At 62.7% G+C, this 90,092-nt stretch carries 94 protein-coding genes and 3 pseudogenes; 55 read left to right on the top strand and 42 right to left on the bottom strand.

Features of this window, described 5'->3' with window-relative positions; translation table 11 throughout:
* Nucleotides 1-767 (bottom strand): DUF4158 domain-containing protein (locus CG471_RS05480; RefSeq protein ID WP_143560150.1); only part of this gene is annotated, 767 nt, incomplete at its 3' end.
* 125 nt (nt 768-892) lie between these two features.
* Between CG471_RS05480 and CG471_RS05485 the strand changes: the two genes are divergently transcribed.
* Entirely contained in the window at nt 893-1,513 is a 621-nt protein-coding gene (locus CG471_RS05485; RefSeq protein ID WP_008832583.1) for a recombinase family protein, read from the top strand.
* Nucleotides 1,510-2,040 (top strand): GNAT family N-acetyltransferase, encoded by a 531-nt coding sequence (locus tag CG471_RS05490; protein WP_007686150.1) that lies wholly within the window; start codon nt 1,510-1,512, stop codon nt 2,038-2,040. The genes CG471_RS05485 and CG471_RS05490 overlap by 4 nt, the downstream gene beginning before the upstream one ends.
* A 58-nt stretch (nt 2,041-2,098) precedes the next feature.
* Here the strand turns inward: CG471_RS05490 and CG471_RS05495 are convergent.
* Nucleotides 2,099-4,327 (bottom strand): annotated as a pseudogene (locus CG471_RS05495) (Tn3 family transposase); the annotation flags it as partial.
* 146 nt (nt 4,328-4,473) lie between these two features.
* Here CG471_RS05495 and CG471_RS05500 point away from each other — a divergent pair.
* Both CG471_RS05500 and CG471_RS05505 read left to right on the top strand, forming a co-directional pair.
* Entirely contained in the window at nt 4,474-5,073 is a 600-nt protein-coding gene (locus CG471_RS05500; RefSeq protein WP_037472749.1) for a recombinase family protein, read from the top strand.
* Between the two features lie 43 nt (nt 5,074-5,116).
* The gene (locus tag CG471_RS05505) at nt 5,117-7,138 is read left to right on the top strand and encodes a TonB-dependent receptor (protein WP_180275610.1); all 2,022 of its coding nucleotides are present in this window, start codon (nt 5,117-5,119) and stop codon (nt 7,136-7,138) included.
* A gap of 11 nt (nt 7,139-7,149) precedes the next feature.
* On the opposite strand, the gene CG471_RS30060 is transcribed toward CG471_RS05505, so the two are convergent.
* Nucleotides 7,150-7,950: an alpha/beta hydrolase gene (locus tag CG471_RS30060; RefSeq protein WP_180275611.1), complete on the bottom strand. Its 801-nt coding sequence runs from the start codon at nt 7,948-7,950 to the stop codon at nt 7,150-7,152.
* Between the two features lie 189 nt (nt 7,951-8,139).
* Between CG471_RS30060 and CG471_RS05510 the strand changes: the two genes are divergently transcribed.
* Entirely contained in the window at nt 8,140-8,643 is a 504-nt protein-coding gene (locus tag CG471_RS05510; RefSeq protein ID WP_170828616.1) for a MarR family winged helix-turn-helix transcriptional regulator, read from the top strand.
* A 177-nt stretch (nt 8,644-8,820) separates the two neighbouring features.
* On the opposite strand, the gene CG471_RS05515 is transcribed toward CG471_RS05510, so the two are convergent.
* Nucleotides 8,821-9,381, bottom strand: a complete 561-nt coding sequence (locus tag CG471_RS05515) for a recombinase family protein (protein ID WP_062348316.1) — start codon at nt 9,379-9,381, stop codon at nt 8,821-8,823.
* A 180-nt stretch (nt 9,382-9,561) separates the two neighbouring features.
* Nucleotides 9,562-9,975, bottom strand: coding sequence for a helix-turn-helix domain-containing protein (locus CG471_RS05520; protein WP_007015439.1), 414 nt, complete (start codon nt 9,973-9,975; stop codon nt 9,562-9,564).
* 75 nt (nt 9,976-10,050) lie between these two features.
* On the opposite strand from CG471_RS05520, the gene CG471_RS05525 reads away from it, so the two are divergent.
* The 6 genes and pseudogenes from CG471_RS05525 (at nt 10,051) to CG471_RS05550 (ending at nt 14,834) form a co-directional block, all read left to right on the top strand.
* Entirely contained in the window at nt 10,051-10,446 is a 396-nt protein-coding gene (locus CG471_RS05525) for a mercuric transporter MerT family protein (protein WP_007015440.1), read from the top strand.
* A gap of 12 nt (nt 10,447-10,458) precedes the next feature.
* Entirely contained in the window at nt 10,459-10,788 is a 330-nt protein-coding gene (locus CG471_RS05530; protein WP_081096816.1) for a heavy-metal-associated domain-containing protein, read from the top strand.
* Between the two features lie 38 nt (nt 10,789-10,826).
* Nucleotides 10,827-12,245, top strand: coding sequence for a mercury(II) reductase (gene merA / locus CG471_RS05535; protein WP_180275612.1), 1,419 nt, complete (start codon nt 10,827-10,829; stop codon nt 12,243-12,245).
* 91 nt (nt 12,246-12,336) lie between these two features.
* A pseudogene (locus CG471_RS05540) lies at nt 12,337-12,915 on the top strand (DUF4158 domain-containing protein); the annotation flags it as partial.
* Between the two features lie 61 nt (nt 12,916-12,976).
* Nucleotides 12,977-13,734, top strand: a protein-coding gene (locus tag CG471_RS05545) for an IS5 family transposase (RefSeq protein WP_099231059.1) whose coding sequence is annotated in 2 segments (ribosomal slippage) — nt 12,977-13,310 and nt 13,310-13,734 — 759 coding nt in all. Because the reading frame shifts where the segments join, the coding sequence is not laid out codon by codon here.
* A gap of 92 nt (nt 13,735-13,826) precedes the next feature.
* Nucleotides 13,827-14,834, top strand: a complete 1,008-nt coding sequence (locus CG471_RS05550; protein ID WP_099231061.1) for an IS110 family transposase — start codon at nt 13,827-13,829, stop codon at nt 14,832-14,834.
* Between the two features lie 378 nt (nt 14,835-15,212).
* Here the strand turns inward: CG471_RS05550 and CG471_RS05555 are convergent, their stop codons facing one another.
* Nucleotides 15,213-15,536, bottom strand: coding sequence for a hypothetical protein (locus CG471_RS05555; protein WP_099231063.1), 324 nt, complete (start codon nt 15,534-15,536; stop codon nt 15,213-15,215).
* 87 nt (nt 15,537-15,623) lie between these two features.
* On the opposite strand from CG471_RS05555, the gene CG471_RS05560 reads away from it, so the two are divergent.
* From CG471_RS05560 to CG471_RS05600, 9 genes are all read left to right on the top strand, one after another.
* Nucleotides 15,624-16,979 (top strand): IS1380-like element IS1247 family transposase, encoded by a 1,356-nt coding sequence (locus CG471_RS05560; protein ID WP_099231065.1) that lies wholly within the window; start codon nt 15,624-15,626, stop codon nt 16,977-16,979.
* 229 nt (nt 16,980-17,208) lie between these two features.
* Nucleotides 17,209-18,153, top strand: coding sequence for an efflux RND transporter periplasmic adaptor subunit (locus tag CG471_RS05565; protein ID WP_257211436.1), 945 nt, complete (start codon nt 17,209-17,211; stop codon nt 18,151-18,153).
* 95 nt (nt 18,154-18,248) lie between these two features.
* The gene (locus tag CG471_RS05570) at nt 18,249-18,758 is read left to right on the top strand and encodes a DUF1269 domain-containing protein (RefSeq protein ID WP_099231069.1); all 510 of its coding nucleotides are present in this window, start codon (nt 18,249-18,251) and stop codon (nt 18,756-18,758) included.
* A 61-nt stretch (nt 18,759-18,819) separates the two neighbouring features.
* Complete coding sequence (locus tag CG471_RS05575; RefSeq protein ID WP_099231071.1) at nt 18,820-19,875, top strand: patatin-like phospholipase family protein; 1,056 nt, start codon at nt 18,820-18,822, stop codon at nt 19,873-19,875.
* A gap of 65 nt (nt 19,876-19,940) precedes the next feature.
* Nucleotides 19,941-20,999 carry an AI-2E family transporter gene (locus CG471_RS05580; protein WP_099231073.1) on the top strand — a complete coding sequence of 353 codons (1,059 nt, stop codon included), beginning with the start codon at nt 19,941-19,943 and terminating at the stop codon, nt 20,997-20,999.
* 94 nt (nt 21,000-21,093) lie between these two features.
* Nucleotides 21,094-21,636, top strand: coding sequence for a Na+/H+ antiporter subunit E (locus CG471_RS05585; RefSeq protein WP_218964235.1), 543 nt, complete (start codon nt 21,094-21,096; stop codon nt 21,634-21,636).
* Entirely contained in the window at nt 21,629-21,916 is a 288-nt protein-coding gene (locus CG471_RS05590; protein WP_099231077.1) for a monovalent cation/H+ antiporter complex subunit F, read from the top strand. The genes CG471_RS05585 and CG471_RS05590 overlap by 8 nt, the downstream gene beginning before the upstream one ends.
* Nucleotides 21,913-22,149 carry a monovalent cation/H(+) antiporter subunit G gene (locus CG471_RS05595; protein WP_099231079.1) on the top strand — a complete coding sequence of 79 codons (237 nt, stop codon included), beginning with the start codon at nt 21,913-21,915 and terminating at the stop codon, nt 22,147-22,149. Before CG471_RS05590 ends, CG471_RS05595 begins: the two co-directional genes overlap by 4 nt.
* A gap of 247 nt (nt 22,150-22,396) precedes the next feature.
* On the top strand, nt 22,397-24,121 hold the full coding sequence (locus CG471_RS05600; protein WP_218964236.1) for an alpha/beta-hydrolase family protein: 1,725 nt from the start codon (nt 22,397-22,399) through the stop codon (nt 24,119-24,121).
* 13 nt (nt 24,122-24,134) lie between these two features.
* On the opposite strand, the gene CG471_RS05605 is transcribed toward CG471_RS05600, so the two are convergent.
* From CG471_RS05605 to CG471_RS05625, 4 genes are all read right to left on the bottom strand, one after another.
* The gene (locus tag CG471_RS05605; protein ID WP_218964237.1) at nt 24,135-24,446 is read right to left on the bottom strand and encodes a hypothetical protein; all 312 of its coding nucleotides are present in this window, start codon (nt 24,444-24,446) and stop codon (nt 24,135-24,137) included.
* Between the two features lie 867 nt (nt 24,447-25,313).
* Complete coding sequence (locus CG471_RS30535) at nt 25,314-25,481, bottom strand: hypothetical protein (protein WP_156028549.1); 168 nt, start codon at nt 25,479-25,481, stop codon at nt 25,314-25,316.
* Between the two features lie 585 nt (nt 25,482-26,066).
* The gene (locus CG471_RS05615) at nt 26,067-27,059 is read right to left on the bottom strand and encodes an SLOG family protein (RefSeq protein WP_037447491.1); all 993 of its coding nucleotides are present in this window, start codon (nt 27,057-27,059) and stop codon (nt 26,067-26,069) included.
* Between the two features lie 843 nt (nt 27,060-27,902).
* Entirely contained in the window at nt 27,903-30,860 is a 2,958-nt protein-coding gene (locus CG471_RS05625) for a Tn3 family transposase (RefSeq protein WP_099231083.1), read from the bottom strand.
* 138 nt (nt 30,861-30,998) lie between these two features.
* Here CG471_RS05625 and CG471_RS05630 point away from each other — a divergent pair, with 138 nt between their 5' ends.
* The 3 genes from CG471_RS05630 (at nt 30,999) to CG471_RS05640 (ending at nt 33,095) form a co-directional block, all read left to right on the top strand.
* Nucleotides 30,999-31,559 (top strand): recombinase family protein, encoded by a 561-nt coding sequence (locus CG471_RS05630; RefSeq protein WP_099231134.1) that lies wholly within the window; start codon nt 30,999-31,001, stop codon nt 31,557-31,559.
* Between the two features lie 541 nt (nt 31,560-32,100).
* Nucleotides 32,101-32,178 (top strand): TetR family transcriptional regulator, encoded by a 78-nt coding sequence (locus tag CG471_RS31740; protein ID WP_373562043.1) that lies wholly within the window; start codon nt 32,101-32,103, stop codon nt 32,176-32,178.
* A 95-nt stretch (nt 32,179-32,273) separates the two neighbouring features.
* Nucleotides 32,274-33,095 (top strand): IS5 family transposase, encoded by an 822-nt coding sequence (locus tag CG471_RS05640; protein WP_053556532.1) that lies wholly within the window; start codon nt 32,274-32,276, stop codon nt 33,093-33,095.
* Nucleotides 33,096-33,236: 141 nt separating this feature from the next.
* On the opposite strand, the gene CG471_RS05645 is transcribed toward CG471_RS05640, so the two are convergent.
* The 3 genes from CG471_RS05645 to CG471_RS05655 all read right to left on the bottom strand — a co-directional run bounded on the left by CG471_RS05645 (nt 33,237) and on the right by CG471_RS05655 (nt 34,436).
* On the bottom strand, nt 33,237-33,461 hold the full coding sequence (locus CG471_RS05645) for a hypothetical protein (RefSeq protein ID WP_081260906.1): 225 nt from the start codon (nt 33,459-33,461) through the stop codon (nt 33,237-33,239).
* A gap of 85 nt (nt 33,462-33,546) precedes the next feature.
* Nucleotides 33,547-33,999 (bottom strand): hypothetical protein, encoded by a 453-nt coding sequence (locus tag CG471_RS05650; protein WP_125988425.1) that lies wholly within the window; start codon nt 33,997-33,999, stop codon nt 33,547-33,549.
* Nucleotides 34,000-34,085: 86 nt separating this feature from the next.
* Nucleotides 34,086-34,436, bottom strand: a complete 351-nt coding sequence (locus CG471_RS05655) for a hypothetical protein (RefSeq protein WP_069338508.1) — start codon at nt 34,434-34,436, stop codon at nt 34,086-34,088.
* Nucleotides 34,437-34,844: 408 nt separating this feature from the next.
* On the opposite strand from CG471_RS05655, the gene CG471_RS05660 reads away from it, so the two are divergent.
* From CG471_RS05660 to CG471_RS05755, 20 genes are read left to right on the top strand one after another with little or no spacing between them, the layout of a single operon-like run.
* The gene (locus CG471_RS05660; protein ID WP_234792482.1) at nt 34,845-35,093 is read left to right on the top strand and encodes a hypothetical protein; all 249 of its coding nucleotides are present in this window, start codon (nt 34,845-34,847) and stop codon (nt 35,091-35,093) included.
* A gap of 41 nt (nt 35,094-35,134) precedes the next feature.
* A complete protein-coding gene (gene traL, locus CG471_RS05665) occupies nt 35,135-35,419 on the top strand; it encodes a type IV conjugative transfer system protein TraL (RefSeq protein WP_007406330.1) in 285 nt (94 codons plus the stop codon).
* 1 nt (nt 35,420) lies between these two features.
* Nucleotides 35,421-36,005, top strand: coding sequence for a type IV conjugative transfer system protein TraE (locus CG471_RS05670; protein WP_099231087.1), 585 nt, complete (start codon nt 35,421-35,423; stop codon nt 36,003-36,005).
* Nucleotides 36,002-36,814 (top strand): type-F conjugative transfer system secretin TraK, encoded by an 813-nt coding sequence (locus CG471_RS05675; protein ID WP_069338505.1) that lies wholly within the window; start codon nt 36,002-36,004, stop codon nt 36,812-36,814. The genes CG471_RS05670 and CG471_RS05675 overlap by 4 nt, the downstream gene beginning before the upstream one ends.
* Nucleotides 36,811-38,130, top strand: a complete 1,320-nt coding sequence (locus CG471_RS05680; RefSeq protein ID WP_069338504.1) for a TraB/VirB10 family protein — start codon at nt 36,811-36,813, stop codon at nt 38,128-38,130. Before CG471_RS05675 ends, CG471_RS05680 begins: the two co-directional genes overlap by 4 nt.
* 24 nt (nt 38,131-38,154) lie before the next feature.
* Nucleotides 38,155-38,967: a DsbC family protein gene (locus tag CG471_RS05685; RefSeq protein ID WP_069338503.1), complete on the top strand. Its 813-nt coding sequence runs from the start codon at nt 38,155-38,157 to the stop codon at nt 38,965-38,967.
* Nucleotides 38,964-39,767 (top strand): conjugal transfer protein, encoded by an 804-nt coding sequence (locus CG471_RS05690; RefSeq protein ID WP_069338502.1) that lies wholly within the window; start codon nt 38,964-38,966, stop codon nt 39,765-39,767. The genes CG471_RS05685 and CG471_RS05690 overlap by 4 nt, the downstream gene beginning before the upstream one ends.
* Before the next feature lie 3 nt (nt 39,768-39,770).
* Complete coding sequence (gene traC / locus CG471_RS05695) at nt 39,771-42,338, top strand: type IV secretion system protein TraC (RefSeq protein ID WP_069338501.1); 2,568 nt, start codon at nt 39,771-39,773, stop codon at nt 42,336-42,338.
* Nucleotides 42,335-42,712 carry a hypothetical protein gene (locus CG471_RS05700; protein WP_069338500.1) on the top strand — a complete coding sequence of 126 codons (378 nt, stop codon included), beginning with the start codon at nt 42,335-42,337 and terminating at the stop codon, nt 42,710-42,712. The genes traC and CG471_RS05700 overlap by 4 nt, the downstream gene beginning before the upstream one ends.
* Entirely contained in the window at nt 42,705-43,391 is a 687-nt protein-coding gene (locus CG471_RS05705; RefSeq protein ID WP_069338499.1) for a TrbI F-type domain-containing protein, read from the top strand. The genes CG471_RS05700 and CG471_RS05705 overlap by 8 nt, the downstream gene beginning before the upstream one ends.
* Nucleotides 43,375-43,962: a S26 family signal peptidase gene (locus CG471_RS05710; protein WP_069338498.1), complete on the top strand. Its 588-nt coding sequence runs from the start codon at nt 43,375-43,377 to the stop codon at nt 43,960-43,962. Before CG471_RS05705 ends, CG471_RS05710 begins: the two co-directional genes overlap by 17 nt.
* Nucleotides 43,959-44,618, top strand: coding sequence for a type-F conjugative transfer system protein TraW (gene traW / locus CG471_RS05715; RefSeq protein ID WP_069338497.1), 660 nt, complete (start codon nt 43,959-43,961; stop codon nt 44,616-44,618). Before CG471_RS05710 ends, traW begins: the two co-directional genes overlap by 4 nt.
* On the top strand, nt 44,615-44,902 hold the full coding sequence (locus CG471_RS05720) for a hypothetical protein (RefSeq protein ID WP_069338496.1): 288 nt from the start codon (nt 44,615-44,617) through the stop codon (nt 44,900-44,902). The genes traW and CG471_RS05720 overlap by 4 nt, the downstream gene beginning before the upstream one ends.
* On the top strand, nt 44,899-45,912 hold the full coding sequence (gene traU, locus CG471_RS05725; protein WP_069338495.1) for a conjugal transfer pilus assembly protein TraU: 1,014 nt from the start codon (nt 44,899-44,901) through the stop codon (nt 45,910-45,912). Before CG471_RS05720 ends, traU begins: the two co-directional genes overlap by 4 nt.
* 8 nt (nt 45,913-45,920) lie before the next feature.
* On the top strand, nt 45,921-46,664 hold the full coding sequence (gene trbC / locus CG471_RS05730; protein ID WP_069338511.1) for a type-F conjugative transfer system pilin assembly protein TrbC: 744 nt from the start codon (nt 45,921-45,923) through the stop codon (nt 46,662-46,664).
* A gap of 2 nt (nt 46,665-46,666) precedes the next feature.
* Entirely contained in the window at nt 46,667-48,760 is a 2,094-nt protein-coding gene (traN, locus tag CG471_RS05735; RefSeq protein ID WP_099231089.1) for a conjugal transfer protein TraN, read from the top strand.
* Nucleotides 48,757-49,170 carry a hypothetical protein gene (locus tag CG471_RS05740; protein ID WP_069338494.1) on the top strand — a complete coding sequence of 138 codons (414 nt, stop codon included), beginning with the start codon at nt 48,757-48,759 and terminating at the stop codon, nt 49,168-49,170. Before traN ends, CG471_RS05740 begins: the two co-directional genes overlap by 4 nt.
* A 1-nt stretch (nt 49,171) precedes the next feature.
* On the top strand, nt 49,172-50,077 hold the full coding sequence (gene traF / locus CG471_RS05745) for a conjugal transfer protein TraF (RefSeq protein WP_069338493.1): 906 nt from the start codon (nt 49,172-49,174) through the stop codon (nt 50,075-50,077).
* Nucleotides 50,077-51,519 carry a conjugal transfer protein TraH gene (locus CG471_RS05750; RefSeq protein WP_069338492.1) on the top strand — a complete coding sequence of 481 codons (1,443 nt, stop codon included), beginning with the start codon at nt 50,077-50,079 and terminating at the stop codon, nt 51,517-51,519. The genes traF and CG471_RS05750 overlap by 1 nt, the downstream gene beginning before the upstream one ends.
* A 17-nt stretch (nt 51,520-51,536) precedes the next feature.
* Nucleotides 51,537-54,815, top strand: coding sequence for a conjugal transfer protein TraG N-terminal domain-containing protein (locus tag CG471_RS05755; protein WP_069338491.1), 3,279 nt, complete (start codon nt 51,537-51,539; stop codon nt 54,813-54,815).
* Here the strand turns inward: CG471_RS05755 and CG471_RS30065 are convergent.
* Nucleotides 54,796-55,056, bottom strand: a complete 261-nt coding sequence (locus tag CG471_RS30065; protein ID WP_125988431.1) for a hypothetical protein — start codon at nt 55,054-55,056, stop codon at nt 54,796-54,798. The two genes, CG471_RS05755 and CG471_RS30065, sit on opposite strands and share 20 nt — an antisense overlap.
* Before the next feature lie 119 nt (nt 55,057-55,175).
* On the opposite strand from CG471_RS30065, the gene CG471_RS05760 reads away from it, so the two are divergent.
* The 5 genes from CG471_RS05760 to CG471_RS05780 all read left to right on the top strand — a co-directional run bounded on the left by CG471_RS05760 (nt 55,176) and on the right by CG471_RS05780 (nt 57,466).
* Nucleotides 55,176-55,538, top strand: coding sequence for a hypothetical protein (locus CG471_RS05760; RefSeq protein WP_069338490.1), 363 nt, complete (start codon nt 55,176-55,178; stop codon nt 55,536-55,538).
* 26 nt (nt 55,539-55,564) lie between these two features.
* Entirely contained in the window at nt 55,565-56,227 is a 663-nt protein-coding gene (locus tag CG471_RS05765; RefSeq protein WP_257211437.1) for an SOS response-associated peptidase family protein, read from the top strand.
* Between the two features lie 45 nt (nt 56,228-56,272).
* On the top strand, nt 56,273-56,557 hold the full coding sequence (locus CG471_RS05770) for an HU family DNA-binding protein (RefSeq protein ID WP_069338488.1): 285 nt from the start codon (nt 56,273-56,275) through the stop codon (nt 56,555-56,557).
* Nucleotides 56,558-56,560: 3 nt separating this feature from the next.
* Nucleotides 56,561-56,782 carry a hypothetical protein gene (locus tag CG471_RS05775; protein WP_069338487.1) on the top strand — a complete coding sequence of 74 codons (222 nt, stop codon included), beginning with the start codon at nt 56,561-56,563 and terminating at the stop codon, nt 56,780-56,782.
* Nucleotides 56,783-56,884: 102 nt separating this feature from the next.
* A complete protein-coding gene (locus CG471_RS05780) occupies nt 56,885-57,466 on the top strand; it encodes an HdeD family acid-resistance protein (protein WP_069338486.1) in 582 nt (193 codons plus the stop codon).
* A gap of 24 nt (nt 57,467-57,490) precedes the next feature.
* Here the strand turns inward: CG471_RS05780 and CG471_RS05785 are convergent, their stop codons facing one another.
* Entirely contained in the window at nt 57,491-57,970 is a 480-nt protein-coding gene (locus tag CG471_RS05785) for a hypothetical protein (protein ID WP_069338485.1), read from the bottom strand.
* Between the two features lie 85 nt (nt 57,971-58,055).
* Here CG471_RS05785 and CG471_RS05790 point away from each other — a divergent pair, with 85 nt between their 5' ends.
* Together CG471_RS05790 and CG471_RS05795 are read left to right on the top strand one after the other, a co-directional pair.
* On the top strand, nt 58,056-58,502 hold the full coding sequence (locus CG471_RS05790; RefSeq protein ID WP_069338484.1) for a LexA family transcriptional regulator: 447 nt from the start codon (nt 58,056-58,058) through the stop codon (nt 58,500-58,502).
* Between the two features lie 7 nt (nt 58,503-58,509).
* Entirely contained in the window at nt 58,510-59,769 is a 1,260-nt protein-coding gene (locus CG471_RS05795; protein WP_069338483.1) for a Y-family DNA polymerase, read from the top strand.
* Here CG471_RS05795 and CG471_RS30070 read toward each other — a convergent pair.
* The 6 genes from CG471_RS30070 to CG471_RS05825 all read right to left on the bottom strand — a co-directional run bounded on the left by CG471_RS30070 (nt 59,717) and on the right by CG471_RS05825 (nt 64,766).
* Nucleotides 59,717-60,160 (bottom strand): STAS/SEC14 domain-containing protein, encoded by a 444-nt coding sequence (locus CG471_RS30070; protein WP_139150106.1) that lies wholly within the window; start codon nt 60,158-60,160, stop codon nt 59,717-59,719. The two genes, CG471_RS05795 and CG471_RS30070, sit on opposite strands and share 53 nt — an antisense overlap.
* Nucleotides 60,161-60,323: 163 nt before the next feature.
* Nucleotides 60,324-60,845 (bottom strand): hypothetical protein, encoded by a 522-nt coding sequence (locus CG471_RS05805; protein ID WP_069338481.1) that lies wholly within the window; start codon nt 60,843-60,845, stop codon nt 60,324-60,326.
* On the bottom strand, nt 60,845-61,420 hold the full coding sequence (locus tag CG471_RS05810) for a hypothetical protein (RefSeq protein ID WP_099231093.1): 576 nt from the start codon (nt 61,418-61,420) through the stop codon (nt 60,845-60,847). Before CG471_RS05810 ends, CG471_RS05805 begins: the two co-directional genes overlap by 1 nt.
* Nucleotides 61,421-61,891: 471 nt before the next feature.
* A complete protein-coding gene (locus CG471_RS05815; protein ID WP_099231095.1) occupies nt 61,892-62,308 on the bottom strand; it encodes a DUF190 domain-containing protein in 417 nt (138 codons plus the stop codon).
* Nucleotides 62,308-63,702: a voltage-gated chloride channel family protein gene (locus CG471_RS05820; RefSeq protein WP_099231097.1), complete on the bottom strand. Its 1,395-nt coding sequence runs from the start codon at nt 63,700-63,702 to the stop codon at nt 62,308-62,310. The genes CG471_RS05815 and CG471_RS05820 overlap by 1 nt, the downstream gene beginning before the upstream one ends.
* 149 nt (nt 63,703-63,851) lie before the next feature.
* Nucleotides 63,852-64,766, bottom strand: coding sequence for a LysR substrate-binding domain-containing protein (locus CG471_RS05825; protein ID WP_099231099.1), 915 nt, complete (start codon nt 64,764-64,766; stop codon nt 63,852-63,854).
* A gap of 153 nt (nt 64,767-64,919) precedes the next feature.
* Here CG471_RS05825 and nhaA point away from each other — a divergent pair, with 153 nt between their 5' ends.
* Together nhaA and rodA are read left to right on the top strand one after the other, a co-directional pair.
* Nucleotides 64,920-66,104: a Na+/H+ antiporter NhaA gene (gene nhaA, locus CG471_RS05830; protein WP_099231101.1), complete on the top strand. Its 1,185-nt coding sequence runs from the start codon at nt 64,920-64,922 to the stop codon at nt 66,102-66,104.
* A 60-nt stretch (nt 66,105-66,164) separates the two neighbouring features.
* Complete coding sequence (rodA, locus tag CG471_RS05835) at nt 66,165-67,289, top strand: rod shape-determining protein RodA (RefSeq protein ID WP_099231103.1); 1,125 nt, start codon at nt 66,165-66,167, stop codon at nt 67,287-67,289.
* Nucleotides 67,290-67,454: 165 nt separating this feature from the next.
* Here the strand turns inward: rodA and CG471_RS05840 are convergent, their stop codons facing one another.
* The 6 genes from CG471_RS05840 to CG471_RS05865 form a co-directional block, all read right to left on the bottom strand.
* Nucleotides 67,455-68,267, bottom strand: a complete 813-nt coding sequence (locus CG471_RS05840) for an endonuclease/exonuclease/phosphatase family protein (RefSeq protein WP_099231105.1) — start codon at nt 68,265-68,267, stop codon at nt 67,455-67,457.
* A gap of 3 nt (nt 68,268-68,270) precedes the next feature.
* Complete coding sequence (locus tag CG471_RS05845) at nt 68,271-68,861, bottom strand: cation transporter (protein ID WP_099231107.1); 591 nt, start codon at nt 68,859-68,861, stop codon at nt 68,271-68,273.
* A gap of 29 nt (nt 68,862-68,890) precedes the next feature.
* A complete protein-coding gene (locus tag CG471_RS05850; protein ID WP_099231109.1) occupies nt 68,891-69,442 on the bottom strand; it encodes a Chromate resistance protein ChrB in 552 nt (183 codons plus the stop codon).
* A gap of 40 nt (nt 69,443-69,482) precedes the next feature.
* Entirely contained in the window at nt 69,483-69,830 is a 348-nt protein-coding gene (locus tag CG471_RS05855) for a TSUP family transporter (protein WP_099231111.1), read from the bottom strand.
* 2 nt (nt 69,831-69,832) lie between these two features.
* Entirely contained in the window at nt 69,833-71,044 is a 1,212-nt protein-coding gene (locus tag CG471_RS05860; RefSeq protein WP_099231114.1) for an IS256 family transposase, read from the bottom strand.
* A gap of 135 nt (nt 71,045-71,179) precedes the next feature.
* On the bottom strand, nt 71,180-71,653 hold the full coding sequence (locus tag CG471_RS05865; protein ID WP_099231116.1) for a sulfite exporter TauE/SafE family protein: 474 nt from the start codon (nt 71,651-71,653) through the stop codon (nt 71,180-71,182).
* A gap of 286 nt (nt 71,654-71,939) precedes the next feature.
* Between CG471_RS05865 and CG471_RS05870 the strand changes: the two genes are divergently transcribed.
* A complete protein-coding gene (locus CG471_RS05870) occupies nt 71,940-72,506 on the top strand; it encodes a recombinase family protein (protein WP_075800911.1) in 567 nt (188 codons plus the stop codon).
* A gap of 6 nt (nt 72,507-72,512) precedes the next feature.
* Here CG471_RS05870 and CG471_RS05875 read toward each other — a convergent pair whose 3' ends face one another.
* The 14 genes and pseudogenes from CG471_RS05875 to CG471_RS05935 form a co-directional block, all read right to left on the bottom strand.
* Nucleotides 72,513-73,937, bottom strand: a complete 1,425-nt coding sequence (locus tag CG471_RS05875; RefSeq protein ID WP_099231118.1) for a transposase — start codon at nt 73,935-73,937, stop codon at nt 72,513-72,515.
* Between the two features lie 93 nt (nt 73,938-74,030).
* Nucleotides 74,031-74,384, bottom strand: a complete 354-nt coding sequence (locus tag CG471_RS05880; protein ID WP_180275613.1) for a response regulator — start codon at nt 74,382-74,384, stop codon at nt 74,031-74,033.
* 92 nt (nt 74,385-74,476) lie between these two features.
* The gene (locus CG471_RS05885; RefSeq protein WP_373562044.1) at nt 74,477-75,586 is read right to left on the bottom strand and encodes a sensor histidine kinase; all 1,110 of its coding nucleotides are present in this window, start codon (nt 75,584-75,586) and stop codon (nt 74,477-74,479) included.
* A pseudogene (locus CG471_RS31160) lies at nt 75,578-75,858 on the bottom strand (PAS domain-containing protein); the annotation flags it as partial. The pseudogene CG471_RS31160 and the gene CG471_RS05885, both read right to left, overlap by 9 nt.
* A 322-nt stretch (nt 75,859-76,180) precedes the next feature.
* Complete coding sequence (locus CG471_RS05890) at nt 76,181-77,749, bottom strand: histidine kinase famiy protein (protein WP_099231122.1); 1,569 nt, start codon at nt 77,747-77,749, stop codon at nt 76,181-76,183.
* 888 nt (nt 77,750-78,637) lie between these two features.
* Nucleotides 78,638-79,150, bottom strand: coding sequence for a hypothetical protein (locus tag CG471_RS05895; protein WP_069338479.1), 513 nt, complete (start codon nt 79,148-79,150; stop codon nt 78,638-78,640).
* A 50-nt stretch (nt 79,151-79,200) separates the two neighbouring features.
* Nucleotides 79,201-80,025 carry a CsgG/HfaB family protein gene (locus CG471_RS05900; protein WP_069338478.1) on the bottom strand — a complete coding sequence of 275 codons (825 nt, stop codon included), beginning with the start codon at nt 80,023-80,025 and terminating at the stop codon, nt 79,201-79,203.
* On the bottom strand, nt 80,018-80,347 hold the full coding sequence (locus tag CG471_RS05905; RefSeq protein ID WP_069338477.1) for a hypothetical protein: 330 nt from the start codon (nt 80,345-80,347) through the stop codon (nt 80,018-80,020). Before CG471_RS05905 ends, CG471_RS05900 begins: the two co-directional genes overlap by 8 nt.
* A gap of 28 nt (nt 80,348-80,375) precedes the next feature.
* A complete protein-coding gene (locus tag CG471_RS05910; protein ID WP_069338476.1) occupies nt 80,376-80,585 on the bottom strand; it encodes a hypothetical protein in 210 nt (69 codons plus the stop codon).
* A complete protein-coding gene (locus CG471_RS05915) occupies nt 80,582-81,385 on the bottom strand; it encodes a type IV secretion system DNA-binding domain-containing protein (protein WP_099231126.1) in 804 nt (267 codons plus the stop codon). The genes CG471_RS05910 and CG471_RS05915 overlap by 4 nt, the downstream gene beginning before the upstream one ends.
* Complete coding sequence (locus CG471_RS30540) at nt 81,375-81,623, bottom strand: hypothetical protein (RefSeq protein ID WP_069338474.1); 249 nt, start codon at nt 81,621-81,623, stop codon at nt 81,375-81,377. Before CG471_RS30540 ends, CG471_RS05915 begins: the two co-directional genes overlap by 11 nt.
* Nucleotides 81,620-82,081 (bottom strand): hypothetical protein, encoded by a 462-nt coding sequence (locus CG471_RS30075; protein ID WP_125988441.1) that lies wholly within the window; start codon nt 82,079-82,081, stop codon nt 81,620-81,622. Before CG471_RS30075 ends, CG471_RS30540 begins: the two co-directional genes overlap by 4 nt.
* Complete coding sequence (gene mobF, locus CG471_RS05930; RefSeq protein WP_069338472.1) at nt 82,081-85,152, bottom strand: MobF family relaxase; 3,072 nt, start codon at nt 85,150-85,152, stop codon at nt 82,081-82,083. The genes CG471_RS30075 and mobF overlap by 1 nt, the downstream gene beginning before the upstream one ends.
* Nucleotides 85,153-85,155: 3 nt before the next feature.
* Nucleotides 85,156-87,660 (bottom strand): type IV secretion system DNA-binding domain-containing protein, encoded by a 2,505-nt coding sequence (locus tag CG471_RS05935; RefSeq protein ID WP_099231128.1) that lies wholly within the window; start codon nt 87,658-87,660, stop codon nt 85,156-85,158.
* Nucleotides 87,661-87,715: 55 nt separating this feature from the next.
* On the opposite strand from CG471_RS05935, the gene CG471_RS31165 reads away from it, so the two are divergent.
* Both CG471_RS31165 and CG471_RS05945 read left to right on the top strand, forming a co-directional pair.
* On the top strand, nt 87,716-87,928 hold the full coding sequence (locus CG471_RS31165) for a hypothetical protein (RefSeq protein ID WP_221775552.1): 213 nt from the start codon (nt 87,716-87,718) through the stop codon (nt 87,926-87,928).
* A gap of 555 nt (nt 87,929-88,483) precedes the next feature.
* Entirely contained in the window at nt 88,484-88,702 is a 219-nt protein-coding gene (locus CG471_RS05945) for a hypothetical protein (RefSeq protein ID WP_069338469.1), read from the top strand.
* A gap of 178 nt (nt 88,703-88,880) precedes the next feature.
* Here the strand turns inward: CG471_RS05945 and CG471_RS30545 are convergent.
* Nucleotides 88,881-90,092 (bottom strand): hypothetical protein (locus tag CG471_RS30545; RefSeq protein ID WP_180275614.1); only part of this gene is annotated, 1,212 nt, incomplete at its 5' end.

Raw genomic sequence — 90,092 nt, forward strand, 5'->3', positions numbered from 1 at the left:
CGGCGAAGCCGGGTCACACGATGCGCCGGCACGCCGTCCAGCAAATCCGCCGGAAGATCGAACCTTTGAAGATATTCCAGTCGATCCATCAGCCGGTTAGCGGCTGCTGAATTTGCGCCAACCTCGAACTGTCGCAGCCATACGAAGCGCGTGACGCGACCATCCACCGTATCCTCCAACAGGTGAGCCAAATTCTCGCTCAGGGTTGGCGTGATGCGATGGGCGATAAGATCCTCGATCCGGCGCTCGGCCTCAACCAGCGCATCGGCGCAAAGGCGCTCGATCGTCGAGGAGCCGGGAAGGATCGTGCGGGTGCGGCGACACTCCGCAACGAAGCGACGGGCAAGATCCTCATTCGATGTCGCCGCCTCGGCTTCCCGAGCGATCCATTCGCGCAAATCCCGTGCGCCCCGCCCCGAAAAGGAGCGATAGCCGTAGATTCGGCGAAGGTCCGCCAGATGCTCGTGCCGGGTCTCCTCGCGCGCGGCATAGAGGAGTAGATCGTCGCTGGTCAGGCCGAGCTGGGCCGCGATGAAATCCGATACCTGCGCCGGGATCAACTCGCCAGGAGCGAGCACCCGGCCCGGGTAGCGCAGGACGCACAGTTGCAGCGCGAAGCCAAAACGATTGTGGGCGCGCCGGCGCTGGCGGATATGCCCGAGATCCTCATCGCTGAGGGTATAGTGCCGCAGCAGCTCACCTTGATCGACCGGCAAGTGAAGCAGCGCCTCGCGCTGTCGATCGGTCAGGGTCACGCGACGCGGCATACATGCTCCTTATTCTTTCCGAGCTACGGTTTGAGATAGCTTGATTGAGATGCTGGTTAAGATACACAATAGCCCAATCTTATGTGCTCATGTTCGTCACCGCCTCAAACCTTCGTTTGTGATCCATGCTGATCGGCTACGCCCGCGTGTCCAAAGCCGACGGCTCGCAGTCGCTCGACCTGCAGCACGATGCCCTTCGCGCTGCCGGTGTCGAGCCAGGCAATATCTATGATGATCGTGCATCCGGTAGCCGTGATGATCGCCCCGGTCTTGCCGCCTGCCTGAAATCGTTGCGCGACGGCGATGTCCTCATCGTTTGGAAGCTCGACCGGCTCGGCCGAACGCTCACCCACCTGGTCAGCACGGTGCAGAATCTGTCGGATCGCGGTATCGGTCTGCGGGTGCTCACCGGCAAGGGCGCGCAGATCGACACCACGACGCCATCGGGCCGGATGGTGTTCGGCATTTTTGCCACACTGGCGGAGTTTGAGCGGGATATGATCCGCGAGCGCACCATGGCTGGCCTGGCCGCTGCCCGCGCGCGGGGACGCAAGGGTGGCCGCAAGTTCGCCCTCTCCAAGGCCCAGGTGCGGCTCGCTCAGGCTGCTATGGCCCAACGCGACACGTCCGTTTCCGACCTCTGCAAGGAACTCGGGATCGAGCGCGTCACTCTCTACCGCTATGTCGGTCCCAACGGGGAACTCCGGGATTACGGTCAGCGCGTGCTTGCTGCCAAAACGCGATGATGATGACGGGAGCCCCGATCAAACTTACCCAAGCGGACGCCGCAGACGTTGCAGACCTGTACAACCGTTGCAGCGACTATTTCCTGTTGCAGGACGGGGCCGCGCCCACGCTGGACGATGCTCGCGAGCTTTTCTCCGATGTGCCGCCCGAAAAGAGCGCCCACAATCAAGCTGTCCTGGGATGGAAGGGGCCTGGCGGCCTATATGCAATCGCGGCCATCCTCCGCGATTATCCGCGTGATGGCACATGGTATCTCGGCTTCATGATCGTAGATGCCGCACAGCGTGGTCGTGGCGTCGGACGCTCAATTTACTCGACGGTCGAAAGCTGGGCCGCTGCGAGAGGTGCCACAGAGATTCGGTTGGCCGTGCTGGAAGCGAATGAAGCGGCAGAGCGATTTTGGCGTTCTCTCGGCTTCATTGAGTATCGGCGCGTTGGGCCAGACACCTTCAAAATGCGTAGCCATCGCCGGATAGAACTGAGCCGTCGCCTTTCTGGCGCGACCGTAGAAGGCAGCAACAAGTAAGATCTCGCGCCGGCTATCTGGGCGAGCTTGGCGTAGGATTCCGCCCCCTCCCGCAAACGCCCCCAGTATGCAGGGCGGTGAGATCGGCGCTGCTGTCATGGCCGAGAATGCCGTCGAGCGCATGGATGGCTTCGCCTGCTGTGCCGGCAATCACCGTCTGATGGAGTGGCGCGTATCGGTCGGTGATGGTGGTGTAGATCTTGACCACCGGGTCGCGACCATAGTGCGCGTTGATCGTCCCGCCGGCTTCACCGGGCCCACCGAGATAAAAAGCCTGGCCATCAGCCGAGGCACGATGCCCTGCACCAAACCAGGCGGCGAGCGGCTCGGCATGGATGGCGTCGGTCAGACAGGCGAGCGCGGCGCGGAACGTCTCTTCGCGCATATGCCAGGTCTGCATACGCAAGAGGACGCGCCGGGAAGCAACACCGCAGACTTCGGCCATGCGGGACAGACCGAGGTTCGTTGCCTCGGCGATCAGCGTGGCGAGGAAAGCGCGTTCGTCGGAAGGCGGCAGGCCCGTCGAGACATGACCGAAGTGCGAGATGAACCCGGTCCAGCACTCGACCTGCGACAGTACGTCCGTGATCCGGGTCACGGGCACCATGCCGTAACAGGCAAGCGCGAGTTGCCGGCCATCATCCTGACCGGCCTCTTCAGCCGGCTCTTTCGGAAACCGCAGCCGTTCTCCGGCGAAGAGCGCGGGGTCGCGCTTGTCGAGATTGCTGGAGACATCGCGCAGGGCGTCGTCGAGCCGTGCCGCTCTCTCCTCGAGCCAGGCATGCGGATCGCCGAGCGAGAATGCTTGCTTCGACAGGGCATTACCGATGGGAGGGGTGAGCAGCACGCCAAGCGATCGATGGATGCGGGCTGTTGGCACCCACATCCCACCCGACGCCAACGCATTGGCAAGGGCGCTATAGGTCGCCAGTTCCCAATGGGTGCGATCTATTCCACCGGGCGTAACGACATACCGGCGCCAGCGCCGCTCGATGTGACCGAGCGGTACGCCGGCAGGCAGTGGCTTGCGCCAATCTCCGTCGAGATCGGCAAGGATTGCCATCGCCTCGCGCAACTCCTGCATGCCTGCCCGGCCCTGGAAATCGAAACCACGCACGAACAGCGGCCCCGTCCGCTTGAAAGTGCGATATTCGGCGGCGATCTCATCGAGCACTTCATCCCGGTGCGGTGCAGCGGTCCGTCGAATGATCGCGGCGTCCGCGTCGATCGTATCGAAGGATGTCACGGCGCTGACCGCGGCGACGATATCGCCGCCAGTTCTTTTTGCCTGGCTCATCGCTTCCAGAATTCTGGCGATGCGCAGCAACCGTTCGCGCCCTTCGCGACCGGAAACGGCCACGCGCTGCTCGAGCCGCTTGCGGGCACGGAGATGAGAGCGGCCGACCAGCGCGCCGAACATATCTATCGCGGTATCGGTGAGCGTTGCTTCCAGCTCGCGCAGCGTCGCGAGAAGCACCACCCGTCTGCGGGCGGGACGCATCTGCTGGAAAGCCTGCGCTGTATAACGCACGCCCTCCCGGGCAAATTGCGCCAAGCGTGGTGTGGCGCGGGGATCGATCGACAAGGCCGACACACCGGTCCTGCGGATCATGGCGACCTTCTCGATGAGTTCCATAAGCGAACCGGCCGCTACACGCGGTTCCGGTTCGCGCAGCCAGGACAACCGGCTTTGTCGGTCATGGATCTTGTCATCGATGAGCGTGTCGAGATGCTGACGCATCTCGGGCGTGAGGCTGCCATCGATTGCGGCCACGAGATCCGTTTCCGCATGGTGTATAGCCTCGGCCGCCATGCGCTCCACGACGCTGATACCGGGGATGACGATATGGCGGACACGCATCTCATCCAGGAGCCGGTCCAGCAGTTCGCGCCCGTCGATGGTGATCGCAGCCTCGCCTGTCAGCCAACTCATCAATTCCGCGCGCTGTGGCCGGCTCAGGTCGCTGAAGCCAAACCGCGTCTTGATCGCGGCGAGCTGGTCGTAGCGTGTGGGCGTGCGTCTCGCGAAATCAGCGACGACACCCGCATCCACTTCGACCTGTTCGGCAATATGGTCGAGCATGAGTGCCGGCAGCAGTTCGCCATGACGCAGATGCCGACCCGGATACCGCAGGCAGCAAAGCTGCAGGGCATAGCCGAGCCGGGTCGCAGGGGTTCGCGCGGTGCCGACCGCCGCCATGTCATCGTCAGACAGGCTATAGTGCTTCACGATCATGGCCTCGTCCTCGGGCAGCGCCAGCAGGGTGGCGCGCTGCCGCTTCGTCATCGGAATGCGTCCGGGCACTTACGAACCTCCAAAAACTGCTTGCCTTTCAGTTTAATTCTGCAAGAGGATTGTGAAAGACGGAAGGACGCGGAAATCCGTTCGTGTCGTAAAGACCTGCAGATACGGCCGTTTGTGAAAGGCGCGATTTGACCAAGGCACCTTATCTGATCGGCTATGCCCGTGTGTCGAAGGGCGACGAGCAATCTAATGCTGCGCAGCGCAGCGCGCTCGAAGCAGCGGGTTGCAAGCGCATATTCGAGGAGACCGCCAGCGGCGGACGATGGGACCGCCCGAAGCTGCTGGAGATGATCGGCCAACTGCGCGATGGCGACGTGGTCGTAGTCTGGAAGCTTGATCGACTGTCGCGTAGCCTGAAGGACATGTTGCACATAATGGAGCGGATCGAAGGGGTGGGCGCGGGTTTCCGATCCCTGACCGAGGCAATCGACACCACGACCGCTGCAGGTCGAATGATGATGCAGATGGTCGGCAGCTTTGCCGAGTTTGAGCGCGCGATGATCCGCGAGCGCACCAGCGCTGGTCTTGCCCAGGCCCGCATTGAAGGCAGGATAGGTGGGCGTCGCCGCAAGCTGGGAGACAAGCAGCGTCGAGAAGTCGCCGAGTCCGTCATCTCAGGCCGAAAATCCGGTGCCGAGATGGCAAGGTTATATGGCGTCAGCGAACCCACGGTGTCCCGGATCGTAGCGGCCTATCGGCAACAGTCCGAGAACCAGGCGCTGGTATGAAAGAGAGCATGCCAGCCATCGCTCTTTCCGGGACGACATGCCCTTGACGGATTTGCCGATCACTGCGCCCGTCGTGGTCGCTGAGGACGCGACCGATGTTATTGAGGTCGTCGGGAAACGTACGGAAGAAACCCTTAAAATTGATCGCCGAACCTATCAGGTCCGCGAAACTCCTCATTCCGCCCAGAAGAATGCCGTCCAATTGTTGCGCGGCCTCCCGGCGGTGACCATCACCCCTGACGACCGCATTCTGGTGCTTGGATCTGGATTGACCCGGATCTACGTGGATGGCCGCCCTTACATTGGCGATGCCTCACAATATCTGCGCACCGTGCACGGCAGCGATATCGAGCGAATAGAGGTGATTACCAATCCCTCCGCACAATTTTCGTCTGAGGGCGCAGGTGGCATCATCAATCTGGTGCTGCGAAAATCACGGGTGGAGGGACTGTCTGGGAACGCAAGCCTGGAAGAATCCAGTTATGGCTATGCCCTTGGCGATACGACCCTGAATTACAAAGCTGGCAACTGGACTTACCAGCTGAAGGGGGGAGGCAATGCCGGCACCATGCTCCGCAGAAGCTATCGCAAGGAGCGCCGCGTTGGGATGCAGGATGACAGCTCGCCGACAGTTAACCGGGAGACGGGTCTGCATACCTATGCTGGTACTGTCGGACGTCTCAGCGGCAAAGCATCGTACAAATTGGGCGCAAGAACAAGCGTCTCGGCACAGCTGGGCGGTGGCGGCGGGCATGATATTGTCACAGACAAAGTCGATTATGTCGCCGTTACCCCAGACTTCACGCCTTTTTCAGAACGTCGCCGCCTCAGCAGTATAGGGAGCTATGTTACCGGAGAATTGAGCGTCGATCATAAGGGCAAAAAAGAGGGAGAGGCGCTCAATGCGGCTGTCCAGTTTTACACAAATCCCAATGTGCATGATGTTACTAATGCCCGGTTCAGCGATGGACGACACTATAGGCTCGACGTGCGCAAGCCCTCCACGTCGATAGATGTCCAAATTGACTGGAAACATCCCATGGCTGTGGGGCAACTTCTTTCGCTGGGTAGCGCCTGGCATGTTGATGACACTACGCAAACCTATAGATTTACGAGCAACGATAGCGACGGTTTGTTCGGCTCCGACATCAACGATGCGTATGATGCGCGCAGCGCTACCCTCTCTGCCTATGCGTCGTTCCAGCAGAGATTCGGGGCCTTAACCGTCGCACCGGGCTTGCGCGGCGAAGCAAATCGCCGCCAAATTTCCAGTCCCGGCGTCGCGACGATTCAGATAAACAGGGCCAGCCTCTTCCCCAGCTTTCACGCCAGTTACCGGTTCAACAAAAAGCTGCAGTTCGGAGCCAGTTTCAGCAAGCGGATAGACAGGGTTCCGCTGGAATATCTGCGCCCCTATGGAACGGTCGAGGATGCCTACACCCTTTTCGAAGGGAACCCGCGCCTCAAGGATCAAAGCACCAATGCCTACGAGGCCAGTGTGCAGTTTCGCCCCGGGAAAATAGAATTGGGAGCTACTGCCTACTTACGCGAAACAAGTCGGCTTTGGAGCAAAAGTTATTCTCTCAATGCGACCGGAACCAGTGTCTACAGCTTTGTAAATGCTGGAAATAGCTGGAACAGTGGTGCCCAGTTTGACCTTGCCTTCCCAATCGTCCCCCGTCTCAAGGCAAGCGCCAGCGCCAATCTCTTCAATGAGCGTACTCCGATCGATACGACGGATGGCCAGAATATGCAGCGCACATTTCGCTATACGGCAAACGGCACGTTTGAATGGAATGGCAAAGACCGGGGCAGTGTACCCGGCGACGTCGCGCAATTACAGTGGTCATACAGTAGCCCATCGCGGGAGTATCAGATCCGCAAAGGTTCATGGTTCGATTTCAGCGCCTCATATACGCATAGTCTGGATCGGACGCTATCGCTCTCGGGGACATTCAAATATTCAGGTCGGACAAACCAGCGTTTGATTGCGCCGTCGGTGGAGGAAATTTCCTCACGCCGCAGAGAACCTGAAGTACAGCTGAAATTGCAGAAGACGCTATAGATAAAAATTTCCTATCGCGCCAATGCCTTGGTCAACCAATCTGATATTCGGCTAAGAACCTCTGGCAGGTGAGACTGACCCTTTTGATCTACCATAGTGTGATCATAGTCAGCAAATTCCCAGTAGGTGACGTTCTTGCGCCCGGATTTGCGGAAATTCGCGGCGAAACGTCTGGCAGATGTAACCGGGTTCGAATGATCCCGTTTACCTTGCACAACCAGAAATTCCGTCGCAGTGGCGCGCAATGCATCGTCCGATAGTCGTCTGTCCATTATATCGGACCACCATCGGTAGCTATTCGAAAGCCAAATTTCCGTGCTGTCGGGATTCTTTCTTATTGCAGCTATGTGTTCCGGCGCTGTTTTCGCCTCTGAAGGTGGCAGAACTTGCACGAATGCCTCACGAAACGGCATTCCAGTCGCCGATGAAAAGATCACCGCGACGTTCGGCCGAACTTCAGCGGCAAGTATCTGCATTGCCGCACCGCCTTCTGATCCGCCAAACAAAACGAGTTTCCCGTTCCACCATGCCTCCTTCCTGAGGCTTGCAATAACCTGGCTGTAGTCGGCGACCCTTTGGCTGATGGTATGGTGGGCCACGTAGGCCGGTCGGCAATCTTCTGGAAAAGACTTCGGAGCATCGCCTTCCAGAACACCGTATTTCTCGACCGTAAGGATTGCGGCGGATGGCAATAGCTTCCTGGCAGCCTCGATATTTGGGCTGGATGTGACCGATGTACATCCCGATCCCTGCGCCAGCACCAGGATGGGCTGTTGCGCTTCATTTGTTTGCCGATCCAGATACCAGGTCATGATGCTACCATCTGGCCTAACGCTGGAATGAGCTAATGGACTTCCTGAAGCCGTCACTCCCGAAGTCAGGAACGAAAATGCGATAACCCAGCGCCATGGCTTCATGCAGCACCTACCCAATATGGACATCGATATGGCTTTAAAATATGTATGGCCCTACATAATTGTAAAGAGCGAAGGCAAAGCGTGGTGAAAGGCGATGAAAAGGCTGAGGATTTTATCCAGGCGGGGGGATTATTCTTCCTCGCTCATCGTTTGCGCCGCCTCTCTGAGGGGCTGGTAACCGAATGCGAGCGCTGGTTTGGCGAGGCAGGAATCATCGCTCCGCCTCGAACAACGTCGATACTCTACCTGATCGAAAATCAAGGGCCGCAACGTATCACTGCCATCGCTTCAGCCCTTCAGCAATTCCACCCGGTCATCATAGATTGGGTGGGAAAGCTGAAAAAGCTGGACCTGATTACAACGGCTGCAGATCCAGTTGATCGCAGGCGCACGATCGTCTCACTCACAGAGGCAGGGCGACAGGAGGTGCTCAAAATCCGCACAGCCGAGTCTGCGATCACAGCTGCTTACTCGGCTTTGGAGGCCGAAACTGGCGTGAACTTGATCGATGGAACCTCGGTCTGGGAATCTGCCCTCTCCGACAAGTCCTTATCTGTCAGGATTGGCGAGTACGATGCTCGCCAATGACCTGATCCCGTCTGATGGCTGCAGGCCTATGCTTGCGAAGCGGCTACCGTGAATCGGTGTCCGAATAATGTACGGAGGCCTGGTCGGCTGTCCGGGTTTATCCCGACTACCAAAAGGCGTCGCCTCAAGGTTTGTGCGTCAGACAACGATTTCATGGACAAAGGCGGGAAAGGCTTTTCATGTCGCTGATCGAAGGTACTGATAGAGGGTTTCCCGGCTGATCCCAAGATCGCGAGCGATGGTAGCCTTCTGCTCGCCAGCTGCAACCCGTTGCTTCAACTCGGCCACCCTGTCATCGGAAAGCGACTTCTTCCTTCCGCGATAGGCGCCGCGCTGTTTGGCGACAGCAATCCCTTCGCGCTGTCGTTCGCGGATCAAGGCCCGCTCGAATTCGGCAAATGCCCCCATCACCGACAGCATCAAATTGGCCATCGGCGAATCTTCACCCGTGAACGCCAGGCTTTCCTTGACGAATTCGATCCGGATGCCCCGCTTGGTGAGGGACTGGACCAGCTTGCGCAGGTCGTCGAGGTTGCGCGCGAGGCGGTCCATGCTATGCACGACCACCGTGTCCCCCTCGCGGATGAACGATAGCATGGCTTCAAGCTGTGGCCTGTCGACGTCCTTGCCCGATGCCTTGTCGGTGAAAATCTTGTCGAGTGCGACACCATCCAGTTGGCGATCGACATTCTGATCGAATGCACTGACCCGGACGTATCCGATCTTTTGCCCATTCATCGTCCGCTCCTGGCCAATATGTCAGGTTGGACTCTATAAACTTGGTACGCATATGTCAAGAAATGTGATTCGGCGTTCTTATCTGACACAATTACCGCAAGCATCCTGACGTCTAGGTAGACTATACTCCAGATTGACGACAGAAGATCAAATCCCGCAAAAATAGCGGCCTCACTTGTCCTATACGGACGAAAACTGAAGTGCGTCCAAAATAGGACATTCGGCAACGTCGTCGCCGGTGCATTTGTCTAATGTTGTCGCCAGCGCCGCCTCTATCTTCTGCAAATCGGCAATACGGCGACGGACATCGTCAAGGTGTGCTTGGGTTCTCCCCATCACCTCTGCGCACGTTTGCGCTCCAACGTCGGTCAGCGACAACAAAGACCGAATCTCATCCATCGCAAAGCTCAGATCGCGGGCGCGCAGGATGAACTGCAACCTTTGCACCAGTTCCGGCGAATAGACCCGGTAGCCATTGGCGTTGCGCGCCGGTGCTGGCAGCAATCCGACCTTCTCGTAATAGCGGACGGTTTCGAGATTGCAGCCGGTCCTCCGGGCAAGCTGAGCGCGTAAAATGCCAGATTGTGGCTGCATGAAAAACCTCTTGAGTCTGTACCTACTACAGAGGCTACACTGCGAATCACGAAGGCGGAAGAAAGGATTTGCGGCATGGCCTCAGCGCCTGAATCAGGACAGTCAGCCCTCACTGAAAACGACGAGCCGAAGCGGGCGAACTGGGTCGCCACGGGCGCGCTGATCGGCGCGGGGCTGGCCTCCGCCTGCTGCGTCGTGCCGCTCCTGTTCGTTACGCTTGGCATATCCGGCGCGTGGATCGCCAACCTGACCGCGCTCGAACCTTACAAGCCTTATGTCGCGGCGGTGACGCTGGCTCTGCTCGGCTACGGCTTCTGGCATGTCTATTTCAAGCCGAACCCACCCTGTGAGGACGGCTCATATTGCGCTCGTCCGCAATCGGCCCGCACTACCAAAGCGGTGCTGTGGCTGGGTCTCGCCATCGTCATCCTCGCGCTCACCATCGACTGGTGGGCACCTTGGTTTTATTGAAAGGGTACACCCATGAAGAAGACTATACTCATTGGGCTGGCCGTGCTGGCAACCGCCGGTGGCGGGGTCGCCCTAGCACTTGACAATTCAGCACAGGATCGCCCTGCGGCCACCGCAACCGCTCAGAGGCAAGCCACCTTTGCCATCGAAAACATGACCTGCGCCACCTGCCCGATCACCGTGAAGAAGGCGATGGAAGGCGTGGCAGGTGTCAGCGCGGTGACGGTTGATTTCGCCGCCAAGACCGCGCGCGTAACATATGATCCTCGCCGCGCGAATGCTGCTGCGATTGCCGCTGCGTCGACCAATGCGGGTTATACGGCGCGCGCTATTCAAAACTGAATGACGGCGCCCGTCGCGCCTGAAGAAAGCTGTATCCAATGAACGATTGTTGCAACCGCCCTGGGCGGGATGGATATGACGTGGCCGTCGTCGGTGCGGGCTCGGCGGGTTTTTCCGCCGCGATCACCGCCGCCGAACTCGGGGCGAAAGTCGCGCTGATCGGCCATGGCACGATTGGCGGCACCTGCGTCAATGTCGGCTGCGTTCCGTCCAAGACGCTGATCCGTGCCGCCGAGGCGGTGCACGGTGGGCGAGCCGCCACGCGCTTTCCCGGCCTTGGCGGTAACATTCAACTAGGCGATTGGGCGCAGCTCGCGGCATCAAAGGATGAATTGGTCAGCACGCTGCGCCAGAAAAAATATGTCGATCTTCTGCCCGCCTATTCCGGGGTAAGCTATATCGAGGGCAAGGCACGCTTCGCAGACGGTGCGCTGATCGTTGACGATGTGCCGATAAAAGTCGGCAAGGTCATATTGGCGATGGGTGCGCACGCCGCCGTGCCGCCGATTCCGGGGATGGACAGCGTGCCCTACCTAACCAGCACATCGGCGCTAGCGCTGGATCGCCTGCCCAAATCGCTGCTGGTGATCGGTGGCGGGGTGATTGGGGTTGAACTGGGACAGATGTTTTCGCGTCTGGGCGTTGATGTCACCATCTGCTGCCGAAGCCGCCTGCTTCCCGAAATGGACTCGGAAGTGAGTGCCGCGCTAAAAAACTATTTGGAAGCCGAGGGCGTGCGGGTTTGCGCAGGTGTCGGCTATCAGCGTATCGCCCAAACACAGAGCGGGGTCGAATTGACCTGCGAGGGGCATCGCGACACCGTCGCGGCGGAACAGGTGCTGATTGCCACCGGACGCCGACCCAATAGCGACGGGCTTGGGTTGGAGGAGCGCGGCATAGTGCTTGCCCGTAATGGTGGAATCGTCGTCGATGACCACCTCGAAACGTCGGTCTCAGGCATTTACGCGGCGGGCGATGTAACGGGACGGGACCAGTTCGTCTACATGGCCGCCTATGCCGCAAAACTGGCCGCGCGCAACGCGGTGACGGGCAACCAATACCGCTACGACAATTCCGCCATGCCATCCGTCGTTTTCACTGACCCGCAAGTCGCCAGCGCAGGCCTCACTGAAACGACAGCACGGGCGCAAGGCCTGGACATCAAGGTTTCGCTGCTCCCGCTCGACGCTGTGCCAAGGGCACTGGCAGCACGCGATACGCGGGGTCTCATCAAACTGGTTGCCGACAAGGCAAACGACCGTTTGCTGGGTGGCCAGATCATGGCACCCGAAGGCGCGGATTCGATCCAGACACTGGTGCTGGCGATCAAACATGGCATGACCACCCTGGAATTGGGTGCAACGATATTTCCTTACCTGACCACTGTGGAAGGCCTCAAACTGGCGGCCCAAACGTTTGATAAGGATGTCGCCAAACTGTCTTGCTGCGCCGGGTGATTGCTCGGGGATCAATCTACAACGAATAGACACCCTCCAGCGCGAGCCGCTTTGGTGTTAATTTTGTCGTTCGACTCAGCGGGAGAGCAAAATGGCACGGCGCCGACTTCTGACCGGAGACGAGCGACAGCGCCTGTTCGATCCTCCTGTCGAGGAAATCGCGATCATTGGGCATTATACCCTTTCCGCGGAAGATGTTGAATTGGTTGGGCGCCGCTATGGTCCAGCAAATCGCCTCGGTCTGGCTGCACAAATCGCTTTGATGCGACATCCCGGCTTTGGTCTGCAACCCGAGATCGGGCTTCCCGACGTCATTCTTCAGTACCTCGCGGCACAGTTATTCGTCGATCCTTCCTCCTTCTCTGCATATGGTCAGCGCGCGCAAACACGTACCGATCATGCCGATCTCGTGGCGCGTTATCTTGGCATACGCCCGTTTCGACGCGGCGACCTGGCACTTGCCCTGAATCTTGCCGCGCAGGCCGCCGAGTATACAGACAGAGGTGAACCGATTGTTCGCGCCCTCATGGTTGGCCTGAAGGGTGAGCGGTTCATTCTTCCGTCAGGCGACACGCTGGAACGCGCCGGTCTTGCTGGCCGGGCACGCGCACGCAAAGCTGCCGCAGCCGCAATCGTCGAAGGCCTCAGCTCTGCTGAACTGACACGGCTAGGCTCAGGACCCATTGATCTGAGAGGGAAGATCTGATTCAGGCTCCGCAAGGAGACTGAGCATGAGCGACCTGTATTGGCTGACGGATGAGCAGATGGCGCGGCTTCAGCCGTATTTTCCCAAGAGCCACGGCAGGCCACGGGTCGATGATCGACGGGTGTTGAGCGGGATCATTTTCGTCAATCGCAACGGGTCGCGTTGGTGTGATGCGCCGAAGGAGTATGGCCCGCACAAGACGCTCTACAACCGCTGGAAGCGGTGGGGCGAGATGGGTGTCTTCCTCCGCATGATGGAAGGTCTGGCCGCCGAGGGTGCTGAGCCGCAGACGGTCATGATCGACGCGACCTACTTGAAGGCGCACCGCACGGCATCGAGCCTGCGGGTAAAAAAGGGGATCTCGGGCGGCTGATTGGCCGCACCAAAGGAGGCATGAACACGAAGCTTCATGCCGTAACCGATGCAAACGGTCGTCCGCTCAGCTTCTTCATGACCGCAGGCCAGATCAGCGATTATACCGGCGCCGCCGCGTTGCTCGACGACCTTCCCAAGGCGCAATGGCTGCTGGGCGACCGCGGCTACGACGCCGACTGGTTCAGGGATGCCCTGCAAGCGAAGGGGATCAAGCCTTGCATTCCTGGGCGAAAATCTCGCCTCCAACCCATCAAATACGACAAGCGTCGGTACAAACGCCGCAACCGGATCGAGATCATGTTCGGCCGTCTGAAGGACTGGCGCCGCGTCGCCACCCGCTATGATCGGTGCCCTACGGTCTTCTTCTCCGCCGTCGCTCTCGCCGCAACCGTCATCTTCTGGCTCTGATCAATGAGTCATCGTGTAATTGTGGCTGCTTCCTCGGACCTCGGTTGAGGCGCACACTTCTGGTTGTCGAATCCTGAAGGAAGGAAGCAGCCATGAAGCATTATGCCGGATTGGACCTGTCGATGGAAAGCACGCAGGTCTGCATCGTTGACGAAAATGGTCGAAAGCTCGTGTCACAGAAGGTGGAAAGCTCCCCCGAGGCAATCGCCATGATGTTGGGGCGCTACAGCCCACTCGATCGAGCCGTGATCGAAACGGGCCGCATGTCGCCTGCGATCTGCCTTGGTCTGCGTGAACTGGGCGTTCCGGTAGTATGCATTGACGCCCGCCAGGCGCATCAGAGTCTGAAGGTTATGAAGGCAAACAAGACCGACCCTCACGATGCTGCCGGTCTTGCGCAGCTGGCGCGGACGGGCTTCTACAAAGAGGTGCATGTCAAATCACCGGCAGCGCATGGGGTGCGCAGCGCGATCACTGCACGCAGCCATCTGGTGGAAGCGCGTGTCCGGCTCGACAACATGATCCGCGGTCTTTGCGCCACGTTCGGCTATCGCCCCGGGGCTGGACAAGGAAAGGCATTCCTCGAGAGGATCATGCAAGCGGTACACATCCCGGGCCTTGGCGATGCCATCACATCCTTGCTGTCGGTGCGCGCGGAGTTGGTCGAGCAGATCAAGGAAATGGACCGGCGACTGCGCATCATGGCTAGCCAGTCACAGGCCTGCGAAATCCTAATGACCATACCGGGTGTCGGCGTTCAGACCTCAGCCGCCTTCGCTGCTGCAGTGGATGAAGCAGCACGCTTCCGACAATCCCGCAATGCCGGCGCCTACTTCGGCCTAGTGCCCCGACGCCATCAGTCGGGCGAGCTCGACTGGACCGGGAGGATTACAAAGCAGGGAGACAGTACGGTGCGCAAGTTACTCTACGAAGCCGCCAACTCGATCCTGACCAGGATTCGGGAAACCTTCGCGCTGAAGACATGGGCCATGAAGATCGCCAAGCGCCGGGGCCTGAAGAAGGCCCGTGTCGCGCTCGCTCGTCGGCTCGCAGTCATCATGCATGCCATGCTGCGCGATGGCACTTTGTTCCAGGCGTGAGGTAGGATAGAACCTGTTTGCCAGCGGTGAAGCGTCAAAGCTGATCCGAGGGCGGTGTCCCGCGAGGGAACGCAGGGACGAACGATCTGCGAAGGTAGTCAGATGGGCCGAAAAGCCCGCGTCGAGTCAATGCAACGTTCGCCTCTGTGAGACCCGATACAGCACGACCAGCTCCGGCTCGGCCAGTGCGGACAGATCCATGAAACCCTCAAGGGATCAGCACCGCCTAGCAACTGCAATTACAGATCTTGACCCTAAGGCGCTCCCCTTTTCAATGCCTGGCCGAAGCTGGCGATGCTTCGGTCCATTGAGGCAAAAGAATGGGGAGCATCGAGGCGAAGCCCGATGCCCCCCGACGCGATGGTGACTGGAGGGAGGCTATCCCCAGACCATGCGTATCTCGTCACTGGTAGCGACCTGAGCCGCGAGCGAGTCGAACCGCTCGAGGTAACGGCCATCATTGAGGTGGCCTAGATCGCGGCGGACGTAAGGCTGACCCAGAGTATCGCGCAATTCGGTAATGGGTATGCTGCCGCGATTGTCGTCGGCAAGCCGGAGCGCGTCGAGGACGCGATAGGCGTTGCCGTTGGCGAGGTTGATCTCCGATGCGCCGTCGGGCGTGGTGGCGACGTGCATGGTGATCGTGCGGGTTGCATCGTCGCGCCAGAAGCGGACGTTGAGTCCACGAAACTGGGCCCACATTTCCCAAGTAAGGCGCTGATTTCGCTGTCCTGACCAATATATTTCCTATATAAAACATGGTGTTGAAGGCTGCGAGGGGCGCGTTTCATGGATCACCCAGAGGGTGCGGGCTTGCAATGGGCAGATCGGGTGGATTTCGACCCTCGCGTGCGGCTGGAATTTCGCGGCACGCAGCTCAGTTCCGACGGCGGCCTTCTGATGATGCGGGAGCTTGATGACGCGCTCGGGTTGTCCGATTTGGCGTCAGCGGCGCTGCGCGATACTCGCTCTGGCAAGAACACGGTCCATCGGCTCGACGGCCTGTTCCGGCAATCAGTCTTTGGGCGGCTGGCCGGATACGAGGATGTCAACGACGCCAACCGTCTCGCCTGCGATCCGGTCATGCGCCAAGTTGTCGGCGGCAGAGCGGTCGATGCACAAGCGGCCTCGGCATCGCAGATGGGACGGTTCGAGACCGAGACGCTGGCTCTGGCCGGGAACCGTGCCGCGCTGGCCGACCTGAACGGGCAATGGATCGACCGGTTCCATGACCGTAACGGGCTGAAGTACATCGTTCTGGACATGGACAGCTCGGTCAGCCCGACCCATGGCGACCAGGAAGGGTCCGCCTGGAATGGCCATTTCGACTGTAGCTGCTATCACCCCAACTTTCTGTTCAACCAGTTCGGGATGCTGGAACGCTGCGCCCTGCGCCATGGCAACGTCCACAGCGCCGATGGCTGGCGTGATGTTCTCGACCCCGTCATTGCGCGCTACGCGGAGCGCGACCTTGGTGGCAGGTTCTTCCGGGCCGATGCTGCCTACGCGATCCCGGCGATCTATGAGCGATTGGAAGAAGCGCGGTTCTTCTACGCCATCCGGCTGCCCGCAAACGCGGTCCTCAAGGACAAGATCGCGCATCGGCTAACGCGCCCTGTCGGGCGGCCGTCACTGACCAAGGTCAAGCGGTTCTTCGAGGAATTCGAGTATCAGGCGGCGTCCTGGGACAAGGAACGCCGGGTGATCGCCAAGATCGAATGGCATCCGGGCGAACTGTTCCCGCGTGTCGGCTTTATCGTCACCAACCTGCCGATGGAGCCGGACTGGGTGGTGCGGTTCTACAACCAGCGCGGCACCGCCGAGCAGCACATCAAAGAGGGCAAATACGCCTTTCGCTGGACGCGGCTGTCGTGCCGGAAGTTCCGCGACAATGAGGTGCGGCAGCAACTGCACGCCCTGGCGTACAACCTGGCCACCTTCTTGCGCTGCATCGAGCTGCCCGAAGCCATGGCCGACTGGTCGTTGACCAGCCTGCAACTGAAGCTGATCAAGATCGGGGCACGTGTGGTCCGTCACGCCCGCACCATCACCTTCCAGCTGGCCGAGGTCGCTGTCACCGGCACGATGGTACGCGCCAGCCTCGCCGCTATCCGCCGATTGCGAGCGCCACCGCTATGCGCATGATCGCGATCCACGCTCAAACTGAACGAAAGCGGCTGGACAGATCTGTCCGCTGCGCTGAAAAACGCCGCCCCTGGGCAAGGAAACAGCGGCTTCGCGGTCTGATCCGTCCAGATCCAGCAGTCTGCGCGACCGCAGGTGCCGCTTGCGGCAGAAAATCCTTGTCTAGCGATCGGATACAGGCGATCTTCACCTCAAACGACACGCCACCTGGGGAATGCAGGCTAAAATGATGTGGTCATTTCCGCGAAGCCCGGAACCAAAGCTGGTCGTTGACCGCATCATCAGCCTAGGGGCGTTATGCGAAGTGGCCTATCAAGCCAGGCGGCTGTCGAAATCGAGCCGCGCCTACCCTTTTGACTGGTGGGACACGCCGTTCGCGGGCCTTCTCCGAGCTCTCAAGTTAGGTCCACAAGAGGTCTTCAACGCATCCCATATTTCCAAGCTGCCGATCGACGCCGGGTCCCCTCCCGCGTTCTACTCCGGCTTCGCCGGAACGGTTCATCAGCATGAATTTCCCAGGGGCGAGAACTTTCTCGCGCTCGATGAGGACGAAATCTCACGCCGGCTCGGCTTCACCGAACTGCGCGCGGATGTTGCCGGTGTCGTGACGGCCCGGCAGGTCGAGCCCGGCGAGGTGGTCCAGCCCGGCCAGGTCCTCGTCCAGATTGCCCGCGACGACAGCCGCGACGCCGTCTTCAACGTGCCGGCCGCCCTGCTCGACCCGCGCTTCGCCGATGCGAAGGTCCGCGTCGCGCTGGCCGATGCGCCTGCTGTCACGGCCTATGGCTCGGTGCGCGAGGTCGCGCCGCAGGCCGATCCGGTGACGCGGACCTTCGCGGTCAGGGTCGGGTTGCAGGACCCGCCGGAGGCGATGCGGCTCGGCTCCACGGTCGTCGGCACGATCGAGATCTCGACCGCGGCGATCATCGCCATTCCCGCGAGTGCGCTGACCCAGAAGGGCCGTTCGCCCGCCGTCTGGGTCGTCGATCCAGCCAAGTCGACCGTCTCGCTGCGCGATATCGACGTGCTGCGCTTCGATCCCAGCAAGATCATCCTCTCGCAGGGACTGGCACCCGGCGAGATGATCGTTTCGGCCGGCACGCAGGCCCTGCATCCCGGCCAGCGCGTCAGGCCGGGGCCGCAATCCGCCGCGGCTTCGCCGCAACGGCCATGAGGAGGGCGCGTGCCTGCCTCCCCCGCACCGGAAGCTTTCCGGCCTGACCGGCTGGCTTCCGGTTCTTTCTCACCCACGATTACGGAGTCATCGACATGAGCAATCTCGTCTTCATCGCCTTCCCGACGGAACAGAAGGCCGAGGAGGTCCGCCAGAAGGTCCTATCCCTGCAGCGCGAATATCTGATCGAGCTGGGTGACGCAGTCGTCGTGGTCAAGGACGACAAGGGCCATGTGAAGCTCAATCAGATGATCAACCTCACCGCCACGGGCGCCGCTTCCGGTGCGCTCTGGGGCACCCTGATCGGCTTCATCTTCCTCAATCCGCTGATCGGCACGGCGCTCGGTGCCGCGTCCGGCGCTCTCGGCGGCAAGTTCAGCGATATCGGTATCAACGACCAGTTCATGAAGGATGCCGCCGAGGCCCTGCAGCCGAACACGGCGGGCCTGTTCCTGCTCATCCGCAAGATGACGACCGACAAAGTGCTGGCGGATCTCAAGGGCGTCGGCGGCACGCTGATGCAGACCTCCTTCGACGAGACCAAGGAGGCACAACTGCGCGCGGCGCTCTCGGCCGCGGCGGAGACCGAGGCCCCGCAGGCTTGAAGCATCGACCGAAGCCCGCCGCCATGAGGCGGCGGGCCGCGCCGACGAAAGAGGGACTTCGGTGAGCAAGACGCCTTCCGCCCCCAGCCGCGGCAACGACGCGCGCGCTCCACTGAACATCGACCTCGCTCTTCAGGGCGGCGGAGCCCATGGCGCGTATACTTGGGGCGTGCTGAGCCGGATTCTCGAAGAGGACTGGCTGACGATCGAGGCGATCTCCGGCACCTCGGCTGGTGCCATGAATGCCGCCGTGCTGGCCTCCGGCTATGCGCTGGGCGGGCGTGCAGGCGCTCGCGACGCATTGGACCGCTACTGGCGGAAGGTGTCCGAGGCGGCACGCTTCAGCCCATTCCAGCGCTCGCCGCTCGATGTGCTGCTCGGCCGCTGGACGCTCGACACCTCGCCGCTCTTCGTGGCGATGGACATGATGTCCCGCGTCGTCTCGCCCTACACCCTCAACCCGTCGGGTACGAACCCGCTGACGGACATCCTCGCCGAGGCGATCGATTACGACGCTATCGCAAGGGGCCCGATCAAGCTCTTCATCTCCGCGACGAATGTCAGGACGGGGCGCAACCGCATCTTTCGGAACGGCGAGATCACGCCGGACGTGCTGCTCGCCTCGGCCTGCCTGCCGACGCTGTTTCAGGCGGTCGAGATCGACGGCGAGAGCTATTGGGACGGTGGCTATTCCGGCAACCCGACGATGACCCCGCTGATCGAAGAGAGCACGGCCAGCGACACCATTCTCATCCAGATCAACCCGGTCGAGCGGCCGGGCACGCCGCGCAATGCTCGGGACATCCTGAACCGCCTCAACGAGGTCTCCTTCAACGCGGTGCTACTGAAGGAGCTGCGGATGATGGCGCTGCTGCAGCGCGAGGCGCTCTCCGGCACGGGCGAGGGCGCGCGCTGGGCGCGCATGCGCCTCCACCGCATCACCAGCGACGCCATGATCGAACTTGGCTATTCCTCGAAGCTCAATGCCGAGTGGGAGTTCTTCACGATGCTCCATGACGAGGGCAGGCGCTCCGCCGAAGCGTTCTACCGGGCGCATCGCGACGAGATCGGCAAGCATTCGACGCTCGATCTCGACGAGTTCACCAAGGGGGTCTGACGGGTGCCTGCGCTGAAGAGAACTGCCGCTGCGACGCGGTTTTACGCCCGGAGCCGAGCTGGCCTATGACGAGCGCCAAGACCTCCCAGGCCGCGCAGGTCATCATCGCCGTAATCCTGTTCGTGGTCGCGCTGTCGATCGCGAGTTCCGTCTTCGCGCCGGTCGCCTTCGCGCTGTTCATCATCGCGCTGGTCTGGCCCTTGCAGAAGGCCTTGCAGGGCGCGCTGCCGCGGCTGCTGGCGCCGGCGCTGAGCCTGTTCGTCATGGTCGTCGCCTTCTTCGCCTTCGGCTCGCTGATCGTCTGGGCCTTCGGCCGGGTCGGCCGCTGGATCGTCAGCGATGCCGCGCGCTTCCAGGCCTTCTACGAGCAGATCACGCTCTGGCTCGAAGGGCATGGCATCGCGGTTGCGGCGCTGTGGTCGGAGAATTTCAGCTCGGCCTGGGTGCTGCGCGCCGTCCAGACCGTGAGCGGCCGGCTGAACAGCACGATGAGCTTCTGGCTGGTGGTGCTGGTCTACGTGCTGCTCGGCCTGCTCGAGGTCGAGGATTTCGGCCGCAGGCTCAAGGTGATGCGCAACCGCGACATGGCCGAATTGATCCTGCGCGGCAGCATCGCGACGGCCGCCAAGATCCGCCGCTACATGCTGGTCCGGACGGCGATGAGCGTCATCACCGGCCTGCTGGTCTGGGTCTTCGCCCGGACCGTCGGCCTGCCGCTGGCCGAGGAATGGGGCTTCATCGCCTTCCTGTTGAACTATGTCCCCTTCATGGGCCCGCTCGTCGCCACGGTCTTCCCGACCCTGTTCGCGATGACGCAGTTCGGCTCCTGGCAGGCGGTCATCGCGGTCTTCGCCTGCCTGAACCTGATCCAGTTCATCGTCGGCAGCTATATCGAGCCGCGGGTAGCCGGCAGTGCGCTCTCGATCTCGCCGCCGATCGTCCTGTTCTCGGTCTTCTTCTGGAGCTATCTCTGGGGCGTCTTCGGCGCCTTCATTGGCGTCCCTATCACGATCGCCCTCATCACCTTCTGCGCCCTGCATCCGTCGAGCCGCTGGCTGGCGGAGATGATCGGCGCGGTGCCGAAGGAGGCAGGCGCCGCGGGTGGATCCGGCCCGGCGGCCTGACCCGCGGCTCCGGGGAGAATGGGACGTGGCGCACAGTGGTGAGACGCCCGGCTGATGCTGCCCGTCCGGGCGATGGCTACCCTGCATCGCAGCGTTGGCAGGCATCGACCGGAGGCGGGCGGAAGCGATGGATGGGGCGGCCGTGGCCGATGACAGGCGGTTTTCGGCGCTCCTCGTCCCGGGGCTGTGCCTGCTGGCGCTATGGGTGATCCTGATGGGGTCTGCGCTCAAGGATTTGCCGGTCGGCATCGCCGCAAGCGCCGCCGGAGCTTGGGCCAGTACCGTGCTGTGGCCGGTCGGCGCTGGGCTTTCTCTTCGCGGCCTGATCCGTTTCCTGATCCGTTTCCTGCCGCAATCCGTTGTCGCGGGCGTCGATGTGGCGCGGCGCGCCTTTGCGCGTGATCCCGATCTGCGGCCGGGTTTCGCGACCTGCCGCTCGATCGTTCCCGATGGCATGGCACGTGATTCTGCGTGCGCCGTGATGAGCCTGCAGCCCGGCAAGCTACCCGTTTCCGTTGCGGCCGACGGGATGCTGCTGATCCATTGCCTCGACCTGCGCGAGCCCATCGCGGAGCAGGTCGCTGCCGACGAGGCGCCCTTTTGCCGGATATTCCGGGCGGAGCGCCGCGATGGCTGACATTCTGGCCGCCGCGGCGTTCCTCGTCCTCGCGATGACCGTCCTCGCGTTGTTGCGTGTGCTCCGTTCCCGCGTCCTGGCCGAGCGCGTGATGGCGTTGCAACTGCTCGGGACCGGCGGCACGGCGGTGCTTCTGCTGCTGGGAGCCGCTTCCGGCTCTGCCGCCGTGATCGATGTCGCGTTGCTGCTCGCCCTGTTCGCGGCGTTTGCCTGCGTGGCCTTCGCGCTCGGCATGGCCGAGCCGGCCGCCGAACTTGATCCGGCGAAGGAGCAGCCATGAGCGGCCTCGGCGATATCGCCACCATCGTTCTGGTGAGCGCGGGCGCGCTGCTCTTCCTCGCCGGCGCGCTCGGCCTGCTGCGCTTTCCCGATACGCTGAGCCGGCTGCATGCGATCAGCAAGGCGGACAATCTCGGGCTCGGGCTGATCGTACTCGGCCTCCTGCCGCAGATGGCGAGCATCGCGGACGGCCTGAAGCTGCTCTGCATCTGGCTGCTGGCGCAGCTTTCATGATGGTGATAGGTCCGGGCGGATACAGCTTCAACAGCTACTGGAAGCTCGGGCTGCCGCTGATGCTCTGGTTCTTCGTCATATCCGTTTTCTACGTTCCGATGGTCTGGAGCTTCTGAATGTCGCCTCGTGCTTGCCGGGCACTCGCCCGAACCCGCTTCACCGGCCGAAGCTATCGGACGCAGCCCCGGCGCTGCGTGATCAATGGATATAATAGCTCGATCGGCGGGCATGACGGACAGCAGGTGCGATGATGAGCTTCGGCACGAGAGCTCTCCTGCTTCCGCTGCGCTGGAGCCGTGGCCTGTCCGGCATCGGCCTGGCGCTCGGCACCTTCCTGTTCGCAGCCTCGCTCACCCCCACGCTCGTGCCGCGCACGGCCGTGATCCAGGGCGTTCTGGGTGGTGTCTGTTTCGCGGCAGGCTATGGCTTCGGCACGGCCTGGCGCTGGCTCTGGACCTATCTGGAGATGCCGGCGCCCAATGAGCGGCTGCGCCGCATCGTCAACATCGTCGTCGCCGGCATATGCCTGCTGGTCGCCGGCATCTTCCTCGCGAATGCGGCGGAATGGCAGAATTCCATCCGCCGCGTGATGTCGATGGAGCCGATCGAGAGCGCCCATCCGTTCAAGGTCAGCCTGATCGCGCTCGTCACCTTCGCAGTGCTGCTGACCCTGGCGCGTCTGTTCAGGCTGATGGCCCTCTTCCTGGCGCGCCGGCCGCTGGGCTTCATGCCGCGGCGGGTCGCGCTCGTGGCCGGCCTCGCGATCACGACGGTTCTGGTCTGGTCGCTCGCCAACGGCTTCCTGGTGCGCGTCGGCTTCCGCGTGCTGGATTCCTCCTTCCGCGAACGCGACGCCCTGATCGAGCCGGCCAGTCCGCAGCCGACGGACCCGCTTCAATCCGGCAGTCAGGCCTCGCTGGTGAAATGGCGGGAGCTGGGGCGGGCGGGCCGCGAGTTTGTGGCCTCGCGCCCGAGCGCGGCCGATATCACCGCCCTGTCGGGCCGGCCGGCGATGCAGCCGATCCGCACCTATGTCGGGTTGCGCGCGGCCGGGACGGCGGAGGCGCGCGCGCGGCTGGCGCTGGAGGAATTGAAGCGCTCGGGCGCCTTCGACCGGAAGATTCTGGTGGTGATCACGCCGACCGGCACCGGCTGGGTCGATCCCTCGGCGATCAGCCCGATCGAGCATCTCGGCGACGGCGATGTCGCCAGTGTCGCGCTGCAATATTCCTATCTGTCGAGCCCACTCTCGCTGCTGGCTCAGCCGGAATACGGTTCCGAGGCGGCGCGAGCGCTGTCCAGCGAGGTCTATGGCCACTGGACGCGCCTGCCCAAGGAACGCCGGCCGCGGCTCTACCTGCACGGCTTGAGCCTGGGTTCGATGAATTCGGAGCGATCGATCGAGTTGCTCGAATTGATCGGCGATCCGATCGATGGCGCCGTCTGGAGCGGCCCGCCCTTCGGTAACCGTTTCTGGCGCGACATCACAGACCGGCGCAATGAGGGTTCGCCGGCCTGGCTGCCGGAATACCGGGAGGGCCGCGCCGTCCGTTTCATGAACCAGAATGGACCGACCGTTCCGCCTGCGACGCCCTGGGGCGTGATGCGGATCGTCTATCTCCAATATGCCAGCGACGCGGTGACCTTCTTCGATCGCCGTAGCTTCTTCCGAAAGCCTGCCTGGCTCGAGCCGACGCGCGGCCCCGACGTCTCGCCCCAGTTCCGCTGGTATCCCGTCGTGACCGGCCTGCAGCTTCTCGTCGACATGGCCTTCGCGACGAGGACGCCGATGGGCTACGGGCATGTCTACGCTCCGCAGCACTATGTCGAAGCCTGGGTCGCGGTGGCCGGGGCGGGGAGCTGGTCGCCGGAGGCCCAGGCCGCGTTGAAGCGTCATCTCTGGGATCACGCCCAGCGCGGCAGCGATGATCGCGATGGCGAAGAGGGCGCTTACGACAATCGCGGGGGCTGAGGATGAGGCGTCTTCAGGAGCGAGCGACCCGCTCCTGAAGATAGGTCGCCACATCCCGGGTAAGCTCGGATAGCGTCAGGCCGTGGTTGAAGCGCCCGGTCCGGATGAAGGTCACGACCTGCGCGACGACGAGCGGGTTGTTCATCATGAAGGTGTGCGTCACGGGCAGGGTGATATGGTCGGCCATGCCCTCCAGCTTCGTGCTCTCGACCGAGACCTTGCCGTCATTCGGCCCGGTGAAGAACGGCGACAGGATCGGGTTGAGCGAGAGGCTTCCCGCGATGATGCCGAGTTCGTAATCGGCGTCCGGCAGGGAATTGGGCACTGGGCTTCCTCGACAACGGAGATGACACCAACGTCGTGATCGAAGATCGCGCAGATTGATGCGAGCGACCAGGGGCACACGCGGGCTTCGAACGAGCACAACACCAAGGGGTCATCGTCCTCGTCTTCGAGAAGCTGGCCACGCTCCCGGGCGAAGGCGCGGAACGCGGCGAGCTGGCGGGCGGTGATGACGGCGGGCGCGGCATCGGCTTTCCGATCGACGCTGAGGAAGAAGGTGATCGACATGGTCTGTCTCCCATTGGAACCATCATCCCCGGTTCCCCTCCCCTTCCGATCCGTCAGGATCGGCATGGCCGATCACGGGGTCATGGGTCGGTCCGCAGGACCGGGTGCCCGAGCGATGCGTAGCTGGTGCTCGCAATGCGCAGGCATTGCGGCACCGCGAGCGAGCCGGGCATTGGTCGGACTGCGCCGGTCGATGCGTAGCGAGCGCGACACGCGCAGGCGGGGCCGCGATGCGAGCGAGACGGGCGCGGTCGATAAGCGGGTGCGATCGGCACGAGCGAGGCGTAGCGAACCGGCGATCCGAAGGGATCGTCGTGAAGCGAGCGACCCGTGCCGGTCAGCCCATACTCGATCGCATCGGCACGGCGCGATGCGCAGCGGCAGCGCAGGCGATGCGACGGCATCGCCGCGCCCGCCAGCGAGCCGTGCCGATGCCGCAGTCGAGACGCCGGCTGAGCCGCGACGGTCGATGCGTAGCGAGCGTGACACGCGCAGGCGTGGCCGCGATGCGAGCGAGGCGATGCGACGGAGTGACAGATCGATCCCGGCACCGGCGAGGCGTAGCAGGCAGTGGCAATGCGACGGCATTGCCTTGGCGCGAGCGAGCCGTACCGATCCTCCGTCAGGGATCGACCGCGTCAATTTCGATCAGGCGTGCGGTGTCGGTCCACGAGATGATCTCATAGTCGTCCGACATGTGGGTGTAGTGGCCACTGCGAACCTCGCCGATCGTCGCGCATGTTCCGTCCGCCCAGAGTGCGTAGTCGTCGTTCGAGATGGGGTCGGTCATGTCACTCTCCTTTTGCTGACGCGAACCGTCCGGCATGCGGTGTTCAGGGCGGTTGATGCCGTTGACCGGGAAGCCGTGGCGAGCGCAGCGAAGGCAGGGATCCCGGTCAACGCTCGAGAGCGGGGGAGCCGATTTTGTGCTGGCGGTCCGCTGAGCGGAGCGATTGCGGACGGGCAGCGCAAAATTTGGGGGACCGCGAAGTCTCGACGGCCCGTCATACCCGCATGCCATTCTGTAGTGAGGCGAGCAAAGGATAGCCCTTTCGGGGTCGCACCGGGGTTTTCCAAGGGTCGCATCGGCCGAGGCGTAGCGCGCTGGTCATCGCACTCAGCGATGACCGCTAAGCGAGCGAGGCGATGCGACGGAGCGACAGATCGATCCCGGCATCGGCGAGGCGTGGCAGGCAGCGGCAATGCGACGGCATTGCCCTGCCGCGAGCGAGCCGTGTCGATCCGGCAACGCGGTGCGATCGACCGCAAGGTCAGTCCCACGCGGCGCGATGGGGCTCGATGCCCCGGAGCGCCGCCCAGGGCGACGTAAAAAAGGGGAAGGACTCCGGTTTCCCGGAGCCCTTCCGTGAGTGCGTCAGGCGCGACGGCCGCGCTGGCTGGGCTGCACCGGCGCCTGTCCGTCCTTGCGGAAGACGTGGAGCGGTACGCCGGCGGTTCGCAGCTTGCGCGCGAAGTCGATCTGGACGCCCGATCCTTCGCAGACGATCGCTTCGACGGGACGCAGCGAGGCGATGCGGTCGTTGCGCAGGAACCCGCCCCGGTTGCCGTGGCGCTTGTCGAGGAACATGCGCACCAGCTTGACCTCGCGCGAGGCCGCCCACGACGCTGCGATGGCGTCGGCACCCTTGTTCATGGCGGTGGTCATCAGGACCATCGACGGGATGCGACGCTTGATCTGGTCGAGGCGTTCGAAGAGCTGCTCGTGGTCGTGCCATTCCATGCCGCCCGAGAAGGCGACAATCGGGCCGCTCGGGTTGTGCTCGTCCCGACGCTTTGCCGCGCGTGCCGCCAGATAGTCGGCACCGTCGATCATCGAGGCGGTCAGCTTGGACGACACCCTGCTGCCGCGGACGGTCGAGAAGGGCCGTCCGGTCTCGACGCGATACACGTTCCCGGCGTGGTCCCGCATGCAGCGCATCGCCTCGGCGCAATTCTCGAGGGTCTGGCAGAGCAGCTGGGTTTCTTCGAGTTCCACCGCGTAGATCTCCGAGGGGTCGTAGCTGCGCACCAAGTCGCCCAGCTTCTTGGCGGCGTCATCCTCCCGCCCCTCGATGCGCTTGGCCACCATGTGGAAGCTGTTGACGAAACCCCATGCGAGATCGGCGGCGAATTCTTCCATGCGGGTGTCGCGGAACACGTCGAACATCGTCGCCAGCATCTGCTCGACGGCGTGCGCGGCCTGCTCCGGGTCGGGCATGTCCAGCTTCTCGGCTTCGCTGACGATGGAAAGCTTGGCCATCTCGCTCGCCTCGATGAACGCCCCCTGATAGGTCTCGGTGGTGTCCTCGTCGGCGCGGCGCTCGTTGATCGCGCGGCCCATGTCGTTGAAGTTGCTGTACTTGGTCATGATAGCCTCCATGAGTTGAAAATCTCACCTTCTCTCGGTGAGGAATCTCATCCGGCATGCGGCGGTCAGGGCGGTCAGGGACGTTAACCGGGAAGCCGCGGCCCGCAGGGTCGCGGACCCCGGTTAACGCTCGCGCGCGGGGGAGCCGATTTTCTCGTGCCCTGGAGGCGGAGCGAAGCGGAGGCGGAAGGGTGCGTGAAAATTGGGGGGACCGCGCGTCCTTGACGGCCCGCCAACCCCGCATGCCAGACTTCCTCATCACAGAGAGAGAAAATATTATGTTGTGGTGGGCACGCCGGGTCGGACCGAGCACGGGCGGCGGTGATGCGCCGCCAGGCGCAGCGCCGCAAAGGCAGCGCCAGTGAGCCCGGGAGGGCGAGCCAGCTGCCGCCGCCCGCGCGCAGGACGCCCGGCGCCGGCATAGGGATCGTCACCCGCAGGGCGGAGACCCCGCCAGGGGGCTCCGTGAGGCCCGCCAGGGCCGAATAGAGCCCGGTCCCGCCCACAAGGCGGGACGCCCCGCCCTGCCCCTCTACGGCCGTCCCACAGCCAGCACAGCAGGATCAGCAGGATCAGTCCCATTCATACTCGCCACCGTCATCCCCGGCATCGTAATCCGGCATCTCCTGGATTCCCGGGTCGTCTGGATCGCGGTTGGCATCGGGGTCCTCGCCGTGCAGGTCGGTCTGGATATCCGGTTCGGTTGCGAACCGGATATCTTCACCGATGCGGTCAGCAATGTCCGGCTCGACCGCGCTGTCATCGTCTAGCCAGGGCTGACTACACGAAAGTGCGTTTTACGTACGCCAGGGGGGAACCTTTGGCGAACGCGGGTGAATGGCATCATGCGGCCAGGAGCGAGGAAGGCGTGCGCAACGGGCGGAGCTGGCCGGGATCGGGGCGGCTTTCGACATTCCAGCGATAGTCGCCGGTGAGCGAGATATGCTCCCATCCCAGCGGGGCGATATGGCGCGCAACGTCCTCCGGGATCGCCAGCGCCCCGACCGCCCGTTCGAGATAGCGGGTGTTCCACAGGATGATGGCGGCCACGAGGAGATTGAGGCCGGAGGCGCGATAGGTCTGGTTCTCGAACCGCCGGTCGCGCAGCTCGCCGAGCTGGTTGAAGAAGAGCGCGCGGGCGAGCGCGTTGCGGGCCTCGCCCTTGTTGAGACCGGCCTGGGTGCGCCGGCGCAGGTCGAGATCGCGCAGCCAGTCGAGCATGAAGATCGAGCGCTCTATCCGCCCGACCTCGCGCAAGGCCAGCGCGAGTCCGTTCTGGCGTGGGTAAGCGGACAATCTGCGCAGCATCGCCGAAGCGGTGGCGGTGCCGCTGCGGATCGAAGTGGTGAGGCGCAGCAGTTCAGCCCAATGGGCGGCGACATGCCCGATGGCTACCGGATCGCCGGTCATACCGGCCAGCAGCGGCCCCGCTTCCTGGCCCGGCAGTAGATGCAGGCGCCGGTCCTTCAGGTCGCGCAGGCGCGGCGCGAAGCGGTAGCCGAAGAAGGGCATGAGGCCGAACACATGGTCGGATGCGCCGCCGGTATCGGTGTAATGCTCTTCGATCGACAGGCCGGTGGCATGGTATAGCAGCCCGTCGAGAACATAGGGAGCCTCGCCGGCGGTCGCCGCGATCACGCGGCTCGAGAACGGATCATATTGGTCCGAGACGTGGGTGTAGAAGCTGACGCCGGGTTCATTGCCGTTGCGCGCATTGATGTCGCCGATCGCGGCGCCGCGCCCGCCCGCATGGAAGAGCTGGCCGTCACTGGAAGAGGTGGTGCCGTCGCCCCACAGCGCGGCCAACGGCACGGTGCGGTGAACGTCGATCAACCGCCCCAGCGCCTCGCTATAAGCGGCTTCGCTGATATGCCAGTCGTGCAGATGGGCGAGCTGACGCAGGGTCGCGCCCTGACAGGTCTCGGCCATGCGCGTCAGCCCGAGATTGATGCCATCGGCCAGGATCACGGTCAGGAGCGCGTTACGATCGTCCGCCACGCGACCGGAGCGGCGATGGGTGAAGCACTCGGAAAAGCCAGTCCAGCTATCGACCTCCAAAAGGAGATCGGTGATCTTCACGCGTGGCAGCCGATCATAGGCGACGCGGCGCATATTCTCTGCATCCGGCGGCGTGATCGCCTTGAGCGGGGATACGACAAGGCCATTGTCGTCAAGGCGCACCTGGGGCAGTTCTCCCTGTCGAGCGAGGATCGTCACCCGCTCGATCGCGGTGTCGAGACTGGCGCGGCGACCGGCGACGAAGCTGTCGAAATCAGTATCGATCGCCAGTGGCAGCGGTCCTCGCGCGCGCATCGCATCGAAGGTTGCAGGCGGCAGGAGATAGCTGTCGAAGGCGCGATAATGACGGCTCGCCGCCACCCATATGTCGCCGGCGCGCAGCCGGTCGCGCAGTTGGGTGAGCACGCACAGCTCATAGGCGGCGCGGACGACCACGCCATCGCGCAGCACGAACGGCCGCCATGACGGCGGCACGAAGCGGAGCGGTGGGTTATCGGGCAGGCGCCGTCGTCCGGTGCGATAAATGTCGGCGATCAGCCGAACCGCATCGAGCAAGCCCTGCACCGCACCGGCCCCGCGAAACTCAAAGGCGTTGAGGAACGGCCCGATCACGGAGCGCAGCGAGCGCTGCCGTTCGATCAGTTCCGCCGTGCGGTCGATTGTTTCCGGCGCGATCAGTAGCTCGGCGTCCACGACCGCCGTTCCCAACCTTTCCCAGTCGATCGAACTGATGGCGGCAAGAGAATCGACGCCTCGCGCCCGCGCGTCGAGCAATGTCCGGCATGAGCCGGTGAGCAGGCGAAGCTGCGCCTGCAATGACCGGATCGTGCCGATCGCCTTGTCCTTGGTCCGATTCTCGGCCCGTCGCATCATGCTCCCCAGGAGCTTGTCCATCATCGTCAGCACCGCATCGGTCAGGCTTTCCTCAAGCCGGATGCCGGCAGCGACAAGGATCGCATGACGGCGTAGGTCGGGCAGTTCCGCCAGATGCTGCGGCGTGATGCGCGCCGCCTCGTCGGCGATCCGGTCGAATGCCGCCTGCGGGATGGTCGCGGCGCGCGAGGCCGCCAGGCCCAGCGCGCGAACTTGGTCGAGCCGTTCGATCAGTCGCAGGATATTGCGCGGGGCCGGCGATAGGGGCGGGTTGCGCAGCCATGAGAGCCAGGTCGCGCTTTTGTCGTCGCGCCGCGACAGGAGGGCGTCGAGCGTCGCGCGTTCGGGTTCGCCGAGATCTCCGGCGAGCACGTCATGGACCAGATCTCCGGCCTGCTGCCGCGCCCGTCGCACTATCGCCTCAATCACCGTCACGGGCGGCAGCAGCAATCGCCGGCGTCGCATCTCGTCGATGACGATGCCCGCAAGCCGCGAGGACTGGGTGACGGTCTGCGCGATCGGCATGGCGAACGCGACCAGCGCGTGGAAATCCGCACGACTGAAAACGAGATGACCGAAGCGCCGCGACAGGTCGGCGAGGTGCGACCGCCGCGTTTCGTCGCGGCGGGCATAGTCGCGCCATGATGCGGGCGACACATCCAACTGATGGGCCACGAACGCGAGGATCGGCATGGGCGGCACTTCGCCGGCTTCCAGCACGCGCCCCGGCCAGCGCAGATACAGCATCAGCATCGCATAGCCGAGACGGGTGACGTCGCCACGCCGGGATGCGATCAGTTCGAGGTCGTCACGGGTCAAGGTGAAGTGACGCGCGATCTCGCGTTCATCGAGCGACGGATCATAATGGCCCGCAAGCATCTCGCGGGTTAGCAGGTGTCTTCTGGCCAAGGTCGAACCCCTCCATGTCGCTGTCCGTCAGACGTCCGTTGGACGGTCACTGGGAATGTGTCCGTCAACTCTGGACGTTCGATGGCGATTCGGACAAGATCGCATTATGATGGGAAAACGGACAGTATGGGGCGGCCCGTGGCGCTGATCGGCTATGCGCGGGTATCCACCCCCGACCAGAAGCTCTCGCTTCAGCACGACGCACTGGAGCGGGCAGGATGCGACCGTGTTTTCGACGATCATGCGTCGGGCGCCAGGACTGACAGGCCCGGTCTTGCTGAAGCGCTGGCCTATCTGCGCGCCGGCGACACGCTGGTGGTGTGGAAGCTCGATCGGCTCGGCCGCTCGATGAGCCATCTGATCGAGAAGATCGGTGAATTGGCGTCGCGGGGCATCGGGTTCCGCTCGCTCACCGAGAACATCGACACAACCACGCCGGGAGGCATGCTGGTGTTCAACATCTTCGGCTCCCTCGCGCAGTTCGAGCGCGATCTGATCCGCGAGCGCACCCAGGCGGGTCTGCGCGCCGCGCGCGAGCGCGGCAGCAAGGGCGGTCGCCGCCCTGTCGTCACTCCCGACAAGCTGCGCAAGGCCCGGGCGCACATCGCAGCAGGCCTTACTGTGCGGGAGGCCGCCGCCCGCCTTAAAATCGGAAAAACCGCCCTTTACAAAGCGTTGGAAGGCGCAACGGCGGAATAGCTATGGCACCAAATATCGATCAGATCCGTTACCACGCTACACCAGCGCGGTCCCGCGTAGACGCACGTATTCGGGTTATCATGGGAATCTACATAGCCTGCTTCGGCCTCGGTTTTTTCAATCATGCGCGAGACTTTGTAGCATACGGATGGAGGCCCTATGATTGGGGACCATTTCAACTCGAGCTATTTTGGACATCACTGATATTCTTAGACGCGCTTGCTATTGTGCTACTTCTATCGCGCTTCAGACGGGCGGGATTGGTTTTGGCCGCGTCAATAATGATCGGTGACGTCGCTGCAAACACCTACGCTCTGGTAGCTTTGAGCATTCCGGCATTTGGCTTTTCGGTGCCGCTTCAGGCAACGTTTTTGGGCTTTATCCTAGGCTCGCTACCGTTCGTTTGGCCCGCAAAACCTTCTATGTTCCGATGAGCGCTGGCGCCTGTAGCAGCCTTCCCCCGTAATCGTACTGCATTCGTTCGTGTATCGCGTACGTAAAACTCACTTTCGTGTAGTCACCCCAACTTTTGAAAACCGAGATGTCGGCCACCGAGATTGCCTCTGCAATTGGTGTGTCGATTTCCACGTTCTACAGGCATTTCCCAGTTAGTGTCTGACCCGAAACTAAGGTGGGTGATATCAGCAGGTTAGCTTGACGCCGTGCCTTGCCGTTGATTCAGGAGGTTTTGCGAAGAACTTCCGGAGATCAGCGATGTGGACCGATACCACCCGCGCGCATCATTCGCGCAAAGGCCTCGCCCTGCCAAGCGATTTGACCGATGGTGAGTGGGCCGTTCTGGAGCCCTTTTTCCCGCCGCCATCGCAGACTGGGCGGCCTCGCAAATGGCCAGTCCGGCGCATTGTCGAGGCGATCCTTTACCTGCTTCGCGGCGGGTTGCCCTGGCGGATGCTGCCCCCCTGTTTTCCGCCGGCCTCGACCGTGCAGCGCTGGTTCTACTTATGGCGCGATGCGGGCCTGTGGGAACGGATCAACCATTATCTGCTGCAAGACCTACGCACCGCCCAGGGCCGTGAGGCTTCGCCCAGTGCCGGTGTAATCGACAGCCAAAGCGTCAAGACGACCGAAAGCGGAGGTCCGCAGGGCTATGATGCAGGTAAAAAGATCAAGGGGCGCAAGCGTCATATCGTGACCGATACCGAAGGTAATCTGGTTCATGCCGTGGTCCACACCGCCGATATCCAGGACCGTGACGGTGCTCCGCTGCTGCTGGCCGAGATCGTCCGCTCGTTCCCATGGCTGCGGCACGTCTTCGCCGATGGCGGCTATGCCGGGAAGAAGCTCAGGGGTAGCCTCGCCCGGCTCGGGCAGTGGACCATCGAGATCATCAAACGGTCCGACAGGGCAAAGGGCTTCGAAATCCTGCCGCGACGCTGGGTGGTCGAGCGGACATTCGCCTGGCTCGGCCGCAACCGTCGCCTTGCAAAGGACTTCGAACAGACCCTCGCATCGGCCCGCTGCTGGCTGTTCACCGCTTCCGTCCAGCTCCTCACTCGACGCATCGTACGTCTATGAAAATACAGCCGATAGTTTCGAGTCAGACTCTTAGATAACGGCATCCGCGCCAGTCTTGGCCGACGTGTTGCGCAGAAGCACGCAATGGTGGAGTGAGACTTAAACTGACGGCCGGTTTGAGCCGATTGCCGGCAGTAGGATTCATGGCTCTTTGTTGGCGCGATCTGGCGTTCGCGGGCCAAGGAATTCGTAGCGCAAGAGAATGTCGCTATCGATCCGTTCGAGTATGGCGTTGATCGTTGCCTCGCGGGACGGCAGTGTGAGGCGCTGCCGGATCTTCTCCACGATGTCGATGGATGTAGGGGAGAGGGCGTATGTTGAACGTCGATAGCCAGCTGCGTCCTCACGCAGCTTTTTGCGACGCATCGACCGTGCGCTCCTTGTCGTCGAGTCCTTTTCGGGCATGGGGCAGGATAGTCATAAGACATCTGCTTTCAACACCGCGCTCGACTCATGATGCTGTAGCAACCGGGCTTTGGATGTCGCCTAACAGCTTTTGAAAGATAGACGGCGCGCCCGGTGCGGATCCAACCTCGCTGGCAAGTGCCATGAACGTGGCGCATTCCTCACCCGCATTGTCATAATTGGACGCGACGTCGACGATCCAGCGAACGAACTGCCGGAAACCCGGGTCAAAATAGAGTTCGGGCTTCCCCAGTATGTCGATGGCGAAAGATGCAACGTCGATATCGATCTCGAGGACAGCGACGAGTTGATTGTGAATGACCGGGGTAACAGCGGCATTGCATGCCTTGATCTTGTTGATCAGGCTGAGACTGCGGCCGAGCCTGCGGGCCATTTCCTTGTTCGTGATCCGGCGTCGTCTCCACTCGTGAAGAAAGAGGCGCCTGAAGCACTCCTGGCGTTTGACGCTTTCTTGTGACCCGATACTCCGGTCGCTCATGGCATGGCACCCCCGGTTAGGGGGGTATCATACAGCCGTATGAGTCGGTTCTGTCAATCCCATGTGAATCACCGTTCATCGCAGATTTAGGAATCGGTTCCTTCAAACACGGCGAGAAGAGCGCTGACAAAGACGAACCGAACTGGAGGAACTGTGCCGGTCGCCTTCGCGATGGCCTCCCTCGCGGCCTGGAAGGCGGGTTTGTCTCGAAGATTGATACGCAGCGTTATGCGATAATCACCTGTCTCGTCACGCTCGCTCGCCGACCGCCAGATTTGTCGGAAATCGAGCATTTCTCCAATAATTCCGAGACCATGTATGGCAGTCGAGGAAACCGTCTCGAATTGGCCGGTCTTAAGGGAATAGACCCTGATCGCATCGGCGGTGAGGCGGAAAACGCGGTCGCTAACGCGAAAGGTATATAGGGCTTGGGACATTGAGGCGATTGATACCGCTGTAAGCGGACGCCCGCCAGCGCAGACAGAAGAAAGTTTGCCGCAGTAATAAAAATATTTCAGCGAACGAAAATTTCGGGAATGCACCTGAACTGGTAATACGTTTCCACATCGCAACGAAGATTGTAAAAATTTTACACTGTTTGCTCGTCAATGATGTGGAGTGTGTAACCTGGTTACACAGGTGTGTAATCCTATTACACCCTTTAGTGTAATTCTATTACACACCAAGATTTAATACTTGCGATCACCATGAGTTTATATCCTCTTAACGGAGACGACGTGCTTGTGCGTCGTCTTCCAAGGGGAAAGAGCATGACTGCACTTTCGATGCCGAAGGGTAACCAGATCAACGGTATCCTTCTTGGCCTTGCGATCATCGCCTGCGTGATGATCCTGGGCGCTTCGGCGGCCTTTGCGGGCACCGACACCACGTTCAATACCGCGCTCACGAAGTTCACGGACTTCCTCGAGGGCTCGGGCGGCAAGATCATCACCGTGATGAGCCTTGCCGGCGGCATCGTCGCGCTTGCGTCGGGTCGCTTCAGCCTCGGCCAGGTGGCCGTTCCCGTCGCCGTCGGCGTCGGTGCGGGCACCGGCATTCCGATCGTCACCTCGACCGTCACCGCGACGATCTGAGGACCGACTGGGATCAACCGCTGGGAGGGCGGTGAGCGCTTATGGACAGGTATACCATCCCTTCGCATCTCGACGATCCGGAGCTGATCGGCTTCTGGACGCTGGACGAGTTCCTCGCGATGGCGATCCCCTTCATCTGGGGCATCCTTTCGCAGCACGTCGTGATCGGATTGATGGTCTCGTTGCTCGGATGGTGGGGCTTCCGAAAGCTCAAAGCCGGCAAGGCCACATCGTGGATTCTCCACATGGCCTACTGGCACCTGCCGTCGAGTTTTACCGGTCTCAAGGCGACGCCACCCTCCCACCTTCGCGTGATGGTGGGCTGAAATGGATTATAGTGTCGGTCTCGCGCAGTCGCAGCGGGTTCTCAAGCAGCGCAACATGCTCGGCATCGTGGCGCTGGTTCTCGCGGGCCTCGTGGTCATCCTCTTCCTGGTCGGCGCGACGCGCGACCGCGAGATCGTCCTTCAACCTATCGTCCGCACGCCCCTGACGCTGTCCTCGAGCGGGGTCAGCCGGGAGTATCTCGAGATGGTCACGCGCGACACCGCGCTGATGACGCTCAACCGCTCGCCTGAAAATCTCGACTACTGGATGGAGTCGATCCTCAAGATCGCGACGCCCGAAAGTCACGGCTCGCTCAAGCGCGATCTCATGAAGATCCTGAGCGAACAGCGCGGGTCGAGCATCAGCCAGTATTTCACGCTCGCCAGCATGAAGGTTGATCCTGAGAACCTGACCTCGGAAGTGACCGGCACGCTGCATACCGTCGTCGGCTCCAAGGCGGTGACTGCCGAGGCGAAAACCTTCCGCTTCTACTGGTCCTATCGCGGCCTGTCCCTTCAGCTGAAGGGCTTCGGCATGGTCACCAAGGTCGACAAGGACGACGCTGCAACCGGAGACGAGGCATGACGCCCCTGATCGCATTTGGCCTCATCGGAGGCGGGACGGCGATCGCCTCCCGCGTCTGCTCGCTCTCGCGCTTCGTCGGCGCAGGCATGATCCTGGTCGGGGGAATGGCGCTCGCTGCGCCTGCCTTTGCCGACGAGCATCTGCTTGCAAAGGACAATAGCGAGGTTTCCTGCACGCTTTCCAAGTCCGGCCTCACACGGATCAGCCTCAAGGACGACCGCTTTGCCAGTGTCTCCAAGCTGACCACCGGCGTCGAGAGCGACGATTTCACGGTCGTCAACGAGCCGACGCGCGGCGACATCTACGTCTCTGTTCCCGAAGCCTATTCGCGGGCCAACGTCTCCTTCTTCGGCACGACCTCCAAGGGGTATGTCTACAAGTTCAGCTGCCGCCTTGCAGGCGACGACGCGCAACAGGTGTTCGTCGAGAACAAGGATATCGCAGGCGAGGCGCAGACAGCGGTCGCACAGGCCGACACCACGCCGCAGGAAGCGTCCGCCACGCTCGTCCAAGCGATGTTCCAGCAAGCCCCGCTCGAGGGCTTCGACGTCCGCCCCGCGGTTACCGATCCGGTCATGGTGGGGTCGCTCAAGGTGCAGATGCTCACCGAATATCGGGGCACGGCGCTCGCAGGGCGCGTGTTGCGGATCGAGAACAAGGGCGGATCGCCTGTCGCGCTGGGCGAAGGAACGATCGCGCCGTCGAACGCGATCGCCGTATCGGTCGCCAATCCCAACCTCAAACCCGGTGAAGTCACCACAGCGTATATCGTCACGCCGTCGGGCCTCGCCAACGGAGTGCGGCCATGAGCCTCAAGGACCTTTTCCCCGGCAGGAAACCCAAGCAACTCGATGCCGAGCCTGAAGAAGGCGAGGGCGAACTGATGGCCGGCAACGACGCCGTCCGAAAGAAGCAGCTGCTCTACCTTGGCTGCGGCGGCGCGCTCGCACTGGTGCTGGGGTCCTGGTACGTCATGGGCGACGATACCAAGCTCAAGACGTCGGGCGCAGACGACAAGGTCGTCAAGATCACCACCGACGACATGGTCAACCGGAACATGTCGGACCGGGAGTGGCAGGCGGCATCCGAAGCGCAGATGCAGTCGATCAACAACCAGTTGAAGGGTGTCGACGGCCAGCGCGCGCAGATGGAGCAGCTTCAGGCGCAGATCGCCGCGCTCCAGGGCGAGAAACAGTCGATGGCCTCAGATGGCCAGCGGGTGATGAGCGCTTACCAGCAGGAGAACGACCAGCTTCGTCAGCAGCTTGCGCAGCGGTCGAGCGCGCCCCCTGCGCCGGCGCCCGCGCAGATGTACGGGCCGATGGGCCAGCCCAACTATCGGGGTCCGGGCGCACCGATGAGCGCAGGGGAGGCGGCCGCTGCCGCGGTGTCGCAGTCGCGCTCGATCAAGCTCGTCTCGTTCGAGGGCGGGCCGAGCGGAACGGCGACGCGCATTTCGGGTGGCACGACCAGCTATACCGACAGCCCCAATTATCTGCCGCCCAATTCGATCGCGAAGGCCAAGGTGATCGTCGGCGTCGATGCGTCGGCAGGGGTGCAGTCGCAGAGCGATCCGCTTCCCGTCGTGCTGCGGATCACAGGGCCGGCGCGCTCGGTTTACAGCAACGGCAAGCTGCTCACGACCCGGATCGAGGGCTGCGTCATCAACGGCGCGGCACGCGGCGACCTCTCCTCGGAGAAGGTCTATGTGAAGCTCCAGCGGATGACCTGTCCGCAGGCCAATGGGCGCTTCGCGGTCTCGGACGTCAAGGGCTTCATCAGCTTTGCCGGCAAGACCGGCGTGCGCGGGCGGGTGGTCAGCCGCGAGGGCGGGCTTGTCGGCCAGGCCTTCATCGCCGGTATCGCAGGTGGTTTCGGTCGCGGCTTCTCGGCCAACACCAACTCGCTCCTCACCGGCAACAACGTGACGGTCAACGGGAAGCGCGAACAGATCGGCATGGGCGACATCGCACAGGCCGGGCTGGGCAACGGCATCGCCCAGTCCGCCGACATGGTCAGCAAATATCTGATCGAGCGGGCCGAGCAATATCAGCCGATCATCGAGATGCCGACCGGCATCGATGTCGAGATCGTCTTCCTCGAAGGCGTCTTCATCCAGAACTGAGCCTCGGGCCGAAAGGATATGCTTATGACACAGAATATTCTGCTTGGCGTCGCGGCCAGCGCGGCGATGATGCTGACCGGCAGCGCGGAGCCGGCGATCGGGCCGCAGGTGCAGGCCGCGCTCCAGCAGCGGCTCCCCAAGACGCCGATCACCGGGATCGATTGCACGAAGATCGAGGGGCTGTGCGAAGTTACCGCCGGCGCCAATCTCTTCTATGTCGACAAGTCGGCCCGCTATCTCGTGATCGGCCGGGTCTATGACATGGAAACCCGGCAGGACCTGACGGCAGCGCGCCTGTTGGCGCTCAACCCCGACATGCTGGTGGGCGGCGCGGCGCGCGCCAATGCGGCAGCCGATGCGCCCGAGCCTTCTGCGCCCGGCAACGGGGCGCGGGTGACGGAACAACGGGGGGCCGTCCGCACGCTCGACCTTTCGAAGCTCTCGAACAAGGGAGCGATCATATGGGGTTCGGGGTCCCAGAGCGTCACTGTCTTTTCCGATTTCCATTGCGGCTATTGCCGGGCGCTCAGCCAGACGCTCGAGACGATGAACGTGCGCGTGATCGAGCGGCCGATCTCGGTGCTCGGAAGCCGGGACGTCGCCGATCGCGTGCTGTGCGCGAAGGACCGGCATGCAGCGGTACGCGCCGCCTATGCGCAGGACCCGGTGCCAGGGACGGGCAAGTGCGACACCAGCGGTCTCGACGAGAATGAGGCGTTCGCCAAGGCGCACGGTCTCAACGGCACGCCCGTTCTCGTGCGCTCCGATGGCGCGGTGATGGAGGGGTTCCAGCCCAAGGCGCAACTTCTTGCATGGTTGAAGGGAGCAAGGTCATGAGCCGTTCGGCGATCCGTCTGCCGGACTGTCCGGTGTCCCAGTATCGCCCGCGAGGCCGCACCCGGCGGGTCGCGATCGCGATGGCAACGAGCCTTGTGCTGCTGGCAGGGTGCACGACCTTCGGGACCAACATCAAGGGCAGCTTTGCGTGCGGTGCCCCGCAAGGGGGCAGCTGTGCGCCCGCAACCGTGATCGACGACAAGGCGCTCGCGGAAATCAGCGGCGAGACGAGCTATCGTCCCGCAGGTCCCTTCCAGGCGCCCTTGCGGCAGGCGGGGCCGCAGCGCATCGCCTATGCAGCGACCCCGCAGGCGTCGGGTGTGGGTCCGCAGAAGGTGTTGCGCATCGTCTTTCCCGCCCATGTCGACGGGGCAGGGCGCTATCATGAAACGAGCGTCGTGCAGGCCGTGGTCGATAACGGCCAATGGCTCGCCGCGACCGACGGGCACGGTCCTGCCCTTGCCGCGACGCAGGTCCTCAACGTCAGCCCCGAGATCCTCTCGCAGCTCGGTACGCCGATCCCGCCGTCCGCGTCGGCACCTGTCGAAGTCCCGGCGACCGCGCCGGTCGTGGCAGTACCGCCGGCGAGCGCTGTGGGTGCCCCGACCGCCGCGGCGGTCGCAGCCGCGCGCGCCAAGGCGCGAGAGGCGGCGGCAGGGAAGGGGGTCCCGGTCGCTGCACGGGCTGCAACCCCCGCGCCGGCACCGGTCGGTGCCAAGCCCAAAAGCAATGCGCCGGAATTCGCTTCGGGGAACCCGGCGAACCGGCCTGCCTCGTTCTCTCCGCGCGTGGAGGACTGAGCCATGGCCGCTAAGACAGGCTTCATCGCGCGGCTGCTGGGTGACACACGCGGCCCCGATCAGGGTACGCCCTCGCACGGCGCGCCCATGCTCTCGCAATGGCTGCCCTATCGGAGCTTCGACGCGCGCAACGATCTGTTCTACCAGACCGACAGCCTTGCGTTCGCGCTCGAGCTGGCGCCGCTCATGGGGGCCGATGAGCGCACCGGCGAGATCCTCGCGCAGATGCTTTCCGAGAGCGTGCCGCCCAGCGCGCGCGTCCAGCTTCTCTCGTTCCAGAGCCCGCGCGTGGGCGCGCTGATCGCGCAATATGCGCTGCCACGGTTCAAGGCCGGCGGCGTGCATCGCAAGATCGCGGAGCGGCGATCGGCGTTCCTGCGGCACGGGGCATGGGTCTCGATGTCGAAGGACGGGCCTTTCCATGTCCGCAATCATCGCATCTTTCTGTCGGTGTCGATCGCTGCGTCGAAAGCGACACCCGAAGAACTGATTGGCGTGCGCGACAGTATCGTCTCGACCCTGGCGTCGATCGACATGCCGGCCACGCGAATGAAGCCGGTCGATCTCATTGCGCTGATCGATGACATTACCGCGCCCGCGTTCGACGTGTCGGACCAGGTATCGGAATATTCCGACCTCGATCCGATTGCCGACCAGTGCGTGCGCCGCGACGTCCAGACCGTCGTCCACGCCGATCGTCTGCTCGTTTCGGTCGAGCCGCTGCGCGCCGTGACCAGTCTTTCGGGTGAGACCCAGTATGAGGAGATCCGACCCGACACGTTCGACTATCGCTTCTTCTCGGTTCGCAATCTTCCCAACCGCTGGGCACCGTGGGACGTGCAGAAGCTGATCGGTGACATGTTCTCCGACAAGCTGCGCCCTGGCTGTCCGACGCTGACTTCGTTGTGCCTGTGCTATCAGGACGAGCAGGCCGCCTCGTCCAAGGCGGGTTACAAGTTCATGCGCACGTCGAGCCTTGCGGATTCGAAGTCGGCGCGCCTGCTGCCGCAGCTCAAGGACCAGAGCCGCGAATGGGAGCATGTCACCCAGGAACTGCGCCTCGGCAAGAAGCTGGTGCAGGCCTATTATGCGGTCGGCATCATCAGCCCCAAGGGGATGGGCGATGCCAACGAGCGCACCGTCAAGTCGATGTACAAGGCCGCTGGCTGGGACCTGCTCGACGAACGCTTTCTCCAGATCATGGCGTTCATGTCGTGCCTGCCGATGACGCTGGGCAACGGCCTCGACAGCGATCTCAAGCGCATGAAGCGGTTGCGCACGATGCTCACCAGTACCGCGGCGAACATGCTGCCGATCCAGGGCGAGTTTCTGGGCGGGGGCTTGCCGCACCTCATGTTCATCGGACGGCGCGGCCAGCCCTTCTTCTGGTCGCCCTTCGAGAACAAGGCGGGTAACCACAATGTCGCGGTGTTCGGCAAGTCCGGGTCGGGTAAGTCGGTCGCGCTTCAGGAACTGTGCGCGGCGTTCGCCGGGGTCGGTGCCAAGATCATCGTGATCGACGATGGCCGCTCGTTCGAACATATGTCCAAGAGCCTGGGCGGCAATTTTGTCGAGTTTCGCCTGCGCGACGGCTTCAGCCTCAATCCCTTCTCGATGATCGACGAGGCGCTGGTCGCGCAGGATGAGGATTATCTCATCGACGCGCTCGCGATGCTCAAGTCGATCGTCGGTCAGATGGGTCGCCACATCGACAAGCTCAACGATACCGAGCGCGGCCTTATCGATCGCGCGGTCAATCAGGTCTGGGAAGCGAAGGGGCGGGGGGGCAGCGTCGACGATGTGGTCGAGGCGCTGCGCACCGACGGATCGCCGCAGGGCCAGGATCTGGCGATCGCGATGTTCCCGTTCTCGAGTGCGGGCACCTATGGCAGCTTCTTTACCGGCGAGGCGTCGGTGGACATGTCGAACGCGCTCACCGTCTTCGAACTGTCGGACCTCTCGAGCCGCGAGGAACTGCGCTCGGTCGTGCTGACCGCGATCATGTTCATGTCCTCGCAGACGATGCGCCGGATGGATCGCCAGATCCCCAAGGCGCTGCTGATCGACGAGGCGTGGCAGATGCTGCGCGGCGGATCGATGGCCGATTTCGTCGAAACCTACAGCCGGACCTGCCGGAAATATGGCGCGTCCCTCATCACCGCGACGCAGAGCCTGAACGATTATTACAAGTCGGAAGGGAGCCTTGCCGCGCTCGAGAATTCCGACTGGTCGGTCATCCTCATGCAGAAGCCCGACACGATTTCGGACTTCCAGAAGCATGGCCGGTTCGACATGGACCCCTACACCGAAAGCCTGCTGCGCTCGCTCAAGCGCAACGGCGCGGAATATTCCGACATCATGATCAAGGGGCCGGATTCGATGGCGGTCGGTCGCCTCGTGCTCGATAAATATTCCGCGACGCTCTACTCTTCCAGCCCTCAGACCTTTGCCGACATCGAGCATCTGATCGAGCAGGGATGCTCGATGGACGAGGCGATCGAGCGGGTCGCCTATCCCGAGGAATATATCGGCAAACCGATCGGTACGCCTCTCATGGAGGCGGCGGAATGAACGCGCTCACGCCTTTCGACACCGACTGGAAGACGCCGACGCCCTTTTCCTGGAAGCGCGCGTTCGCCCGGGCGTTCGCGGACATGTGCTATGTGCTGCTGCGCACGTCGGGCTGGATGGCGATGACGCTGCTTGCGACCTTCGGGGTCGCGATCCTCTTCTTCCTGATGCTCGGCGACTTCACCGCGATCGGTTTCTTCTCGCAGGTCGCCAATCTCGGCACGCACTTCGTCGCGGCTGACAGCGCGCGCCGTGCGGTGTTCGGCGACCAGCTTTTCTTCACCTTCATCGTCGCCTTCGGCGTGGTCGCGCTGCTGCGCGGCAAGCTGCTGCTCGCGATCGTCACTTCCACGAAAGGCACCCGGCATGGTTGACGTTCTCGATCGGTCCACAGCGGCCCCCGTATCCGGCGAACCCGCGCCTGTCCCTTTGGCGATCCATCCCGAGGCCACGCCCGCTTCGCCGGCGCGCGGCACGGGTGCGAAGGCCGTGCGCCGCAAGCCCGAGGGTCTGCCCAGGATCGCCTATGTCGCAGCCGCGCTTATCGTGGCGGTGCTGCTTTGGGGCGCATGGGTGACCAAGCATCTGCTCACGCCCCCTGCCACCGTGCCGATGGCAAGTGTCCGGCTCGAGGGGATCGTGTCGGAATATGTGCAGGCCCAGAGCCACAGCAACAGCCCGCCCGAGCAGGTTGCGGCCCAGACGCGGGCATTCATGGGTACGCTCGACGAGGAACTGCGCAAGGTCGGCGCGGGCGGCACCACCGTCCTTGTGGGCGAAGCGGTCCTCTCCAAGAATGTCCCGGATATCACCGATCAGATCCGCAAGGCGGTTTTCGCGCGCGTGCCTCTCCCTGCGGCCGCGCCGGCTCCCGCCTCCGGTCCCGCGGTCGGCGCGATGCTTCCATCAGCCTCCGGAAGTGTCGCGCCGTCCGCGCAGGTTCAGGCGGCGCCAGCGCCCCAGGGTTCGCCGTTCGGCCCGGCACCGGTCTCGCCTGTCGAAGCGACGGTCGCACCGCCCGCGCAGGGAGGCCTCAATGGCGGCGGCTACTGACAGGCTCGCGCCTGCGGGCGCGGTGAGCGGTGCGGCAGGGGAGGGCGATCCGCTCGCCCGCAAGGCCCTCATCGCGCGGCGCGTGCGCCAGTGGAGCGCTGTGGCGCTGCTGGCAAGCGCATGGGCGGGGTATAATGCGCTCGGTGCCTGGCAGCAAAGCCACGCCTTCATGATCAACGCCTCGGAGAGCCTGCCCAACTGGGCCTTCTTCGTCGCGCGCGGCAAGACGCCGGCCAAAGGCGACTATGTGTTCTTCGTGCCGCCCGACAACGCTCTGGTCCGTCGTCATTTCGGACCGGAAACAGGGCCGTTCGGCAAGCGGGTGATCGGGATGGCGGGTTCGCTGGTCGAGCATCGCGGCGCGTATGTCTATGTCGACGGCGTCCGCGTCGCGCACATGAAGCCGCTGACGCGCACCGGGGAACCCCTGACACCGGGGCCTGTCGGGCGCGTTCCTGAGGGCTGCTACTATGTCGGCACGCCCCATCCCGACGGGTTCGACAGCCGCTATGCCGAGATCGGCTTTGCCTGCGCAAAGCAGCTGGTCGGAACCGGGACGCCGATCCTGTGATCCGCCAGGTCGCCCTTGCCGGTGGCTTCCTCGCCATCGCACTGGTCGCCAGCTCTGCCTGGCCTGTCGTCGAGGGCGCATTGGCCCATGACCATGGGGTGATGGGACAGACCTGGGGGATCGTCGAACCCGATCTTCTGGACACGATCGACCGGCGTCTCAAGACCATGCAGGCCGATGGCAGCATCGAGCGCATGCAGGCGGCGCTGCGCGTCAAGGCGCAGGAGCGGGTGCGCAATCCGTTGCCGGTTGCAGGGATCGGTGCGGTACGCGAGGCGCGCAGCTGGACCTTCGATCCCTCGATCGTGCTCGACCAGGACGTGCGCGATCAGAAGGGTCGGCTCGTCGCGCAGGCGGGGCAGCGGGTCAATCCGCTCTCGTTCGTGGCGATGAAGACCGATCTTGTGTTCATCGACGGGCGCGATGACGCACAGGTGGAGTGGGCGATGAAGCGCTGGAGCGCGCAGAACGCCAAAATCATTTTCGTCGCCGGGTCTCCCTTCGATCGCATGGGCGAGAAGAAGCGCCGCTTTTTCTTCGACCAGCAGGGCAAGCTCACCAGCCATTTCGGGATCGCGCATGTTCCCGCTGTCGTAGCGCCCCAGGGGGAAGTGCTCAGGATCAGCGAGATCGAGATGCCGGGAGCGGGCGCATGATGTGGCTCGACATGCTCAGGACGCCGATGGCCGCGCCCGAAACGCCGGGCCTCAAGGCGATGCGCCTGTCGATCCTGTGGTCCGCGCTTGCACTGGCGCTCGCCGTGCCCGCGATCCGACCGCTCCACGCTCTGTTCGGACCGGGGGCAGGGGGCATGATCGCGGGACTTGTCCTCGCTCTCGTCATCCTCGTGCCGCTCTACGTCGTGCGCAAGAACCGCGCCGACAATGCCTATTTCGACGCGAGGGTTCGCAAGAGCGAAGGTGAGGAGCCATTGCCATGATGCGGCGTCTTGTGGGCCTTCTGGCGTTCCTGGCCGCGCTCGCTGCATGGTCCGCGCCCGCCAGTGCGCTGCCTGCCAACTGCACCGGCAAGTTCGTAAACCCTGTGACCGATGTGTGCTGGTCCTGCCTGTTTCCGCTGTCGATCGGCGGCGCGCATATCTGGCCGGGAAGCCGGCCCGACACGAAGAATCCGTCGTTGCCCGTTTGCGCGTGCGGATCGCCTGTTCCCCGGATCGGCATCTCGATCGGCTTTTGGGAACCGGCGCGGCTCGTCGACGTCACGACCAAGCCCTGGTGCTTTCCCAACCTTGGCGGGCTGCGGCTCAATCCGGGTCTCGACATTGGGCAAGGCCAATATACCGGCCCCCGGATCGGTGGCGGCACGACGCAGAACTCTGCCAACTGGCAGGCCCATTATTACGTCTATCCGCTGCTCTACTGGATGGAGATCCTCACCGACTTCCTGTGCTTCGAGCAGGCCTCGTTCGACGTCGCCTACATGACCGAGATCGATCCGCTCTGGAACGACGATGTACTGACGACGCTCATCAATCCCGAGGTCGCGCTGTTCAACAATCCGATCGCGGTCGCGGCATGCGCGGCCGATTGCGCGGCGGCGACCGCGGCGCTGCCGATCGATCAGATGTTCTGGTGTTCCGGGTGCAACGGGTCGATGTTCCCGATGAACGGCAACATCGCGGCGCATAATTCGCCGGTGCAGTCCTCGCGCCTCGCGGCCGAGCGGCTGCTCTTCAAGATGCACCGGCAGGGCCTCGCATGGGGGACGGCAGGGTCCAAGGCGCTCTGCAACAAGTACGTCATGCCGATCCTCAAGAAGTCCCAATACCGCATCCAGATGACGAACCCGACGCCGACCGTGAGCGGCAAGTTCGCCTGCTCGACGATCGGGGCGTCCACGCTGCCGCCAGACGCCGGTCGCGCCTTCCCGGTGGGGGGCGAGGACTTTGGGTATCTGCTCTGGCGCAAGCGCAACTGCTGCATGTTTTGAGGTTGGCGATGAAGAAGCTCCTTCTATCGATTGCCGCGATCGCTTCCATCGGCACCGGCGCGGCCGTGCTCGGCCAGAGCGTGGAGGGGCTCGATCTCGATGCCGTCCGTGCGCGCTCGGCCAAGGCGGACGCCGATGCAGCCGCGCTCGTCGGCGAGGTTCAGCGGCGTGGCGAGGCGTTCCGCCAGGATGCGCAGACCGTGCAGGCGGTCGCGATGGAGAAGATGCGCACGATCGACAAGGCCCGGTTGCCCAAGGGACCGGCAGGCGTCGTCGATTTCGACGAGATGATCCAGACCGCATCGGCCAACCTCAAGGACAATCGCGGCACCGCGCCCCAGTTCATGGTGTTCGTCTCGACCTCGATGCCGCCCCAGGCCCTTAAGCGCATTATCGCCGAGACCTCGGCGGCGGGCGGCGTGGTCGTGTTCCGGGGATTTCCCGGCAACTCAGGCAAGGCCTTCATCGCAGCGCTCGCAAAGGTCGTGGACAAGGAGCAGCAGTTCGCCTCGATCGGCATCGACCCGCGTCTGTTCCGCGCTTTCGATGTCAGCGCCGTCCCGACCTATGTCGTTGCATCGAGCGATTTTACGCCCTGCGACGGGCTGACCTGCAAGACGACGCCCCCTCCCTTCGACCGGATGGAGGGCAATGTGACCGTCCGCTATGCGCTGGAGACCTTTGCCGATGCGAACGGTCCGGGGGCGCTGGTTGCAAGGACCGCGCTCGCCAATCTCGTGCGGACGCCCTGACGATGGCGGGGAGGGGCATCCTTGCGAGCGCCGTTCTGGCTCTCCTGTCCCTGCCGGGGGCCGCGCTCGCGCAAACGAGCGGGCAGGCAAGCCCGAGCGGTGGCTATTACGATCTTCAGGACTATCCCTATTTCAATGAGGCGGCGCAGCCGACACCGCCTGCCCAGGCATCGCCTGGCCCGTCCGCGACCTCTGCGCCCCAGCCCGCGCCGGCACAGTCTGCCATGTCAGCGCCGTCCCTGACGGTGACACAGGCGCCCAGCGCATCGAGCGCAGCCGCACGCGTTCAGGCGCAGGCCGAGCAGCAAGCGCCGACCCAGACACCGGGCCAGCCCTATGTCTATCCCAAGGGCGATCTCGCTGCGGCGCGTGAGCAGGCCAAGGCGCTCGGCAAATCGTCGCGGGCCAGCGCGGCAAGCCTGCCGACCTCGACACCGCTCAGCCAGGTGCCCGGCTATTCGGCCACCGCCAATCCGGCGCAAGCCTATGCCGACGATCCCGATGCCCTGATCGCGGCGGGCGGATCGGCCGCAGGACATAACGATGCGTGGCGCATGGTCACCGATCCGGGTCGCCTCAAGGTGACGCTGGGGGCTGGCGAGGTCGGTCGCGCGCAAGATGTCGAGAAGGACCCCAACAGTTATCTGAGCGGTCAGTCGCTGGGCGCAGCCGACGGCAGCTGCAAGCCGCTCCCTCCAGGCGGGTCGGCAGGCTATTATGAGGCGACCTGCAACACGGGAACCAAGGTCGAGGAAAGCGCGGCGGTGTGCCGGACCCCGCTCGTCATGGATGTGACGCCGGGTTCGACCAAATATATCTATGTTTGCGAAAACTGGATCGGCAATCCGCCGCGCGCGGGCAACAATACGGGCCGGCGCTGCTTTCCTGCGTTCACGCAGCCCGTCGCTAACGGCGTATGCCGGGTGCGCTCGCGCGAAACGGTGCATTATCCCATCTGCCACCAGGGGACGCTCGGGAAATGCTTCGAGCCCGATGTCGCCGATGGCGAGGAGATCACCTATGAGTGCGACAGCCCGGCAGTCGCCCGCTCCTATGTCGTCGAGACGACAGGACAGGTGGTCAACGAGCGCCGGGACGAGACGATGTGCAACGCGTCGACCGCGGGCAAGACCTGCGAGCTGAAATCGGAAACCTGCGTCGATCCCGATCCCACCACGCGCACCGTCAACGGGGTCCAGATTACGCGGGCTTGCTGGAACTGGGAGCGCACGTACAGCTGCGTAGGCACCACGCAAGCCAGCGATTGCGGCGAACTCGCCGGCAATCCGCAGTGCGTCTATGTCCGCGACGAATGCCTCGACGATCCCCAGGTCGGTCCGTGTCAGGTCACGACGAAGGTCTATAAATGCCCGATCCCGACGGCGCCGACGACGCAGCCCAAGCAATATATTTGCGGCGATGATGTCTATTGCCTCGACGGTCAGTGTGAGCCGGTCGAGCGCGAGGCATCGACCGAGTTCAAGGATGCAGTCGTCGGTCTCCATGCGCTTGGGCAGGCGAAGGAAGAGTTCAATCCCGACACGATGACCTTGTTCTCGGGCAAGCGGCAGACTTGCCACAAGCCGGTATTCGGTCTCGTCAACTGCTGCGCGGGGAAGGCCTCGGGCCTTATCACGACCGCTGCCGGCGCGGCGGCGATCGCCGGTGGGCCCGCCGCCATTGCCGCGCTCGCGACCCCGTTCCTCACCATGTTCATGTGCTCGAGCCAGGAGAAGCTGCTCGACGTCCAGGATCGCATGGGGATGTGCCACAAGCTCGGCCAATACTGCACCGACAAGGTGCTGGGCATCTGCACGTCCAGGTCGACGGCCTATTGCTGCTTCGAGAGCAAGCTCTCGCGCATCCTTCAGGAACAGGGTCGCCCGCAGATCAACAAGCCGTGGGGGAGCGCCAAGAAGGAGACATGCAAGGGCTTCACGCTCGACGAGTTCTCGCGGCTCGACCTTTCGAAGATGGATTTCACCGAAGTCTATGCCGAGTTCGTGGATGCAGCGAAGCTCCCCGACGAGATCGAAACCTCCAGGCAGATCCAGGAACGGATCAAGGCCTATTACGACAGCAAGGCGGGCAAATGAGCGTGATCGCCAATCTCGCGGACCATCGGCCGTTTCCCGATCTCTCGATCGCCGAGTTCGCGCTGCTTGTTGCGCTGCTGCGGGCAGGGCCTCATCCGGCGGCATTCCTCATTCCCACGCTCGACGCATGGTTCGACACGAAGCTACGGGCGATCGATCTGGAACCCACGATCGCCCGCCTCATTCGCGCGAACCTCATCCTGCGGCGCGGCACGACCCTGTATCCCAAGCGTCACGCCCGCACGCTGGTCATCGCCGTTTACGGCAACCTGTTCCGCATCCTGGGCGAGGACATGGCCAAGCTGATCTCCGCCCGCGAGCCGTCCCTCCTTGGCATGCTGCGCGCCTATCTCGACCGTCGCGCGAAAGAGGATCGCGAGAAGAAGAACCCCAAGAAAGATGAGGATTGATATGCGCAACGCCCTGACCCTTGCCCTCATCCTGTCGCTCGCCACAGGCGGCATCGCCCCTGTGGCGGGCGCAAGCGCGCAGGAACTGACGCCGCTGCTCGATTCTGTATCCTCGGCTCGCGAGAGCGAGGCGCCATCGTCGGCCGACCGGGAGCGCGACGAGGATCTTGGCGGGGCCGACCGGGTCGCCGCCCAGACAGGCGACGATTTCTACTGCCGCGAGCGGCGGCTCGGCACCTGGTTCTATTGCGACAAGCCCAAGCCCAAGCCGAGCGAGCAGCAGTCGGCGCAGCCCGCCCGCTCTTCGGCCGAACGGCTTGCGGCGATCGCCAAGGAACTGGAGGAATTGAAAGCGCGCGCGATCCTCGAACCGACGCCGGAGAATATCGCCCATTATATCGCGTTCCAGCGCGAGCAGCTCGACCGGGCGTCGTCCTTCGCCGACATGTGGCAGCGCACGATCTGGCAGAACCCCGACCTCGACTACACCCTCCAGCGTCCGGTCAACCAGTTGGGCAAGCGGACCTGGCTCGATACGCGCAACGCCGACCGCGAACGGGTGCTGTCGCAAATTTCGCAGCGCTACGGCGTCTTCTATTTCTATTCGTCGGCCTGCGCGGCGTGCGAGACCTTCGGCCCGATCATGCGCAGCATCTCGGATCGCTTCGGTCTCACCGTCATGGCGATCTCACTCGATGGCGGTCCGACCCGCGCCTTCCCGAACTACACGGTCGATACCGGTCAGTACAAGGCGATGGGCATGCGCGGACAGCAGGTCCCCGCACTCGTCCTCTTCGATACGGTCACCAAGCGGCCGATGCCGATCGGCTACGGCGTGATGGCGGCCGACGAGGTGATGAACCGCATCTTCACGCTCACCAGCATCAAACCCGGGAGTGACTTCTGATGGTCAGGCAGATCCTTCGCCTCTGCGCGGCGATCCTCGCGCAGGCCAGTATGATCCTTGCAGTCGGGGGGCTCGTGGCGACGCCGGCGATGGCCGACGTCCAGGGCGAGATGAACAGCTATTTCAACCAGTCGGGCGCGGCGGCGAACGTCACCGGCCCGACCGCTTTCCAGGGGCAGTCCGCGGGCTATTATTCGGGCGGATCACTCTGGAGCCGCTTCCCGCAAAAGTCGATCAATCCGGTCAATGTCGCGCTGCCTAGCGCGCGGGGCGGGTGCGGCGGTATCGACCTCTTTGCCGGCTCCTTCTCGTTCATCAACGCCGACGAAATCGTCGCGATGCTCAAGGCGACCGCGAACAACGCGATCGGCTTTGCCTTCCAGCTCGCGATCGATTCCATCTCCGCGCAGATCGGCGGGGTCATGAAGGACATGAGCCAGCGCGTGCAGCAGCTTAACGCGTTCAACATGTCGAGTTGCGAAGCGGCGCAGCAGGCGATCGGCTCGATCTGGCCGGCGATGGACGGGGCTTCGTCCACCATCTGCCAGCAGGTCGGTGGCGCGAAGGGCTTCTTTTCCGATGCGGCCGCGGCGCGGCATGGCTGCACCAACAAGGGCGAGCGTGAATCGACCCTCGCCAAGGCGGGCGACGACGGCGAACTGGTGCAGTCGAAGAATTACACCTGGTATGCGCTCAACGCCAAAAGCGCGACTAAGCCATCGCGAGAATATGCCGAATTCCTCATGACGATGGTCGGGACCATCATCTACGATGCGGCCAATACCAAGGACAGCATGGGGACGTTCCGGTTCATCGCGCCGGCGAGCTGGGACACCTATCAGGCGCTGCTCGACGGCACCGCTACGGCGCCGACCGATGTGTGGCGGTGCGACACCACCGACGACAAGGGGTGCCTCAAGCCCACGCCGACCAAATTGACGATCTCGACCAACGAGGCGCTGCGAACCCGCGTCCTCAAGGCGATGGACAGCATGTCGTCGAAGATCCGCTCGAACGCGCCCCTGTCGGGCGACGAGATTGCGCTGCTCGGGATCACCTCGATCCCGCTCTACAAGATCCTCGTCGTCAACGAGGCGGCGCATATGGGCCTGTCGGGCGGTGATCGCGCCACGCTCGCCGAGATGGTTTCGATCGACATGCTGATGTCGATGCTCGACCGCATGCTCGACACGATCTCGCAGGCGCAGGCGGGCGCGAAGTTCGTCTCCACCGATGAGTTCAAGGCGTGGCGCGCGCAGGTCGACACGGTCAAGACCGAGCTGTCGCGGCGCAACGAGAAGATGGCGGGCCAGATCTCCAACACTTACCGGGTAATTCAATATACCCAATTTATGGAATCGACCCTCAAGAACGCAATGAGCCCGCAGCTGTCCGCCTCGCTCCGCTTCGGGCGTGGTCTGTCGGCGCAGGGCGTCCGCTAAAGGGAGGGAACGGCACGATGGGCGCGCTCGAAGTCTTCACGATCGGCGGCGGCGAATATATCGTCAACGTCTTCAACGCGGTCGCGGCGTGGACGGGGGGAGGGGGCTATCGCTCGCTCCTCCAGGTCGTGATGGTGATGGGGTTCATCTACTCGCTGTTCATCGTGGCCTTCTCGCTTGACTGGCGGGCCTGGTTCAACTGGTTCCTCCAGTCGACGCTCATCTACATGATGCTGATGGTGCCGACCGTGACCGTGAAGGTCACCGACCGCATCAATCCGACACTGGCGCCGGCGGTGGTCGACAATGTCCCGCTGGGCCTTGGCGTGATGGCATCTTTCACGAGCCAGGTCGGTGACTGGATGACGCGCACGGCCGAGACGGTGTTCGTCATGCCGAACGCGCTTTCGCTCTCGACCAACGGCATGATCTACGGTGCGCGACTGATGGACAAGGCGCGGACCTTCCAGATCACCGACAGCGTGTTCCGGGCGAACCTCGACGAGCATCTCAAGCAATGCACCTTCTATGACGTGCTGCTGGGCTTCAAGTCGATGGACGATCTCACCCGGTCGACCAATGTCTGGGAGGCGATCGGACCGGGCAGCCCAGCGCGCAGCCAGCGCTGGATCGCCTCGACGGGACCGGGCACCACCGAAAATACGATCATTCCCTGCAACGAGGCCTATTCGCGACTGGACGGGCAGTGGCAGGCAGCGTTCGACAAGGATCTGATCCCCTTTGCCAGGAGCGCCTATCCCGGTCTCTCCGATGCGGTGGCGGCGCAGAAGATCCGCGATGACCTTCCCATCGTTGCCGCGCAGATGCACGGCACGCCGAGCGACGCCTATACCTATCTGCGACAGGTCTCGATGATCGACGCGTTCCTGGCCGCGCGCGAAAGTTTCTCGGACGCAGGATGGGATGCCTATGCCGCCCAGCGTGCCGATGCGCAGGCGAAGAACACCTATACCTCGATCGCGACGCAGGCGATGACCTGGGTGCCGTTGCTCGGGATCGTGCTGACCGTCGTCTTCTACGCGATGTTCCCGGTCCTCTTCCCGCTGTTCCTGTTCCCGCGAACGGGCATCCAGACCCTCAAGGGCTATGGAACGGGATTCTTCTACCTTGCCTCCTGGGGGCCGCTCTACGTCATCCTGCACATGTTCGTGATGAGCCGTGCGGCGGCGCTCTATCATGGCGTCTCGCCGACAGGGCCGACGCTGCTGGTCAGCGACGGCATGGCGAACGTCAACGAGAGCATATCGACGCTTGCCGGTTTCCTCATGATGAGCGTGCCGTTCATCGCCGGAGGCATGGCGCGCGGCGCGATGGCGATCGCGGGACATGCGACCTCGATGTTGCAGCCGGCGCAGAGCGCGGCCGAACAGGCGGCGACCGAGCGCACGACGGGCAATTATTCCTACGGGAATACCTCGTTCCAGAACCTGACCTCGGGCATGACCCAGTCGAACAAGTGGGACACCCAGCCCAAATATAATGACGGGTTCGCGGTCGGGTCGTACACCAATGCCGATGGCGGGATCACCTACGGTTTTGCCGACGGCAGCAACGCGTTCGACACCCGGCAGGGCATCTCGAACCTCTCCTTCACGCCGACGCGGACTTCCGGCTTCGACAGCCAGATGAGCCGCGCCCTGTCGGAAGGGCAGTCGCACACGCAGTCGCTGCGCAACTCCGCGTCGCAGTCCTGGAACGCGACCGCCACCACCGCCACCGATCTGCTCTCGGCAGCCGAACATCGCCGGGGCAGCTCTACTGAAACGGGGTCTGGGTTCAACAACAGCGTTGCGAGGATGACGGATGTGTCGCGTAGCCTTTCGAGCGGCCTGACAAGCAAGTTCGGGTTAACCGAATCAGACAGTCAGCAGGTTGCCCGAGCAACACAAATGACTGGCGACGCAAATGCAGGTATCGAGGCGCTTGCAAGCGTATGGAAGAATAAGTTTGCTGATGTTGGCGTCAAAGGTGGACTTGGAGTTCGTTTAGCATCCATTGCGTCGGAGAATACGGGGCGTACAATCTCAGGTGACCAAGCTTATTCAGAGTTGAAAGATTACCTCACCAAAGAGACCAATTCGACACAGGCCCGTGCAGCGCGGGATGAGTTCATGCGAGAAACCAGCACGAGTGGCGATAGCGAGGTGCGCTCCCTTTCGCAGAAGCTTGGCGTCAGCGTTGGGGAATCGCGCTCGGCGTCGCTCGAGGCGACCCGAGCCGAAGAAACCTTCCAGCGTGTCAGCCAAGACGTGCGCGAATCTGAGCAACGAGGCTGGTCGCTCAACCGTAATGAGAGCCAGGAATTTGTCGTGTATGCGCAGGAGCGTTTGCTGAACGATCCGACCCTGTCGCAATTCAATTGGACGCCGGGCATGGTCATGCCGCGCACGCGTGAGCAGGAGCAGGTCCGCGATATTCTTCTTGGCGAGTTTATGGAGCGCAAGGTGGCTTCGGTCCGTGAAGAACTGGGCGTGACTATTCCAGGGCAGCTCGACAACTCGCTGCACGGTCCCGCCTCCACCACGGCGGGCGGGGTCCAGCAGTGGGGGGAACGCCGCGCCGCTGGCATTCGAGCGCAAGGTCCCGAAGTGTCGATCAGGGAGAGTTCGCGCGATACCGGTCTTGCCGGGGAGGTGGCCGATGCCATTCCCAATGCGTCGGTCCGGATCACCCATGGCGCTTTCGAGATCGGCAACGGCGTCGATGAAGCGAAGGGAACGGCCGCACAGATCGGGAAGCATGTTCAGGAACGCAACGATGCGTGGATCACCACGACATTACCCGGTGTCGAGAGTATTCGCGATACGGCCCGCGATAGGCTTGGCATCGGTCAAGGCACCAGCCACGTTTATGAATTGCCGCGCGGCGAGCGGGCTACACTGCCGATCTCCGGGCGATTGACGTCGAACATGGGGGGGAGGGTGGACCCGGTAACCGGACAGCCCGGACACCATCACCGGGGCGTCGATATCGCGCAACGCGCCGGAACCCCGATTCCTGCTCCGGCGTCAGGACGCGTGGTTAAGAACGACTTTCAGGCGAACGGCGCTGGCAATTACATCGTGCTCGAACATGGCGATGGCTCGCAAAGCAAATATTTCCACATGCAGGATCGCTCGCGCTTTCCTGTCGGAAGCACGATCGAACAGGGTGAGATATTGGGGCGTGTGGGAAGTTCAGGGAAATCGACCGGCCCCCATCTCCACTATGAATTGTGGAAGGACGGAGCGCCGGTCGATCCTCGGCGTTTCCAGCTCAGGAATGGCCGGGGATGACAAAAAATCCCAAGAACATAACAAACAAGATGAAATAGAAAAACATCTTGGAAGTATGCGGCTCGCTAGGCGCACCATCTCTACGAGAAGATGGATAAACTTCATCCATCAGCTCACGCCCGCGCGGCGTAGCCATATCATACATATTTTCGGGATTGATCGAATAGGACGAACTGGGGAATGGTGCGCCACCGATAGGATGCCGATCCCAGTCCATCTGGCCAGTATCATGGTTCAACATGGCTGCTCCTTTCCCGCCCGTCCGACCCGATGGTCGAATAACGCTTGCAAAGCGTATCACTTCGCGGTGGGATTGGCGAGCGACTTTCCGCATTTGTTCTCCGTGGCAGGAGAAGGCGCATGCAGGGTGAAGCTGGTCCTGAAGATGCCCGCACGATCGCGATGTACGAGCGACTGCTCGACAGGCATCTGAAATTCTACGACGCCCTTCGCCTGCGGGAGCGCCGGCCCAAGAGTGCGGCCCAGCGTCAGTTTCAGGAGGTGGCCTGGGGGAAGGCGGAGCCGGTTTCGGATCATGAGCGCGCCTATGTCTGGTATCTCAAGGCGCTAAAGATCGCACCGTTCAATCGTCCCGCGCCAGCGCCGCACATCGATGACGTGATGGCAGGCTATGATGTGGGGGCCAGGCCCGTCGCGGGTGAGGTCGGCACGAAATGGGATAATGCGTGGCGGGAATATCGGGGCGGTCGCGAGTTCTGGTAACGTCGATGGGCTGAAGGAGAGGAACGATCTGCAATCGCTATCGACTGAGCGCTCGGCAGACGGCCGTGATGCAGGCATGCGGATATGAGGCGTTCGAGGAAAACCCGGTCATCTCGATCCCTCTCGAAATCTTTCCCACCGGCAAGAAGACGCCCAGGCACGGGCTTGTCATCCGGCGATCGCCGGCAGGCAATCGGCCGCTCGAGCCGGTCGCGATGGAATGGGGCTTCCCGACCAAGGTTGCGAGCAAGCGCGATCCGGCGATCAAACTCGACAAATATGTGACCAACGCGCGCAACCTCGCGTCCTCGATGTGGAAGCCATCGATCTCCAATCCCGAGCGTCGCTGTCTGGTCCCGTTCACGCATTTTGCCGAACCGCATCCCGAAGGCGGGAAGGGGGACGATGGCAAACCGCGGCAGATGTGGTTTTCGTTGCCCGATCATCCGATCGCGTTCTTCGCCGGGATCTGGCGGCCGACCGAGCGGGGCGAGGCCTATGCCTTTTGCACCACAGCGCCCAATGCGATTGTCGCCCCCTGGCATCCCAAGGCAATGCCGGTCATCCTTCACCGCGCCGACCTGAGCCAGTGGCTCGATGGCTCGGCCGACGACGCGCTCGCCCTTGTTCGACCCTATGACGGGAAAATGCTCGAACAGGTTGCGACGCCGGACAATGGTGAGGCATAAACCAGGCCCAACCCGATACTTCAACCATAGGCACAGGATTACATCATGCCCGTTTCGACCTCGGATCTTGCCGAGCAACTCTCCAGCGTTCACGATCTTTCAAAGGCTGACGCCAAGAAAATTGTCGAGGCTGTCTTCGCGGATATTACCGATGCTGTCGCTAAGGGCGATGAAGTCAGCATCAACGGGTTCGGCAAGTTCAAAGTGAAGGATTCGCCCGAGCGTCAGGGCCGCAATCCCGCGACCGGCGAGGCGATCACGATCGCTGCATCGCGCAAGATTAGTTTCGCGCCTGCCAAGCAGGTCCGCGATCGTTTGAACGGCGGTTGAGCGATGACGCAGCCCCGGCATGGAAGTGACGAAAGCATTGCCGGGTCTGCGGACGACGCTGGCGCTGCCGCAACGCTCGACGCGGACAACGCGAATGCCGTGCGCACAATGGTCGCCAACCTTTCCGACGAAGACGTCGTGCGCATCTACGAGATGACTGGCGGCGCGGGGCTTGTTGCCGATCTGGCGGCAACGCAGATGGAGAAGCGCAACCTCGATTACTGAGCGCGGCTGCTCGGAAGTCGCTTCGACCTCGCGCCTCCAGGCCCGTTACGGGGAGAAACTCTTCGCCGATTTGGGAATTGTGCGGAAAAAGGGAGACGCATCATGGCAAGCAACACTGCATGGGATCAAAGGTCGGAAGCGCGTTCAGGGTCGGCCTGGGGCTGGATTCTGGCTTATGCCATTCTCGTGATTTTGATCGGATTTGTCGCGCTTGCCAATCCGATCGCCACCGGGTTGACGACGGGCGTTCTCCTGGGCGTGTTTCTGATCGGTTACGGTGTCCTCGCGATTGTCTCCGGTGTTTCGTCGTTGTCCGATCGGGGACGCTGGACCGAAGTGCTGCTGGGCGTCCTGGGTGTCGTGACGGGCGGAATTATCCTGTTCAATCCCTTTGCCGGCGCGATCTCCCTGGTCTGGGCGTTAGGTTTCTGGCTGCTTGTTTCGGGCATATTTCAGGTCGCGAGCGCCATCCGGGGCGCTTACGATCGCGGATGGCGTCTTGCGCTGGGCGTCCTCGATATTCTTCTGGGCGGATATCTGCTGTTCGCTGGTCCCGCGACCAGCCTCGTCATGCTCGCGACGATCGTCGGGATCAGCTTCATTTTCCGCGGCGTATTTCTCGCTTTTGTCGCGTTTGGTCTGCGCAAGCTGGCTCAACCCGGCAGAGCTAATATCCGCAACTAAGTCATTGATTTAACATAAGATATATTATCGTATCGATATCGAAATGATCTTGTGTTGCTGTTTTAGCTGGAGTTTGTGGCGGGCGGCAACCGGATCGTCATAGAGGTCGCGCAGCGCTCGGAAGCGAAAGGCATTCCACCATCGCTGCCAGCGGTGTTCCTCGGCGTCGTGGAGGATGTGGCACCGCTGGCAGAGCGCGGCGAGATTGGCGGGGCGGCAGTTGCCAGGGTCATGATCGAGGTGCGCGCAGGCGAGAACGACATAGGTCGTTCGCACCAGGTCGAGCGAGAAGCCGGTGGCAACCTTGACCTTCCTGCCGCGCCCGGAGCGCCAGGCGCGTGCTTCGACGTCCCACCAGCGGCCGTCACCCAGATGCGCGACACGCCGCTTGTGCGGTCGGCCGCACTGTTCGCAGCGTCCCCCTGCCCGCCCGAAACGGATATGATCCGAGATTTGCGGCCAGTCGATCGGGTAAAGCCAGCGGTTTTCGGGGCGGATCGGCATCGATGACTCTATGAGTCATCGCGCAAAAGAACAAAAGGGGAAAAATGCGTTCCCCTGATGTTCCTTTGCGGATTATCATGCGCGCATGTCGACCTGCGTGATTCCCCTCTCCCGTCCCGTTCCGATCGCCCACATACCCACTGACCTGTGCCTCAAGATCGTCAGCGCAGCAGGGGCCGGCTTCCCTTCACCCGCGCAGGATTGGGAGGAAACGGCGGTCAATCTGGTCGAGTTGCTGCGCCTCGATCGCGCCGCCAGTTTCGTGTTCCGGGTCAGCGGACATTCCATGCTCGACGCGGGCATCCATGACGACGATGTCGTCGTCGTCGACCGGGACGTGACCCCGTCCAACGGACGGATCGTCATCGCCGTGGTCGATGGCGGGTTCGTCATCAGGCAACTGGTATGGCGCGAAGGAAAGCCGACGCTGGAGGCACGCAACGCTCGCATGAGATACGAGCCAGTCGTCGCGGATGAAGCCGTCGAGATCTGGGGCGTCGTGCGCGCCACTGTCCGCAACCTGCAAGGCTAGACAGGCGATGTGGGGGATAGCGGACGTCCAGAATTTCTATTGCTCGTCGGAGCGGGTCTTCGATCCCTCGCTCCGGGGCAAGCCTCTCATCGTGCTGTCGAACGGCGACGGGTGTGCGATCGCCCGCTCGGAGGAAGCCAAGGCGCTGCACATCAAGATGGGCGCGCCGCTTTTCAAGATCCGGGACATCGTGCGCGAGCACGGTGTCCAGTGCCGATCGAGTTCATACGAGCTTTACGCGGACATGAACCGGAGGTTCAACCAGGTGCTCGCCGATCACAGCGACACCATCGAGATCTACAGCATAGACGAATCCTTCTTCCGCCTGCCGGTCCTGGCGAACGGACTGGGCGACGTCGAGAGCGCGCATCGCATCATCGCGGACGTGAAGCGGGCGACAGGCTTGCCGATCCGGATTGGCCTTGGACCGACGCGGACCCTGAGCAAGGTCGCCAATGCGCTGGCGAAGGCGTCAGAGAAGGTCTGGCGCGGGGTGGTCGACCTGCACGATGTCGAACTGCGCCAGCGCATGTTCGCACAATGGCCGGTCGAGGAAGTCTGGGGCATCGCGCGCGCGATGACACAACGCCTGCGACCGCTGGGCGTGCGCACCACGGCCGATCTTGCAGCGCTTCCGCCCGAGGTCGCGCGCGATGTGGGGACCGTCGTGCTCGAGCGCCTCGTGCGTGAGTTGAACGGGGTGGAATGCACCGATTTCGAGCCTGAGCCGCCGGCATCCAAGGCAACCGCTGTGACGCGGTGTTTCGGGGAGCCGGTGAGCGACGTGGACGCGCTGCGCGAAGCGATGGTTCGGCGCGCCGTTCGCGCGGCCGAGAAAATCCGCAATCAGGGTCTGGCTGCGACGAGGCTGATCGCGTTTGCGCATGGCAGCAGGTTCAAACCGAACGCGCCATCGGCATCGCGCGTCGGTCGATTGTCGCCGGCAACCAACGATCCCCGCGTCATCGCCGGCATGGCCGCGCGCATGGCCGAAGCGATGTTCGAGACGGGCCGGGTCTATACCAAGTGCGGGGTGATGCTGGAGGGATTGGAAAGGATGGCGGCGCATCAGGCCGACTTGTTTGCAAAGCCCGACCCGCGATCCCCTGCCCTTCTGTCCGCGATCGACGGGCTCAACGGTCGCTTCGGCCGCAATACCATGCGCCTTGCATCCGAGGGGTTCGGAACCAAGTCCTACGATACGAAGCGAGCGTTCAAAAGCCCGTCATGGACGACGCGGATCGATCAGGTGCCGATCGCGCGGTGATAATGTCAGCGCGCCCCGTTCCCGCATGTGCAGTGCCTGTTCGATCGGCGGAGAACAGCCAGGTCTTCGCGGCTTCGTCGTTGTCGAACAACTTGCCATTCTCACCGATCAGTCTCTTTGCCTGAAGGCGCTGAAGGGAAGAATCCGATCCGACCACCGCGATGCGTCTGGCCAGCTTGCCATAGAGCGGAATGAACTGCGCGATCTCCTCGGCGATCGTTCGATCCTGAACCGGAAATCCGTTCGCATTGACCAGGATATGGCCTTCGCCGGGCGTTGCTCCGTTGGCTATTGCACGCTGCAATACAAGCCGGGCCTCATCGTGGAACCGAGCTAGGACTTCCCGCGTCCAGAAACCCCGCAATTCGACGTACAGAAAGCGGCGTGCCATATCGTGATTCAGTCGAAACATAAGACATATCCCCTTTCTTCAAAAAGGCTGAGCGGTCGCAACGACCTCTCCACCCTTTGAATATGCTTTTTACAAGTAAACCGATCATTACGGCGCTGCGCGGCTGCGACGATCTGCGCGAATGCTCATGCCCGCCGGGCAGTCATTCCATGACGAGGACCGTGGCTCGTCTATCTGGCACCGGGGTCGGTCTCGTTGTCCCTGGCGCAGGCGGTCGCGCGGAACCAATGGCAACATGGTGCCAATTTTCAGACAGACTTTTCCAATCCAGCGCGGCCGCGATCGGACGATAGCTGGCGGGATGGACGCCATCGGCGGTCGGCACCGCGCTCAACTGGATGACGGTATCGCCAAAGCTGCGGGCAACTGCTGCAACGATGCGGGAAGCGCGTGCATGGTAGGGCGCCAGCCATGTCACGCGAAACGCCGTCGTGCGGCTGCGCAGTGTCGTGAGATTGCGGGCGAGCGCTGGGTTTTCAGGGTCGTTCGATCCGAGCGCAATCAGAGCGAGCGGTGCTGGCGATCGCGACCGGGGCATGCGGGCTATCTCGGCCGACGGCGCACCGACGCGGGCATGGACCTCGCAGCGGATACCCTGGGCCGCCAGCGCGGATGCGGTGCCGATCGCGGTGCTGTCACCCAGGATGAGGCAAAACAGTATCATCAGCGAACTTGCTGCCCGGGGAGGGTTTTGGACGGGGGCTTCTCCAGAATGTGCAGTCCCTCAGCTGGCAAAACGTGTACGCCGTGATTGGTATAAATCGCGATCCGGTCGGAAGTCTCTGCAATGGGATAGCCACGAACCCGAATATTGCCGGATTGATAGAAGGCGCAGCAGCCCTTCTGAACCTTCGCAATCGTCGCTTCGCGCTCGAACTTGGCGGCTTCGACCCCGGCCGGTCCTGAGCTGACGGCTACGACAACGACTATGCCCCCAGCGATAATGTAATTAGGAAGATTGACGACGCGGTTGGCGACGGCGTGCAGGATTTCCAGAATGAGCTCTGATGAGTTCGAACCTTTCCGTTTGCCGTAGACGAGTGCCCCAAGGGCAACAGCGATAACTGACCAAATGAGGAGCGACGACACCATCACCCGCCACAGCCAGTCGAAAAAGTGTGTGATAGTGAGATACAGTACGACGGTGTAACCCTGGCCCATGACCTCACCCGTCGACATTGTCGTCGCTCCGAACGTGAGCCCGAACGATCGCAGGTAGGTGTAGGCGCTTGCAATCATAGCGGGGCTTGCTCGCAAACAGCCCGATTTCCTGCTCACGCTTTCTGCCACTGGCAGGGACCGCGCTGCTCGAATTATCTGCCAATGTGCTCGCCATCATCCGGCGCTGCTTGCAAACGGGGCGTTGTGCTCACGCTCCCTGCCAACGGGTTCTCCAAACCCGTCGCCGGCAGACGGTTTTGCGAAGCGGGTTTCAAGAACAGTTCTGACAAGCGGCGGGCCGCAGAAATGCGTTGCGGTCATGGCCCGCCGCGAGGTCGTCAGAAAGGAAAGTTTTCGCGAACAGCGGGCGGCGCATAGAACGGGCACAGATATACGTTTACGACCGAACCGGTCGAACCGCGCTTGCCGCGATCGTCCCGTTTTGGATCGAATAATGGGACTGCCTCAGCCGTCAAATGACGTGTTGTGGGACAATTCTGCCGTTCCCAAGCGCATCTGTGGCCGACGGCCCTCGCCAAAACCCGACGCTCATCTAGCTCTTGACGCAAGTTCCTCGGGCGCTGCGTCCTCATGCCGCACTCCGCCTAGCCCGATGCTCCAATGTTCAAGATGCTTGTAGACGATGACTTTGCCGCCGAGCAGATCGCCATGAGCCTCGCAAAAGCGCTCCAGTTCGTGACGCTGGCCGATCAGCTCGACGCACATCGTCAGGTGCGGATTAGAGAATTCAGCACCGTCCTCCATCACTGGCCCATGGTTGCTGAAACCGTAATGGGTATGATGGGCGACGGCATTCATGATGCCGTCGCGCTTCGCCTGCACGACCAACTGCCGGTAGAGCGGCTTTCGGGTCCAGAAGCTGCGCGAGCCGTCGGTCGCCTTGTCCGATGGCTTCATGTAGATGCGGATCATGCCGATCTCGCTGGGCGTGACCTTGTGAGACATCAGTGTTCCTTCTTGTTGGAAGAGCTATTCTCCCCGCGTGTTCGCCGCGAGGCACGCGCTTCGCGCAGGGTAGCGCCATGGGAATGGTCGCGTGTAAGCCGCTTAGGAACGGCGATACGCTGCGACAGGTAGATGCCGTTATGACCCGAGCAGATGTAGGCGACGAAACAGGCCACCGCGATCGGAACGGCGTGGGTTGCACCGAACAGCTCGATACCCATGATGGTACAAGCAAGCGGCGTATTAGCCGCGCCGGCGAACACGGCGACGAAACCAAGGCCGGCGAACAGATCGAGCGGCGCGCCGAGCAGCCAGCCCAGCGCGTTGCCGAGTGCGGCTCCGATGAAGAACAGCGGCGTCACTTCCCCGCCCTTGAAGCCTGCGCTGAGGGTCACGACCGTAAAGACCATCTTGAGCGCCCAGCTCCACCGATCGGCAGGACCGGTGAAGAAGCCAGCTATGGTCGGATCTCCGGGGATGGCAGACCAGACGCCAAGCCCGAGATAGGCGCGTGTGCCAAAAATCCAGACCAGCGCGATGACCAATATGCCGCCAAAGGCCGCCCGCAGAGGGCCATAGGGAATGCGCGTCTTCAGGAATCCACCGAGCGCGTGATTGGCTTCGGCAAAGACCAGCCCCGCCAGGCCGAACGCCACCCCTGCTATGGCCGCCTTGGCAAGAATGAGTGGTTCGACAACCAGCGCACCCCCACCGCTGGTCAGGCTACTGATATGGTAGGGCGTGTGATGGATGCCCCAGGCATGGCACGTCCAGTCGCCCACCAGCGCGGCAAGCAGACATGGCAAGATCCCGCGATACTCGATGCGGCCTACAGCCAGCACTTCGAGCGCGAACACAGCGCCCGCAAGCGGCGTGCCGAAAACAGCCCCGAAGCCGGCAGCGACCCCCGCCATCAAAACAATGCGAATGCTGGGAGCGTCGAGTTTGAACAGTCGGGCGGCAGCGCTTGCAAGGCTGCCGCCGAGCTGCACCGCTGTGCCTTCGCGGCCTGCCGATCCACCGAACAGATGTGTTGCGATGGTGCCGATGAAGACCAAAGGGGCCATTCTCAGGGGAATCCCGCCCCCCGGCTCATGGATTTGCTCGACGATCAGATTGTTGCCCGCTTCAACCGACTTGCCGGTGCGATGGTAGAGCAGGGCGATTGCCGCGCCACCTGCCGGCAAAAGATAGAGCAGCCAGGGATGGTCGAAACGGGCCTGTGTTGCCGCATCCAGGCTCCACAGGAATGCGGCGCACAACGTGCCGATCAGCGCGGCCATGGGGACGAGGATCAGTGTCCAGCGCATGACCGACATCGCATGATCGTGTCGATCGCGAAAGAAGGCTGTTAGATTGAGTATATTGTACAGGTTGCGAAAAGTTGCGCGCACGATTCCTCCTTGCTGCCTTGCGGCGCCAAGTAGGAATCATCGTCCCTTGTCAGGGCGGTTCGACCCGAAGGTCCGGCAGAAATCCATTACCGTCGTTCGCCCTATGATAGGCGAAGCGAAAAAGATCAAGGGATGCCGCGCGTTTGGGGTTATGCCTCCTTCTGCGCCCACGGTAGCAAGGTTTCTGTTATCACGGCAGCGAGGCGGTGATAGGCGTCGCTGCGCGGCGAAGAACTGCGCCATGCCATCGTGACCTGACGCACAGGCGCGCGCCGCGACAACGGCCGTGCGACAATCAGCTTCTCCCTCAGGACATCCGAGCGGACATAGAGCGCTGGCAGCAGCGACAGTCCCATTCCGGTGGTCACCATGAGGCGCAGAGTGTCGAGCGTCGTCCCGGCGTAATCCTGCGCCTGCACCGCGCCGAAATCATTGCAAAGCGCCGCGATCTCATCATGGAGCCGACGTCCACGCTCCATAACCAATATCGTCTCACCGGCGATGGCGTCGGGATCTATCACCGCTTGCTGGGCGAGCCGGTGATCGGTCGGCATGACCAATTGGAGCGGTTCGCGGATCAGGGGAACGCTGATAAAATCCGGATGATCGATCGTTTCGGGCAAAAGCAGCAGGTCATGGGTGCCATCGGACAGCTTCGATGGGAGATTTTCCAGACGATCCTCGCGAACGAAAATTCGCAAGGTCGGGTAACGGGCGCGAAGCGATGGCATCGCCACGGACAAGACATAGGCGCCGACGGTTTGGACCACGCCCATTTGCAGCGTGCCTTGAAGGCCACCCTGTTCGTCGCGCCGGGCAACTTCCTTTATGTCATCGACATCCGCCAGCACGCGTCTTGCCCGATGGGCGATCTCGATCCCCGCTGGGGTCAGGAGCACCCGTGCCCGCGTCCGCTCCACGAGGCGCGCATTGAGCCTCCCTTCCAGCTCTTTCAGCTGAAGGCTGAGCGTCGGTTGTGTGACGTGGCATGCATGAGCAGCACGGCTGAAATTGAGCGTGTCGGCGACTGCGACCAGGTAACGGAGCTGCTGTAACGTCGGCATGTCTACGCCTTATAGCTTGTAGCTATAAGCGGCAACGAAACTTCCAATTTCCCTCGCAACCAGTGTTGTGAATATCAGCGGCTTCGGCAGTTTGTGTCGCTCGCGTTAGCGGGTGTTTTTGGGCGGCCAGCAACCCTCAACCAAGGCCGACCCATGACGGACCATCACCGCATCCATCCAAGTGCCCTGCGCCGATTTCTGGATGCGCAATCTTCTGCTGGCCTCGTCCTGATGGGCGCGGCAGCGGCAGCGCTCATCATTGCCAACTCTCCGCTTGGGCCGGGATATGAAGCACTGCTTCATGTCTACATCGGGCCATTGTCGCTGGGACACTGGATCAACGATGCGCTGATGGCGGTCTTTTTCCTGCTTGTCGGCCTGGAGATCAAACGCGAGATGCTCGATGGCCAGCTTTCGAGTTGGTCGAGGCGTGTTCTGCCAGGGATCGCAGCAGCCGGAGGCATGATCGCTCCGGCCCTTGTGTATGTTGCTTTCAATCAAAGCGCGTCGATGCGTGGCTGGGCTATTCCGGCAGCCACCGACATCGCCTTCGCACTTGGCGTTATCTCGTTGCTTGGCAGCCGTGTGCCGGCCTCGCTCCGCATATTCCTGACGGCCCTGGCGATTATCGATGATCTGGGCGCCGTGGTTATCATTGCCTTTTTCTACACGGCTGACCTGTCGGTCATCGACCTTGCCGCAGCGGGAGGTGTGGTCGCCGCGCTGATCGCCCTCAATCGGTTCAAGGTGCGCCGTCTCAGCCCCTACCTGCTACTGGGTATATTGCTATGGGTGCTGGTCTACCGATCCGGCATTCATGCAACGCTGGCTGGTGTCGTCCTGGCTTTGACTATCCCGATGGACCGGACCCCTGCGCGTCCAGACAGCGAAACGAAAAGTCCGCTGCACCGGCTTGAGCATTTCCTGCATTTGCCGGTTGGCTTCCTGATCGTGCCGATCTTCGGTCTCGCCAATGCGGGCGTCCCGGTCTTGAGCCTACCCGCCGAAGCACTTGCTGCGCCGGTCACGCTGGGCGTGGCGCTCGGCTTGCTGATCGGCAAGGTGATCGGCGTCTTCGGACTGTCCATGCTCGCGATCCGGTTGGGGTTCGCGGACCTGCCCGCCCATGCAAGCCGGCTACAGATGCTCGGCGTCGCCTTCCTGTGCGGCATCGGCTTCACGATGAGCTTGTTCATCACGCTTTTGGCATTTCCCGGCGAAGCCCTGCTCCAGTCGGAAGCCAAGATCGGCATCCTGGCAGGGTCGTTCCTGTCCGGGATCATCGGTTACGCCATCCTACGATGGGCGCAGCCGGAGCGAGCGAAGCCGGCAGCCTGACCCACCCCTGAGAGGCGCGGCACCGCCGCCCTACAGGATAATATCTGGAGCATTACCACATTGTCGCTCGTCCCCGCAGCCATCCGCATCCTTCCCTGGGGGATGCTGGCAACACTGACCGCGATCGTGCTGTTCGGTCTTGCTACCCTCTATTCCGCAGCCGGCGGCTCGGTTTCGCCTTGGGCGTCCAACCAGGGCCTTCGCTTTGTGCTGCTGTCCGGGTTGATGTTCGCTCTTTCGCGGATCCCCGTGGCTCGGTGGATGGACATTGCCTATCCGCTATACGGCATCACGCTCGTTCTGCTGCTGATCGTCGAACTGTTCGGCAAAATCGGTATGGGTGCGCAACGCTGGATCGACCTTGGTTTCATACGGTTGCAGCCGTCCGAGTTCATGAAGATCGCCGTCGTGCTCAGCCTCGCCAAGTTTTTCCACCGGCTGCCGGCGATCTATGTCAGCACGCCATCGGTGCTTGTTGCGCCGATCGCCCTTTTCGCCGTCCCCGCTGCGTTGGTCATGCTACAGCCCGATCTTGGCACCGCCATGATGATTTCCATGGCGAGCGTGCTCGTGATCTTCCTCGCCGGTGTCGGAATACGCTGGTTCGTGACAGCGGGTGCCGCTCTTCTCGCCGCACTCCCCGTCGCATGGAGCATGCTGCACGATTATCAGAAGAACCGGGTGCTGGTGTTCATGGATCCGGAAGGCGATCCATTGGGCACAGGCTATCACATCACCCAATCGAAAATCGCGATCGGATCAGGCGGACTCTTCGGCAAGGGCTTCCTTGATGGCACTCAAAGTCACCTGGCCTATCTGCCCGAAGCCCATACCGATTTCATCTTCGCGACAATGGCGGAAGAGTGGGGCGTCATTGGCGGTCTCTTCGTTGTGTTCACCTATGGCTATCTCATTCGCTGGGGCTGGCGCCTGGGCGTTGCCGGTGACACGATCTTCACCCGCCTGACGGCTTGCGGCCTAGCCTTCACCATCTTCCTCTACGTGTCCATCAACCTTGCTATGGTGATGGGACTGGCACCCGTGGTCGGCATTCCGCTGCCGCTCATGTCTTACGGAGGCTCAGCCATGATGACCGTGCTGATCCTGCTCGGCATCTTGATGGCCATCCACCGTGAGAAAAGTTCCGCGTCGGTTCGGCGCGGCGCCGGATCTTTCGCCGCGTAATCATGTCGAGGACATTGAATTGAAGATGCAATTTGACAGCGGGTACATCTGGAGCATCATCGCATCGGCAGCGCTTACCGTTGCATCCCTTTTTGCCGTGGGCGCTTTTGAGTAACAGAAGCGCCCGTACCCTCACAGATTACCAAGCAATTAGAGAGCGGGACATTAAGGGCGAGAGCTTGCCGTCCCAAAATCGAAATCAGCATAGATTGCATAATGGTCGGATGCAGCACCGGCATTGCCCGCATCGGCTGTCGTAAAGCCAGACGTTCGCTGAGCCAAAGCGTCGGATGCGAGGAGATAGTCCGAGCGGAAGGTGGGAAACTCAGTGTCGGGAAACGCCGAGCCGGGCACTGTGCGGCGCCGATCCCCAAGCTGCGCGCCGAGATCGACGAAGCCGGCCTGAAGCAGTGAGGCAATCAACCGCCGGTCCATACGACCGTTGGCATCGACATAGCGAGCCCGGAAATGCGGAGCGAGGCTATCTAGGTCGTCAGGCTCGGGATCGCCGGGTGCGAGGCTGTTGAAGTCGCCTCCGACGATTGCAAACCCTTGCGGTGCAGCGTGTCCGTAAAGATAGCTGACCTCGCGGAGACGGACAGGCGTCCCATTCGGACAGAGGTGTACGCTGACCGCCGTAAGCGGAGACGGCAGACCCGGAACGCCAAGAGTGGCGATAGCGGCGGCGTGGTGGAAATGTGCGCTGTCTGCCTCGAACGAAAGGATTTCGATGCCTTCGCGCACCATGATCCCGACATTCTGTCCGGTGTGGGGCGACGGGGCGAGCAGCGCACGAAGGCCAAGCATCCGTTCCAGCTCATAGAGCCGCCTTGCGCCCTGATCGAGAAACCCTTTGAGTTCCTGGATCAGCAGGATGTCGGGATCGGAATCGCGAACAATCTCGGCCTGGATGCGCGCACGGCGATCGTCCGCCCCGTCATAGCCCCCAAACAGTGTATTGTAGGTCATGATCCGCATGGCTCAGGCCTCCGCTTCACGATGCTCGCTGCGCGCGGCCGACCAGACCTCGCGCGCCGCATCGAGGTTCATCCATGCGATGCCGATCCCGACGATGATGTCGGGCCAGATTGAGGGGGCCGCAACCGTCACGAGGCCGGCGCCAATGATCCCGATATTGGCGAGTGCGTCGTTCCGCGCCGAGAGAAAGGCAGCGCGCGTCAGGCTTCCCGAGTGATCGCGGAATCGCGCGAGCACGAAGGCACAGCACAAGTTGACGATAAGCGCCCCAGACCCTGTGATGGTGAGAGCTATTGGTTCCGGTGGAACGGGTGCCGCGAATTTCTGCCAGAGCGTCCAGAGAAAGGCGAGCGCGGGGGCCAGCAGCACCGCCGAAAGGACCATGCCAACCTTCGCCCGCTTTCGTGCCGTCCAGCCCAGGGCAGCGAAAATCAGGAAATTGACAGCGGCATCTTCAAAGAAGTCGGCGCTGTCCGCGAGCAGCGATACCGATCCGATCGAGCGGGCGACGATGAACTCGACGCCGAAATAGGCGAAGTTGGCAAGCGCAACGATAGCCACGGCGCCGCGCAGTCGCGCGTCCGTTTCAGTCATGATATTTTCCTTTCGTGCGAGCGGCGCTGTCAGGGCGCGTCGCGGTTTTCTTCCTGTGCCTCGAAGACCTGCCGGGAGTATTGATCGAGCAGGGCTTCGCAGCCGGAGAGGCGTTCCGCCGCCTCGCCGCTGAGATTGCCTTTGTAGAAATCGAGCTTCGCGATCTTGGCGAGCCATGACCGCAGTTTCTTCAAGTCTTCGTCATTCTCTTCGAGTTCGGCATAAGTGAAATGCTTGTCTGCCGTTTCCTTGGCGATTTCCGCCTCGAAGTCCGCGCATTTGCCGAGGAACTCTCGATATTCCTCGTCGCGATCGGCTCGGAAACGGGCGATAACCTTTTCCTCTTGCCCTTTGTCGAGCCCTACGGTTTCGAGAAGCACGGCTTCGCCACCGAGCGCGGCGATCTCATTTTCGAGCATCTTGAGACGACGCATATGATCGTCATTGCGCGGCAGCAGACAGACGCCGTTCTGGAGATAGACTGCGCCCATCGCCTTGATCTTGCGCCACACCCCTATACGGCCCTTGGCCGGCTCGGCGGGCACTTTGTACGTGAGCAGAATCCATGACGGCTTATCCATGCGGACATGAATAATGTTACCGTCGTTACATGTCAATCGTTCAGGTCAATATAAGCTTGGCTCCGGCGATCAGTAGCAGGCCAGCCAGCAGGGCGCGCATCGCACTTGCCGGCAGCAAGCGCACACCGATCGCACTTCCTAGCAGGCCGCCGATGCCGGCTGCTGCCAGCCAAAGTGGCAGGGCGGGAGGCAGGCGGCCGATCGTCGCGACGCTGCCGGCCAGCGCAGCTGCACTGTTGAGGAGATTATAGGCTGCGGTGACGCCAGCGGCCCTGCGTGGCTCCACCCATCCGAAATGCAGGATGATCGGCGCAAGGAAGATGCCTCCGCCCGATCCGGTCACGTCCGTCAATGTGGTGTAATTTCGGTGCTGGCCATCGGGCTGCATTTTCAGGCGGCCTTGGGTGTAATCTGTAGCGGCTGAACCTCCTCGGTTATGGGTGTGGCAAGGGCGGCCATGCCCTCGATCTGCATGTAGCGGTGCTGGAGCTGGTATTCATCGTTCTGCTCGAGCAGGACGGCACCGACGAGGCGGATGATGCTGTCCTCGTTCGGGAAGATGCCGACAACATCGGCGCGGCGCTTCACTTCCTTGTTCAGGCGTTCCAGCGGGTTGGTGCTGTGAAGCTTGACCCGGTGCTGCTCGGGGAAGGTCATGTAGGCGAGCACGTCGTGCTCGGCATCGTCCATGCAGGCGCCGAGCTTGGGCCATCTGGCGCGCAATTGATCGGCGACCTGACGCCAGACCTGAGTTGCGGCCGCATGATCGGGCTGGAGGAAGACTTGGCGGATCGCAGCAGCAACAACCGTGTTTTGGCCCTTGGGCACGTAGGCGAGCGCGTTCCTCATGAAGTGGACGCGGCAGCGCTGCCAGGTGGCGCTGAGCACGCGGGTGATCGCTGCCTTGAGGCCCTCGTGGGCATCGGAGATGACCAGCTTCACGCCGGTCAGGCCGCGGCGGGAGAGGTCCTTGAGGAAGCTCGACCAGAAGGGCTCGGCTTCGGAAGGGCCGATGTGCAGGCCGACGATCTCGCGCTTGCCCTCAGTGTTGACGGCGACGGCGATTATCGCGGCGACACTGACGATCCGTCCCCCCTCGCGCACCTTGAGGTAGGTGGCATCTAGCCAGAGGTAGGGCCAGTCACCGGCGAGCGGGCGCTTGAGGAAGGCATGGACGCGCTCGTCGATGTCTTTGCACAGCTTTGACACGGAGGACTTGGATATCCCGGTCATGCCCATCGCCTGCACCAGCTCATCGACGCGCCGGGTGCTGACCCCGGCAATCCACGCCTCCTGGATTACTGCGACCAGCGCCTTCTCAACAGTCTTGCGCGGCTCCAGGAAGCCGGGGAAGTAGGCGCCGGTCCGCAGCTTGGGGATCTTGAGGTTGAGCGTGCCGAGCCGGGTATCGAGACTGCGGTCGCGGTAGCCATTGCGCCAGGTCGTGCGTTCGCCCGATCGTTCATGGCGGCCAGCGCCGACCAGGCCGTCGACATCGGCCTCCATAATGATCTGCAATACGCTCTCGGCGATCGTACGCAGGAAATCTCCATCTCCGGTCTTCGCCATCAGTTCGGCAAGCGGTAGTCTGTCGTCGGTCATCGGGATCAACTCCTCGGTGGGCGTGTGAAGTGTGGTAACTCCACCTTACCGATGAGCCCGGTGGCCACCGAGTTCGAAATCGCATGGGGTTGGGCATGCCCAACCCCATGCGATCACCTCAATCTACACCGGAAATTACACCACGAGCGCGGACGCTAACCCCGATCCCGTCAGTCCGGACACGAAACCGACGATGGCACCGGCGAAGAGGGCTGGCAGAAACGGTGGATGATGCGGCAGACCCGCTTCAGGGACGTGCCTGATAGAGCGCAACGCCATCTGCGCTGCCGCAAGGCAAAGCAGGCATCCGACGACCGGGCCATAGACGGTCCCCGGCAGATGCAGTGCGCCCCCAAGCAGAGAGAAGGGGATACCGAGCACGCCGAAGGGATAGAAGCTGCGCCAATCGAGCAATCCCGCGCGCCGGAACTGCCATGTCTCGATCGCGGCGACCAGAATATTGAGAGCGAGTGCCGAGACCTTCATTTCGGCCGAAGCGAGGCCGACAAGCCCGAACAGGGCAAGATAGCCAGTGGCGCCGGCTTGGCCCACGGCCGCATAAAACAGGGCAGTGATGGCAATCGCACCAGGAAGCAGGAAATCGCTCATGCAGCGCATTCTATTCCAGATCGTGCGCCGCTGGAAATTCAAGATGGCAAAGATGATGCCATTCGTGAGTTAGGGCGCGAATGGCCAGTTCTAGAATATGCGGTCGCTCACAGGTGCGACGGGAATGTCTTTAGCTGGTCGGCACCTGACGTGCCGAATGGGAACCTCCAACGGGACGACCGGCACCGACATAAATATCCGCTGTATCCCTGCCGAGGCTTTCCCAAAATATGTTCCCGAAATATGAGTCTCGAAATTCGCTGTTTGAGATGGGATAACGGGACTCATGCTGGTTGGTTATGCGCGTGTCTCGACCGCCGATCAGGACCTGACGTTACAAACCGATGCGCTGACCAAGGCCGGGTGCGAGAAGCTGTTCACCGACAAGGTGAGTGGCGCGAAGTTGAAACGTCCCGGTCTGACCGAAGCTCTCAATTTCGTGCGGGCTGGCGATACGCTCGTGATATGGAAGCTCGATCGCCTGGGCCGTTCGATTGGGGGCCTAATCGAACTGGCGGCCGACTTGTCCGCTCGCAAAATTGATTTCCGGTCCCTGACGGACGGGTTCGACACGGCCACCCCATCCGGCCGGCTGCTGTTCCATATCCTCGCCTCCGTCGCGGAAATGGAGCGCGAACTTATAAAGGAGCGGACGATTGCCGGTTTGGCAGCGGCGCGCGCAAAGGGCGGTACGGGCGGAGGCCGCAAGTCGGTCATGACGCCCGACATGCTCGACACCGCCCGCAAGCTGCTCAAGGCCGGCGACAAACCCGCGAAGGTCGCGAAGCTGCTACAGGTCGGCCGTTCCACCTTCTATCGCCACTTCCCTGCGGCCGAGCGCGAACCCGGCTAACCAGCGTCAGAAGATTGTCGCGTAGTAGGATTGCTCGAACCGGCCCCGACTGATCCGGGCCATGTGGTCGATCCGTTCCGGCACCGGGGGCCGGCGGCGGGTCCGTGCCGGTCGTGCGTCAGAACGGGCCAACAGCACGAGATTGGCAATGGCAGCACCCAACAGAAACTCTTCCTCGGCACCGCGCAGACCGCGAAGGTGCAGGCGGGTCAGCCCTCGCTTGCCTTTGGCATCGGCGAACACCCGCTCGACGCCCCGACGCAACCGCATCGACCGCTTGAATAGCGGCGTCTGCATCTCGCCGCGCACCAGCTCGCGCACGCCCTCATGTTCGCTGTGCGTGACCGACCTATTGCTGCCCGCGGTGCATTTCCGTTTGAGGTGACAGGTGCGGCAATCGGTAGGACTAGCGCTGTATCGGAGAAAGCCAGCCCGACGATCGGCACCGCGAAAGGAAAGTATCTTCCCAGCGGGGCAGACATAGCGGTCCTGCTCCCGTTCATAGCGGAAGGCTTCGCGGGGGAATTTGCCCTTGGTCTGTTCGGATCGTTCCAGCACCGGGATATGCGGGATGGTGCCGCGATCAGTGACGAACGCCAGGAACGCGGCGCTGCCATAGGCGGTGTCGGCCGCGACACGCTTTGGTCGGTAGCCGAACCGATTGTCAGCCCGTGCCAGCATGGTCCGCCCCGCATCGACTTCCGCCGCGAAGCGGGCGGGACTGGCCTCCACGTCGATCGCCACCCCTCCCGGCGTGTCGATCAGGACATTGAAGGCATAGCCAAACCGGCCCCGTGCTGTGCGCGCAGACCACGCCGACGCCGGATCGGTGCGCGACACCTCGGCGGGCTTGCCACGCGGTACGCCATGTTCCTGCGGTGGAGCATTGGCCTGATCCGCCAGCCATTCACAAACCGGGCGGGGAAGCCGGGGCGCGTCCATGTCGGCGTCCCGCATCTTGCGCTGCCAGCTTGCATCAGCGGCGACGAACGATGCGTCGATTGCGGCATCCTTGTGGGCGATCAGCCCCGCGCCGGCGCAACGCCGAACAGTTTGCTCGAACAGGATGCGGAAGATGCCGGCATCGCGAAAGCGACCATGCCGGTTCTTGCTGAACGTCGAGTGGTGCGGCACCGGCGCGTCGAGCGGCAATCGGCAGAACCAGCGATAAGCGAGGTTAAAGCGGACTTCCTCGCACAGACGGCGTTCCGAAGTGATGCCATAGAGGCGAGCGATCAGCGCCATGCGGACCAACAGTTCGGGCGCGATCGAGGGACGCCCACGGCGACTGTAGTGCGGGGCGAGCGCATCGCGCAGTTCACCCAGGTCGATCAGCCCGTCTATCCTGTGTAGGATGTGATCGGCGGGGATCATCGCTCCCAGCACCCGCCAACTTGCGCCCTTGCCGCCTCGCTGTTGCTCACCCATCATGGCCGCTGCTCCCGATGTGTCGAAGCGGGAACCCGTCAGGGGCGCGATCAGATCATCCGGCCTTTTTTCAACAGCCCCGGACGGTTGTGACACCTACGAAAGAGGCGCGATAGCCCTGAACGTTTCCATCAGTTTACGATCATCGACCGGCTTATGCAGAACCATCATATCCGGGGACGAAGGCTGGAAGCCGCGAGGTTCGCCGGTCACGAAGAGGACCGGAATGCGACCGATCTCGGCGATGATTCTGGCAACGGCCGATGGCCCGGTGCCTGCTGCGAGACTGACGTCCGATACGATAACAGCGGGCGGCCGAGCCAAGGCGTGAGTAACCGCCTCATCCTCCGTTACGGCCATGTCGATCGACATCGCTCCTGCTGTTTCGACCAGCTGGGCGATATGATCTGCGATGATCCAGTCATCTTCGATGATAAGGACGTGGCACATGGTCCCGTCTGAATGCATCAGCGCGGGGAGGGTTCGTCCTGAACTGTCATTTTTGACGATCGTGCCTTAGCAGCCACGCCGCTAGCTTTCGATCAGATAGCCGCCTCGATCTCAAACCGAACGCCGCTCGGGTGGTAGTGCAGCACGGCGTCTCCCCGCACGTGTCGGCGCAGCATTCGCTCGATCATGCGCGTGCCGAAGCCGGTACGGGTGGGAGGCGTAACCGTCGGACCGTCATGCTCGCCCCAACAAAAAAACAGGTGGCGCTCACCCCGCCGCTGCTTGATCGACCATTCGATCGCGACCCGGCCTTCGGGCACCGACAGCGCGCCGTATTTGATGGCGTTGGTCACCAGCTCGTGCAGCGCCATCGCCAGAGCCAGGGTAATCTCCGGAGACAGCCGGACATGCGGCCCCGACGCGGTGAATCGGGCGGCATCCCGGTCCTTGAACGGAAGCAGAGCCTTATCGACGATGTCGCCGATCGCCGCGCCTTCGACTTCATCCTGGATCAACAGCTCCTGCGCTGCTCCCAGGTTGGCAATGCGGGCGGACACCGTGGTCGCCGCGTCATCAAGCGAAGTCGCTTGCCGGATAGTCTGGCTGACGACGGCATTGACGGTCGCCAGCGTGTTCTTGACCCGATGCGTCAGCTCGCGTGCGAGAACGGCACGGTGTTCCTCAGCGAATTTGCGCTGCGAGATATCGGTCGAGAAGCCGGTCATGGCGAGCGGCGTTCCGTCCGCCCGATGCTGAAGCTCACCTTGGATCGACACCCATCGCTGTTCGCCGGATGGCGCCAGGATGCGATATTCGATGTTGTAGGGTTCGTTCTGCTCAATCGTGCGTCCGACCGCCGCCTGCATATCGGGCAGGTCCTCGGGATGGATCGCCGCCAGCAGTTCCTCATAGGTGAACGGCTCACCCATAGGGCGCCCGAACACGCGCTTGCAGCCCGACGACGCGGTCAGCAATTGCTCGGGAAGGTCAAGCGTCCAGGTGCCGAGGCCGCCGGCTTGCAACGCCATCCGCAACCGCGCATTGTGCGCGGCCAGGTCCGCGTCCCGCTGCGCCACCTCGGCCGCCAGCGCCTCACGGTCCTGTTCCAGTTGCAGGACGCGGTGCCGCTCCACCGTCACGTCGATCTGGGATGCGACAACATAGCGCAGGCTCCCGTCCTCGCAGAACACCGGCGCCACCATCAGACGGTTCCAGAAAGGCGTCCCGTCACGCCGGTGGTTGAGAAGATCCAGCTCGATCGGTTCACGCCGTTCGATCGCACCCTCAAGCGGGTCACGTCGTCGGGATCGGTCAACGGCCCCTGCATGAAGCGGCAATTGCGACCCAAGACCTCAACGGCCGGGAATCCCGTCAGCTTCTCGAAGGCGGCGTTGACGTAGATTAGCGGGCAGTCGGGAAGTGTCGGATCGCTGACCACCATCGCAACCGGCGTCATCTTGAAGCCGGTCTGCATCGGATCGCAGGCATTGAGCCCGGCCGCATAGGCATCGATCGCCGCTTGAACCTTGGGGGGCGGCGTGAAGGGGGATATAGGGGTAGAGTGTAGCGGTTCTCGGTCCAAAGCGGGAACAGGCTATCTTGTTGCGGGTACGGCGGCAATCGACACGATCAAGTCCGTCCCACAGCCTTGATCCGGGCCGATGCCGCGGCCCGGTCGGCCATCTTTAGCCATGCTTCCTGCGCGCGAGCGACACGTTCCCTGACGCGGGGAAGGGATGAACTACCGGCCTCTAGCGCACATATCGCCGCCTGATCGCGGTAATAGCTCTCGATCATTATGCTCCGTGGGTACCGACGCCGGTCGGACCGTCGATGACTTGCCGGACCTTTGTGGCCAGCTCCGTGCGCTTGTACGGCTTCTGGATCAACTCGAACTCGGCCCCCCGCGCATCGACCCGCTCAATCGAGGACTCGGCATAGCCGGTCGTCAGCAGGACATTCATATTCGGGCGCCGACGCTTCACCTCGCGGGCCAGCATTACGCCGTTCATGCCGCCGGGCATGATGAGGTCGCTGAACAAGAGATCGATCTTGCCCGCTCCGTCCAGCAGTTCCAGCGCCTGGCTGGCATTGTCGGCACGCAGGACGGTGTAGCCGAACTCCGACAGCACCGTCTCGGCATAGTCGCCGACGTCAATCTGGTCCTCGACCACCAGCACGGTTTCGTTGCCCCGCTTGTCATCCATCTGGCGAGGCGGTTTCGAACCCTGTGGCTCGGCCTTGGCATCCTCACACGGGAACAGCATCCTGACCGTCGTGCCGTGGCCTTCCTCGGAATAGAGTCTGAGCGTGCCCCCGGACTGTTTCATGAAGCCATAGACCATCGACAGGCCAAGCCCGGTGCCTTTGCCCTGATCCTTGGTCGTGAAGAAGGGCTCGGTGACTCGCGTCAGCACTTCCGGCGACATGCCCGTGCCCTCGTCGGTGATCGTCACCATGACGTAGTTGCCGGGCTCCAGTTCGCCGAAGCCATGCTCGCCCTTTTCAACGGAGCGGTTTCTGACCTCGATCGTCACCTTGCCGCCGTCCGGCATGGCGTCGCGCGCGTTGAGAAGGATGTTGATGATCGCCAGCTCGGCCTGCGTTGGATCGATCCTGGCGTTGCAGGTGGTTTCCTGATGCCTGATCGTGACGGACATGAGGCCGCCGGCGGTTCGCTCGATCAACGGGCGAATTTCATCCACCAAATCAACAAGGTTGACCACGCGACCTTGAAGCTTCTGTTTGCGCGAGAACGCAAGGAGCTGCTGGGTCAGTGTCGCGCCGCGCTCGGAGGCTTGAAGGATCGCGCGCATCGACCGTGCGCCCTTCTGGAAGTCGAAGTCACCGCCCCGCTCCATGTTGTTGAGGACGACATCGGCGAAGCCCTGGATCACGGTCAGCAGGTTGTTGAAGTCGTGCGCCACGCCCCCAGTGAGCTGACCGACTGCCTCCATCTTCTGAGCCTGTCGCAAGCCCTCCTCAGCATCGCGCCTGCGCGTTACATCGAGCTGCGAGCCGAAATAGTAGATCAGCTTGCCTTCGCTGTCGAAGACCGGCGACATGAACAGCGCGTTCCAGAATGCCGCGCCATTCTTTTTGTAGTTCAAGATTTCAACGGCGGTTTCGCGCCGCTGCTCGATCGAGCGGCGCAGCTCGGAAATCGTGTCCTGGTCGGTGTCTGGGCCTTGCAGCAGCCGGCAATTCCGACCGACCAACTCGTTCCAACCATAGCCCGTCATGTTCATGAACGCCGGGTTGGCGAACACGATCGGGTTGTCGGGCAGATTGGGATCGGTGACGATCATCGGCATCCGCGTCGTCTTCACCGCCGCGAAGAAGATGCTGTTGCTGTCGTCCGTCATATCGTGATTGGCGGCACCTGCCAGATGAGGGGCGGTGCGCCTTTCGGCGTTTCAGGGGTCGGGTCAGCCATTAAATCTCGGGCGCTAGAGGGAGGCATGCCCCGAAGCGCCGGCCGATTGGCCATAAACAGCCAAGATTCCGATTTGTTCCCAAAGCGAAAGTCTTGCTTGGGCGAGGCTCAGCCGCTGTAATGCTTGCCGCACCTGAGGTGTCACAACCGAACGGTTGTGACACCGCTATCGCTGGTGGACGGGTGCAATCAAGCTGCGATCGTATTCCCGCTTCATGCTGTTATTGAGGTTTTGGGAAACCCTGAGCTTTCCCGAAACTGGATCCCAAACGGGACGATCGCGGCCAGAGCGGTTCACTGCTTCGGGCCGTAAACGTATATCTGTGCCCGTTCCATGCGCCGCCCGCTGTTCGCGAAAACCTTCCTTTCTGACGACCTTGCCGGCGGCCCATGACCGCAACGCATTTCTGCGGCCCGCTGCTTGTCAAAACTGTTCTGAAAACCTGCTTCTCAAAAGCGCCTGCCGGCGACGGGTTTGGAGAACCCATTGGCAGAAAGCGTGAGCACGACGCCCCGTTTGCGAGTAGCGCCGGATAATGGCGAGCACATTGGCAGATAATTCGAGCAGGATGCCACCCGCCAGTGGCAGATAGCGTGAGCAGGAAAACCGGCTGTTTGCGAGCAGACGCCGCTACGATTGCAAGCGCCTACAGGTAGGTGTCGATGTAACTGTAGCCCGCAAAGTAGAGGAACGCGCCACAGACGATCGCCAGCGACGGGATCAGCGCTAACATCGACGAAAAAAGGCCAGTGATCCGAACCGGAACTGCTGAGGCATCCGGGGACGGCGACGTGGGCGCGGGAGGCCGCTCAGGGTTCATGGTCTTGTGGTTTGAACGTCGGGAGGCGGAGCCGAGCCTAATGGCGCGCCGTGTATTTCACCGAACAGCATGATGCCGATCACGGCAACCGCGCATCCAGCGAGACCGAAGACAATGCGTAGCATGCCGATTGTTCGTGCAGCACGTCCGCGCCTGATTTTCAGGAACAGCCGTCCGATGCCCGTGCGACAGGCAAGCCAGCCATCGGCTATGTCGATCGCCCCGAGGGCGGCGATCGGCAGCGCGACCGCGAACACCAGCCATGCCGGCGGTGCATCGAGCAGGATGGCCGTGCCCACCCCCAGTATGAGTGCGAGTGCGGCACCGGCGTGAATTACGGCCGCAAGCGGCGCGATCCTCCACGTCCGGCTCTGGAAAAGCAGCCGGAAAAGCACCAGCGGTCGCCGGCATGTCTCGCAACGGTGGATGCGGTGACCGGGCTCCCACGGCATCATCGCACGATGGCAGTAGGGACAGGGTGTAAGCCCGAAGCCGGCCATCATGTTCATGACGTCTGAACCGTCTGGATCGATTTCTTAGCGATCATCGCATTTCCCGGTCATTGCGGTCTGGAGGGAAGCGGCTGCGTCGTCGGCGTGGACGGTGCGGCAGCAGGCGGCGTCGCAGGCACGAGCCTTGGCTCAAGGCGCGGCCGTGCGTCCCCGATGAGCTTTCTGAAGGCATCGAGGGTCGCAAGCGTGGTGATCTTGCCGATGTCGGTCGAGGCATAGCTGCCGCCCAGAGCGCCTACACCAAGCCCGAGCAGGACACCCCCACCGATCACACCGACGTCTTTCTTGCGCGCCGAGCCACTGGCGACCGCCTCCTGGATGCCGGTGTTGACGTCGACCAGGGTCATGAGGACCTGGCTTTCGAGCGTCTTGGATTTTAGGCCGACCGCACCGCCGAAGACACCCCCGATGCCGCCACCGGACTCGCGGGACTTGGCATCGGAATAGACCACCTTCACCTCGATCAGATAATCAGCTTTGGTAACGGGCCGGGTGGCAGCGGTCGCGCCGGCGATCGCCCGCTCCCGCTCGAGCGCGCTGAAAGCCTCCCCGCGATCGGCTACGCGGAAGCAGTTCGAACGTGCGATCATGAGCTTGACCAGAGGAAGGGCATCGACGCGGGCGGTCGATCCGCCATTCTGCATTTCCGCCATACGCATCAGTGCCTGCAATTGCGGGGAAAGGGCGTCGGCGGGGTCCGCAGCTTTCGTTTCTACGAGCGCTGCGACGCCGAGCGGCACCGGGCATTGGGGCAGTTGCGTCGTCTCGTCGACGCCCGTCCCGCCCTGGCCAAGCTTTTGCGCGAAGGCGATGGAAGGTGTGACGGCCGCAAGCGCGGCCGTCACGGCGAACAGGCAGACGCGCTCAAGCACCGGCCTTATCCTTTTTGGCGTGGGCCAAGGGATCGCAGATCCCCGCGCGCTCTTCCTGCGTCACGACTTTCCTGGCCGCTTCGTCGCAATCCTTGCAATCGGGGCAGTCGGCGCAATCCTTGCACTTGCCCTTATGATGGCGATGCCTGGCATAATGTGCCTTCTTCGCCGCAATCTGCGTCGCAGCGTCGTCTCCAGCCCGCTCTCCGACATAGGCCGACATGGCGACGAGGATGGGCGTTGCCGATTGCGCGCTCGCCGCTGCGGGCATGGCGGCCGAGAGAGCGGCAAGGCTCAGCGCGGCGATAATTTTCAGTTTCATGATGCTGTTCTCCAGTTCTGGCCGATTGTCAGAAGAAGCCGTTGCGTCGGCCGTCGCGACGGTCATCGTGGCGGGTATCGCCATCGCCGAGGGCCGAGCGCCGGACCTCGAGCTCCACCCCATCCCCCTTGCGGCGGATGCGGACATCCTGCGGGGCGAGGTTGTTGCGCTTCGCCCAGCGGTCGGCGTCGGCGTCCGAGCCGAACTCGCCCATTTCCTCAAATTCCCAGTTGCTCATGTCGATGCTCCTGACTGATCGCCTCGCCGGCGCGCGGAGCCGGTCGGGGCGTGACGATGTGCGGGGTTCCGCGCATGATCGGGGCGGCAGTCAGTTGACCGCGCTTCGTCGTCGCTGCGATGCGTCGAAAATCCCGACAGCATTGCATGGTCGCGTAGCGCCACCTCGATCGCGCTGATTTCGTAAGCGGGACGCCCGGGATCGCGACGCACGAAGAGAATGACGGTCGAAGGCCCGGCCAGCCACCGGGCGATCGACACGGGAGCGATGCCTGGCGTGCGGTCTGCGATGCCGGCAATGCCGGTCATCACGGTTGCGCGCACGGTCTCCCCCCAGCGCAGTGCCTGCGGACACGACGGATCGTGACCTGCGACCTCGGCGATCGCGCTGGCGGGCAGCGCATGGATTAGGCGGCGGACCCCTGAGAGCGTCTCTGCCGGCTCATTGCCGATATGGGTGATTGCGCGCAGCAGGACGTAGCGCGCGGCATAGGTGAAGGCTGTGCCGCGCACGTTTTCGACCGGCAGGAACGCTTCGATCGCGGAGGATCTGGCATAGTCGCTCGGATGATCGGCAAAAAAGTCCCAGTTGCCGAGCGCCGGATCGATCAGGACATCGCGGGTCTGGTCGGCAAGCGCGGTGAACGCGTCGCCATCGCCCAGGATGGCGAGGCGGTCGCCCGTGCCGTTTCGGACCGTGCGAAGCCGGTCGGCCGAAGCGGTCTGGACGGTCGCGATCGTCAACAGCGGGCGCGCGGGTTCGCATTCTCTCTGGAAGGAGAGCGGGTAATCAGCGCGCATGGACCCCGCCTCCCCTCTCTTGCATCGCTCTTGAGCGAAGGAAGCGGCCGAGCGGCATGAGGACGGCGTAGGTAAGGCCGAAGATCGCGGCCATCGCCAGGGTTTCGCCGCCCCAGTCGAGAGCGTCCTCATGCTTCGCCTGCTGGATGCACTGGGTCATGGTGTTGGTGTCGAGGTTGCAGGGATGCCAGTGTTTGCTGGCGATGACCTGTTCGAAGGATAGCGGGGCGGCGGTCATGGTCTTGACTCCTTTCGGTGGGGGGCGGCGTCGTGAAACCGGCTGCGCTGCTGCGGCAGATAGCGTTCGAGAAGGCGCTCGATTTCGGGATCGCCGAAGGGATCGTCGTCGAGGCCGGTGTAGGGATTGAGCGACGACAGGCCGGTGTCGAACGCGAGCGGAAGATGGTGGCATCGAGGCAGGTCGAGGTCGGTCTCGAAGGGGCCGGGTTCCCGTCGAGGGAGAGGCATCTCGATCGTGATGGCCCGCGAAGAGACCGACTTTACCGAAGGATGGTTGCCGACCTGCCCTGCTGAACGCGCGCGGGGTGCCTTGGAAGCGCGTCGCTGTATCCGAGGTGCGGGAGCGGCTTTGGACACATATACGGGCGGCTGCGGGGCCTGATAGCGGGCAGACAGACCGATCCACCACATTCCGAGGGCGACAAGGGCAAGGACAGAAATGAGCATGAGCGCCATCACAGTTCCAGTCCGATGTCTTTTTCAGGGAAGGGAAGTTCCGGCGCTTTGGGCTCTACGATTACCCTATGTTTGGTAAGGTCGAGTGAGGGGTCGGTGCGGATATCGATTTTACCGAGAGAGTTGTCCTTGTTGGCTACTTCGGCATTGCTCCCAAGCTTTTCCGGAGCGCGATCGAGGTCCGGCGGAAGCGAGGGGTTGAACGGCTCGTTCGACGTTGCTGCGGGTTGCGCGCCGGCGACGCCCCGCGCCGGATCGACCGAAAGTTCGCCCACGGTCTCGAGCGCCGATGTCTTGTTGCCTTCGTTGCGCTCGATGGCCTGTGTCAGCTTTTCGCGATCGTCGGTGAACAGCTGGATATCGTCGCGGACGCGGGTCACGGTCACGTTGAACAGGCGCTGGTTGGAAAGGTTGGATTCCTTGTGGCTCATCACCGCGATCGCGGTGTCGGTCGTGATGCCCTGCGCCGCGTGCATGTTGAGCGCATAGGCAAGGCTGATCCGCTCCATCATCGGATCGCCTGCCTTGAGATCGTGGATCGTGCCGTCGCTCGCCTCGACGCGGATGCCCGCCTTGTCGGCCGAGATGACGCGGGCGATATCGTTGTTGTTGAGGCCACGATCGCGATCGTTTTTCGTCCAGCGGATCTTGTCGCCTTCGTGCAGCCGGATCTGCTCGCGTTGCGCGAGCTGCATCGCATCGCTTTTGTCGAGGGGCGATATGCGCTGCGGGTCGAAGCTGCGCACACGCGAGCCGATCCGCACCTGGACGCGTCCCTTGTGGTCGACGCCGATGACATCGTAGGTGCCCGGTCCAAGGCCGAGGTCCCTGACGGCTTTCGGGATGTCCAGCACCTGGCCGGGCTTGTAGCTGTGAGCGTAGCGCAGTTCCTCGCGGGTAATGTTGATCTTGTCGAGGACGCCGATCGCGACGCCCTCGCCCTTGATCGCCCCTTCGGCGGCAAGCCCGTCTTGGATGCGCACATTGAGTTCGGCGCGCGCGACCCGGCCCGACGAGAACATGGCCGTCGTCTCGCGCTGTTCGGGCGTAAGGCCCAGCCAATGCTCTGCGGCCGCCTTCACATGCTCGGGGTTGGCCGTGACCTTGTCGCCGAGCACCGCCATCGCCTCGCGCACCTGACCGAGGTTGGTGAGCGCAGCGACCGTGCGCAGCTGGTCGGTGCGCTGGCGCAGGTTTTCGTCCATCCGCGCCAGCGTGATCCCGCCGGCCTGTGCGATCGCGAAGGCCTTGCCGGCATCGACCGCGGTAATCTGCTGGCGGTCGCCGATCATCAGGAAGCGATCGACGCCGAGCGCATTGGCGATGCCGACGAGGTGCTTCATCTGTTCGGAGCCGACCATCGAGGCTTCGTCGAGGATGATCGTCGTGCCGGCGAGCGCGTCACGCGCGCCGTCATAGCCTGCGCCCTTCCCTGCGAGCGCATGGCGCGCATAGCTGTGGACGAAGGAGGAGACGGTGCGACTCTCGATGCCGGTTTCGGCGCCGAGCCGGTCGGCGGTGGCTTTCATGAGCGCCAGGCCGACGACCTTGCCGCCTTCCTGCTCGACATTGCGCGCGACGCTCGCAAGCATCGTCGACTTGCCCGCGCCCGACACGCCCTGCACGGCAACGATCCGATCGCGCGAGATGAGCGCCATGGTGGCGGCGGCCATCTGCCCCTCGTTAAGCTGTTTGTCGCCCGAGGCGGCATTGATGCGGTCGATCACCACATCGGCAGGGACGATCACGCGCCCCTCGCCTTTCCCGCGCTCGATCTCGGCAAGGATACCGCGCTCGGTCGCCAGCGCCTCGGGCGTCGTGACATGGGTCACGAAATCATCGATCCGGTCCGACTTGCCGGGGATCAGCTGCTCATTACGGATCAGTTCGGAGACGCGGGCATCGATATGACTGGCGGTGACGCCCTTGAGACCGAGATCGAGCGCAGTTCGGGCGACGGCGGATACTTCGAACGCCGCTTCACGCTGGGCGTGGATACGGATCGCGGATGCAACAGCATGCTGAGCGCGAATCTCGACGGGCGAAAGACGTAGCCGCTCGATACCTCTGGATACGAGCGGATCGCCGGGGCGGAACATCTCTCCGAGTGTCTCGCGAATAGTCTCGATCACCGCACCGACCCGTTCCATCGTGCCGAGCCGGGTATCCGGCCTGTCAAGACCGGCACGATCCCGGGCGGCATCGACCAGCGCCTTTCCGTCGAACCCGAGCGCGGTTGCCCGATCACGCCATTCCGCGCGCAAGGCATCGCGGTCCTCGACATTCAATTTTGCGTCGCGGGTATTGGTCGTGATCCGGTCGATTGCCTTGGGATTGGTGATCCCCAGTTCAGCCGCCTTGGCCGCTATCTCGGTGCGGCGCTGACTAAAGGCTTCGATGACGGCTTTGGGCACGCCATTGATCTCGAACTGGCCGTGCTTGCCGGTGATGCTGGTTTCATAGCCAATCTTTGCCAGCTCGGCGCGGAACTGGGCATGATAGGCCGCGCCGATGGTGGTGTTGTTCTTCCACAGCTGGCCATTGTGCAGCGCCTGCCAGGCCCCGTTTGCCATCTTCGTCATGTTCGCGACGAGGACGTGGATATGTCCCTGCGGATCGAGCGCACGGCTCGTGTCGTGCTGGAACATGGCATAGACGAGATTGCCGGTTCGCACAGCGTCGCCATGCCTGGAATGCTCGTAGGTCCGCCCTTCGGCAAAGGTCTTCTCGACCCATCCCATGGTCGCACGAACGGCGTTCATATGCGCGGCGAGAACGCGGGCGTCGCCGGCGACATAGGCCATGACGCTGGCCGACTTGGGCATCGAGAAAGTCAGGTCTACACCGGACTGGCGGTTCTGGACCTGCCCGACCTTTTCCCCGTCGGGCATTTCGCCGTTGAGGATCTTCTCGAAGTCCTCCTTGGTGACCTCGCCCGACAGACCGAGCGCTGCCGCCCCCTCCCCGCCCCACGCGGTCGCCTCGGAGGCATGCTCGGCAGTGTAATAGTCGTCCTTGGCGAAATAGTTCGCCGCGCCCGAGGCCGATTTGACGGAAGCGACCGAGAGCATCGGTTACATTTCCGGGTCCATGTCATCGTCGATCTCGGGCGAGCGGTCATGCCCGTGATGACGATGATGATGGTCCTCGGTGCGATCGGTCGCGAACCCGTCGCGCAGTTCGCGCGTCGACTGGTCCTCATGCCGGTCGCCATCGGAACGGTTCGACGGACCTTCATGACTGTGCATGTCGGGGTTCGATCGTGTCTGTTCGGCACCCTGCGCAGCTGTGCGGTTATCGATGAGTGACATCCCCATGCCAGTCAGTTTCGCATCGAGGTTGAGCTGGCCGTGGGTTCCGCGCGCGGTCTCGGCATTGGACGCCGTCCTGCCATCAGCCGACTGCCCGGGTTCTGTTCCGCCGGCTGCTTTGTTCGCTTGTGCGATCTGGATCTGATCCACCACGACCGGCGGTGCGGCGATCACCTCCATCGCCGCTGCCGCCTTCTCCGCTTCGCTCCGGGCATGACCAGCTTCAGACTGCGTCTTCTGTTGCTCTTCTTCCTCGCGCTCTTCCACGCCTCCCACGGGCCGCGTGGGCGTATGCTCACGCCCACCTTCACCCCCCTCATCCGCGCTTTCGTTCCGGCGTCGCCGGTCCTGCGGCGAGACGTATTCGGTCGGCTTGAAGTCCTTCCGGGGAACGGCGCCTGGGGCGATCTCGGGATAGGAGCGTATCTTCAGTTCGATCCGCGAGGCGGGAAAGCCGTCGGGGAATTTGACGAAGCCGTGCAGCGAGGGGAGATTGTTGATGTCGTCGGGCAGGACGAGCGGTTCGATCGCGGTGCGCGGCGTCAGCGTCGAGGCATCGCGGGTATTGTTATAGCCGTAGCTGTAGGCTTCATCCATCTGGCGCACTTCGCGATTGCCGATGAACTCGGAGCATTTTTCGGCGGTCGTGCGGTCGGCGGTGGCGAGGATCAGCTTGGTGCGCGCAAGGCCCGTCAGCGCGGTCGCGTTCTGGAGCCCATAGGTGGCGACCAGCTTGTCGAACGAGTGGATGCCAAGGACGAATGCACCGCCGAAATTGCGGGCGGACTGGAGGCCATGTTCGATGCCCGGTAGCGCATGGAGCGCGTGGACCTCGTCGAAGAGATACCAGGTCCGCAGATCGCGTGTCTTGGGCAGGCGCATGAGGTTGTTGACGGCGAGGTCGATCCACAGCGTGAAGAGCCCGCGGGTCATCTCCAGATCGTTGTACGAGCCGGTGATGAACATGATCGACCCGTCGCGATTGTCGGTCGCGATCCAGTCGCGGATCGAGAAGGCCGGAGGCCCGCCCTTGACCGGGTCCGGCATGAAGCGAAGCGCCTGTCCGTTGACGTTGAGGACGGAGCGGATGGACTCTGCCATCCGCGCCGCCTTTTCGGTCGTCAGCGGGGCAGCGACGGTATCTTCGAGCTTGGCGTGGATCTTCTTGAGGTCGGCCTGCATCAGGTGGTGGGCGATGGCGGCGTTGTTGCCTTCGCCATCTTCCTGAAGCTTCAGGCACATCTCGATGAAGAGCATGCGCGCGGCGTTCTGCCAGAAGGGTTCCTTGTCCTCGGGATGGGAGGGAATGAGCGCGGCGGCGGCCGACACGAAATCAGCATAGTTGCGGCATTCATCGAACAGCGTCCACGGTGCGCAGCGCTCGTCCATGGGGTTGAGGATGACGTCGGTTTCGGGATCGTAGAAGCTTTCGACGAAGGCGCCGGTAAGGTCGAAGATGACGGCGCGGTGGCCGCGCGCACGGATCTGCGAGACGTGACTGCGCAACTGCGTCGTCTTGCCGGTGCCGGTGGTGCCGATGAGCATCGTATGGCTCTGTTCGAGCCTCCATGGATAGGGGATGCCGGCGATGCGGTAGGGCACATGGATGCCCTGGTCTACGCGATCGATGACCGGCGCCTTGGCGACGCGTGCGGGATCGAATGGCGGGTCGTGCTCGGCGCATTCCTTGCGGAAGTTTTTGGCGTTGTGGGCGCGCACGGCATTGAGGAGAACATCGTTCTCGACGAGCATCGCGCCGCGATTGTGGCGCTCCTGGAGCATGTCGCGCCCGCGCTTGTTGGCCCACATGATGAACCACATGATGAGCGGCGCGGCAATGAAGACGGACATGACCAGCGTGGTCAGGAAGATTTTGACGGTCTTCGCCCATGCGTGAACGACATGGGGTTCGTAGGGGACGTAACCGATCGGAACCTTGGTGACGATGCCGCTGGGAAGGGTCAGGTTGATGAGGTGGAACTTGTCCGCGCCGACCCATGTCCAGACGGCGGAATAGAGCTTCATGAGGTCCAGCTGGAACTCATGTTCGGCAAGCCCCAGCCAGACGAAAATGTTGAAGAGGACGATGAAGGTTCCGAGCCAGATCCAGATGGGCACCTGGATGCCGGCCCACGTCATCTTGTACTGGCTGGCGAGCAGCTGTGATCCGCGCGTGAAGTTGCCCGAATTTCGGGTGATCCGTCCGCGTGCGGAGTGATGTTTGACGGTCGCGGCCTGGCCGTTGAAGCGGATGTCGTTGCTACGCATGGAAGGTCTCCAGGCGTTGCTTTGCGGCTGCTAAGAGCTGTGGGACGACGTCACCGTGATCGCGCGTAATGATGACGTCGATCGCCGCTTGCATGTACTCGAGGACGAGCACGGCGCGGGTGATATTGAAGCTATGGTCCGCCTCGGCAAATCTGATGCCGAACATGAGAGCGTAGCGAGCGGCTTCGGACCGGGAACAGCCTCGCTTTGCAGCGATCTGATCCAGTGCCGCCAACTCACTCGGCAAAAGCCGAAAAGCTATGGTTGACTTAGACATGTACCACCCACGGTCAAGTGGATGGTGGGGCTTCCGAGCCTCTTAGATACCGCGATTTGCAGGGGGTTTCCAGCAATAACGTGTAGCTAAATTGCAAACAGAACTTATCGTGCAAAGACAAGTAGTTAGCGTGGGTGTCGTGAGGCGTTTGCACATGCAAACAGGCAAGCGTATGCAAACGGTCGATATTTCAATGTCTTAACCTGCGGCCTGCCGCATAGGGTGTGCAAATCTCTAGGGACTATCGGTGGTTGTCGGGGCATCAGGGGATGTTGTCCGATCGTTGGCTCCGATTCCGGCAGGGAAGCGCCGCAGGCAATCATCCTCGGGATCGTCGGGACGGGGTTTCGCGGAGCAATTCCGCCCCACGACGGACCTGGCCATAGGCCAGTGTCCGTCGCCCTTATGCTGGTCCGGTCAAGACCGGATCAGCGAGCGAGATGGTGGCTCCATATGGAGATGATGCTGCGTGCTATTGTGTCGTCGTCGGCACGCTGGCATCCTGTGTCGTGGAGGCTGGTCACACGATCAGAAAAGGCATGTCCCATGGCACGGAGTATCGAGCAGGAACGCAAGCAGCTTGAGGCGGAGGAACAGCGGTTGAGCGAGCGACGCAAGCAGCTTGCCGAACGGGAGCGAAGCGACCGGCTGAAAGAGGTCGAGAAGTCGGGGTTGATGAAGGCCGACAGCGCGCAGTTTACCGGCATCCTCGAAGCGATCCGAAAACTCGGGGCGACAGAGACGCTCAAGCGCCTGACCGCGTAAGTCGGTCGGCGCTGTGTCGGGCCTCAAGCCCGACAGGCAAAATGATGGGGGAGCGGCCGTCAGGCCCTCCCCCATTTTGCAGAGGCAAAGATTGTCACGGATCTTGTGCCATGCAGGCAGAAAAAAGGGGCACCGGACGAATGTCCGGCACCCCCGACGCAGGGACCGTGGAGGGAGGCTAACCCCAGACCATGCGTACATCGTCGGCGACCGTGGAGGTCGCGGCAATCCTGTCGAGACGATCGAGATAGCTGTGCAGGCCATTGTCGGTCATGGCTTTGCGGATGTCGGGTTTTCCGAGCCGCGCGCGCAGATCGTCGAGGGGAATGTCGCCGCACGCTTCGGTGCCAAGACCCATCGCCTCGAGAACGGCGTAACCGTTCTGGTTGGAGAGATCGATTTCGGCTGCGCCGTCGGGTGAGGAACCGACGCACATGCGGATGGAGCGGGTCGCATCGTCGCGCCAGAACCGGATGGTAAGGCCGCGAAACTGCGCTTCCTCGACCACGGCTATGACGGCTTCGTCATGATCGAACAGGGCGCAGATCGATGCGAGCGACCATGGACATACGCGGGCCTCGAAACTGGCGCTGACAAGCGGGTCATCATCGTCGTCCTCGATGAGTTCACCACGCTCGCGAGCGAAGGCGCGGAACGCGGCGAGCTGGCGAGCGGTGATGATGGCCGGTTTGGCGACGGCGCGCTGCTGGACTGCGAGCGAGAATGTGATCGACATGGGCTTGTCTCCCGATTGAAACCGCATTCCCGATCCCCCTGCTCTTCGACCCGTCAGGGTCGCGCTGGTCGGTTCAGGATTGTCGGTCCGAAGGACCGTGATCGACCCGGCATCCCGGCATCGGGTGCGTTGGTGGTGCGCGGTGCGATCGGCACTGGCGAGGCGTAGCGAACGGGCGACCCGCAGGGGTCGCCGTGACGCGAGCGAGCCGTGCCGGTCGGCTGTCATGGAGGGCGTCCCGGGACCGCGCGAGGCGCAGCGGGTGCGCAGGCGATGCGACGGCATCGCCGCGCCCGCCAGCGAGCCGGACCGGGCGGCGGTGTGCCATGCCCGATGGGTGCCGCGCCGCTCGATGCGGAGCGAGCGCGACACGCGCAAGTGTGGCCGCGATGCGAGCGAGCCGGCGCGGCTGTGGTGCGCGGTGCGATCGGCACCGGCGAGGCGTAGCGAACGGGCGATCCGCAGGGATCGCCGTGACGCGAGCGAGCCGTGCCGGGCGACGGTCATGGAGGGCGTCCCGGGACCGAGCGAGGCGCAGCGGGTGCGCAGGCGATGCGACGGCATCGCCGCGCCCGCCAGCGAGCCGGACCGGGCGGCGGTGCGCCATGCCCGATGGGTGCCGCGCCGGTCGATGCGGAGCGAGCGCGACACGCG

The organism is Sphingobium sp. IP1, from assembly GCF_002708645.1.
GTDB classification, from domain to species: domain Bacteria; phylum Pseudomonadota; class Alphaproteobacteria; order Sphingomonadales; family Sphingomonadaceae; genus Sphingobium; species Sphingobium yanoikuyae.

Excerpts from the sequence above, each read along its gene's own strand:
- CG471_RS05775 (WP_069338487.1), top strand. The coding sequence starts at position 56,561 with ATGACGCAGCCCCGGCATGGAAGTGACGAAAGCATTGCCGGGTCTGCG.
- CG471_RS05865 (WP_099231116.1), bottom strand. The coding sequence starts at position 71,653 with ATGAGCGATTTCCTGCTTCCTGGTGCGATTGCCATCACTGCCCTGTTT.
- CG471_RS05560 (WP_099231065.1), top strand. The coding sequence starts at position 15,624 with ATGGATCACCCAGAGGGTGCGGGCTTGCAATGGGCAGATCGGGTGGAT.
- CG471_RS31740 (WP_373562043.1), top strand. The coding sequence starts at position 32,101 with ATGTCGGCCACCGAGATTGCCTCTGCAATTGGTGTGTCGATTTCCACG.
- CG471_RS05905 (WP_069338477.1), bottom strand. The coding sequence starts at position 80,347 with ATGAAACTGAAAATTATCGCCGCGCTGAGCCTTGCCGCTCTCTCGGCC.
- CG471_RS05570 (WP_099231069.1), top strand. The coding sequence starts at position 18,249 with ATGAGCAATCTCGTCTTCATCGCCTTCCCGACGGAACAGAAGGCCGAG.
- CG471_RS05935 (WP_099231128.1), bottom strand. The coding sequence starts at position 87,660 with ATGCGTAGCAACGACATCCGCTTCAACGGCCAGGCCGCGACCGTCAAA.
- CG471_RS05685 (WP_069338503.1), top strand. The coding sequence starts at position 38,155 with ATGACACAGAATATTCTGCTTGGCGTCGCGGCCAGCGCGGCGATGATG.
- CG471_RS05580 (WP_099231073.1), top strand. The coding sequence starts at position 19,941 with ATGACGAGCGCCAAGACCTCCCAGGCCGCGCAGGTCATCATCGCCGTA.
- CG471_RS05945 (WP_069338469.1), top strand. The coding sequence starts at position 88,484 with ATGGCACGGAGTATCGAGCAGGAACGCAAGCAGCTTGAGGCGGAGGAA.
- CG471_RS05785 (WP_069338485.1), bottom strand. The coding sequence starts at position 57,970 with ATGCCGATCCGCCCCGAAAACCGCTGGCTTTACCCGATCGACTGGCCG.
- nhaA (WP_099231101.1), top strand. The coding sequence starts at position 64,920 with ATGACGGACCATCACCGCATCCATCCAAGTGCCCTGCGCCGATTTCTG.
- CG471_RS30535 (WP_156028549.1), bottom strand. The coding sequence starts at position 25,481 with ATGACCGACCCCATCTCGAACGACGACTACGCACTCTGGGCGGACGGA.
- CG471_RS05760 (WP_069338490.1), top strand. The coding sequence starts at position 55,176 with ATGCAGGGTGAAGCTGGTCCTGAAGATGCCCGCACGATCGCGATGTAC.
- CG471_RS05790 (WP_069338484.1), top strand. The coding sequence starts at position 58,056 with ATGTCGACCTGCGTGATTCCCCTCTCCCGTCCCGTTCCGATCGCCCAC.
- CG471_RS05915 (WP_099231126.1), bottom strand. The coding sequence starts at position 81,385 with ATGCGCGCTGATTACCCGCTCTCCTTCCAGAGAGAATGCGAACCCGCG.
- CG471_RS05640 (WP_053556532.1), top strand. The coding sequence starts at position 32,274 with ATGTGGACCGATACCACCCGCGCGCATCATTCGCGCAAAGGCCTCGCC.
- CG471_RS05525 (WP_007015440.1), top strand. The coding sequence starts at position 10,051 with ATGGCCTCAGCGCCTGAATCAGGACAGTCAGCCCTCACTGAAAACGAC.
- CG471_RS05880 (WP_180275613.1), bottom strand. The coding sequence starts at position 74,384 with ATGTGCCACGTCCTTATCATCGAAGATGACTGGATCATCGCAGATCAT.
- CG471_RS30060 (WP_180275611.1), bottom strand. The coding sequence starts at position 7,950 with ATGACCTGGTATCTGGATCGGCAAACAAATGAAGCGCAACAGCCCATC.
- CG471_RS05910 (WP_069338476.1), bottom strand. The coding sequence starts at position 80,585 with ATGAGCAACTGGGAATTTGAGGAAATGGGCGAGTTCGGCTCGGACGCC.
- CG471_RS05590 (WP_099231077.1), top strand. The coding sequence starts at position 21,629 with ATGGCTGACATTCTGGCCGCCGCGGCGTTCCTCGTCCTCGCGATGACC.
- traU (WP_069338495.1), top strand. The coding sequence starts at position 44,899 with ATGATGCGGCGTCTTGTGGGCCTTCTGGCGTTCCTGGCCGCGCTCGCT.
- traN (WP_099231089.1), top strand. The coding sequence starts at position 46,667 with ATGGCGGGGAGGGGCATCCTTGCGAGCGCCGTTCTGGCTCTCCTGTCC.
- CG471_RS05700 (WP_069338500.1), top strand. The coding sequence starts at position 42,335 with ATGAACGCGCTCACGCCTTTCGACACCGACTGGAAGACGCCGACGCCC.
- CG471_RS05615 (WP_037447491.1), bottom strand. The coding sequence starts at position 27,059 with ATGACCAAGTACAGCAACTTCAACGACATGGGCCGCGCGATCAACGAG.
- CG471_RS05825 (WP_099231099.1), bottom strand. The coding sequence starts at position 64,766 with ATGCCGACGTTACAGCAGCTCCGTTACCTGGTCGCAGTCGCCGACACG.
- CG471_RS05750 (WP_069338492.1), top strand. The coding sequence starts at position 50,077 with ATGGTCAGGCAGATCCTTCGCCTCTGCGCGGCGATCCTCGCGCAGGCC.
- CG471_RS05690 (WP_069338502.1), top strand. The coding sequence starts at position 38,964 with ATGAGCCGTTCGGCGATCCGTCTGCCGGACTGTCCGGTGTCCCAGTAT.
- CG471_RS30540 (WP_069338474.1), bottom strand. The coding sequence starts at position 81,623 with ATGACCGCCGCCCCGCTATCCTTCGAACAGGTCATCGCCAGCAAACAC.
- CG471_RS05645 (WP_081260906.1), bottom strand. The coding sequence starts at position 33,461 with ATGCGTCGCAAAAAGCTGCGTGAGGACGCAGCTGGCTATCGACGTTCA.
- CG471_RS05655 (WP_069338508.1), bottom strand. The coding sequence starts at position 34,436 with ATGTCCCAAGCCCTATATACCTTTCGCGTTAGCGACCGCGTTTTCCGC.
- CG471_RS05845 (WP_099231107.1), bottom strand. The coding sequence starts at position 68,861 with ATGACTGAAACGGACGCGCGACTGCGCGGCGCCGTGGCTATCGTTGCG.
- CG471_RS05840 (WP_099231105.1), bottom strand. The coding sequence starts at position 68,267 with ATGCGGATCATGACCTACAATACACTGTTTGGGGGCTATGACGGGGCG.
- CG471_RS30075 (WP_125988441.1), bottom strand. The coding sequence starts at position 82,081 with ATGGCGCTCATGCTCATTTCTGTCCTTGCCCTTGTCGCCCTCGGAATG.
- CG471_RS05850 (WP_099231109.1), bottom strand. The coding sequence starts at position 69,442 with ATGGATAAGCCGTCATGGATTCTGCTCACGTACAAAGTGCCCGCCGAG.
- CG471_RS05650 (WP_125988425.1), bottom strand. The coding sequence starts at position 33,999 with ATGAGCGACCGGAGTATCGGGTCACAAGAAAGCGTCAAACGCCAGGAG.
- CG471_RS05805 (WP_069338481.1), bottom strand. The coding sequence starts at position 60,845 with ATGATACTGTTTTGCCTCATCCTGGGTGACAGCACCGCGATCGGCACC.
- CG471_RS05860 (WP_099231114.1), bottom strand. The coding sequence starts at position 71,044 with ATGACCGACGACAGACTACCGCTTGCCGAACTGATGGCGAAGACCGGA.
- CG471_RS05520 (WP_007015439.1), bottom strand. The coding sequence starts at position 9,975 with ATGCAGCCACAATCTGGCATTTTACGCGCTCAGCTTGCCCGGAGGACC.
- CG471_RS05555 (WP_099231063.1), bottom strand. The coding sequence starts at position 15,536 with ATGTGGGCCCAGTTTCGTGGACTCAACGTCCGCTTCTGGCGCGACGAT.
- CG471_RS05870 (WP_075800911.1), top strand. The coding sequence starts at position 71,940 with ATGCTGGTTGGTTATGCGCGTGTCTCGACCGCCGATCAGGACCTGACG.
- CG471_RS30070 (WP_139150106.1), bottom strand. The coding sequence starts at position 60,160 with ATGGCACGCCGCTTTCTGTACGTCGAATTGCGGGGTTTCTGGACGCGG.
- merA (WP_180275612.1), top strand. The coding sequence starts at position 10,827 with ATGAACGATTGTTGCAACCGCCCTGGGCGGGATGGATATGACGTGGCC.
- CG471_RS05600 (WP_218964236.1), top strand. The coding sequence starts at position 22,397 with ATGATGAGCTTCGGCACGAGAGCTCTCCTGCTTCCGCTGCGCTGGAGC.
- CG471_RS05855 (WP_099231111.1), bottom strand. The coding sequence starts at position 69,830 with ATGCAGCCCGATGGCCAGCACCGAAATTACACCACATTGACGGACGTG.
- CG471_RS05780 (WP_069338486.1), top strand. The coding sequence starts at position 56,885 with ATGGCAAGCAACACTGCATGGGATCAAAGGTCGGAAGCGCGTTCAGGG.
- CG471_RS05710 (WP_069338498.1), top strand. The coding sequence starts at position 43,375 with ATGGCGGCGGCTACTGACAGGCTCGCGCCTGCGGGCGCGGTGAGCGGT.
- CG471_RS05895 (WP_069338479.1), bottom strand. The coding sequence starts at position 79,150 with ATGAACATGATGGCCGGCTTCGGGCTTACACCCTGTCCCTACTGCCAT.
- traF (WP_069338493.1), top strand. The coding sequence starts at position 49,172 with ATGCGCAACGCCCTGACCCTTGCCCTCATCCTGTCGCTCGCCACAGGC.
- mobF (WP_069338472.1), bottom strand. The coding sequence starts at position 85,152 with ATGCTCTCGGTCGCTTCCGTCAAATCGGCCTCGGGCGCGGCGAACTAT.
- CG471_RS05550 (WP_099231061.1), top strand. The coding sequence starts at position 13,827 with ATGAAGCATTATGCCGGATTGGACCTGTCGATGGAAAGCACGCAGGTC.
- CG471_RS05890 (WP_099231122.1), bottom strand. The coding sequence starts at position 77,749 with ATGACGGACGACAGCAACAGCATCTTCTTCGCGGCGGTGAAGACGACG.
- trbC (WP_069338511.1), top strand. The coding sequence starts at position 45,921 with ATGAAGAAGCTCCTTCTATCGATTGCCGCGATCGCTTCCATCGGCACC.
- CG471_RS05740 (WP_069338494.1), top strand. The coding sequence starts at position 48,757 with ATGAGCGTGATCGCCAATCTCGCGGACCATCGGCCGTTTCCCGATCTC.
- CG471_RS05565 (WP_257211436.1), top strand. The coding sequence starts at position 17,209 with ATGTGGTCATTTCCGCGAAGCCCGGAACCAAAGCTGGTCGTTGACCGC.
- CG471_RS05795 (WP_069338483.1), top strand. The coding sequence starts at position 58,510 with ATGTGGGGGATAGCGGACGTCCAGAATTTCTATTGCTCGTCGGAGCGG.
- CG471_RS05810 (WP_099231093.1), bottom strand. The coding sequence starts at position 61,420 with ATGATTGCAAGCGCCTACACCTACCTGCGATCGTTCGGGCTCACGTTC.
- CG471_RS05815 (WP_099231095.1), bottom strand. The coding sequence starts at position 62,308 with ATGTCTCACAAGGTCACGCCCAGCGAGATCGGCATGATCCGCATCTAC.
- CG471_RS05530 (WP_081096816.1), top strand. The coding sequence starts at position 10,459 with ATGAAGAAGACTATACTCATTGGGCTGGCCGTGCTGGCAACCGCCGGT.
- CG471_RS05705 (WP_069338499.1), top strand. The coding sequence starts at position 42,705 with ATGGTTGACGTTCTCGATCGGTCCACAGCGGCCCCCGTATCCGGCGAA.
- CG471_RS05755 (WP_069338491.1), top strand. The coding sequence starts at position 51,537 with ATGGGCGCGCTCGAAGTCTTCACGATCGGCGGCGGCGAATATATCGTC.
- CG471_RS05490 (WP_007686150.1), top strand. The coding sequence starts at position 1,510 with ATGATGATGACGGGAGCCCCGATCAAACTTACCCAAGCGGACGCCGCA.
- CG471_RS05595 (WP_099231079.1), top strand. The coding sequence starts at position 21,913 with ATGAGCGGCCTCGGCGATATCGCCACCATCGTTCTGGTGAGCGCGGGC.
- CG471_RS05660 (WP_234792482.1), top strand. The coding sequence starts at position 34,845 with ATGATCCTGGGCGCTTCGGCGGCCTTTGCGGGCACCGACACCACGTTC.
- CG471_RS05675 (WP_069338505.1), top strand. The coding sequence starts at position 36,002 with ATGACGCCCCTGATCGCATTTGGCCTCATCGGAGGCGGGACGGCGATC.
- CG471_RS05680 (WP_069338504.1), top strand. The coding sequence starts at position 36,811 with ATGAGCCTCAAGGACCTTTTCCCCGGCAGGAAACCCAAGCAACTCGAT.
- CG471_RS05885 (WP_373562044.1), bottom strand. The coding sequence starts at position 75,586 with ATGGTGGCGCCGGTGTTCTGCGAGGACGGGAGCCTGCGCTATGTTGTC.
- CG471_RS30065 (WP_125988431.1), bottom strand. The coding sequence starts at position 55,056 with ATGTTGAACCATGATACTGGCCAGATGGACTGGGATCGGCATCCTATC.
- CG471_RS05515 (WP_062348316.1), bottom strand. The coding sequence starts at position 9,381 with ATGAATGGGCAAAAGATCGGATACGTCCGGGTCAGTGCATTCGATCAG.
- CG471_RS05770 (WP_069338488.1), top strand. The coding sequence starts at position 56,273 with ATGCCCGTTTCGACCTCGGATCTTGCCGAGCAACTCTCCAGCGTTCAC.
- CG471_RS05875 (WP_099231118.1), bottom strand. The coding sequence starts at position 73,937 with ATGATGGGTGAGCAACAGCGAGGCGGCAAGGGCGCAAGTTGGCGGGTG.
- CG471_RS05670 (WP_099231087.1), top strand. The coding sequence starts at position 35,421 with ATGGATTATAGTGTCGGTCTCGCGCAGTCGCAGCGGGTTCTCAAGCAG.
- CG471_RS05485 (WP_008832583.1), top strand. The coding sequence starts at position 893 with ATGCTGATCGGCTACGCCCGCGTGTCCAAAGCCGACGGCTCGCAGTCG.
- traL (WP_007406330.1), top strand. The coding sequence starts at position 35,135 with ATGGACAGGTATACCATCCCTTCGCATCTCGACGATCCGGAGCTGATC.
- CG471_RS05720 (WP_069338496.1), top strand. The coding sequence starts at position 44,615 with ATGATGTGGCTCGACATGCTCAGGACGCCGATGGCCGCGCCCGAAACG.
- traC (WP_069338501.1), top strand. The coding sequence starts at position 39,771 with ATGGCCGCTAAGACAGGCTTCATCGCGCGGCTGCTGGGTGACACACGC.